We start from the raw sequence: 115343 nt of genomic DNA on the forward strand, positions 1-115343 counted from the left end.
GCCCAGAAAACCGTTAAACGTAGATATCAATCTGGTGTTCAGCGGAAAGGGAGTTAACGCCTTCCACTTTACCCTGCTGTTTATCCTGCTTCTGCTGAGCTTCTTCCGCCTGGCGACGCTGTAACTGCTGGAGCTGGGCCTGCAACATTTCGATTTGGTTCTGCAGCAGCTCCTGCTGCTTTTTTTTCTCTTCCGTCGAGCCGCTGCCGTTGGCAACATCTTTCAGCTGTTTGGTGAGTTTGGTGATTTGTGAGGTCAGGCGGCTGATCTGTGACGCAATGTCGCTGCCACCGGCGTTGCTGCTGCCGCTGCTTTGGGTTTGTACAGATGGGGTGGATGTTTGAATCGTTGTCATGACGATAGTCTCTTGCCTAAAAAAGAGATATCGGCAGAAAATTGAAGGGCTTGAGAAGCGCTACCTGAAGTAGTAGGAATCGCAGATAGCAAAAAGGCGCCTTTAGGGCGCCTTTTTACATTGGTGGGTCGTGCAGGATTCGAACCTGCGACCAATTGATTAAAAGTCAACTGCTCTACCAACTGAGCTAACGACCCGAAGTGGTGGGTGATGACGGGATCGAACCGCCGACCCCCTCCTTGTAAGGGAGGTGCTCTCCCAGCTGAGCTAATCACCCACTTCGGTACTTCATTTACTACGGCAAGAAATCCAGCTGGCGAGAAAGTGGTGGGTGATGACGGGATCGAACCGCCGACCCCCTCCTTGTAAGGGAGGTGCTCTCCCAGCTGAGCTAATCACCCACTTCTCAATTTCTTGCTACACGGCGGAGACTACATAAAGTAGTTGGTGGGTGATGACGGGTTCGAACCGCCGACCCCCTCCTTGTAAGGGAGGTGCTCTCCCAGCTGAGCTAATCACCCCCGCTGTGTGGAGTCGCATTATAGGGAGAGTTGAAAATGAGTCAACGCCTTTTCTAAAGATTTTGTTCGTTCGTCGTAAAATTAAACAAAACGATCGCAAAACCGCCTGTGATGCATGATTTCTAAACAAAAACGGCTACAGAGAGCGATCTGACAGTAACAAGATTGAGGAATCAGGCTGGAGTGATAGAATATTGCCCACTTTAGTTTCCAGGATATGCCGGTTGTCGGCATCTTTATCACTGTAAGGCCACTTCATGAAAATCAAAACTCGCTTCGCGCCAAGCCCGACAGGCTACCTGCACGTCGGCGGTGCGCGTACTGCTCTCTATTCCTGGCTGTTTGCTCGCAACCAGGGCGGTGAGTTTGTGCTGCGTATCGAAGACACCGATCTCGAACGCTCCACGCCGGAAGCAATCGAAGCCATTATGGATGGTATGAACTGGCTCAATCTGGAGTGGGACGAAGGCCCTTATTTCCAGACTAAACGTTTTGATCGCTACAACGCCGTCATTGATGACATGCTTGAAGCGGGCACTGCATATAAGTGCTACTGCTCGAAAGAGCGCCTGGAAGCGCTGCGTGAAGAGCAGATGGCCAATAACGAAAAGCCTCGTTACGACGGTCGCTGCCGCCACGATCATTCACATCATGCGGCGGATGAACCGTGCGTAGTGCGTTTCGCTAACCCGCAGGAAGGTTCAGTCATTTTTGACGATCAGATCCGCGGCCCGATCGAATTCAGCAACCAGGAGCTGGACGATCTGATTATCCGCCGTACCGACGGTTCACCAACCTATAACTTCTGCGTCGTGGTGGATGACTGGGATATGGCGATCACCCACGTGGTGCGTGGCGAAGACCATATCAACAACACCCCACGTCAGATCAACATCCTTAAAGCGCTGAATGCGCCGGTACCGGTTTACGCCCACGTTTCTATGATCAACGGTGACGACGGTAAAAAACTGTCTAAACGCCACGGCGCAGTCAGCGTCATGCAGTATCGTGACGACGGCTACCTGCCGGAAGCGCTGCTGAACTACTTGGTGCGTCTGGGCTGGTCCCATGGCGATCAGGAGATCTTTAGCCGCGAAGAGATGATCCAGCTCTTCACCCTGAGCGCGGTAGGTAAGTCTGCCAGTGCGTTCAATACCGATAAATTACTGTGGCTGAACCATCACTACATCAATACCCTGCCACCAGAGTATGTTGCGACCCAGCTGCAGTGGCATATTGAGCAGGCAAATATTGATACCCGCAACGGTCCACAGCTTGCCGACCTGATCAAACTGCTGGGTGAACGTTGTAAGACCCTGAAAGAGATCGCGGAAAACTGCCGTTACTTCTATGAGGAGTATGACGAGTTCGATGCCGACGCGGCGAAGAAACACCTGCGTCCGGTTGCACGTCAGCCGCTGGAAGTGGTTCGCGACAAGCTGGCCGCCATTACCGACTGGAGCGCTGAGAATGTGCATCATGCCATTCAGGCGACAGCGGATGAGCTGGAAGTCGGTATGGGTAAAGTGGGTATGCCGCTGCGCGTAGCCGTTACCGGTGCCGGTCAGTCTCCTGCTCTGGACGTTACGGTGCACGCGATTGGCAAAACCCGTAGCGTGGCGCGGATCAACAGAGCGCTGGACTTTATTGCTGAGCGCGAAAATCAGCAGTAATCAGAACGAAAAAAACGGCAGGTCTCCCTGCCGTTTTTTATTCCTCTGGCTGATGAATGTTCAGCCGCACGAGAAAACCCTGTATCCCTTCCCGGGTAAGCAACGTTTCCAGCCGCTTTTGTTCCGCTGAAGTCATATTCTCCAGCGCATTGATGATCCCAGGTAGCACGGCAGCGGGTTTAGCCTCACCGTAGCTTGCCCCGTTCTCTGCCAACTGGTAGAGCGCCTGTCGTTTACGAATGGCAGGGATGTTCATGATGTGCTCGTGCACCTGCGCATCAATATAGATCAGGCGTGCTCGACCGCCTTTTACCCCATTAATGCCTTCCGTTTTCCAGCCATTATTGCGCACCCAGCGGTTGATGGTTTGCCTGGCGACCCCCAGCGTCTCGGCAAGCTCCTCGGTGGTCATTTTACTACGTAATCTTTTCATATCAGTTCTGATCGCGGATCCCTAAACGTTGCAACAAACCGGCAATCCCTTCCCGGAGTAATAAAGAGGTGAGTTGTTTCTGCTCTGATGGTGTCATTTCGTTGGCCAGCGTAATTAACAAGGCCTGTAGCGAGTTATCGGGGTGCATGTCCGGCGATACGGCCATATCCGGGACTCTACGTGCGTTGCGAATAAACTCCCGAACTTTCTCATTCACATGGACCAGACGCGCTTTGCCGCCCTGAACGCCGGGTTTTGGCGATGTGGACCAACCCTCTTTCCGTACCCACTTATTGATGGTCTGTCGGCTATAGCCAGTGAGTCGGGCTAACTCTTCTGGCGTCATTCGTTCCTTGATCATGCAATTTCCTGAGTAAGAGTGTGGTTAATTAGTGGTTCATTTTATAACATCGTTTTACTGGAAAACGTGACAAGATTAACTCATGGCTGCGAGCGCTCTCGCAATGTGATTCATTTGCATGAATTTTCAGCGATTGAACCACAGTGTGAGAATTTGCCGTTGACACTCAGCAATGGAATTCATATGATGCCGCCCGTCAACACGACACGCTTTACGCGATGGGGCTATAGCTCAGCTGGGAGAGCGCTTGCATGGCATGCAAGAGGTCAGCGGTTCGATCCCGCTTAGCTCCACCAAACTCTGAACCCAACAGAGTCTGGTGCGTAAAGAATACTGTGGGGCTATAGCTCAGCTGGGAGAGCGCTTGCATGGCATGCAAGAGGTCAGCGGTTCGATCCCGCTTAGCTCCACCAAAATTTAAACCCTCGCCAGACGGCGGGGGTTTTTTTATGCCTGCAATACAGCGTTTTATCTCCCTTGTTGTTCTGTAAATAAATCTTATTTGAGATTATTCCTGAACAGGAAATGCTATTTCCTGAGCCCTAACTTGAATCACCTGCATAAAGAAATTATTATTATTGTGAATTTAATAACGCCAGGTAAATTGTTTAATAAAATTAATGAATATTAAATTTAATATTAACATAAAGAGCTTCTTGCTCGCGCTGGGTAATGACTCCAACTTACTGATAGTGTTTTATGTTCAGATAATGCCCGATGACCTTGTCATGCAGCTCCACCGATTTTGAGAACGACAGTGACTTCCGTCCCAGCCTTGCCAGATGTTGTCTCAGATTCAGGTTATGTCGCTCAATGCGCTGAGTGTAACGCTTGCTGATAACGTGCAGCTTTCCCTTCAGGCGTGATTCGTACAGCGGCCAGCCATCCGTCATCCATACCACGACCTCAAAAGCCGACAGCAGGCTCAGAAGACGCTCCAGTGTGGCCAGAGTGCGTTCACCGAAGACGTGCGCCACAACCGTCCTCCGTATCCTGTCATACGCGTAAAACAGCCAGCGCTGACGTGATTTAGCACCGACGTAGCCCCACTGTTCGTCCATTTCAGCGCAGACAATCACATCACTGCCCGGTTGTATGCGCGAGGTTACCGACTGCGGCCTGAGTTTTTTAAGTGACGTAAAACCGTGTTGAGGCCAATGCCCATAATGCGTGCACTGGCGCGACATCCGACGCCATTCATGGCCATATCAATGATTTTCTGGTGCGTACCGGGCTGAGAGGCGGTGTAAGTGAACTGTAGTTGCCATGTTTTACGGCAATGAGAGCAGAGATAGCGCTGATGTCCGGCAGTGCTTTTGCCGTTACGCACCACGCCTTCAGTAGCGGAGCAGGAAGGACATCTGATGGAAATGGAAGCCACGCAAGCACCTTAAAATCACCATCATACACTAAATCAGTAAGTTGGCAGCATTACCCTCGCGCTGGTGTTATGCCTGATTGTCATTCCTTTTTCTCGCCTTATTTCCCCGAAATCGGTCATCGATGGTTTTGAGGTTTATCTGGCATGGATGCCGCTGAGCGTCATGCTGGCGATGATATTTTTATTTGGTCGTCAGGCTATTCTTCCGATCGTTCTCAGCTTTGCCATCATTAACGCATGGAATTTAGATTTAACGCCAGGGCAGGATGCTATCTTATTATTTTGTCAGGTATTTAGTGCACTAGTGGTCTGCGGAATACTGCGATGGCAACTCGGATCGCGCTGGCGTTACCAGGTGCCCAGCCGCTTTATTGGCGCACGTATTTTCTGGCTGGGATTTATCCTTCCGCTATCAATAAAAATCTCGATGTATCTGGCTGGTTATTTATGTGATTTTCCGGTTACCCTTGCGAACTTCACTGACCGGGGTTCGGTAATCTATCATATAGTGGATATTCAGAGCCTGATTTGTGCCGTTCTGATTTTTACCATGCTGTTCTATTATCCTTTAAGAATGATTATTAATCCGAATTATGCCCATGCTTTTTGGCGACGGAATATTCCTGATTCGTTTTCATTTCGCAACCAAATATTCACATCCTCATTACTTCTCGGCCTTGTTGCTTTCCTTTTACTGCTCTGTGTTCCTTTTCCCTCCGATATTATTGCGGGTTACCTGGTGCCGGTTGTCTTCATTTTATTCACCTTAGGCGTCAGTCGCTTTCGCTATCACTTTATCGCCCTGGGCTGGGCGCTGAGCGCCTTGCTGCTGCTGACCTATAACAGCAATTTTTTGCAGGGTGTGCAGAACGGCTACTCTCTGGCGTTTGTGCTGTCGGTGCTCATCTCCTTCGCTATTTGTCTGGCTTATATGTCCCGCATTTATCAGCGCAGTGAGTGGCTCAAACGTGACTGGCGGGAGAGGGCACTGGTCGATCCGTTAACCGGGCTACGTAACCTGCGCGCGCTGGAATGCTTTCTGAAGGACAACAGGGATGTCACCCTGTGCTGTTTGCGCATGGACAACATGGAGTTTCTGAGCCGTCATTACGGCCTGATGATGCGTGTGCAGTGCAAACGGACCATTATTCGCCAGTTACAGCCATTGCTGATGGCCAATGAGCAGGTTTTCCAGATCCCGGGTAATGAGCTGGTGGTGGTGCTCAGCGGCCCGGAAACCGGAGCGCGCCTGCAACACATCATTGATCACCTGAACAGCCGCAAAATTTACTGGAACAATATCGGCCTGGATATTGAGTTTGGCGGCGCCTGGGGCGGCGTGGAGTCTAGCGGTGGCGAGAGCCTGTACCACACGCTGGGCCAGCTGAGCTGGCTGGCGGAAAAGGCCTGCTCGGCGAATCAGGTTCTGTCGTTGAACAGCAGCCTTGAGACAGTTTCGGGACAGACGACAGAGCGTGTGCTGATGCTGAGCCGCATTAAACGGGCGCTGGATGAGGGGGGACTGCGTCTGTATGCACAACCCATCCAGAGAGCCGATGGCATGGGGTATCACGAAATTCTCTCGCGCCTGGAGAGTGAGGGTGAAATCCTTACGCCCGACAGGTTTCTGCCGCTGGTAGCGCAATTTAACCTGAGCCGACGCTTCGATATCAGCGTGGTTGAAGCGCTGCTGGTATGGTTGCAGAATCACCCTTCACAGGAGTGTTGCGCGCGTTTCTCGGTGAATCTGATGCCGCTGACGCTGATGCAAAAAGAGGTTGCGTCAGAGATCATTGCACTGTTTGAGCGCTACAGCGTGAAGCCGCAAACGGTCATTATTGAGGTGACCGAAGAGCAGGCGTTCTCCAATTCGGAAGTGAGTATCGCTAACATTCAGCAGCTGCGTCAGTACGGGTTTAAAATTGCTATCGACGACTTTGGTACCGGGTACGCCAATTACGAGCGGCTCAAGCGGCTGCAGGCGGATGTCATCAAGATCGACGGCTGCTTTGTGAAGGATGTTTGCAGCGACAGCATGGATGCGATGATTGTGAAATCCATCTGCAATCTGGCGAAGACCCGATCGCTGTGTGTGGTGGCGGAGTTTGTCGAAACGGAAGAGCAGCGGGAAAAGTTGCTCGCCTCGGGAGTGGATTATCTGCAGGGGTATCTGGTCGGCAAACCGCAACCGCTCACTGAATGACAAATGACAGACGAAAAAAAACCGGGGCGTTATCCCCGGTTTTTTTATGCTGATTACAGTACCAGTGCAGCGATGGACGCAGACAGGACGCTGACCAGCGTAGAACCGTAGACCAGTTTCAGACCGAAGCGGGAAACCACGTTACCCTGCTCTTCGTTCAGACCTTTAATCGCACCGGCGATGATACCGATGGAAGAGAAGTTAGCGAAAGAAACCAGGAAGACGGAGAGAATGCCTTCGGCGCGCGGGGAGAGGCTACCGGCGATTTTCTGCAGATCCATCATCGCGACGAATTCGTTAGAAACCAGTTTGGTCGCCATAATACTGCCCACCTGCAGCGCTTCGCTGGCTGGCACACCCATCACCCAGGCTACCGGGTAGAAGATGTAACCCAGAATCCCCTGGAAGGAGATACCCAGTACGGCAGCAAACAGGGCGTTCAGCGCGGAGATCAGGGCGATAAAGCCGATCAGCATCGCAGCAACAATCACCGCTACTTTGAAGCCTGCCAGAATGTATTCACCCAGCATTTCGAAGAAGCTCTGACCTTCGTGCAGATTCGCCATCTGTAGGTTCTCTTCACTTTCATCCACGCGGTACGGGTTGATCAGTGACAGAACGATAAAGGTGCTGAACATGTTCAGAACCAGTGCAGCCACCACGTATTTAGGCTCAAGCATGGTCATATACGCGCCCACGATAGACATGGATACGGTAGACATTGCCGTTGCCGCCATGGTGTACATGCGGTTGCGGGACATTTTGCTGAGGATATCTTTATAGGCGATAAAGTTCTCAGACTGACCGAGGATCAGGGAACTTACGGCGTTGAAAGATTCCAGTTTGCCCATGCCGTTCACTTTAGACAGCACGGTACCAATAGCGCGGATGACAATCGGCAGAATGCGGATGTGCTGCAGGATACCGATCAGGGCAGAGATAAAGACGATTGGGCACAACACTTTCAGGAAGAAGAACGCCAGACCTTCGTCGTTCATTTTACCGAACACGAAGTTGGTCCCTTCATTGGCGAATCCGAGCAGTTTTTCAAACATCTCGGAGAAGCCTTTTACAAAGCCCAGCCCCACGTCTGAGTTCAGGAAGAACCAGGCGAGCAATACTTCAATAACAAGTAACTGAATGACATAGCGAATGCGGATCTTTTTGCGATCGCTGCTGACCAGCAACGCAAGCACGGCAACGACAACAAGTGCCAGGACAAAATGTAGGACGCGGTCCATATTTGCTCCAAATATGAGGCAGGTTTAATTTCGCTGCACATTCTATGAAACAAGCGTAAAGAAAACGAGATCAAAGCCACACTATCGTTGAGTCCTGTGACGAGTCTCAAAAATAGTGACATACGATACATTTTCGTTATGTTATGTAAATGAGTTAAAAGTTAAGTTTGTGTGCTACGCTTCACAAAGGCGCGTGCTTCTGCCCGCTATCGATAGACCATTCCAGCCTGCTAATTGTTCTTCGCTATCACTGCAATCACGATAATCCTTCTAAATGAACTTGATAATCATTCGCATTTTGATAGCATTTAACATAGCAAAGGCTATATTACTGAGGCAAAAATGAGCAACAGTCGCGTTGATGAGAGTAGCAGTGGTAGGGCTGCACGCAAAATGCGGTTTGCATTAATGGGACCTGCGTTTATTGCCGCCATTGGCTATATCGATCCCGGTAATTTTGCGACCAATATCCAGGCCGGAGCCAGCTTCGGCTATAAACTTTTGTGGGTGGTAGTCTGGGCCAACCTGATGGCGATGATGATCCAGGTGCTGTCAGCAAAACTGGGCATTGCCACCGGCAAAAACCTCGCGGAGCAGATCCGCGATCATTATCCGCGTCCGCTGGTCTGGTTCTACTGGGTGCAGGCGGAGATTATTGCCATGGCGACCGACCTGGCAGAATTCATCGGCGCGGCGATTGGCTTTAAGCTGATCCTCGGCGTGTCGCTGTTGCAGGGCGCGGTATTAACCGGTATCGCCACCTTCCTTATTCTGATGCTGCAACGACGCGGGCAGAAACCGCTGGAGAAAGTGATCGGTGGTCTGCTGCTGTTTGTGGCGGCAGCCTACATAGTTGAGCTCATCTTCTCTCAGCCCGATCTGGTGCAGTTGGGTAAAGGGATGGCGATCCCGAGCCTGCCGACCACCGAAGCGGTGTTCCTTGCGGCCGGGGTACTGGGCGCGACCATTATGCCGCACGTGATCTATCTGCACTCCTCGCTGACCCAGAATCTGCATGGCGGTTCACGGCAGGAGCGCTACTCCGCGACGAAATGGGACGTTGCCATCGCCATGACCATTGCCGGGTTTGTTAACCTGGCGATGATGGCGACCGCCGCAGCGGCATTCCATTTCAACGGCCATACCGGCGTTGCCGATCTGGATCAGGCGTACCTGACGCTGGAACCGCTGCTGAGTCACGCGGCGGCAACTATCTTTGGCCTGAGCCTGGTGGCGGCGGGTCTCTCTTCCACCGTTGTCGGCACGCTGGCAGGGCAGGTGGTCATGCAGGGATTCGTGCGCTTCCACATTCCTTTATGGGTGCGCCGTTCGATCACGATGCTGCCGTCGTTTGTGGTGATCCTGATGGGACTGGATCCGACCCGCATTCTGGTGATGAGCCAGGTCCTGCTCAGTTTTGGTATTGCACTGGCGCTGGTGCCGCTGCTGGTCTTTACCAGCGACAAGAAGCTGATGGGCGATCTGGTTAACAGTAAGACGGTGAAACGGACGGGGTGGGCGATCGTCGTGCTGGTGGTGGCGCTGAATCTGTGGTTACTAATCGGGACCGCATTGGGATTGTAAAAAAGGCGCCGGGAGGCGCCTTTTTCGTATCAGTGACGGTGACCGTGTCCGCCGTGACCATGCCCGTGACCGCGGCCTCGTGGGCCTCGATGATCGTCACGATCGCTCCAGCCTGCGCGATAGCCGCGCTCATAGGCTTTACGTTTATCCCAGCCACGGTGGTAGCCGTTATCATGTCTGTGCCAGCGGTTGCCGCGCCATTCATAATGACGGCGCCAGTAGTCGCGGTCACGCCAGCCGCCGCCGTCCCAGTAGTTACCGTAATTATCACGATCGCCAATTTGTAATTTTATGGATGGCAACAGGGTGATTTCGCCAGCATTAACGACCAGCGGGGCTGAAGCCAGTAATACTGCTGCCAGAATCAGAGACCTGAACATGGTTATTCTCCTTCACGATCGGAGCCGTAATCGGCTTGTTAAAGCAATATTAAGGGGCGGTAAAGTCCCGGATAATCGCTTTAACTCCTAATTCAGAAGGCGTAGCACTTTTTGCTAAAAGTGCTTTTAATTTACACTGTTCAGAATCGCGTCGATTTCGTTCAGCTCCTCAGGCGTGAAGTGACGGTTCGCCAGCATTCCCACGGCATCATCAATTTGCGCCGTTTTGCTGGCGCCAATCAGCACCGAGGTGACGGCCTCCTGGTGTAACACCCAGGCCAGCGCCATCTGCGACAGCTTCTGGTTGCGGCGTTCCGCCAGGGCGTTGAGCTGACGCACTTTCGCCAGTTTCTCTTCGGTAAGCTGATCCGGATTGAGGAACCGGCTTCCGCTGGCGGCGCGGGAATCTGCCGGAATACCGTTCAGATAGCGTTCGGTCAACTGCCCCCCGGCGAGCGGTGAGAAGGCAATGCAGCCCACCCCTTTATCCTTCAGTACGTCCAGCAAGCCCGCTTCTGGGGTGCGTTCAAACATCGAGTATTTCGGCTGATGGATAAGGCAGGGCGTGCCTAAATCATCGAGGATCTCAACGGCCTGGCGAGCCAGCTCTGCCGGATAATTGGATAGCCCAACGTACAGTGCCTTGCCCTGGCGCACGACATGGTCTAACGCTTTCATCGTCTCTTTCAACGGCGTTTCCGGGTCCGGACGGTGATGATAGAAAATATCGACATACTCCAGGCCCATCCGCTTCAGGCTCTGATCGAGGCTGGCAATCAGATACTTACGCGAGCCCCAGTCGCCATAGGGGCCCTCCCACATGGTATAGCCCGCCTTGGTTGAGATGCTGAGTTCATCGCGCCAGGCGCTGAAATCTTCCTGCAAAATCCGTCCAAAGTTACGCTCTGCGGAACCCGGCGGTGGACCGTAGTTATTGGCAAGGTCGAAGTGCGTAATCCCCACATCGAAGGCACGATGTAAAAGTTGACGGCTGTTTTCGATCAACGTGGCGTCGCCAAAGTTATGCCACAGCCCCAGGGAGATGGCAGGGAGCTTGAGACCACTTTGCCCGCATCGTTGATAATTCATTGACTGGTAACGGTTTTGATTCGCCTGATAAACCATGAGACTTGCCCCTCTGCGTCAGAATGTCATTCAGTGTATACGTTTACACTAAACGTCTGGCAGGCAGATTACCTTGCGAAAATACGTAAAGCATTATTTCCATGGGCAGTTTATCGCCATTCCTGGACAGCTATCACGCTTCTTCAATACTCAAATTGAAGTCAACATTATAAGGATAACTGTCATGCAAACCCCCTACACCGTCGCCGATTACCTGCTGGACCGTCTTACAGATTGTGGTGCCGATCATCTGTTTGGCGTGCCGGGCGACTACAATCTGCAGTTTCTCGATCACGTTATCGCCAGCCCGGATATTGGCTGGGTAGGTTGTGCCAACGAATTAAATGCGGCCTATGCCGCCGATGGATATGCGCGCTGCAAAGGGTTTGCTGCGCTGCTGACAACGTTCGGGGTGGGCGAGCTCAGCGCCATGAACGGTATCGCAGGCAGTTTCGCCGAGCATGTGCCGGTTCTGCATATCGTGGGTGCCCCGGGCAGCGCCTCGCAGAAAAAAGGGGAGCTGCTACACCATACGCTTGGTGACGGCGAGTTTCGTCACTTCTATAAGATGAGTGAGCCCGTTACCGTCGCCCAGGCGCTCCTGACTGAACAAAACGCCTGCTATGAAATCGACCGGGTCCTGACCCAGATGCTCCGGGAGCGCCGTCCAGGCTATATTATGCTGCCTGCCGATGTGGCAAAAAAACCAGCCACGCCGCCTGTCAGCGCGCTCATGGACCGTCTTTATGAGAGCGACAGTTTCCGTCTTGACGCCTTCCGCCAGGCGGCAGAAAAACGGCTGGCCGCGAGCGATCGCACCGCGCTGCTGGCCGACTTCCTGGTCCTGCGTTATGGCCTGAAAAATCAGCTGCAACGCTGGGTGGAGCAAACGCCCATCGCCCACGCCACCATGCTGATGGGGAAAGGGATTTTTGACGAGCGCAAACCCGGTTTTGCCGGCACCTACAGCGGCTCCGCCAGCGCAGCCGAGGTTAACAAGGCCATTGAGGGCGCCGATACCGTCATCTGCGTGGGTACGCGCTTTACCGATACGCTTACCGCGGGCTTCACCCACAAACTTACCCATCAGCAGACCATTGACGTTCAGCCCCACGCCTCGCGCATTGGCGATGTCTGGTACACCGGGATCCCCATGACCCAGGCCATTGAGGTGCTCGCCAGCCTCTGCCATCAGTATGCCCAAACCGGGAATACGCCCCGCCCGGCGCGGCAGTTACATGCGGTTCATCCCGGCTCGCTGACCCAGGACAGCTTCTGGAAAACGCTGCAAACCTATATTCGCCCGGGGGACATTATTCTCGCCGACCAGGGAACGTCGGCCTTTGGTGCTGGCGCGCTGCGTTTGCCGGATGAGGTCAATTTTATCGTGCAGCCGATCTGGGGATCGATTGGCTACACCCTGGCCGCCGCCTACGGTGCGCAGACTGCCTGCCCGGATCGCCGCGTGATTGCCATTACCGGCGACGGTGCGGCGCAGCTCACTATCCAGGAGCTGGGCTCCATGCTGCGGGACAAACAGCGTCCGGTGATCATGGTCCTGAACAACGAAGGCTATACGGTGGAGCGTGCCATACATGGTCCGAACCAGCGCTATAACGACATTGCGCTGTGGAACTGGACGCAGATCCCGCAGGCGCTCAGCCTGGATTGCCAGGCCGAGTGCTGGCGGGTGAGTGAGACGGTGCAGCTGGAAGAGGTGCTGGAGAGAGTCGCGCACCCACAACGGCTGTCGTTAATTGAGGTGATGTTGCCGAAAGCCGACGTTCCGCCGCTGCTGAGCGGCATTATCCAGGCGCTGGAAGCACGCAAAAGCGCCTGATTACTTCTCATCGTTCCAGGCAGCCATCATCGGTCTGCCCGCCAGCAACAGCCAGGCGGGCAGCATCACAATACAGAGCAGCGGCAGCAGGGTGGTGTCCGGCACCACCACTGCCGCCATAAACAGGCTTAGCCACGCATCCCGGGTGACAACCAGCACCAGCCCCATAATCGAACAGGAGATAGTGATCGCCAGGGGAACGGCCTCTACATGTTCATGCAGCATCAACCCCAGCGCCGCGCCGACGAACACCGCCGGGAAAATGCGCCCGCCGCGAAAACCGCACGCCGCAGCCACTACCAGCGCCGCCAGTTTTATCAGCGCAAAGAGCAGATAATCTGACACGCTGAAGATCTGGCTGAAGGCCATCTGCTGCATCTCATCCAGCCCCTTAAACAGGGTGATGTTGCCCCCGATTGCCCCAAGGATCCCCAGAATAAATCCGCCAGCGCCAAGAATAAGGACCGGGTGCTTCAGACGATGCATCAGACGGTGCAGGCGTGGCAAACACCAGACCGCCACCATCCCCAGCGCGATAGCGATGGCGGCGACAATCGCGCCGCTAAAAATGTCGACCATCTGCATCTGGCTGTAGTGAGCAACGGGCAGCGAGAAGTGAGGATGAAAAAAGAGGCTGGTGGTCAGGGCTCCGGCGGCGGCGGATAAGAGCGGGGCGAACAGACGATCCCAGAGCGGGATCTCCGGATTGCCGCTCAGGGTCTGGGAAAAAATCAGCGCCGCCGCAACAGGCGTGCCGAACAGCGCCCCGATGGTGCCCGCAGAGGCGAGAATGGTCCAGTCGAGGGCGTTCACCCGGGGGAACGCCCGCGCTCCTATGGCGACGGCCAGCGCGATGTTCACCGCCATCACCGGATGCTCAGGCCCAAGGCTGACGCCGCCCGCCAGGCCAATAATCAGGGCGATAATCAACCCGGGCAGGGCAGCGGCATCTACCGGCGCGCCAATCAACGGCTCTACGGCCGGATCTGGCCCGGCATGTCCCGGGCTGTAGCGTATCACCACTCCTACAGCGATACCGGTAAGCGTCAGGATTAAAATAACCCATACCGGCGAGCTTGCGTTAAGGCCGAGGGAAGCCGGTAATGAGGTCCACAAAATCGATTGCAGCACGGAGGCGACCTTCATGATCACAATCAGGATCAGGCTGGATGCAACGCCAATAATCAGCGCAGGAGGGGCCAGCAGCAGCATCGTTCTGGCTCGCGGATGGAGCATGATGATTTCCTTGTTAAAAATAGCTGTCTGTACTTTGCACGTTCAGCCTTATGGCAATAGTGCAAATGGTGCTGAAACGGTAAAGTTATTCTGTGATGAAGATCGATAATCCTGGGGTGCTTTTATTCAGGTCGTTGTTGTTCACGGGCCTTGAATTTAGAGTGTGCCAAACAGTTATTTTGACTTTAGCGGAGCAGTAGAAGAATGACAAAGTATGCTTTGGTAGGTGATGTAGGGGGGACTAACGCGCGTCTGGCGTTATGTGACGTCAACACCGGCGAAATCTCCCGCGCCAAAACCTATTCCGGGCTGGATTACCCCAGCCTGGAAGCGGTGGTTCGTGTCTATCTGACGGAGCATGATGTCAGCGTTGAGGATGGCTGTATCGCCATTGCCTGCCCGATTACCGGTGACTGGGTGGCGATGACCAACCACACCTGGGCATTCTCTGTCGCCGAAATGAAGGCCAACCTCGGCTTTGCCCATCTGGAAATTATTAACGACTTTACCGCGGTGTCGATGGCGATCCCGATGTTAAAGCCGGAGCATCTGATCCAGTTCGGCGGCACCGAGCCGGTTGAAGGTAAGCCCATTGCCGTCTACGGCGCTGGCACCGGCCTGGGGGTTTCCCATCTGGTACACGTCGACAAGCGCTGGATCAGCCTGCCGGGTGAAGGCGGACATGTCGATTTCGCGCCAAACAGCGAAGAAGAGGGCATCATCCTCGAAGAGCTGCGCGCGGAGATCGGCCACGTCTCGGCGGAGCGGGTGCTCTCAGGTCCGGGCCTGGTGAACCTTTACCGGGCGATTGTGAAATCCGATGGCCGTCTGCCGGAAAATCTGCAGCCGAAAGATGTGACCGAACGCGCGCTGGAAGATAGCTGCACCGACTGCCGTCGTGCGCTCTCGCTCTTCTGCGTCATCATGGGGCGTTTTGGCGGCAACCTGGCGCTGAACCTGAGCACCTTTGGTGGGGTCTATATCGCGGGCGGGATCGTACCGCGCTTCCTCGACTTCTTTAAATCGTCCGGTTTCCGCGGCGGGTTTGAAGACAAGGGGCGCTTCCGCGATTATGTCCGGGATATTCCGGTGTACCTGATTGTACATGACAATCCGGGTCTGCTGGGCTCTGGCGCGCATCTGCGTCAGACTCTGGGCCAGGTACTGTAATGGCTTCTCCCCGGTGACGTCTGTTCACCGGGGCATTCCCTTCACAGGTGCATCAGCTGGCGAAACTCTTTCACCTTGCTGCGACTCACCGGCACCTGAAAATCGAGATCCTTCAGCCGTAAAATGTAGGTGTTGTTGAACCAGGGTTCGATCTCGCGGATCTTGTTCAGATTGACGCAAAACGAGCGATGACAACGGAAGAAATGGCTCGCCGGCAGCTTGCTGCAAAATTCGGTGATGTTCATCGGCATGACGAACGACTCGCGGCGGGTGTAGACGAAGGTCATCTTCTCATGCGCTTCGGCATAATAGATATCGTTCATCGGCGTCACGATGATGCGTTCATCCTTGATCAAATTGATGGTGTCATTTTCACGCATGACCGGTGAGGCCGCGACCTGCTCCGCGCCGGACTGCTGGTGCCAGGCGTGTTCCAGCTTCTGCAGCATGCTGACAATCCGCGACTCCTGGTACGGCTTCAGAATATAGTCGAACGCTTCCAGCTCGAAAGCCTCCACCGCATGCTCTTTCCACGCGGTGACAAAGACAATAAACGGCTTACTGGCAAACTGGCTGATGTTTTGCGCCAGCAATACGCCGTCCAGAGAGGGAATATTGATATCCAGAAATATGGCGTCAACCCGGTTCTGCTGCAGAAATTTCAGCACGTCCAGACCATCTTCAAAGGTGCCGACGATCTCCATCTGGCTGTGTTCTTTAATCAGCCAGCTCAGCTCCTGTTGAGCGAGTATTTCATCTTCCACAATGATGACTTTCATGCGTCACTCCCTCTAAGGCAACAACAACGTCTGGGCATGAACGGCGGCGCGTTCGTTAGGAACATAAAACGCGATCTCGGTACCCGGCTCAAGGCGGCGAATATGTAGTCCTTCGCCATAAAGCAGCTTAACGCGGTAATGGACATTGAGCAGACCAATTTTATTGCCGGGCATCTCATTTGCCTCTACCCGTTCAATCACTTTCGGGTCGATCCCGTGGCCGGTGTCGCGCACCGCCACCCGCACGCGGTTACCGCATTCGGCCACGCTGATGGTAACCACGCCTTTACCCTTGCGCGGCTGAATGCCGTGGACAATGGCATTCTCCACCAGCGGCTGGATCAGCAGGCTTGGGATCACGCAGTTCACCTCTTCATCAATGTCATAGATGACGGTGAGCTTATCGCCAAACCGCGCCTGCTCGATGGCGATGTAATCCTTGATCTGATAAAGCTCTTTTTTGATGTCGATCTGCTCGTCATCTTTCAACTCAATGTTGTAGCGCAGATAGCGCGACAGATTGAAGATCAGCTGGCGGGCGGTGTCCGGATTCAGGCGGATCGATGAGGAGATGGCGTTCAGCGCATTGAACAGGAAATGGGGATTAATTTTACTCTGCAGGGCGCGCAGCTCTGCCTTGTTTGCCATCTCCCGCAGCTGCTCGGCACGGGAGACCTCCAGTTGAGTGGAGATAATCTGCGACAGCCCGACCGCCATCTCCTGTAAGGTCGATGTGATCTGGTGCGCGTGGCAGTAGTAAATTTTTAGCGTGCCGGTGACCACCCCTTTTTCCCACAGCGGGATGACAAGCATGGAGTGGATCTCCGGGGTGCGGTGGGCCTCATCGTTATTCTTAATGATGATCTTGCCGCCGCTGATTGCCTGGCGGGTGGTAGGGCTGATGGTATCATCATTATCCCGGTAGTTTGTTTCACCCACGCCCACGTAAGCCAGCACCCGGTCAATATTGGTAATGGCCACCGCATCAGCGTCGATGTCGCGGCGGATGATGTCGCACACCTGGCGCAGCGATTCAGCGTTAATATCGCGAAACAGCGGCAGCGTCTTATTGGCAATATCCAGCGCCAGCTTGGCCTGCCGGGCGGCGCTGGCCTCTTTTTCGCTTTCCACGCTCTGCACCAGCAGCACGATAAAGCCGATGCACACGGTGCCGAGGATCATCGGGATACCGATTTTAGACACAATATCCAGCCCCAGTTCGGTGGTCGGGGCCCAGGCCACCACCAGAATCATGGTCATCGTTTCACAGATCATCCCACCGATAATACCCGCCCGCCAGTGCTGCTTTTTGGGGAAGGTGCGGTTGATCCAGCCCGACATCACGCCCGCAATAACGCAGGTGATCAGACAGGGAACCGCCGTTACGCCGCCGATATCGATCAGGTAGCGGTGAAGCCCGGCGATAACACCGGTGATAATGCCCACCCACGGGCCAAACAGGATCCCCCCTGACATCACGGCAATAATACGCACGTTGACCAGCGAACCTTCCACCGGCACCCCGGACCAGGTGCTGAACAGGGCAAACATCGAGAAGATAACGGTGACCGCCAGCAGCTCGCGCGGCGAGTGGGCAGATTTATGCAGCAGCTCGCGGAACAGGCGGATGCGAATGAGGAAAAACAGGCAAATCAGCATTAACGCCGCGCGATCGAACACCGCCAGCAGCATATTGAATATTTCGTGCACGGGTAAACCTGGGAAAAGAGGAAAGAACCATGATAAAAAACCTGACGCTCAATGACCAGCCATCCCGCTCTTTTATAAAATGGGGATAAACCACGTTAATCAAAGGGGATTGTATCTCAGGTCGCATAAGCGAGCAGAAAAGCTAAAAAGCCACCCGGAAGTCGTAACTGTAATGATATTAAAATGTTAACAAAATAACATTCTTGATGCCTCTTTTCATTTTTACTTCCGGTTTTTGTTTAAGCAGTGTTCCCGTTTTAGCGCTACGCTTTTTTTTATTTCTTCCCCCTCGACAAGGCGAATTTTTTCAGGTTATTTTCTAAGCACGCCACATCCGTGGCGACGTCGCTCGGACGGTCCGGGCGCTAACGTAATCTGAGGAATTTATGGCTGACTCCAGTCCTGAACGCCGTTTTTCGCGTATCGATCGTCTTCCCCCGTATGTGTTTAACATTACTGCTGAATTGAAAATGGCTGCGCGTCGGCGCGGCGAAGACATTATCGATTTCAGTATGGGTAATCCGGACGGCGCTACGCCGCCCCATATCGTGGAAAAACTCTGCACCGTCGCCCAGCGCCCGGACACGCATGGCTACTCAACCTCTAAAGGGATTCCGCGTTTACGCCGCGCCATTTCGCGCTGGTATCAGGAACGCTATCAGGTGGAGATCGACCCCGAGAGCGAAGCCATTGTCACCATCGGTTCAAAAGAGGGGCTGGCGCATCTGATGCTGGCGACGCTGGACCATGGCGACACGGTGCTGGTGCCGAACCCCAGCTACCCGATCCATATTTACGGTGCGGTCATTGCCGGTGCGCAGGTGCGCTCTGTGCCGCTGGTTGAAGGCGTCGACTTTTTTAACGAGCTGGAACGCGCCATCCGGGAAAGCTATCCGAAGCCGAAGATGATGATCCTCGGTTTTCCTTCCAACCCGACCGCCCAGTGCGTGGAACTCGACTTCTTTGAGAAAGTGGTGGCCCTGGCTAAGCGCTACGACGTGCTGGTGGTGCATGACCTGGCCTACGCCGACATTGTGTATGACGGCTGGAAAGCGCCGTCGATCATGCAGGTACCCGGCGCGCGGGACGTTGCGGTGGAGTTTTTCACCCTGTCGAAAAGCTACAACATGGCGGGCTGGCGTATCGGCTTTATGGTCGGCAACAAGACGCTGGTAAACGCGCTGGCACGTATCAAAAGCTACCACGACTACGGCACCTTTACCCCGTTGCAGGTAGCGGCCATTGCTGCGCTGGAAGGCGATCAGCAGTGCGTGAAGGAGATTGCCGCCCAGTACAAACGCCGTCGCGATGTGCTGGTCAAAGGGCTGCATGAGGCGGGCTGGATGGTGGAGATGCCGAAAGCTTCGATGTACGTCTGGGCGAAGATCCCGGAGGCCTACGCCGCGATGGGGTCGCTGGAGTTTGCCAAAAAACTCCTGCAGGATGCGAAAGTGTGCGTCTCCCCGGGGATTGGCTTTGGCGACTACGGCGATACGCACGTGCGTTTCGCGCTGATTGAGAACAGCGATCGTATCCGTCAGGCGGTGAGGGGCATTAAAAGCATGTTCCGCGCCGACGGACTGTTGCCCCAGGTAACAAAGACCACGCCAGAGCAGGCGGGTCAGTAACCCCAAAAAAACAGGCGCCTTGGGCGCCTGTTTTTTTGACTACATTTTCTTTGCTCAGTTCATCATCAGGGCAAACGTACCGACCCATGCGAACAAAATCACTGAAAAACCCATAAAGAAATATTTCACGTTCATCGCTCCGCGTATTTCGTGATACGCAATAAAAAACAGAGTCCAACTGAGTATAGAGAGGTGAAGTCAGTCCAGAGCGGAAATGAGAATTATCCCGTTTCAGCGACGACTCCAGCTCAGAATTCTGTGCTTTCAGGTAGCCAGACGGCGCTAATGTACGCTTAAATTTCGGGAGTGACAAGAGGCATTTTTCTAAATAATTTCCACGACTTACGAGTGTCGTGGAACGGCGACAGTTTAATTTCGGCAGGTAATAAATTGTCCTTCAGAAAGATAGCCTGCTAACGATAAACCTAAGTGATTACAGGTGATTGAAAAGGTTAGTTTCTAAAAGAAACTAACCTTCGACGGGGTTAAAGATAGAGGGAAGCGTGCCCCACAGGACGCGTTTTAAAACGGCGATGCACCCATAAATACTGTTCCGGCGCACGCATGATCTCGCTCTCGATCACACTGTTGATGTAAGCCGCGGCGGCCGCCTCTTCCTGGGGATAGTTCTCCATCTCCGGCATGATAAACAGGCGATAACCGCTTTTATCGTCTTTTCTGACCATGGTAACCGTCAGCATCACCGACTTTGAAAGACGGTGAATCACAAATGTGCCGTTTGTGGTGGCCACCTCCTTTACTGCGAAGAAGGGGGCGAAGCTGCTGCCATTGCGGCCATAGTCCTGGTCCGGAGCAAACCAGACCGCTTCGCCTTTTTTCAGGGCGCTAACCAGCCCACGTAGATTATTGCGGCTGATCATCGCCTTATTTGAACGCATGCGCCCGCACGTCTGCACCCACTCCATCAGGGCGCTATTGTGCGGACGATAAGTAGCCATCATGGGCTGGCACAACCCCATCACCCGGCCACCCAGCTCCAGCGACGTAAAGTGAACGCCGATCACCATCACCCCGCAGTTTTTCGCCTGCGCGCGCTGCAAATTTTCCAGGCCTTCAACGTCAAACCATTTACGTACCCGCGAGTCCGGCCAGAACCAGGCCATTCCCGTTTCCAGTAACGCCATGCCGATAGATTTAAAATTTTCACTAATGAGATGATCGCGCTCTGCAGGGGAGAGCGCCGGAAAACAGAGTTCGAGGTTTCTGCGCGCGATAGATTCACGGCGCTTCAGAAAACGACGCGAGAGGCTTCCGAGACCGGCACCCAGCCAGCGCAGCGCCGGATAAGGTAATTGCACGAGCAGCCACAGGACGCCCAGACCAAACCACGTAAACCAGTAACGCGGATGCAGAAGCGTGCGCGTGAATTTGCATTGAGACAAGATAAAACGACCTTTGTGAAGAGTATGTTGGTAGCCCCAGACTGGCGCTACGCCGGAATGTTAATAAGACCCGCGGTAATCGTATTGGTTCATGGCTGAAACCGTACATGACCGGAGTCTGAAAAAACGGCAATTGGCGTTGGGCGGCGTAATGTAGCACTGATATATCTTAACTGCTAACACTACTTTTCGATCAAAAAATAATCACTAAAATCGCTAAAAAGGAGGCTATTTTTATCCGCATTAAGAGGCTATTCATGAGGTCTTTCATATCCAAAATCAAAGCCGAGCAGCACGTTCTGGCGTAAGGCGTGATTTAACGGATAGCTGTAACTCTGCCCGATGCTGACCGTATGGATCAGCCGCAACAGCGTGCCGCCGCTGAGGGATGCGGGGGTATCGGTGATCGCCACTTCCGCTCCCTGCAATGCGTGCCGCAGCGACTGATAGGCCGGAGAAGCTGTGATGCTGTTGTTCGTCACGCTGCACAGGCCGAGCAGCAGGCAGATTAATAACACCGGGAAGATCAGCGGATGGCGGTTGAGCAGGCGAACGGGGCGCCAGGGGGTGACAGAGAGCAGGGCGGCACTTAACGGGAGAAGCAGCAGATAGATCAGTTTTGCCAGGTGGGTGAGGGCGCCGAGCAGGGAGAACATCAGCGCAAGGGGAGGCACAATCACCGCCCGCGCCGCATCCTCGCCCCGTTTTTCATTTGCTCCGCCTGCACCGTAGCTGGTGAGCGCAGCCTGCAGGCGGGGGAGTTGCTGTTGCAGGACGTAGTCAAGATGGGGAGCCTGCAGAGCCAGGGCGAACTGTTTCAGTGCGTCCTCTTTCGGATATTCAGGCTGCACCCGGGTTTGCAGCGGCAGGGCCAGCTTTTCCCGCAGCCTTTTCTGTACCGGTTCCAGCATGAAAAACGTCTCCCAGTCGAGGCGGGCCGGGATTGCCACCCCATGATAGAGCCCATTTTTCCGGGTATCGCTGTTATAGCCGAGATAGTCCTGATAAATGTCCGCGCGCGCGGCCAGCCAGAGTTTGTAATAGCCGAGGAGCCCGCCCTCCTGAACGCTGATGCTGTCGCGCAGGTTTTGTGCCGCCTCTCGCTCAAGCAGTTCGTGATAGCGGCTGACCGAGCTCATAAGCAGCGGCAGCATCGCCAGAAACGCTTTTCCGGATGGACTGGTCCAGGTTTCGCGCTGACTGCCATCGTCATCAAGCGGGATCCCCGCCAGCGTCTGGTGCCCGTCAATTAAGGAGTGCTGATAGAGCTGCGCCAGCATCGACTTCTGGCGAAACTCGCCGGTGCTTTGGGCAACCTGGCGCTCAATAACCCACTCCACCGTTTGCCATGTCACCACGCCGATGAGCAGACAGAGCGAGAACACCATGCCTGCCACCCAGGGAGCGGGAAACGCAATGTCGCGTTTTTTCAGCCAGGCGTTGCACGCCAGCACCAGCTGGAATACCAGCAGCGCGGCGGCGATGGCGGTTAGGGCCCGACCATAGCGCTCCATATTGTGGATATCGTCGGGGGTGGAGAGACTTCCCACCAGATCGAGCAGGCGCGAGTTAAAGGCCAGCTCGCAGATGAGGTAGGTGAGGGTGAGGAGAATAACCACCGCGTTTTGCCACAGCGGCAGCGTAGGGCGCTTAATATCGGCCCGGTTTTCCAGTTCACCGAGAGCGCGTTCCGTCATGATTTCAGCTCCAGGCTGGTCTGACGGGTGATCGCAGGTTGCCAGATCTGCTCCGGCAACGAGTTATCCAGCACCGGCACGACCCGGGGCGCGGGCGGTTCTGCGGCTTTAACCTGAGGCCGTTTTTTTACTTTTACGGGCGGCGCTGGGGGCGCTTCTGGCGCGTTCAGGAACGATTCAGGTGCGCTATACGCGGGCTGCACAGGCGCAGGGCGAACATATTTCGGCGCTACGCGCGCCCGGCTGGGATTCTTATCATGGCTAGCACAACCGCTTACGCTCAGAAGCAGCGTTAACAACACCACCCCGCAGCGGGGCATTTTTTGCAGTGGCACGCTCATCAGTTTGTCCTGACTCTGTCGCACAGCGGAGTGACGTCTTTTAAATGTAATCGGGAATTTTAATTCAGGTAGTTGTATCGCTTAAAAATTCTGCTTACCTCCCCGCCAACTGAGCCAGCGGCATGATCAGCCTGCATTCACCCTCCTCAATGACGGCGCGCCAGCCCGCATCGGACGCCTCTTCCCGGGTAATAGGCATACCCTGCGCGGTCAGCTGCGCGATCAGATCCGCAAATTCCGCCCCGGTCACCGGGCGGGGCTGCCAGAAGGTCTGTTTATTGTCGGTCAGGATCGGCAGAAGCGCGATCTGCGGTTGCGGGGCGCCGAGCAGCAGGCGGACGACAAAGCCATACGGCGGCACGCCGCGCGACTGGTATTCACCGTTACTGTTAAACACCCCGTTGCCGATGCTGTAGACCACCAGACTTTCGCCCAGTTTTACCGCCTCGCCTGTCATGTGCGGCCCGGAGCCGATAATCAGGTCGGCTCCGGCCTCGCAGAGACGCTGCGCCAGCGCCCGCTGTCCCACCGTTGTCCACTGGTAATCTAGCCCCCAGTGAGCGAGCACAATAGTGGTGGCTGGCCGGGGGCGTGCTTTCTCCAGACGCAGCTGTTCAGCCAGGCCGCCGCTCAGGCAGGCGACCCCTGCCCGACGTGAGCGGGCATAAAAGGCGCAATCCTGCTCCATGTAGCGCCGGTACCAGTAGGCGCTGAAAATCTTGTACTGTCTGCCGCCCACCGTCAGCACCAGCGGAGCGTGGGCTTGCTGCGCATTGCGTCCGGCGCCGATGCAGGCAATGCCGCCGTCGCCAAACGCCGCCAGGGTGCTTTCCAGCCCCGGCAGTCCGGCATCCATGGCGTGATTATTGCCAAGGGCCACCGCGTCGATACCCTGTTTACGCAGGGCGGTAACCGAGGCGACCGGATCCCCGGTCAGGCAGAACGGCTTTCGGCCTTCCAGACTGGCGCGCAGATCGGTGGCGAGGGCCGCCTCAAAGTTGGCAAGAGTGAAGTCGCTACCGCGCAGCAGGGGGGCGATACCCAGAAAGCTGTGATCGTAGCCGTAACGTTGCAGGGCATCATCCAAACCCCGCGCCTGGCGCTTGCGGGTATACCACTCGCCAAAGTAGGTATCGCCCAACAAGGTGAGGGTCGCCACAGGTTTGTCGATGTGCCGTTCGACGGGCATCGGTGCGGGCTCTGCGCCATCCACTCCGGTCAGGAGCCCATCCAGCAGATAGTCGAGATGAAAGGCATCATCCGCCCCGGCAGCGCAGGCCAGCCAGAGTTCGCCTGCGATCCACTGCAGCGCAACGCCCCAGCGTCCGGCGCAGAATTGTCCCCATGCGCTGCCGTTGCTGTGCAGGTTGCCGCTTTTAAGGTACACCCGCTCGCCGATGGCCGCCTCGTGCTCACCCAGCCACGTAAGCCAGTGCGGGTAGCGCAGCTGGAAATGGTGCATCAGCCTTGCGATATCCGAAAGCGTGGTGCGCTGGGCGGGGCGGGGACGACCGGAGACGTTATTGATATGGGTGTGGCGCATCTCCAGCTGGTCAACAAGGCTGCGCAGCGCCTTCAACGCCTCCGCGCTGCTGCCTGTCAGCGTTTCCGCCAGATGAATGGCGGCGTCGCAGGCGTTGTGGATGAGCATCCCCTGCACCAGCGATTTCACGGTTGCCGTGCTCCCCCGTTGCAGGCCAAGAGCCGGATTGCCCTGCAGAACGTGGGCGGCGATGCCGTGCATCTCAACAGGCGTCTCAAGGGTTATTTTTTTCGCCAGCAGACGTTCTGCCAGGCAGACGGCCAGCAGCAGCTGGCTCAAGTACGTGGGAGCAAAGGTACTGTCGCCCTGCTCAGACAGCCGGGTTTCGCCGGTGGTAAGATTCATCAGCAGACGGGCGGTTTGCCCTTTTGCCAGGGCTGGCGACGCGGTGAGACGGCGTTTCAACAGGCCGACAACCCGCCTGAAGTCGGAATTACGCACGCTCCCTTTGACCAGCACGATATCACCGTCGCGCAACGTCGGCGCAGCGGCCTCCACCAGCGCCTCTGCGGTGCTGAAATGGCCGCCGCGAACCTCTTCCGGCAGGGCGTCGTGCAGGGTACGCATCTCGTCACCGTGCAGAAATGCCTGCTGGCAGCTGGCCGCCAGCAGGGGCTGCGCCAGCGAGCGGTGGATGGCGGCGGACTGATCCCCAAGGTTGATGATCCGCCCCAGCAGGGCGATCACACGGCCGCCCCCTTCCTGCGCTCGCTGAGCGGCCACCTCAAACGCGTTGAGCATCGACAGGTATTCGGCGTTATAGCTGTCATCAATCAGAGTGACAGCTCCGCCGCCCGGCAGCGGCAGCGCGGTAATGCCCATGTGCTGACCATCGCTGCGCCAGGCTTCAAGGCTGGTAACGATCTCCGTCAGGCTCACTCCAAGCAGGTCGGCGGCGATAAGCGAGGCCACCGAGTTAAGCGCGGCGCCTTTGCCCGGCACGGCCAGCCGGTAACTCAGGCTCTGCTGGTGGACGTTGAGTGTGATCAGGCTCCCGTTGGCATCCTGGGTAAACGCCGTGATTCGCACGTCGGCGTCGGCATCAAACCCGTAACTGATGATGCGGGCACCGTCGCGGGTAACGCTGGCAGCTACAGTGTTATATCCGGTCATATCACGGTTTAAAATGGCGTAGCCACCCGGAATAAGACCGTGACTGATGCGCGCTTTAAAGCGGGCCACATCATCGAGAGAGGTCACCCTCCTGCCCACCTGGGTGATGCCGATTTCGGTGATAATGACGATATGCGGCTTAATGCGCGGGCCGATCCCACCGTTGCGCATCCACAGAGCAGAGATCGCCACTTCCATTACCACCGCCTGCGGATTGCAGACTGCACGCGCCAGCGTGATGGAGGCACCTGTACGGGTGTTGTGGTTCCCGCGGCTCGCCACTACCGACATGTGGTTTGCCAGAATGCTGTTCAGCATCTCTTTGGTCGAGGTTTTGCCTACCGTACCGGTAATCGCCACCAGCTTGCCGTCCAGCCGCCGCCGGGCTTCTTCTGCAAGCCAAAGCAGGGCCTGATAGCTGTTGCCCACCACCAGCTGAGGAAAGTCCGGAGGCAGACCATCAACCTTGCGCTGGACGATGGCCCCGCAGTAGCGAGAGGCGTGGCGGGGAAGCGAAAGATGAGTGTCATCCCAGCCAGCGTAAATACCGGTGTTGCCGGAGCCCTTACGCCAGGTGTCGGGATCGATGGCGACAAAGAGGCAGGGATGGCCAGGCTGCGCCTTATCATGAAAAAGGACAATGTCAGTGGCGCACCAGCCTGCATCCGGGCGATTGTACCAGATGCTACCGGGTAGTTTTTCGAGTTCGGCAGCGGTCCATCCCGGTGCTTGCGTCTCAGCGCGTAGCTGGCGGGGCGGTTTCTGGCTCATATTTTTATTCCTGCTTTTTTGGGGCTTATCCGCGTAGCGGACAAAGGCGAATGGCGTTGATTGCCGCATTACCCGTCAAATCATGATATTCCGGTGGTTTGGCGGGGCGTTCGAGCAGTTCTACCCGGTGGCCATGTTCCCGCAGCGCATCCGCGAATCGCGCCTGCAGATCGAACGGTGTATTGCGATCCTGCGGGTTGCCGATCACCAGGATCAGTCGGAAGGGATCGGCGGCGATCCCGCTGATGTGGTCAAGGGGATCCCACGGATGCGGCAGCCCGGTGGTATCCAGTGCCGGTGCCAGAGCGTTACCGTTTTGCAGGCGCAGGCGCTGCGCCCGCTCGAGTATTCCCCAGGCGCCGGAAGTAAGCACCGCGCAGGCGATGTCCCGGCGGCCGGTAGTCAACAGCGCCGAGGCGGCGGTGGCGCCTCCGCTGTGCCCGCTGAGAATAAAGCGCTGAATACCATAGCGGGCCTTGATAGCATTGAGGGCGGCATCGATAGCCTGGAACTCTTCCGCCTGACGACGATGGTAATGGTTACCGCTGGAACCGTAGGTGCCGGGGCGGGCGAGAATGATGGTCGGCAACCCGGTCTGGCGTAGGATGGCCCGGGCCTGACGGCGTTGGTCGGCGGCGGTATTTCCCGGGATGGTGGCGGGTGGGCGTTTTATCTGCGAGACGCGGTCGCCTTTCAGTATCACCACCGCCAGCGGGGCGGCCTGCAGATTGCCTGCGCTGAAATAGCGCATACAGGCGTTGCCTTCAGGGTAGTGTACCCACACGGCATCGTCGCCGGTCGGGCAGTGCTGTCGGGAGGCTGGCTGGTTCCACAGCAGTGGCGTCTCAGCGTAAGCGAAAACGCTGATTAGCAGCAGGATCCATACCGCGAAACATCGACTCACACCACCACCCCGGAAGAAACAATAGACATACAGAATACACAACTTGTCACACATAATGGTATTATCTAGTTAGGATTATTCTGACAGGGTTTCCTCAGGCGTTATCAGGAGTAAAAATGCCGCTCAGCCAATTACTGGCGCAAATCCGCCCGGCGATGGAAGTGCTGGACGTCGCGCCCAAACCACCGATCTGCCCCACCTGGGCGATCTTTTTTAGTGCTTCCGATGGCCAAAGCCGTGCGCATGTTGTGCGGGGCTGTGGCGACACCTTCGATCTCGCCTGGCAGCAGGGTGTACAGGCGCTGCTGCAGTGGCAGCAAAAGAGTGGGACGGAAGTTTGCTGGCTGCGCGTTGACCTTGTGGATCAGGTGCAGGCTCTGCGCTGGGATAACCTGCAAGCCCGCTTAGCAAAAACCAAACGCAACTATTTTCGCTTTGGCATCAGCCTGGATCCGGCGTTTCGCTACGCGATGCTGGAGCAGGAGATCGCGGCCAACGCGCTGCTCTATCACGGCGATCACGGCGTTGCCACGCCCAATGCCACTAATCTGGCCCATTTTTCCCGCCGCCGCTTCGGCGCCGTGCTCAGATGGCCGGAGCAGCCTGACCAGACGCTCTGGCGCTTCACCACCCGGGCGCTCTTTTGCGACGGCGAGCAGCCGCTGCCCATCGAATCGACCGGACGTAACAGCGGCTACCGCCAGCTACCCGACTGGCAGGCGACGGCGCTTGAGCCGATGATCGCCTCCGCCACCGACTATCTTGCACGCCAGATTACCCCTTCCGGGCGCTATCAGTACGGCTGGTTCCCCTGTTTCGACCGCGCGATTCCCACCTATAACGCCTTGCGCCACGCCAGCTCCACCTATGCACTGCTCGAAGGCTGGGAAGTGACGCAGCAGCCTGAACAGTTCGCGGCAATCGAGCGGGCGCTCAACGACCTCTGCGCCAGCTTTATCCGTACTTACAGGCTGCTGGACGGCAGCGACGCCGATTTCCTGGTCGACACCGGGGATGAGATCAAGCTTGGCGGCAATGCGGTGTGTATTCTGGCGATGGCGAAATACAGCGAGCTGACCGGCGATGAGCGATATCTGGAACCGATGGCGCGGCTGGCGAACGGGATCGGCTTTATGCAGGATCCGCAGACGGGCGGCTTTGTCCATGTGCTGAATGCAGGGGATCTGTCCCTGAAGGCGGCGCACCGCATTATCTATTACGACGGGGAAGCCGCCTTTGCGCTGATGCGTCTTTACGGGCTAACCAAAGCACCGCGCTGGCTGGCAATGGTCGAACGGGCGATGGAGCATTTTATCGACCAGAAGCACTGGCAGGCGCACGATCACTGGCTCAGCTACTGCGTCAACGAGCTGACGATCTATCGGCCGCTGGAGCGCTATTACCAGTTTGGGCTGGATAACGTGCGCGATCATCTCGACTTCGTTCAGAACCGCGTCACCACTTATCCTACGCTGCTTGAGTTAATGATGGCGGCCTCACGGATGATCGCGCGGCTTGAGGCATCGCCCTATAAACATCTGCTGGCGGGCTTCGACATGACGGTGTTTAACCAGGCGCTGGAGAGCCGCGCCCGCTACCTGGCAAACGGCTTCTTCTGGCCGGAACTGGCGATGTTCTTTAAAAATCCGCCACGCATCGTCGGCAGCTTTTTTATTCGTCACCACAGCTATCGTGTGCGAATCGACGACGTTGAGCACTACCTTTCCGGCTATGTCGCGTACCGTAAGCGCTGGCTGGCCCGGTCAGGCGAGAAGTAAGTTAACGCCATGCGGCTTCCTCCTTCTCTTCTGGCGAGCTGCCGACGCTGGCTATCGCTCTGGCTGGTGCTGCTGCTGGTTATCTCCCCCGGGCTCGGCGCCGGGTGGGATTTCAGCGCCATCAGCACCCGTACCGAACGGCTGTATGGCCCGGCTACCCCCGCCGCCCGGCAGCGGATTGATGAATGGGCCGCGTTGCTTAAACAGCCGTCGCAGGGCACGATCCATGACACGTTAAACCGGGTTAACCAGTTTTTTAACGCCCGCATGGCGTTTCGCGATGATATCGTCGTCTGGAAGCAGCAGGATTACTGGGCAACGCCAATTGAGTTTTTACGTCAGGGGGCAGGGGACTGCGAGGACTTTGCGCTGGCGAAATATTTCACCCTGCGCGAAATGGGCGTGCCGGCGAACCAGTTACGTATTACCTATGTTAAAGCACTCGAACTGAATCAGGCGCACATGGTGGTGACATGGTATTCCACCCCCACGGCGATCCCACTGGTTCTGGATAACCTGAAAACCGCCATCCTGCCTGCTACACAGCGTACCGACCTGCTTCCGGTCTACGCGTTTAACGGCGAAGGGCTATGGCTGCCGCAGTCCGGCGGCAACAAACGCGTGGGCGACAGCAAACGGCTCTCCCGCTGGCAGGATCTTCTCACCCGTATGCGTGCAGAAGGATTTGTAATTAATGAATAGGATAGGGCCATGTCTCTTTATAAACAGCTACTGATTGGCATCTGTTTATTTACGCTCGTCATTTTCTGCGGCAACTTTTTCGTTACCCTGGAAAGCTCACGGGAGCAGTACCGCAATCAGCTTAGCGCCCACGCGCAGGACGCGGCGACGGCACTGGGCGTGTCGCTGACCACCCATATCGACGATCCGACCATGACCGAACTGATGGTGAACTCCATCTTCGACAGCGGCTATTTCTATCGCATTCGCGTGGTCGACATTAAAACCAATAAACCGATTATCGAGCGCAGCGACGTACCGCAGAGCACCCGTGTACCGCAGTGGTTTGTGCGGCTGGTGAACCTCAGCCCCGGCGAAGGGGATGCCATTGTGATGCGGGGCTGGACGCAGGTCGCCCGGGTCGAAGTGGTCAGCCATCCGATGTTCGCCCTGGCCCGCCTGTGGAACAGTATCGTCGCCAGCTTTTTGTGGCTGATCGGCTGTAGCCTGCTGTTTGTGCTGGCGGCTACCCTGATGTTGAGCCGCATTCTGCGTCCGCTTAACTATATTGCCGGGCAGGCGATGGCCATCTGCCGCCGCGAGTTTCTCAACATACAGGCGCTGCCGAAAACGCCTGAGCTGCGCCGGGTGGTGGACGCCACCAACTTGATGGTGACCCAGCTCAAGGTGTTATTCAGCGAGCAGGCCCGGCGTACCGAAGCGCTGCGTCAGGAGGCCTATCACGACAGCCTGACCGGTCTGAGCAACCGCCGGGCGTTTGATATGCAGCTCCAGTCACGCCTGAGTGATGAAGAGAACGCCGCTGGCCATATGATGCTGCTGCGGGTGCAGGATCTGATGGGGCTTAACCAGCGTCTGGGTGGGGCGAAATCCGATCAATTGCTGGTGGCCGTGGCGGATATCCTGAGCGGTCTGCAGCGCAACTATTTCCACAACGAGGGTTTTTTAGCCCGCGTACGCGGCGGGGAGTTTGCCATTATCGCCCCGCAGCTCCTGGGCCAGGAGCTTGATAATCTGCGCAACACCCTCAGCACCCAGCTGAAGGCGCTGTCTGAGATGGGCATGAGCGACGTAACGCCGGTGGCGCATTTTGCCATGGTGCCCTTTAACCCAGGCGATACGCCCCAGGCAGTACTGGCCCAGGCGGACCAGGCGCTGGCGAGAGCCGAAACCGAAATGCGCATCTTTGCAACGCCCGATACCGCATCGGCCACCGAGAGCGAAGACGATCATCACAGCTGGTACACCCGTCTGGACGCGGTGCTGACGAGCGGCGCCTTCGCGCTCTTCTCGCAGCCGGTCTACGCCTGCAACAACGCGCGTGAGGTGCTGCATCATAAGATCCTCGCGCGGATTAAAACCCCGGAGGGCGAGCTGGTGCCTGCGGGGCGCTTTATGCCGTGGATCCACCGGCTCAATCTCAGCCGCCGCATGGACATTGTGATGCTCCAGCAGACCCTAAGTGAGCTGGCAAAATCACCGCGTCCGCTGGCGCTAAGCATCAGCGGGGCCAGCGTCGCGGATGACCAGAGCCTGAATGCTCTGCTGCAGCCGCTGAAAAGCGCGCCGCAGCTGGCAACGTGGCTGACGTTTGAGCTGGATGAGAATGAGCTGCCCGATGTCGAGCGGGTGAACGTTCTGGTCAGCCGCCTGAAGGCGTTGGGGTGTCGTCTGGGGATCCAGCACTTTGGCGGACGCTTCCACCTTATCGGCAATTTGCCGCAATGGGGCCTGGCCTGGATTAAGGTTGATGGCAGTTATATTCGCGATATAGACAGCGAGGACGATAAAAAACTGTTTATTGAGGCTATTTACTGGGCCGCCCGTCAGATAAATCTTCCTTTAATTGCCGAGCGAGTGGAAACGGCAGGTGAACTGGCGATCCTCGAAAAAATGGGGCTGTATGGCGCAATGGGGCGCTATTTTGCTGATGCCAGTACGCTGGGTGGAAATTAACCTCACAGGTTATACAGAGGCTGAATATGTATTACGTAGAACGCGATACGGAAAGACGAATAATTCGGGTGGAATTGACACCTTTTTCCGCAATGACAGAACAGCACGATCTCTGTACGCCCGAGATTGACGAGTGGCTGCGCCAGCGTGAGATCCGCGAAGCCACGCTGTATCAGCTGCGGCAAAGCGACCTTGAGATGGTGCGTGTGCTTGAGGATCTGATCGAGGTTCTGATGAGTAAAGGGGTTATCACCATTACTGACCTGCCGCCTGCCGCACAGGCCAAACTCACCAGCCGTGCGCAGGCGCGTCGCTCGCTAAGTGGTCTGGAAGGGTTAATCGCGGATGAGGACGAGGGGCTTATTTAGCCTCTTTTGCGTACCGGGATTCATCAACAGTTAATAGGGGGATATTTCCCTGGCTCCCTATTTTGATAGTACAGATCTTTTTAGTTTCCTGTTTATTCATGGCATCTATTAATATAGCGCCCTGATCCGTATCTGCATCAATAAATCTGGTGCATAAAGGCGTATTGTAGTCATAGTTGCACAGCATATTACTAATACAGATTAAATACTCTTTTAGCATTCTAAGCCTGAGAAATGGATGAATTGGGCAAGAAAAAGATTGAGGGAGACAATATATGAGTGGCGTATCCGGGATTGTCAAAGCAGTAATCGGGCAGGTATTTGCCGTCAGCCCTGACGGCAGTAAGCGTTTGCTGACCGAAGGCGACCGCGTTCTCGAAGGAGAACAAGTCCAGACGGGAGCGGCTGGCGCAATTACCTTATCTTTGCCGGATGGCAAACAACTGGATCTGGGGCGTGACAGTCAGTGGGACAGCTCAGGGCACATAGTGGCAGAGGCCACAGCGACCCAGCAGCAGGACGTGGCAGCCATCCAGCAGGCTATTGCCGACGGGCAGGACCCGACGCAAACCCTGGAAGCGACAGCAGCTGGTCCGCAATCCGGTAATTCTGGCGGCGAGCCAGGCGGTAGCGGCGGCGGGTCACATACCCACGTCGTGCTCGATCTTACCGGCGAAATTGTTGATCCTACTGCGGGTTACCCAACGATCGGTCTGGATTTCCCCGATGAGGAGCCCCCGGAAGAATTAACGCTGCTCGATATTGATGATTCAGATGCGGATGCGGATGCAGATGCGGACGCCGATGCGGATTCTGATGCGGATGCCGATTCTGACGCTGACGCGGATTCTGATGCTGACGCGGATGCGGATGCAGATGCTGACGCTGATGCAGATGCGGACGCCGATGCGGATTCTGATGCGGATGCCGATTCTGACGCTGACGCGGATTCTGATGCTGACGCGGATGCGGATGCAGATGCTGACGCTGATGCTGATGCGGACGCCGATTCTGATGCGGATGCAGACGCAGACGCAGATTCTGATGCAGATGCGGATTCGGATGCAGACGCGGATGCCGATGCGGATTCTGATGCCGATGCTGATGCGGATTCTGATTCCGATGCCGATGCGGACGCCGATGCCGATGCCGATGCGGATGCCGATGCGGATGCGGATGCCGACGCAGATGCTGATGCTGATGCTGATGCTGATGCCGATGCCGATGCCGATGCCGATGCGGACGCTGATGCCGACGCGGATGCCGATGCTGATGCCGATGCGGATGCCGATGCTGATGCAGACGCCAATGCGGATTCTGACGCTGATGCGGATTCTGACGCTGATGCGGATGCCGATGCGGACGCTGATGCCGATGCCGATGCCGATGCCGATGCCGATGCGGATGCGGATGCGGATGCGGATGCCGACGCAGATGCTGATGCTGATGCTGATGCGGATGCCGATGCGGACGCTGATGCCGATGCGGACGCTGACGCCGATGCTGATGCGGATTCTGATTCCGATGCTGATGCGGATTCTGACTCCGACGCGGACGCCGATGCCGATGCGGACGCTGATGCGGACTCTGACGCCGACGCAGATGCGGATTCTGACGCAGATGCCGATTCTGATGCAGATGCGGACGCAGATGCGGATTCCGATTCTGATGCCGACGCTGATGCGGATGCGGATGCAGATTCCGACGCTGATGCGGATGCCGATGCCGACGCTGACGCAGATGCGGACGCAGATGCGGATTCCGATTCTGATGCCGACGCGGATGCGGATGCCGATTCTGATGCCGATGCAGATGCTGATGCGGACGCGGATGCAGATTCGGACGCTGACGCCGATGCTGATGCGGATTCTGACTCCGACGCGGACGCAGATGCGGATTCCGATTCTGATGCCGACGCGGATGCGGATGCAGATTCCGATGCCGATGCCGATGCCGACGCGGATGCCGATGCCGATGCCGACGCGGATGCCGATGCAGATGCAGACGCCGATGCGGATTCTGACGCCGATGCCGATGCGGACGCTGATGCGGATGCGGATTCTGACGCTGATGCGGATGCGGACGCCGATGCCGATGCTGATGCGGATGCTGATGCTGATGCCGACGCCGATGCGGACGCTGATTCTGATTCCGATGCAGACGCTGATGCCGATGCGGATTCTGACGCGGATGCGGATGCAGATTCCGATGCAGATGCCGATGCAGATTCTGATGCAGATGCAGATGCAGATGCAGATGCAGATGCAGATGCAGATGCGGATGCTGATGCAGATGCAGATGCGGATGCTGATCTTGACCCGCCATCTCCGGACAGCTTTTGTATCTTAAGTTAACGATGTCCGCTGCCGCCGATATTCCCTCGGGGAGTGATATCCCAGCGCGCTGTGCGGGTGGTTTTCATTGTAATGTGTGAACGCTGCTGCAAGGTTTCGCAGGGCTGTTCTCACATCTGGTTTTGGCATGAACGCGATATAGTCTTCCTTCATCGTCTTCACGAACCGTTCGGCCATGCCATTGCTCTGCGGGCTGCTCACCGCTGTTGTACACGGCTCCAGATTCAGCTCTCTGGCGAACCTCCGCGTTTCATGCGCGGTATATGCTGAACCGTTATCCGTCAGCCATTGAACCGGTGTGGTCGGCAGCCCGTCGCCGAAGCGCTTTTCCACCGACCTCAGCATCACATCCTGCACCGTCGAACTGTCGTAGCCTCCTGTGCTCGCTGCCCAGTCTATGGCTTCTCTGTCGCAGCAGTCCAGCGCGAACGTGACCCGCAGCTTCTCACCGTTGTCGCAGCCGAACTCGAAGCCATCTGAACACCAGCGCATATCGCTTTCTGCCACCGCGATTTTGCCCTTATGTTCACGCTTCGACCGCTCTGGTTTGTCATGCAGTAACAGCAGATTATGCTCGCTCATAAGCCGGTAAAGCCGTTTGGCGTTCACGGGGGCAGTCCCTCTGTACGACGTTGCGTACGCAGGATGCCCCACACACGGCGATAGCCGTAACTGGGCATATCGCTGATGATATCGAGGATCTCTGACAGTATTTCAGCGTCTGCTTCGTCATCACGCCGGTTACAGCGCCTGTCCTGCCAGTCGGCAGAACGGTTAATTCGCAGTGACAGCTGCGCACGCGACACGCCCATGGTGCGGCTGACCAGGGCTATTCCCCGTCCTTTGGCAACAAGGGCGCGTGCGCTATCCATTTTCGCGACTAAGCGTACTCCACGGCTTCTTTCAGGATCTCAACTTCCATCGTCTTCTTACCCAGCAGGCGCTGAAGCTCCCGGACCTGCTTCAGAGCAGCAGTAAGCTCAGAAGCTGGAACAACTTCTTCTCCGGCCGCAACGGCGGTGAGGCTGCCTTCCTGATATTGCTTCTTCCACTTAAACAGCAGGCTGGGCTGGATGCCATGCAGGCGGGCGACATGGGAGACATTCATGCCCGGCTCCATCGTCTGCTGGATAATGGCGATCTTCTCCTGAGGAGTTTTACGTTTACGGACTTCTTGCCCTAACAGGATCCCGGTCATCTCAAAATTGGCGTTAGTGTTAGACATATATTCAAGCCTATCTCTTATCTGGAGATACAGCTACTGTCTGGAGTTTCAGGGGGCTACATCACTTATTTACTTTTGTCGAAAATAGCATCAGTGTATAGTCAGACCAAGTTTTGACTTAGGCAAAAAATTTGTAGCAATAGTCACTACTTCTCTGGTTTCCAACTATTGCAGTTAGCAGCATATATTGAATTACATCCGTCCAGACACCTAGACGGATGCTATTGCTTTTCGAGACTGCCTTTCAACCTATCAGCTTGTAATAATTCCTTCCTTGCCTAAATTACTAGTAAAATCACCATACCACTGCATCATCTCCCGCCTCGCCTCCAGATATTGAGCATTGTCATACGTTCCACGAATTGAGTTCTTATCGACGTGATCCAGTTGTAGCTCGATGCAAACCGATTTAAATCCCTGCTCATGCAAAATGATACTCATCCTGTGACGGAATCCATCCCCCTAACACGCCTTACGTAGCATATGTGTTCACTATCACATTGAAAATGTTGAGTACTGTCATGAGATGAGCGGCGTCGAATCAAAACCTCATTCAATTCCAATGAAAACTGACACCCATGATACAAAAACACCATGAATTCATTGACATAAATTGCTACCCGCTGAGATCATATAGCAAACCGCTCCTGAATGAGGAATGAGCAATGGCAGTGAGTATCGCGGAATATTTAGGCCAAAGAACAGACGTGGAACAACAGATTGTTCCCGTTTCAAAGGGCACGCTGGCGCAATGCCCTTTTATGGACCGTACCTGTGACAAAGTAAGTAAAAATAATCATCCAGTCTGCTCCGTCCGCAAACCAGACAGCACTATTTGGATCGTCTGTGAACATAGACTTTGTTCTACCCGCCAAAAAAAGACGATCATCTCAGGTGAGCGTACACAACTTGTCGACAATGTCTTGGTTGAACATCAAAGAGACATTCTAAGGAAAGTAGCAAAACTGATCTATCAGGATCCTGAACTGCAAGACTCAGAGATTGGCGTAAAAAGAGAAGTCAATATTCCTTTACCAGATTCAGATAATAGCTACCACGCAGACTACGTAATGAGAAACTTTTCCGGTAGAGGAAGAGTTGATGAAGTCCTCCTCGAAATGCAAGGTGGCGGAGAAACGAGCAGCACAGGTGCCATTACTCGCCATATTGCCGCTTGGGCTGATCTCGAAATCCCAACAAATGAAATTCTAAGAAGGCCAGTGGCAGCAAATACTATCGAAACCAACGCATGGAGACGACAACAAGAACAATTTCTTGTGAAAGGGAATGTTGTTGATCAAACTGGTGGGAAAATCGTTTTTGCTGTAGGTAGCTTACTCTATGACTATTTACATAGACGTTTTAGGAATGCCAATCTCAGGGATCTAAAAGCCCATAACTGGACATTATGCATTTTAGCTTTCAAGGAAGATACATCGGATGAACCACGACCTGGCCCGATTCCGTTGATCATTGATGATTCAAAGACATTATTTACTAACTATTCAACATTTGTAAGATTTCTAACAGATCAGGGCGCACCGCGCCCTGAACTATTCGAAGGATCATTTTTACGTTTAGATAATAGTACTGTTACGATAATGCCTCGTTAAGCATCTGCTGATCTACAAGGACAATTCTTTTTCCTATCCATTCAACAATAGGGACCGCGACAGCGTTCCCTACTGCTCTGAATCGATTAGAGTCCAGTTCTCTGGAAATCCCTGCAGACGCTCGTACTCGGAAGGCAGCATCCGGCGCACATACAGCATCTGAACTTCCTCTTGAGTCAAGAGTGTAGGTTTCTCCGTCGTTCCGGTATCCTTTTGCTTGAGGTCCTGCGGTTGCTTTTCGTCCGATACTTGCATGCTGGATAGAATAGATATCTGCTTTTGATAGGCCTGTATCAGAGGCTCCGGAAGCATTTGCCCTCTCTCCTTGGCCCTGTTTATCAACGATTCTAGTTGCTCCGGGTTCAAAAAGGACTCGAGCGGAGCGCATGTCTCCAAGACTTGCGACAATGTACACTCTTCTTCTACGCTGGGGTGTTCCAAAGTATTTTGCATCCAATACTCTCCACGAAACGCCATACCCGAGTTCGACCAACGTATCGATGACAACTTTGAAGTCTTGTCCATTGTGGCTGTTGAGCAGTCCGGGAACATTTTCAATAACAAGCCATTCAGGTTTTCTTTCTTCGATGAGTTTTGCATATGTATAAAATAAGCCGCTTCGGGCTCCCTCTAAACCTTTCCGTTTTCCTTGGTTAGCTGACGACACATCCTGGCAAGGAAAACCACCACACCAAACACTGCTTTCAGGGATCTCATCAGCATTCAGTTGTGTAATATCAGTATGTAATGGTACATTTGGCCAATTCTTTCTAAGTACTTTCTGGCAAAACTTATTGATTTCGCATTGGAAAACAACTTCCATCCCCGCTTTCTCAAGACCAAGATCGAATCCACCAATCCCTGCGAAAAACGAGGATACCTTGTACTGCTTCAGTGGTTTCTTTTTCATATCGACTTTTTCATCACTTTTTGATCCGAAGATCCTAACGGAAACCAGTCGCGATGGCCACCTTTTTTTCTAACTAAGGCCACTTCCTTGGTATCCAAGCATTGATTAAGAAACAAAATAACTGTGATTATATACAGTGTATTTTAAATTCCAACAAGAGTGTGCTTCTTTGCGATAAGTCTTCCAATTTGGCTACGCTTTCGCATAGTCAAACGGGCTAATCCCTTTCTCGCGATTTGCATCCAGAAAATCCGCCCACCACTGCAGCATCAATCGTCTCTCATCCAAATGTTCAGCCTTATGAATGTATGCCGCTCGAACAGAGTTACGTTCCATATGACTCATCTGTCGCTCTACCGCATCCCTCGACCACAACCCCGATTCAATCAACGAGCTACATGCCATAGTCCTGAAACCATGACCACAAACATCGACCTTTGTGTCATAACCCATAACACGCAGCGCCTTGTTCACAGTGTTTTCACTCATCGGTTTACGCGGATTATGATCGCCAATGAAAACAAAATCGCGCTCGCCACTAAGCTTGTGAACCTGTTTAAGGATTGCCAATGCCTGACGAGACAGAGGCACTAAGTGAGGTGTTCGCATTTTAGAACCACGTTGCGAATGCTTAACACCTTCTATAGCTTCTCGTTCCGCCGGGATTGTCCACATTGCCCTTTCAAAATCGATCTCGGACCAACGGGCAAAGCGCAACTCACTGGAACGAATAAAGATTAATAACGTTAACTCAACAGCCAGACGGGTTAAAGGCCGTCCGGTGTAGTTATCAATTCGGTGGAGTAGTTCAGGTAAGCGTTTCAGTTCAAGTGCTGGTCGATGGACACGATTACTGGAAGCAACTGCCCCAGCCATCTCCTGAGCAGGATTGTAATCGATCAAACCGCTTTGCACTGCATAACGCATAATTGCATTGGTACGCTGCTGAAGACGCGAAGCCACTTCAAGACGCCCTGTAGCCTCAACTACTTTGATAGGCACAAGGAGATCGCGCGTACTAAAACTATCAATACTTCGCTTCCCAATCGCTGGGAACAAATTATCTTCCAGGCTCTTCAGCACCCGCCGACTATGTTCTTCTGTCCATTTTTTATTTGCTGCGTGCCACTCTCTAGCAACTGACTCAAAGGTAATAGCTTCTTTCGTCTGTTCTTCTTTCACAGCACGTTTGTGTTCGCGAGGATCGATTCCAGCAGCAACGAGCCTCCTAGCCTCTTCTCTTTTTTGACGGGCATCAGCCAGTGAAGTTTCAGGGTAAACACCAAAAGCCATCAGATGCTGCTTCCCACCAAAGCGAAAGCGGAACCGCCAGTACTTTGAGCCATTGGGATGAATAAGCAAAAACATGCCATCCCCATCGACAAGGGTGTACTCCTTTTCCTGCGGTTTTGCGGAACGCACTTTGATATCTGTCAGAGCCATAAAAGTTCTCCTTCCATGCGCCACTGTGAGTATACAACCATTATCGAACCAGCATATATACTCGGTTCTATACTCACAAGCGACTTGATGTGGGTTGACTCAGATTGACTTCTGTTGAAAGGGAAATCGCGGAAAGCCTTGCGGATACTGGATTTCAGGCACAAAAAAAGACGTCCGTTGACGTCTATTGATGTTCCGATGGTGCCGAAGGCCGAACTCGAATCGGCTCTTCATTAACTAACTCTGGCAACGTTTCCATCCAATCGCAATCCATCCAAATAGTCCCCATACCACTGCATCATCTCTTTCCTCCCTTCAAGATACTGCGCATGGTTATAGGTCCCGCGAATCGCGTTCTTGTCCACATGCGCGAGCTGGGTCTCAATCCAAGCAGTGTTGAATCCTTCCTCATGCAAGATTGTGCTCATGGTGTGACGAAAACCATGTCCGGTTGCTCTCTTATCGTAACCAATCCTTTTAATAACCATATTGATGCTGGCTTCGCTCATTGGTTTATTAACATCGTTTCGACCTGCAAAGATAAACTGGTAAGTACCGGTCAATTGCTTTAGTTGCCGAAGTGCTGCTAAGGATTGAGCAGAAAGGGGCACTATGTGGGGTCGCCTCATCTTCATTCTACTTTTCGGTATTTCCCAGATATGGTTTTCGAAGTCGATTTCACTCCATTCTGCCATACGTAATTCGACGGTTCGTAAGCCCGTAAGCATGAGTAGTCGGGTCGCCAGAAGCGTTACTAGACTGCCGGTGTATTGTGAAAGCTTTTGTAAAAACTCGGGTAGCTCAGCAGCAGTAAGAAAGGGATAATGTTGTTTCTCGTACCCCTGTAAAGCACTACCAAGATCAGCCGCAGGGTTGTACTCGGCTCGGCCAGTAACAATAGCGTAACGGAACACTTCGCTACAACGTTGGCGCACTTTACTGGCAAGCTCCGGCGCACCTCGCTTTTCCATACGCTGCAATACAGACAGAAGCTCCAGTGGCTTTATCTCATTAACCGGCTGCGATCCAACAAAGGGAAATACATTGTTTTTGAAGGCCCGGTTAACATAGTCAGCGTAGTTTTTTGACCAGCCAGAAACTTTTGCGTTGTACCACTCAACCGCTATCGCTTCAAAAGTATTCGTAACCGATAGTTTTTGGGCAAGTAGTTCGGCTTTTTTAACTTCACCGGGATCTTTATCATTTGCCAATGTTTTTCTCGCTTCATCGCGCTTAGTGCGGGCTTCCGCAAGTGAGATGTCAGGATAGGTTCCGAACGAGAGTTTTTTCTCTTTACCGGCAAATCGATACTTCATTCGCCAGTACTTTGAACCGTTAGTATTGACCATGAGATAGAGCCCTCCGCCATCAGCGAGTTTATAGGCTTTATCTCTGGGCTTTGCAGTCTCGACCTGACGAGCATTCAGTGGCATTTGGGGGCCTCATTTTCCGTTGAACAGGATAAGCCCCCACTTAGGCCCCCAAACGTTTATTGATTCACGTAGATATGGGTAGACTTCAGTTGACGTCGCATAGCCTGAGAAGAGGGGTTATGGCTGATTATAAAAGGTTTTTATTGAATTCGGTAGACATCAGGAGAGTTATATCTGGTGTCCCCTGCAGGAATCGAACCTGCAACTAGCCCTTAGGAGGGGCTCGTTATATCCATTTAACTAAGGGGACAAAGCGGCACGAGTATAACGTCATTTATACAATGCGTTAAGCGCGTGACCGCCTGACTGCTTAAAGTGTCGCCACTCACACCGCTTTTTTGCGTTCTTCCTCTTTTTCCTGCTGGGCTTGTTCTTTCGCTTTTAGTTCAGCTTTACGCTTATTCGACATATCGTTGCGGATTTGCGCATGGCTGAGCAGGGCAAAAATAAAGGTACCGCCGCAGATGTTACCGGCAAGGGTAGGGAGCGCGAAGGGCCAGAAAAACTCGGTCCAGTGAATGGTGCCGTTAAATACCAGGTACAGGATCTCCACCGTCCCCACCACAATGTGGGTGGTATCGGCCAGGGCGATAAGCCAGGTCATCAGGATAATGACCACGATTTTCGCTGAACCGGCAGCCGGGAACATCCAGACCATGGTGGCGACAATCCAGCCGGAGATGATCGCGTTGGCGAACATCTCTGAGGGGCTGTTTTCCATCACCCCCATCCCGATTTTCACAAAGGCGTCGCGGGTGGGCTCATCAAATATCGGCATAAACTCGAACGCCCAGGCGGCGACACCGGTGCCGATGATATTACCGAGCAGTACCACGCTCCACAGGCGCATCAGCAGGCCGAAATTACCCCAGGTTGGGCTTTGCATCACCGGCAGTACGGCGGTGACGGTGTTCTCGGTAAAAAGCTGCTGGCGCGCCATAATCACGATAATAAAGCCAAAGGTGTATCCGAGGTTTTCGATGATTATGCCGCCGGGTACCCCTTCAAGCTCGACATGAAAAATCCCTTTCGCCAGCAGGGAGGCGCCCATCGATAATCCGGCGGCAATGGCCGACCAGAACAGCGCCATGGCGTCGCGCTCCAGCTCCTTTTCACCATCCTGGCGAATATGTTCGTGGATTGCCATTGCACGTGAGGGCAGGCGATCCTCGTCAACCTCAATCTTCTTTCCCCGGCGATTCTCCTCGCTTTCAACTTCCAGTTCTTCGGTATGGTTATCAATTTTTTCTTCTTTTAGCTCGTCCATCGCAATGCTCCATAGGTTGCAGATACCTTTAAGCGTAGCGCTTTTTCTCCCGCCGCCCGTGGGGAAGCTCTTAAATTCCTGTAATGGCAATAAAGGCGATACATCGCCAGCAAAGGCCGTATAAAATTGCCAGCCAAACGAAAACCTAAAGCCAGGCTATTCTGAGATCATACCAGAGAGTGTTTATTGCCCCGATTTGTGGTCGTAGACATCAGTAAACGCGCTGATACAATCACTTACACGTTTACAGACAGAGCGCGAAAGCGCCATGACGGATGGCTTTTGCTGATAGCCATACTTAACAGGGAGAAAGATATGAAACTTCGGCTGTCGGTGGTTGCGTTGAGCACCACGTTGCTGATGGGCTGCGCCAGCTCTGGCGAGCAGCAGGGGCGCTCCGATCCTCTGGAAGGATTTAACCGCACCATGTACAACTTCAACTACAACGTGCTGGATCCGTATGTGGTGCGTCCGGTTGCGGTGGCATGGCGGGATTATGTTCCACAACCTGCCCGTAACGGGCTGAGCAACTTCACCAGCAACCTCGAAGAGCCAGCGGTGATGGCGAACTACTTCCTGCAGGGCGATCCCTATCAGGGGATGGTCCACTTTACCCGCTTCTTCCTGAACACCCTGTTAGGTATGGGTGGCTTTATTGACGTTGCCGGGATGGCGAATCCGAAGCTGCAGCGCGAACAGCCGCACCGTTTCGGTAGTACGCTGGGTCACTACAATGTGGGTTACGGCCCGTACGTGCATCTGCCGTTCTACGGTAGCTTCACGTTGCGTGATGACGGCGGTGATATGGTCGATACGCTCTATCCGGTGCTGTCGTGGCTGACCTGGCCGCTGTCGGTGGGTAAATGGACACTGGAAGGGGTGGAGACGCGCGCGCAACTGCTGGATTCAGACGGTCTGCTGCGTCAGTCTTCCGATCCGTATCTCATGGTGCGTGAAGCGTACTTCCAGAATCACGACTTCATTGCTAACGGCGGTAAGCTGAAACCGGAAGAGAACCCGAACGCGAAAGCGATCGAGAATGAACTCTCCGAGATTGATGCGGAATAAAAAAGAAAAGGTGAGCGCGAGGCTCACCTTTTTTATCCCTGCGTGATTAGAACGCGTAGTTGAAGTTCATGCCATAGAGCCAGGCTTTACCTTCAGAAGAGAACTCATACGGACCTTCCTGGAACGACACTTTCTGACCATGCATATAAGAGACACCCGCATCAATTGAGGCATCTTTGTTGAATGCATAGGTCGCACCGGCGCTCAGCCAGAAGCGATCCTGATCCGGAATGGAGATAGAGCGTTTGTCTGCCGGAACCGGGCTGTCATCGAAGGCGATACCGGTACGGAATGTCCAGTTATCGTCCATATAGTAGGTGGTACCCAGAGCGATACGGTAAGCGTCACGGAAACTTTCGTCTTTATAGAACAGCGTATCACCGCCACTGTTAGTCGCTTTCAGCTCCTGGAACTGGCTCCAGCTCGTGTAGGTCAGGCTATAGTGGATGGCCCATTGCGGCGCGACTCTGTTATAACCGGACAGTTCCCACATCTCAGGTAAATTCAGGGTCAGAGAACCGCCAGTGGTGCGGCCATCCGTCCCCATTGGCAGACCAAAGTTGCCGAGGATCTGGTTATAGGCTGAAGGCAGGCTGCTCTTATAGTCGCCATCGAAATCGATTTTCACTTCAGAACGGTAGGTCAAGCCATACCGGTTGTTCTTATCGATTTCATACAGAATACCGGCGTTCCAGCCAAAGCCCCACTCATCACCTTTCAGGTAGGCAATCTGGGTATCTCCCGGGATCCCCGCGACCTGTCGTGCCAGAGTCGGAGGTAATGCGCCGGAGCCTGCAACGATGCGACCCAGGTCACCCGCGTAGCGCTCAATTTTCGCTTTCGCATAGACCGCATCAAAGCCGACACCGAAACTCCAGTGATTATCCAGGCGATAAGCACCGCTCAGGTTCAGGTTGAGGGTCTCCAGGTCGGTGGTACCGCCGTATGCCCCTGCTGCGTAGTTGTTATTGAACTCGGTCGCCAGTCCGTAGTTAGAGGTGACGGATGCGCCCCAGCCGAATTGATCGTTGATTGGTGCGACAAAGTGCAGGTTTGGCACCCATGCTGTTGGCGCGATGTTATCCGCATTCAGGCTTGCGCCCGTTGGCGAGCGTCCGGAGATATCCACATCAGGGTCAACAAAGATGGCGCCTGCGGAGAAGGTAGGACGATCAAACATCATGATCAGGGCAGGGTTACGGCTCGCGTTCCCTGCGTCATCAGCGATAGCACCTTCCCCGGAATAGGCGCGGCCCAGGCCTGAGGAAGAGAACTCATTCAACTGAAAGCCCGCTGACCAGGCGGAGGTGGAGACGATTGCCACTGCGACTGCCAGCGCAGTTTTTTTGAACAGGGTTTTCTGGCTCATGACCATAACCTCATTGAGTTATTTTTATTCAATTTTTGTTACATACCGTAACAGGAGCGCGAAGTGTAGGGTCTGTGGTAACACTTAGAAATCAGACCAGTGGCGAGAGTATAGGTCTGACCAGATAGAATGTTGCAAGGGTGTTTATGAATATTTACCGATATGTTTTTCGAAACGGGATCTGGTTGGCAAAATTGTGACCAGTTCGCGTCCTCCTAATGGGTGATTTTTGTTTTAGATCATTTTTACTTGTGATATTGCTCACTTACCCGGTTTAAAGTCATTAACAACTGGAGCCGCTCCCGCCCGGCGCGTAAAATATCAGCATCGTGTTTATCTCGCGCCATGCGCGAATGAAGAGGAAATCTACTATGAGTAAATGCAGTGCTGATGAAACCCCTGTTTGCTGCTGTATGGATGTGGGCACCATTGTGGACAACACGGATTGCACCGCCTCTTACAGCCGTGAGTTTACCCGCCGTGCCGACGCCGAAGAGACGCTGGCCGCGCTGACCGAAAAAGCCCGCAGCGTGGAGTCCGAACCGTGCGCAATCAACGCCAACTTCACCGAAGTGGAAGGCGGCGTTCGTCTGGACATCGACTTCGTGTTCAGCTGCGAAGCAGAATCCCTGATTTTTCAACTCGGTCTGCGTTAATTCCTTCCCGCGCCTCCCTTCCGGGAGGCGTTTCGTCTCCTCTCTGTGTGTTCGCTCGCAATTTTTCCTCTCCCCGATTGGCTAATGTAAAAATTTAGTTAAGACTGTTATCAGGTCAGACCACTTTGCGCATTTGTTATTCACAGGGGAGCGTTATGAGTCAGGCATTACCGCTAATCACCCGTCAGGGGGATCGCATTGCCATTGTCAGTGGATTACGCACGCCATTTGCCCGTCAGGCGACGGCGTATCATGGCGTACCTGCCGTCGATCTGGGAAAAATGGTTGTAGGGGAGCTGCTGGCTCGCAGCGAAATCCCGCCCGAGGTGATTGAACAGCTGGTCTTTGGCCAGGTGGTGCAAATGCCGGAAGCGCCGAATATCGCCCGTGAAATCGTGCTGGGCACCGGAATGAATGTCCACACCGATGCCTACAGCGTCAGCCGCGCCTGCGCCACCAGCTTTCAGGCAGTGGCGAACGTGGCAGAAAGCCTGATTACCGGCACCATTCGCGCCGGGATAGCCGGGGGCGCAGACTCCTCGTCCGTGTTACCGATTGGCGTCAGCAAAAAGCTCGCGCGCGTGCTGGTAGACGTCAACAAGGCCCGCACCACCGGGCAGCGGCTGTCACTGTTCTCACGCCTGCGTCTGCGCGATCTCCTTCCTGTTCCGCCCGCCGTGGCGGAATACTCCACCGGGCTGCGAATGGGGGATACCGCCGAGCAGATGGCGAAAACCTATGGCATCACCCGTGAGCAGCAGGATGCCCTGGCGCACCGCTCGCATCAGCGCGCCGCAGAAGCCTGGGCCGAAGGCAAGCTGGCGGAGGAGGTGATGACCGCCTACACCCCACCATTCCGCGAACCGCTAAGCCAGGATAACAATATTCGCGGCACCTCTACGCTGGCGGATTATGCGAAGCTGCGTCCGGCATTCGACCGCAAACATGGCACCGTCACGGCGGCGAACAGCACACCGTTAACCGATGGCGCGGCAGCGGTGATCCTGATGACCGAATCCCGCGCCAGAGAGCTGGGCCTGAAGCCGCTCGGCTATCTGCGCAGCTATGCCTTTACCGCCATTGATGTCTGGCAGGACATGCTGCTGGGGCCAGCCTGGTCCACGCCGCTGGCGCTGGAGCGCGCCGGACTGACGATGGGCGATCTGACGCTCATCGACATGCATGAAGCCTTTGCCGCGCAAACTCTGGCCAACCTGCAACTGCTGGCAAGCGATCGTTTTGCCCGGGATGTGCTGGGCCGCGCCCACGCCACCGGCGAAGTGGACGAAAGCAAATTTAACGTGCTGGGGGGCTCCATTGCCTACGGTCACCCCTTTGCGGCGACCGGGGCGAGGATGATCACCCAGACGCTGCATGAGTTGCGCCGTCGCGGCGGTGGGTTTGGACTGGTCACCGCCTGTGCTGCGGGTGGCCTGGGTGCCGCAATGGTTCTGGAGGCAGAGTAATGGAGATGACAACGGCATTCACCCTGGACGTACGTCCGGACAACGTGGCGGTAGTCACCATTGACGCCCCAGGCGAAAAGATGAATACCCTGAAAGCGGAGTTTGGCGGTCAGGTTCGCGCTATCCTCAAACAGGTGCGAGAAAACAAAGCCTTGCGCGGGCTGGTATTTATCTCGGCCAAGCCGGATAACTTTATTGCCGGGGCGGACATCAACATGATTGCCCGCGCTGAAAGCGCCCAGGCAGCGGAAGATCTGGCCCGTCAGGGGCAGCAGATCATGGCCGAAATTCATGCCCTGACCATTCCGGTGATTGCGGCGATCAACGGCGCCTGTCTCGGCGGCGGCCTGGAGCTGGCGCTGGCCTGCCACGGACGAATTTGTACCGACGACGCCAAAACGGTGCTGGGCCTGCCGGAGGTACAGCTTGGCTTACTGCCGGGCTCAGGCGGCACCCAGCGCCTGCCGCGACTGGTGGGTGTCAGCACGGCGCTGGAGATGATCCTCGCCGGCAAACAGCTGCGCCCACGCCAGGCCCTGAAAGTCGGGCTGGTGGATGAGGTGGTTCCGCATTCCATTCTGCTGGAGGCCGCCGTGGCGCGCGCGCTGAAAGGCAAACCCGACAGCCGTCGCTTACCGGTGCGCGAGCGCGTGCTGGCAGGGCCGCTGGGCCGTGCGCTGCTGTTTAAAATGGTGGCGAACAAAACCGAGCAAAAAACCCAGGGCAACTACCCGGCGACAAAACGCATTCTTGAGGTTATTCATACCGGTCTGACCCAGGGCAGCAGCAGCGGCTATGCCGCAGAAGCGAAAGCCTTTGGCGAGCTGGCGATGACGCCGCAGTCTCAGGCGCTGCGCAGCATCTTTTTTGCCAGCACCGACGTGAAAAAAGATCCCGGCAGCGAAGCCGAGCCTGCGCCGCTGGCGTCAATTGGCGTGCTGGGCGGTGGCCTGATGGGGGGCGGGATCGCCTTCGTCAGCGCCAGCAAAGGCAAATTACCGGTGCGGATCAAAGACATCAACCCGAAAGGGATCAACCACGCCCTGCAGTACAGCTGGCAGCTGCTTGATAAAAAGGTCAAACGCCGCCATATCAAAGCCAGCGAGCGCGATCGCCAGCTGGCGCTGATCTCCGGCACCACTGACTACAGCGGATTCCGTCATCGCGATGTGGTGATTGAGGCAGTATTTGAAGATCTGGCGCTGAAACAGCAGATGGTGGCCGAGGTCGAAGCGAACTGTGCGCCGCACACTATCTTTGCCTCTAACACCTCGTCGCTGCCTATCGGCGATATTGCGGCCCAGGCCGCGCGCCCTGAGCAGGTGATCGGGCTGCATTTCTTTAGTCCGGTAGAAAAAATGCCTCTGGTGGAGGTTATCCCCCATGCCGGAACCAGCCCGCAGACCATCGCCACCGTCGTTAAGCTGGCAAAAATGCAGGGCAAAACGCCGGTGGTGGTGGCTGATAAAGCCGGGTTCTATGTCAACCGCATTCTGGCCCCCTATATCAACGAGGCCATGCGCCTGCTGACCGAAGGCGAAAAGGTCGAGCATATCGATAATGCGCTGGTGAAGTTTGGTTTCCCCGTTGGCCCAATCCAACTTTTGGATGAGGTGGGAATCGATACCGGCACTAAAATTATACCTGTGCTGGAAAGCGCTTATGGTGAACGGTTTAGCGCGCCCGCAAACATTGTTTCTGCAATTTTGAATGACGATCGCAAAGGCAGAAAAAATGGCCGCGGTTTCTATCTTTACGACCCAAAAGGGCGTAAAAGCAAGAAGCGGGTCGACCCGGCGGTTTATGGGCTTATTAAGTCTGGCGGCGAGGGCAAACTCTCTGCGACCCAGTGCGCGGAACGCTGCGTGATGATGATGCTCAACGAAGCGGCACGCTGCTTTGATGAGAAGGTCATTAAAAATGCCCGCGATGGCGACATTGGCGCCGTCTTTGGCATTGGTTTCCCACCTTTCCTGGGTGGCCCGTTCCGCTATATGGATAGCGTAGGTGCGGGTGAAGTTGTTGCGATTTTACAACGACTGGCTGTGCAATATGGGCCGCGGTTTACACCGTGTGACACATTATTGCAGATGGCGGATCAGGGGCTGCGATTTTGGCCAGCAAAGGAAACTGACCTTGTAAATTAAGGTCAAATAAGAGTAAATCCGCCGTTGAAGGGTCTGGTCCTGTCTAATTTGTAAACAGACATTGACTATACTTACGCCGTTGAGGTAAAAAACAGCGTTTCATTCAACGGATGGATCAGGCACAATGCCCGGCCATCGGGTTTTCTACCTCGTTATGTGTTCACACGGGGTAATAACACCGGTGATCCTGGTCAACAAAAGCGGTGCAATATGCAAGTTTTTATCATGCGTCACGGTGACGCGGCACTTGATGCTGCCAGTGACTCTGTACGTCCTCTGACGCCTTGCGGCTGTGACGAGTCCCGTCAAATGGCTACCTGGTTGAAAGGGCAAAAAGTGGATATTGAACGTGTCCTCGTCAGCCCGTTCTTACGCGCTGAACAGACGCTGGATGTGGTAGGGGAGTGTATGAACCTGCCAGCCAATGTCGATGTTCTGCCAGAGCTTACCCCGTGTGGCGACGTGGGTCTTGTCAGTGCCTATCTTCAGGCGCTGTGCAATGAAGGTGTCGCCTCTGCGTTGGTAATTTCCCATCTGCCGTTAGTCGGCTATCTGGTGGCTGAACTCTGCCCGGGCGAAACGCCGCCGATGTTCAGCACCTCTGCCATTGCCAACGTTACCCTCTCTGAAACGGGTGCTGGCGTCTTCAACTGGCAGATGAGCCCCTGCAATCTGAAGATGGCGAAAGCTATCTGATGTAAATCGGACCCAGGCGGGTAGCATGAGCCACCCGCCTGCCTCTCAGGGCAGCTCAGGCGGTTGCCACTCTTCCACTTCAATCAACACCAGCAAGGCGGCATCACCGCCATACTCTTTCGGTGCCTGATGAAATGCCATCACGTGTGGATGCTGAGCCAGCCACAGTGGGGTTTGCTGCTTGAGAATATGTTTGCCGTGGCCGTGCATCACGCAGGCGCAAAAAACATGTTCGCGACGGCAGGCGGCAATCAGCGCGCCCAGCTCCTGTTTCGCCTGCATCTGGGTCAGCCCGTGCAGATCGAGGAACAGCTCCGGCGAATAATCTCCCCGACGCAGTTTTTTCAGCTCGAAATGGCTGACGTCCGCGCGCACATATTTCACCGCACCTTCCGTGTTCAGCAGCGGCTGAAACTCGTCGGAAAAGTAGTGGCTGGCGTCGGCCTGCTCCTGAATCAGCCGTTTTACGGGAACTTCACTCACTTTTTTGCGCTGCGGGCGGTGGACAATGGTGTCCTGCTTGATTTGACGCGTGCCGGTCATTAGCTGACGAAACAGCGTTTGATCCTCCTCGCTGAGCGATATTTTCTTTTTCATGGGGTCGTCTCATCTCTTATTTCCGACAGTGTACCTGACTCACTGCGCGGCAAAACGCATTTTTTACCCGCAAGCCGTTAGCGACAGTGCTGATTTATCGCCGTCTTCATGGCACACTAGCCGCCGAAAATTTAGCGAGCATGCCCTGGAGAACATAGTGGATAAAATTTTTGTCGATGAAGCGGTAAATGAGCTGCAAACCATTCAGGACATGTTGCGTTGGGCGGTCAGCCGTTTCAGCGCGGCCAATATCTGGTACGGCCATGGTACCGACAACCCGTGGGACGAGGCGGTACAGCTGGTTCTGCCATCCCTCTATCTGCCGCTGGATATTCCTGAAGATATGCGCTCCGCGCGCCTTACCTCCAGCGAAAAACACCGCATCGTTGAGCGCGTGATCCGTCGCGTTAACGAGCGCATTCCGGTAGCGTACCTCACCAACAAAGCCTGGTTCTGCGGCCATGAGTTTTTTGTCGATGAACGCGTGCTGGTGCCGCGCTCGCCGATTGGTGAACTGATCAACAACCAGTTCGCCGGCCTGATTGACCATCAGCCTGAGCATATCCTGGATATGTGTACCGGCAGCGGCTGCATCGCCATTGCCTGCGCGTACGCCTTCCCGGAAGCGGAAGTGGATGCTGTCGATATCTCTCCTGATGCGCTGGCGGTAGCGGAACACAATATTGAAGAGCACGGTCTGATCCATCACGTCACGCCGATCCGTTCCGATCTGTTCCGTGACCTGCCAAAAGTGCAGTACGACCTGATTGTGACCAATCCGCCGTACGTTGACGCAGAAGATATGTCAGACCTGCCAAACGAATACCGTCACGAGCCAGAGCTGGGACTGGCTTCCGGCTCCGACGGCCTGAAGCTGACCCGCCGTATTCTGGCCTGTGCGCCAGATTATCTCACCGACAACGGCATTCTGATTTGTGAAGTCGGTAACAGCATGGTACATCTGATGGAGCAATATCCGGATGTGCCGTTCACCTGGCTCGAGTTCGACAACGGTGGGGACGGCGTCTTCATGCTGACCAAAGCGCAGCTTCTCGCCGCGCGCGAACATTTCAGCATCTACAAAGATTAATCCAACGGGCTTCGGCCCGTTTCACATTGCGCAAACACAGAAAGCTCAAATACAGAACAACGAAAACGGAGCCGTGATGGCAGGAAACAGTATTGGACAATTATTCCGTGTGACGACGTTTGGTGAGTCCCACGGGCTGGCGCTGGGCTGTATCGTTGATGGCGTACCGCCAGGCATCGAACTGACTGAAGCCGATTTACAGCACGATCTCGACCGACGCCGTCCAGGCACGTCACGCTACACCACCCAGCGCCGCGAGCCGGATCAAGTCAAAATTCTGTCAGGCGTCTTTGAAGGACGCACCACCGGTACCAGCATCGGCCTGTTGATTGAGAATACCGATCAGCGTTCCCAGGACTACGGCGCCATTAAGGATGTGTTCCGTCCGGGTCACGCCGATTACACCTACGAGCAGAAATATGGTTTTCGCGATTATCGCGGCGGCGGACGCTCCTCCGCCCGTGAAACCGCCATGCGCGTCGCGGCAGGGGCCATTGCCAAAAAATACCTCGCGCAAAAGTTTGGCATCACCATCCGCGGCTGCCTGACTCAGATGGGCGATATCCCGCTGGCGATCGCCGACTGGGAGCAGGTTGAACAGAACCCGTTCTTCTGCGCTGACGCCTCGAAGCTGGAAGCGCTCGATGAACTGATGCGCGCCCTGAAGAAAGAGGGCGACTCTATTGGCGCCAAAGTCACCGTGGTGGCTGACGGCGTACCGCCGGGCTGGGGCGAGCCGGTCTTTGACCGCCTCGATGCTGATATCGCCCATGCGATGATGAGCATCAACGCGGTTAAAGGGGTGGAGATTGGCGACGGCTTTGACGTGGTTCAGCTTCGTGGCAGCCAGAACCGGGACGAGATCACAACCCAGGGCTTCCAGAGCAATCACGCGGGCGGCATTTTAGGCGGCATCAGCAGCGGGCAGCAGATTATCGCCAACATCGCGCTGAAACCGACCTCCAGCATTACCGTGCCGGGCCACACCATTAACCGCTCTGGTGAAGAAGTTGAGATGATCACCAAAGGACGTCACGATCCCTGCGTCGGGATCCGCGCAGTGCCGATCGCCGAAGCAATGCTGGCGATCGTGCTGATGGATCACTTCCTGCGCCAGCGCGCGCAGAATGCGGATGTGACGACCACCATTCCACGCTGGTAACCATGAAAAAAACCGCAATTGCTCTGCTGGCGCTGCTTGCCAGTGGAGCCGCTCTGGCGGCAACGCCGTGGCAAAAAATCACCCATCCGGTGGCGGGCAGCGCCCAGTCAATTGGGGCCTTCTCTAATGGCTGTATCGTTGGTGCGCAGGAACTTCCTCTGCAGTCGGATACGTATCAGGTGATGCGTACCGACCAGCGCCGCTACTTCGGCCACCCGGACCTGGTGCTGTTTATTCAGCGGCTGGGTAACCAGGTGCATAACCTGGGACTCGGCACGGTGCTGGTGGGCGATATGGGGATGCCGGCAGGCGGACGCTTTAACGGCGGCCACGCCAGCCACCAGACCGGGCTGGATGTCGATATCTTCCTCCAGCTGCCGAAAACGCGCTGGTCATCTTCGCAACTGCTGAAGCCGCAGGCGCTCGATCTGGTCTCCAGCGATGGCAAGCGGGTGGTGCCGTCGCGCTGGTCACCGGAGGTCTCCAGCATGATCAAGCTGGCGGCGGAAGATAACGACGTCACGCGCATCTTCGTCAACCCGGCCATCAAGCAGCAGCTCTGCCAGGATGCTGGCACCGACCGCGACTGGCTGCGTAAAGTGCGGCCGTGGTTCCAGCACCGCGCGCACATGCACGTGCGCCTGCGATGCCCGGCGAACAGCCTCGAGTGTGAAGATCAACCGTTACCGCCGCCAGGCGATGGCTGCGGCGCGGAATTACAAAGCTGGTTTGAGCCAGCGAAACCTGGAACCACCAAGCCTGAGAAGAAGACACCGCCTCCGTTGCCGCCTTCCTGCCAGGCGCTACTGGATGAGCATGCCCTGTGATGGACCATTTTGCTGAGTTGTTTATGGTATCGCCGCTGATGCTGGTGGCGCTGTTTTTCATCGCCATGCTGGCCGGGTTTATTGATGCCCTGGCCGGTGGCGGCGGGTTACTGACGGTTCCGGCCCTGCTGGCGGCGGGCATGAACCCGGCCCAGGCGCTGGCGACCAACAAATTGCAGGCGTGTGGCGGATCGTTATCCGCCTCGCTCTATTTTATCCGCCGCAAAGTGGTGAGCCTGGCCGATCAGAAGCTCAACATCCTGATGACCTTTATTGGATCGACCAGCGGGGCGCTGCTGGTTCAGCATGTGCAGTCCGATATTTTGCGCCAGATTTTGCCGATTCTCGTCATCTGCATTGGCCTCTACTTTTTACTGATGCCGAAGCTAGGGGAAGAAGATCGCCAGCGCCGCCTGCACGGTCTGCCGTTTGCCCTGATTGCGGGCGGCTGCGTCGGCTTTTACGACGGCTTCTTCGGGCCCGGAGCCGGGTCGTTTTACGCCCTGGCGTTTGTCACGCTGGCTGGTTTCAACCTCGCCAAATCCACCGCCCATGCGAAAGTGCTGAACGCCACCTCTAATGTCGGTGGTCTGCTGCTCTTTATCATCGGCGGGAAGGTGATTTGGGCGACCGGCTTCGTAATGATGGCCGGACAATTTCTGGGCGCACGGGCAGGTTCGCGTCTGGTGTTAAGCAAAGGGCAACAGCTTATCCGTCCGATGATTGTCATTGTCTCGGCTGTGATGAGTGCCAAACTTCTTTATGACAGCCACGGACAGGAGATCCTCCACTGGTTGGGGATGAACTAATGAACAGTACGCATAAATACGAACAGCTGATTGAGATTTTCGACGGCTGCTTCGCACAAGATTTTAATACCCGTCTGATTAAAGGCGACGACGAACCGATCTATCTTCCTGCAGATGCAGAGCTACCGTACAACCGGATCGTCTTTGCCCACGGCTTTTATGCCAGTGCGCTGCACGAAATATCCCACTGGTGCATTGCCGGTAAAGCGCGCCGCGAGTTGATGGACTTTGGCTACTGGTACTGCCCGGACGGGCGTGACGCTGCGACCCAGGGGCAATTTGAAGATGTGGAAGTGAAACCCCAGGCGCTGGAATGGCTCTTCTGCGTGGCGGCAGGATTTCCGTTCAACGTCAGCTGCGACAATCTCGAGGGCGACTTCGAGCCAGACCGTATTGCCTTCCAGCGCCGCGTGCACGCGCAGGTGATGGAGTACCTTGAGAAAGGCATCCCGGAACGTCCGGCGCGCTTGATCAAGGCTTTACAGAATTATTACCACACGCCGGACATCACGGCGGAACACTTCCCGTGGCCGGAAGATCTTAACTGAGGAAAGAAGATGATCGCAGAATTTGAATCACGCATTCTGGCGTTAATTGATGACATGGTGGAGCACGCCAGTGACGATGAACTGTTTGCCAGCGGTTATCTGCGTGGTCACCTGACGCTGGCCGTCGCCGAACTGGAAGCCGGTGATGACCACTCTGCGGACGCGGTGCATGCTGAAGTCTCCCGCAGCCTGGAAAAAGCGATTCTGGCCGGCGAACTCTCTCCGCGCGACCAGTCATTAGTGCTGGGCATGTGGGAAACCTTGTTTCACAAAGCCAGCCTGACGTCATAAGTTAGCGCCTGGACATGTAGGCCGGGCAAGCGAATGCGCCGCCCGGCGTTAAAACGGCTCCTTTGCCAGACGCCCGGTGGCGCTACGCTTACCGGGCCTACGCTTTCACCCTCTTCCCCTTCAACAACTTCCTCACCCATAACCGGTTCGGATTGAGCGCGGCCAGCGTGTGGCTGTCCAGTGGGATCGGCTCGTTACTCATCTGGGCGGCAAGAACCTCCGCCGTCAGCGGCGCCGTACAGAGTCCGCGGGAGCCCAGCCCGCCCAGCATAAACAGATTACGGAACGCCGGGGCGCTGACCGCCTGGGATGTGTTGCTGGCGAGATCCTGATAAGCCTTCAGCGTGGCTTCATAGTCCGGTACCGCACCCGTCATCGGCAGATGATCGCGGGTGGCGCAGCGAATACCGTTGCGCGCCTCGCCTGCGCTGACATCCACCTCACGCGCCCATGCCGCCTGCGGCAAACAGTCGAGCAGACGCTGGCGGTTATGCTGCTGGTCCTCATCGCTGTACTGCGGTTCGGTCTGGCCGCGATGATAGCTTGCGCCGATGCAGTGCTGGCCGTTGGCCGGATTTTGCGGGGTCAGATACCCGTCGTAGCAGAGCACCTGGCGCAGCTGGCTCAGCTGCGGGGCCGCCGGGATATGGCTCACCTGGCCACCCACCGGGTAGACCGGCAGTGGTGCGGTCTGGCTGAACTGGCTGATGCCGTGTCCGTTCGCCAGCACCACGCTGCCATGCTGCGCCTGCTCACCGTCGGCAAACTGCAACATCCACCGGGCGTCGGTCTGCGCCAGCGACGTTACCTTGCGGCCATAGTGCACCTGCAGGCCCAGAGTTTGCGCCAGCGCGATCGCCGCCGCGGTAAGCTGCGCCGGGCACAGCCAGCCGCCGAGCGGATACTGGATCCCGCCGCAGCCGGTCGGTACCCCAATGCTCTCCGCCACCTGTTGGGCATTTACCGCCATCGCAATCTGCTCGGGCAGGCCCAGAGCGAGCATATGGTCAATTTTCTGCTGACTCTTCTCATCCCAGCCAAGCTGGGTGACGCCGCACCAGGCATGATCAAAGGCCACCGGCAGGGTGTCGTACAGGCGGCGGGCAAAGGTGAACGCCGCCGGGAAAAACTGGCTCAGCGCCGCATCGTGGGCGCTAAGCAGGGGATAGAGCGCCCCCTGACGATTGCCGGAGGCACCCGCTGCCGGGGCATCGTCGGCGCAGTAGAGCGTCACCTGCCAGCCACGGCGCAGCAGCGCCAGCGACAGCAGCGCGCTGGCAATCCCGCCGCCCACCACGGCGGTTTCGCGCCCGTCGCTGGCCGGACGGGCAAACCACGGGGTGCGGGCAGGGGAGGGGCGATCCTGTTCCATCACCCCGACGAGCATTTCGCGCTTGCGGCCAAAGCCCTTGGTTTTTTTCATGGTGAAGCCTGCTTCCTGCAGGCCGCGACGGACAAACCCGGCGCAGGTAAAGGTGGCGAGCGTGCCACCGGGCCGCGCCAGACGCGCCATGGCGGCAAACAACTCTGGGGTCCACATATCCGGGTTTTTGGCCGGGGCAAAACCGTCGAGGAACCAGGCGTCAACCTGCTGGTTCAGGGAGTCATCCAGCTTGTCGGTGAGTTCGTTAATATCCCCAAGCCAGATATCGAGCGTGACGCGCCCGCCGTCCAGCAGCAGGCGATGACAGCCTGCGATAGGCAGCGGCCACTGGGCCTGGAGCTGTTCCGCCCAGGGGGCTAATTCCGGCCAGTGCTGATGCGCCAGACGGAGATCGTCGGCGGCCAGCGGGTATTTCTCAAAACTGATGAAATGTAACCTTTGCAGCGTAGCGTCAGGGTGTGCCGCACGAAAGCGATCGAACGCTTGCCAGAGGGTGAGGAAATTCAACCCGGTGCCAAATCCGCTCTCCGCCACCACAAAGAGATCGCGGGGATGCAGCGGAAAACGGGAATTCAGCTGATTTCCTTCGAGGAAAACATAACGTGTCTCTTCCAGTCCGTTATCATTAGAGAAGTAGACATCGTCAAAATCTCGGGAAACAGGTGTACCCTCAGCGTTGAATTCGAGGTTGGCGGGTTGTATAGCGTTTTGTTTCACGTAAGTTACTCGTCTGACAGGCTGTGCCGCGATCTTAACGATGTGCGTCTGATGGTGCAAATTTCCGCAGAAAATGGCTGATCGGACTTGTTCGGCGTACAAGTGTACGCTATTGTGCGACTCGAAACTTAAATAGTGCGACTTACAGAGGTATTGAATGAAACGTGCAGTGATTACTGGCTTGGGCATCGTTTCCAGCATCGGTAATAACCAGCAGGAAGTCCTGGCATCTCTGCGTGAAGGACGCTCCGGGATCACCTTCTCTGAAGAGTTTAAAGATTCCGGCATGCGTAGCCACGTATGGGGTAATGTAAAACTGGACACCACGGGCATGATCGATCGCAAAGTGGTCCGTTTCATGAACGATGCCTCCATCTACGCCTATCTCTCTATGCAGGAAGCGATTGCTGACGCTGGCCTGAGCGAAGAGGTTTATCAAAACAACCCGCGAGTGGGTCTGATTGCTGGCTCCGGCGGCTCCTCTAAAGCGCAGGTGTTTGGTGCGGACGCGATGCGTAGCCCGCGCGGCCTGAAAGCGGTGGGTCCATACGTGGTGACCAAAGCGATGGGTTCAGCGGTTTCCGCTTGCCTGGCGACCCCGTTCAAAATCCACGGCGTAAACTACTCCATCAGCTCCGCTTGCGCGACCTCCGCACACTGTATCGGTAACGCGGTTGAGCAGATCCAGCTGGGTAAACAGGACATCGTATTTGCTGGCGGCGGCGAAGAGCTGGGCTGGGAAATGGCCTGTGAATTCGATGCGATGGGTGCTCTGTCCACCAAATACAACGAATGCCCGGAAAAAGCCTCCCGTACCTATGATGCAAGCCGTGACGGCTTTGTTATCGCAGGCGGCGGCGGTATGGTCGTGGTGGAAGAGCTGGAACACGCTCTGGCCCGCGGTGCGCACATCTATGCTGAGATTGTTGGCTACGGCGCAACCTCCGACGGTGCAGACATGGTGGCTCCATCAGGCGAAGGCGCAGTGCGCTGCATGAAGATGGCGATGCACGGCGTTGATACCCCAATCGACTACCTGAACTCCCACGGTACCTCTACTCCGGTAGGCGACGTGAAAGAGCTGGGTGCTATCCGTGAAGTGTTCGGCGACAACAGCCCGGCTATCTCCGCCACCAAAGCCATGACCGGTCACTCCCTGGGTGCGGCTGGCGTGCAGGAAGCGATCTACTCTCTGCTGATGCTGGAAAACGGCTTTATCGCGCCGAGCATCAACATTGAAGAGATGGACGAGCAGGCCGCAGGTCTGAACATCGTCACTGCGACAACCGAGCGTGAACTGACTACCGTCATGTCCAACAGCTTCGGTTTCGGCGGCACCAACGCCACGCTGGTGATGCGTAAGCTGAAAGCATAAGCGTTTGAATGTATAGTAGAAGGGAGCCTGATGGCTCCCTTTTTTTATGCCTGAACATGGAGTTATGCATGACGGCCGTTACCAAAGATAAAAACGCCGCTTCCGGCAACGTCTCGCTGTTCCGTATCGCCTTTGCGGTATTCCTCACCTATATGACCGTCGGCCTGCCATTGCCGGTGATCCCGCTGTTTGTGCATCAGGAGCTGGGCTATGGCAACACCATGGTCGGCATCGCCGTGGGTATTCAGTTTTTAGCCACGGTGTTAACCCGCGGCTATGCCGGACGGCTGGCGGATCAGCACGGCGCAAAACGCTCGGCATTGCAGGGCATGTTCGCCTGCGCACTGGCGGGTGGCGCATGGTTACTGGCCGCGTTGCTGCCAGTGGAGGCGGCCTATAAATTCGCGCTGCTGGTGGTAGGGCGCTTAATACTCGGTTTTGGTGAAAGTCAGCTCCTGACCGGCACACTCACCTGGGGGATGGGGCTGGTCGGGCCCGCGCGCTCCGGCAAAGTGATGTCGTGGAACGGGATGGCTATCTATGGTGCGCTGGCTGCGGGTGCACCGCTGGGTCTTTTGATCAACAGTCAGTTTGGCTTTGCGGCGCTGGCCGCCACCACCATGGCACTGCCGCTGCTGGCATGGGCGTTTAACGGCACGGTGCGTAAAGTTCCGGCTCATAAAGGCGAACGTCCCTCCCTGTGGAGCGTGGTGGGGCAGATCTGGCAGCCAGGCCTGGGCCTTGCGCTGCAGGGCGTTGGCTTTGCGGTGATTGGTACCTTCGTCTCGCTCTACTTTATGAGCCGCGGCTGGGCGATGGCCGGTTTTACGCTCACCGCTTTTGGCGGCGCGTTTGTTCTGATGCGGGTGCTGTTCGGCTGGATGCCGGATCGTTATGGTGGCGTGAAGGTAGCGGTGGCGTCGCTGGTGATTGAAACCGTGGGTCTGGTGTTGCTCTGGCAGGCGCCAACCGCGCCGGTAGCACTGCTGGGGGCAGCCCTGACCGGCTGCGGCTGTTCGCTGATCTTCCCGGCGCTGGGTGTTGAGGTGGTTAAACGCGTTGCCCCACAGGTGCGGGGCACGGCGCTGGGTGGCTATGCCGCCTTTCAGGATATCTCATACGGCGTGACCGGGCCGCTGGCGGGGCTATTAGCCACCTCGTTTGGCTATCCGTCGGTCTTCCTGGCGGGGGCGGTTTCAGCGGTGGTTGGGATTGTGGTGACGCTGGTGGCGTTTCGGAAATCTTAGCGGTTTGTTGCCGGGTGGCGGCTACGCCTTAACCGGCCTGCAGGTTGTGTTTTTGTAGGCCCGGTAAGCGTAGCGCCACCGGGCAAAACATCAGGCAACCAGCCAGAAAATCGCCAGCGCAATGATTAAAGCAACCAACATCAGGCCTGGACGGGCAGAAAGCGTTTTGAAGGTTTCCACTACCGGGGCAAAGAGCGGGCTGTAGATCGGCTGGATATTGCGCACTTCCGTCACGCCAGCTTCACGCTCGGTGCGGCGGACGAAGATCTCGTTGAGCAGATCCTGTACCTGGGCGGTGGTCAGCACCGTCTGCGGCGTCGCCTGCCAGTTCTGTCGGGCATAGTCCTGAATGCTGTCCCACTCCTGGGCCTCCAGCGGCTGCTTCAGCGCAGCCTGCAGGGTGTGCAGGGTTGGCGCGCTTTGCGTGCTCAGCGTCTGGCGTGCCTGTAGCCAGGTGGCAAGGTGGGTAAACTGCCTTGCCGGGATTAACTCTCCCGCTTTCACCCCCGACAGTTCCAGCATCGACTGCCAGATGAGCTTGGTCGGCTCGCCCGTGGCGGCGGCAAGTTTGGTCACCATCTGCTTCAGCGTATTGTGTTCGGCAGGCAGCAGCGGGCGCTCCGTGGCCGGGCGCTGCTGCGGCTGCGGAATATTGAGCTGATTATTTTGCAGCAGCGTCAGCACCGTTTTGAGCTGCTCGGGCGTCAGCTGGTTCAAAGCGGTCTGGCCATACTGCTGGCGAATAAAATCGCTGGCCGCCTGGCGGTTATTGCCCTGGGTCAGCAGCTCCGTCAACCGGGAGACCATCTGCCGGGTGGTATGGTTTTGCTGGGCGGTGTTCAAGCGCTGGTTGAGGTTTTGCTCCGCAGCAGGGAAGTGGCGCGACAGCATGGGCGCATCACTCTTTAATCCCAGATCGTGTTTCACTCCGGCCCACACCTCCGCATTCTGCTGCGACGTCAGGGCGATTAACCGGGTGATCAGACGTTCCAGTACAGTGCGTTGTTGTGTGGAGAGGGGCTGTTCGCCCGCGACGTGGGATGGACGCGGGCCATCACCCGGAGGTTGTGGCGGCGTACCTGAAATGGGCTGCATCGGCAAAAAATCCTTAAAGTCGTTACTCATCGTTAACCAGGTTTACGTATATGCCTGGCGGCCAGATTATGGCACACTTGACAGGTTTTCTTCCTCTCAAACAGGTACTCAGACGTGAAAATCCTCGTTGATGAAAATATGCCTTACGCCCGCGAGCTGTTCAGCCGCCTGGGTGAGGTTAAGGCCGTTCCTGGACGTCCCATTCCGCTCGCTGAGCTGGATGATGCCGACGCGCTGATGGTGCGCTCAGTGACCAAAGTGAATGAGGCGCTGCTGTCTGGCAAAGGGATCAAATTTGTCGGCACGGCAACCGCAGGAACCGATCATGTGGATGACGCGTGGCTGAAGCAGGCCGGGATTGGCTTTTCCGCCGCACCGGGCTGTAACGCTATTGCCGTCGTGGAGTATGTTTTTTCCTCTCTGCTGATGCTGGCCGAGCGTGACGGGTTTAGCCTGGCCGATCGCACCGTAGGCATTGTCGGGGTCGGTAACGTCGGCGGTCGCCTGCAAAAGCGCCTTGAGGCGTTAGGTATCCGCACGTTGCTGTGCGATCCGCCCCGCGCTGACCGTGGCGATGAAGGGGATTTCCGCAGCCTGGATGAGCTGGTGGCCGAGTGTGACGTGCTCACCTTCCATACGCCGCTGTTTAAAGACGGGCCGTATAAAACGCGCCATCTGGCAGACGACGCTCTGATTAGCCGCCTGAAGCCGGGCACCATCCTGATTAATGCCTGCCGTGGCCCGGTGGTGGACAACGCGGCCCTGCTGCAGCGCCTGGATGCTGGTCAGGATCTGAGCGTGGTGCTGGACGTGTGGGAGCCGGAGCCGGATCTCAACGTGGCCCTGCTGGACAAAGTGGATATCGGTACCGCGCATATCGCGGGTTACACCCTCGAAGGTAAAGCCCGCGGCACCACCCAAGTGTTTGAGGCGTACAGTGCCTTTATCGGTAAATCCCAGCAGGTGGCGCTGGATACCCTGCTGCCAACCCCGGATTTTGGCCGCATTACCCTGCACGGCCCGCTGGATCAGGGAACGCTGAAAAGGCTGGTGCATTTAGTGTATGATGTGCGCCGCGATGACGCGCTGCTGCGAAAAGTAGCGGGTATACCGGGTGAGTTTGACAAGCTGCGTAAGCATTACGTTGAGCGCCGCGAATGGTCCTCTCTGTATGTGATGTGTGATGATCCTGCTGCGGCGTCGCTGCTGCATAAGCTGGGTTTCAACGCCGTTCATCACCCGGTTCGTTAATGTCTTCTTAATGCTCCCTGGCGGATACCCCGCCAGGGACGCTTTTTTATTTCTGGAGTAAACCACCATGTCTGAAGGCTGGAACATTGCCATACTGGGCGCAACGGGCGCCGTGGGCGAAGCCCTGCTCGAAACCCTTGCTGAGCGTCAGTTCCCGGTGGGCGACATCTATGCCCTGGCGCGTAATGAGAGCGCGGGCGAGCACCTGCGTTTTGCGGGTAAATCCGTCATGGTTCAGGATGCGGCTGAGTTCGACTGGACCCAGGCGCAGCTGGCCTTTTTCGCGGCCGGGGTCGACGCCTCCGCAGCATATATTGAAGAGGCCACCAACGCGGGCTGTCTGGTCATTGATTTGAGCGGCCTGTTTGCCCTTGAGCCGGACGTACCGCTGGTGGTGCCGGAGGTGAACCCCTTCGTGCTGGCCGACTACCGCAACCGTAACATCATCGCCGTCCCGGACAGCCTGACCAGCCAGCTGCTTAGCGCCCTGAAACCGCTCATCGACGAAGGTGGCTTGTCCCGTATCGCCGTAACCAGCCTGATGTCAGTCTCTGCCCGCGGTAAAAAAGCGGTGGATGCTCTGGCGGGGCAGAGCGCGAAGCTCCTGAACGGTATTCCGGTGGACGAAGAGGATTTCTTTGGTCGTCAGCTGGCGTTCAACATGCTGCCTTTGCTGCCGGATCGTGAAGGCAGCGTGCGCGAAGAGCGCCGTATCATCGATGAAGTGCGTAAGATCCTGCAGGATGACGGGCTGATGATCTCCGCCAACTGCGTGCAGTCCCCGGTGTTCTACGGCCATGCCCAGATGGTGAGCTTTGAAGCCATGCGTCCGCTGGCAGCGGAAGAGGCGCGCGACGCCTTTGGCCGTGGTGAAGATATTGAGCTGTCTGAAGAGAGCGAATTCCCGACACAAGTGGGCGACGCAACGGGCAACGCGCACCTCTCCATTGGCTGTGTACGTAACGATTACGGTATGCCGGAGCAGATCCAGTTCTGGTCGGTCGCCGATAACGTGCGTTTCGGCGGCGCGCTGATGGCGGTGAAAATCGCTGAAAAACTGGTGCAGGAGTATCTGTACTAATGTCTGAAGTGGAGCAAAAGCCCGTTCATAAGATTGCCCTCGGTATTGAGTACGATGGCAGTAAATATTATGGCTGGCAGCGTCAGAATGAGGTGCGCAGCGTCCAGGAAAAGCTGGAAAAAGCGCTCTCTCAGGTGGCGAATGAGCCCATCAATGTCCTGTGCGCGGGGCGTACCGACGCCGGTGTCCATGGTACGGGGCAGGTGGTGCATTTTGAAACCACCGCAGTGCGAAAAGACGCGGCCTGGACGCTGGGGGTAAATGCGAATTTGCCTGGTGACATCGCGGTACGCTGGGTCAAAAATGTGCCGGATGATTTTCATGCGCGGTTCAGCGCCACCGCGCGCCGCTACCGCTACATCATCTATAACCAGCGTCTTCGTCCGGCAGTGTTGGGCCAGGGCGTCACCCATTTTTACGAGCCGCTGGATGCCGATCGCATGCATCGCGCGGCGCAGGCGCTGATTGGCGAAAACGACTTTACTTCGTTCCGTGCCGTACAGTGCCAGTCTCGCACACCGTGGCGCAACGTGATGCACATTAACGTCAGCCGGCATGGCGCGTATGTGGTGGTGGACATCAAAGCGAATGCCTTTGTTCATCATATGGTCAGGAATATTACAGGCAGCCTGATGGAAGTAGGCGCCGGACACCAGCCGGAGAGCTGGATTGCAGAGTTGCTGGCGGCGAAGGACAGAACGCTGGCGGCAGCAACGGCGAAAGCGGAAGGGCTCTATCTGGTCTCGGTCGATTACCCGGATCGTTTTGACCTTCCAAAACCGCCAATGGGCCCGCTGTTCTTAGCGGACTGATAGCCGTGGCAATAAAGGTTTAGACAATATGGATTTAATTCGCTTTCTGATCGATTTCATTCTGCATATCGATGTTCACCTGGCAGAGCTGGTCGCTGATTATGGCGTCTGGGTGTATGCCATTCTGTTCCTGATCCTGTTTTGCGAAACCGGGCTGGTGGTGACGCCCTTCTTACCGGGCGATTCGCTGCTGTTCGTGGCGGGCGCGCTGGCGTCGCTGGAGACCAACGACCTTAACGTTCACCTGATGGTGGTGTTAATGCTGATTGCCGCCATCCTTGGCGATGCGGTGAACTACACTATAGGGCGGCTGTTCGGCGAGCGGTTATTCAGTAACCCGGACTCGAAGATTTTCCGTCGCAGCTATCTCGATAAAACCCATGCGTTTTATGAGAAACATGGCGGTAAAACCATCATTCTCGCGCGCTTTGTGCCCATCGTCAGAACCTTCGCCCCATTTGTTGCGGGTATGGGTCATATGTCGTACCGTCAGTTCGCGCTCTATAACGTCACCGGTGCGCTGCTGTGGGTGCTGAGCTTTACCTACGCGGGTTATTTCTTCGGGACCATTCCTATGATCCAGGAAAACCTTAAGTTGCTGATCGTAGGGATTATTGTGGTTTCCATTCTGCCGGGCGTCATCGAAGTGATTCGTCACCGTCGCGCGGCGGCAAAACAAGCAAAATAAAGGCACGACTGCGGTTCGACCACTTTTTTATCCAAAGTTTCGGGCTGTTATGTTTTAATGTGCAACATTCATGGTCGGTCGGGGGCAAAAATGGCATTATGCGCCCCTTGCAGCAAACCTGGTTCAGGCAGAAAGGTTATCAATGAGCTGGATTGAACGAATTAAAAGCAATATCACCCCAACCCGCAAAGCGAGTATTCCTGAAGGGGTGTGGACTAAATGTGACAGCTGTGGCCAGGTCCTGTACCGCGCCGAACTGGAGCGTAATCTCGAAGTTTGTCCGAAGTGCGATCACCACATGCGTATGTCGGCGCGTAACCGCCTGCATAGCCTGCTGGATGAAGGTTCTCTGGTTGAACTGGGTAGCGAGCTTGAGCCAAAAGATGTGCTGAAGTTCCGTGACTCCAAGAAATACAAAGATCGTCTGGCCTCTGCGCAAAAAGAGACCGGCGAGAAAGATGCCCTGGTGGTGATGAAAGGCACCCTGCACGAGATGCCGGTTGTCGCGGCGGCGTTTGAGTTCTCCTTTATGGGCGGCTCAATGGGCTCCGTAGTGGGCGCGCGCTTCGTGCGTGCCGTTGAGCAGGCGCTGGAAGACAACTGTCCGCTGATCTGCTTCTCCGCCTCCGGTGGTGCCCGTATGCAGGAAGCGCTGATGTCGCTGATGCAGATGGCAAAAACCTCCGCAGCGCTGGCGAAAATGCAGGAGCGCGGTCTGCCGTACATCTCCGTGCTGACCGACCCAACCATGGGCGGCGTATCGGCAAGTTTTGCGATGCTGGGCGATCTGAATATCGCTGAACCGAAAGCGCTGATCGGCTTTGCCGGCCCGCGCGTTATCGAACAAACGGTACGTGAAAAGCTGCCGCCGGGCTTCCAGCGCAGTGAGTTCCTTATCGAGAAAGGCGCTATCGACATGATCGTTCGCCGTCCGGAGATGCGCCTGAAACTGGCCAGCATTCTGGCGAAGCTGATGAATCTGCCATCGCCGAGCCCGGATGAGCCGCGCGAAGGCGTGGTGGTACCGGATCAGGAACCCGAGGCCTGATAACTGAAAAGGGCAGGGCCAGTGGCGCTGCCCTTTTGCTTTCTAACCGTAACTGAAAAGCGCGCAACATGGAAAATACTACTCTTCCCCAAGCCACGTCGCCTCTGGCCGCGTGGCTTTCTTATCTGGAAAACCTGCACAGTAAAGCCATCGACATGGGACTTGAGCGCGTCAGCCAGGTCGCGGCGCGCCTTGATGTTCTGAAACCGGCTCCCTTTGTCTTCACCGTGGCGGGTACCAACGGCAAAGGCACCACCTGCCGCACCCTGGAAGCGATGCTGATGGCGGCGGGCTACAAAGTAGGGGTCTACAGCTCGCCCCATCTGGTGCGCTATACCGAGCGCGTGCGGGTGCAGAATACAGAATTAGCCGAATCCGCGCACACCGCCTCGTTTGCAGAGATCGAAGCCGCGCGCGGCGATATTTCGCTGACCTATTTTGAATATGGCACTTTGTCAGCGCTGTGGCTCTTTAAGCAGGCGCAGCTGGACGTGGTGATCCTTGAGGTCGGGTTAGGCGGGCGTCTGGATGCCACGAATATTGTCGACCCGGATGTGGCGGTAATCACCAGCATCGCGCTGGATCATACTGACTGGCTGGGGCCCGATCGCGAGAGCATTGGCCGTGAAAAAGCCGGTATTTTCCGCCCGGGCAAACCGGCTATCGTCGGCGAACCCGATATGCCGCACACCATTGCTGACGTGGCGCAGGAGAAAGGGGCGCTGTTGCAGCGCCGTGATGTCGACTGGCGCTACAGCGTGACGGAAAGCGGCTGGCGCTTTGAAGATGCAGCGGGCGCGCTGGATAACCTGCCGCTGCCCCAGGTACCGCAGCCAAATGCCGCCACGGCGCTGGCCGCACTGCGCGCCAGTGGTCTGGCGGTAGAGGAGCAGGCGATGCGCGACGGCATTCAGCATGCGATTCTGCCGGGGCGTTTCCAGATAGTCAGCGAATCACCGCGTCTGATTCTGGATGTGGCGCATAACCCCCATGCCGCGGCGTATCTCGCAGGACGTCTCAAATCGTTGCCAAAAACCGGGCGTGTGCTGGCGGTTATCGGTATGCTTCATGATAAAGATATTGGCGGCACGCTGGCCTGCATGGAGAGTGTGGTCGATAGCTGGTATTGTGCCCCTCTGGAAGGCCCACGCGGGGCGACTGCCGAACAGTTGATGGCGCATCTCGGCGCAGGGCAGCGCTTTGATAGCGTGGCGCAGGCCTGGCGGGCGGCGATGGCCGATGCCAGACCAGAAGATACCGTGCTGGTGTGTGGTTCGTTCCACACGGTGGCACATGTCATGGACGTAATGGATACGGGGAGAACCGGTGGCAAGTAAGTTTCAGAACCGTTTAGCAGGCACCATTGTGCTGGTGGCGCTGGGGGTGATTATTCTCCCTGGGCTGCTTGATGGACAGAAAAAACATTATCAGGATGAGTTTGCGGCGATCCCGCTGGTGCCGAAACCGGGCGATCGGGATGAGCCGGACATGCTTCCGGCGGCAACACAGGCTCTGCCTGCACAGCCACCAGAAGGGGCAGCTGAAGAGGTACGCGCAGGCGATGCCGCGGCGCCATCCTTAGATCCGGCGCGTCTGGCAGCCGGAAACAACAACGAGCTGGATCCCGTTCCGGCGCCGGTAGAGCAGTACGCGCCAAAACCGGTGCAAAAACCGAAACCGGTTGAGAAGCCGCAGCGCGATAACACCAGCCAGCAGCTGGCAGCGGCGACAGAAACCCCACCGGCCAAACCGGCGGCAGAAGAAAAACCGGCCCCGACCGGCAAAGCCTACGTTGTGCAGCTCGGTGCCCTGAAAAACGCCGATAAGGTCAACGAGGTGGTGGCTAAACTCCGTGGCGCGGGGTATCGCGTTTACACTTCACCTACCACACCGGTACAGGGTAAAATCACCCGTATTCTCGTAGGGCCGGATGCGTCGAGAGACAAGCTGAAGGGATCGCTTGGAGAGCTGAATAAACTCTCGGGTTTGAGCGGCGTGGTGATGAACTACAGCGTGAATTGAGGGTTTCCCTCACTTACGGGATAAGGCAAAAACAGGCGCAGCAGATTGCCTGAGAAGGTAACCCGCCTGGGGCGCTGAATATTTTTTCAGCGCTTTTTTTATTTAAGCGCGGGAAGGAAATCCCTACGCAAACGTTTTCTTTTTCTGTTAGAATTCGCCCCGAACTGGATGACAGGGCGTTTGATCGTGGGACACATATGGTCTGGATTGATTACGCCATCATTGCGGTGATAGGTTTTTCCTGTCTGGTTAGCCTGATCCGTGGCTTTGTTCGTGAAGCGTTATCGCTGGTAACCTGGGGCTGTGCCTTCTTTGTTGCCAGTCATTACTACACTTACCTGTCTGTCTGGTTCACGGGCTTTGAAGATGAACTGGTTCGAAATGGGATTGCCATCGCGGTGCTGTTTATCGCGACGCTGATTGTCGGCGCCATTGTTAACTACGTGATTGGTCAGCTGGTTGAGAAAACCGGGTTGTCAGGAACGGACAGGGTGCTGGGGATCTGTTTCGGGGCATTGCGAGGCGCGCTGATTGTTGCCGCGATACTGTTCTTCCTTGATACCTTTACCGGGTTCTCAAAAAGTGAAGACTGGCAGAAATCGCAGCTTATCCCGCAGTTCAGCTTCATCATCAGATGGTTCTTTGACTATCTGCAAAGCTCGTCGAGTTTTTTGCCCAGGGCATAAACCCTGAGATGTGGCTTAACGAGGAAATGACGAATGTGCGGTATTGTCGGTATCGCCGGTTTCATGCCGGTAAACCAGTCTATTTATGACGCATTATCGGTGCTTCAGCACCGTGGGCAGGATGCTGCGGGTATCATCACCATTGATGCACACAACTGCTTCCGTTTACGTAAGGCCAACGGCCTGGTAAACGATGTGTTCGAAGCCCGCCATATGCAGCGTCTTCAAGGCAACATGGGTATTGGTCACGTTCGTTACCCGACTGCTGGCAGTTCCAGCGCCTCTGAAGCTCAGCCGTTCTACGTTAACTCGCCGTATGGCATTACGCTTGCCCACAACGGCAACCTGACCAATGCTCACGAGCTGCGTAAGAAGCTGTTTGAAGAGAAGCGTCGTCACATTAACACCACTTCTGATTCTGAAATCCTGCTCAACGTCTTTGCCAGCGAGCTGGATAACTTCCGTCACTATCCGCTGGAAGCTGACAACATTTTTGCCGCGGTAGCCGCCACTAACCGTCTGATCCGTGGCGCTTATGCCTGCGTCGCGATGATTATCGGCCACGGTATGGTTGCCTTCCGCGATCCTAACGGCATCCGCCCGCTGGTGCTGGGCAAGCGCGATATTGGCGACGGCCGCACCGAGTATATGGTGGCCTCCGAAAGCGTGGCGCTGGATACCCTGGGCTTTGAGTTCCTGCGTGACGTCGCACCTGGCGAAGCGGTTTACATCACCGAGAAAGGCCAGCTGTTTACTCGTCAGTGTGCGGAAAACCCGGTCAGCAATCCGTGCCTGTTCGAATATGTCTACTTCGCCCGTCCGGACTCCTTCATCGACAAGATCTCCGTCTACAGCGCCCGTGTGAATATGGGAACCAAGCTCGGCGAAAAGATTGCCCGTGAGTGGGAAGACCTGGATATCGACGTGGTGATCCCTATCCCGGAAACCTCCTGCGATATCGCCCTGGAGATGGCGCGTATTCTGGGTAAACCTTACCGCCAGGGATTCGTGAAGAACCGCTACGTTGGCCGTACCTTTATCATGCCGGGCCAGCAGCTGCGCCGTAAATCGGTGCGCCGCAAGCTGAACGCCAACCGCGCTGAGTTCCGCGACAAGAACGTGCTGCTGGTGGATGACTCCATCGTGCGTGGCACCACCTCAGAGCAGATTATCGAGATGGCCCGTGAAGCGGGTGCGAAGAAGGTCTATCTGGCCTCTGCGGCACCGGAGATTCGCTTCCCGAACGTGTATGGCATCGATATGCCTACCGCCAACGAGCTGATTGCCCACGGTCGTGAAGTGGATGAGATCCGCCAGATCATCGGTGCCGACGGCCTGATTTTCCAGGATCTGAACGATCTGATCGACGCGGTGCGCGCCGAGAACCCGGATATTCAGCAGTTCGAGTGCTCGGTGTTTAACGGTATCTACGTAACCAAAGATGTGGATCAGGGCTACCTGGACTACCTCGATTCGCTGCGCAACGACGACGCGAAAGCCGTCCAGCTGGCGAACGATCTCGAAAGTTTAGAGATGCATAACGAAGGTTAAGCACTATCGCAGGCGAGGGCATCTGCCCTCGCTTGCAACTCCCGCCAAAATCCTGCACAGTCAGCCCTGTAACAGCAAGGGCGAACATCATGAAACGATTAATTGTAGGGATCTCAGGGGCCAGCGGCGCGATTTACGGTGTCCGTTTGTTGCAGGTATTGCGCGACGTCGCCGAGGTTGAAACCCATCTGGTAATGAGCCAGGCTGCGCGTCAGACCCTCTCTCTCGAAACCGATTACTCCCTGCGCGACGTTCAGGCATTGGCCGATGTGGTGCATGATGCCCGCGATATCGCCGCCAGCATCTCCTCCGGGTCGTTTAAAACGGCGGGCATGGTGATCCTGCCCTGTTCCATCAAAACCCTTTCCGGCATCGTCAACAGCTATACCGATACGCTGGTGACCCGCGCGGCCGATGTGATATTAAAAGAGCGTCGTCCGCTGGTATTGTGCGTGCGCGAAACCCCGCTGCATCTGGGCCATCTGCGCCTGATGACCCAGGCCGCTGAACTGGGGGCGGTGATCATGCCGCCGGTGCCGGCGTTTTATCACCGTCCGCAAAGCCTGGATGATGTGATTAATCAGACCGTGAACCGGGTGCTCGATCAGTTCGACATTGACCTGCCGGACGATCTCTTTACCCGCTGGCAGGGCGCCTGACGGTCAAGCTGTTCTGCCAGAGTGCAGCTCACCGCAACGTGCCCTGTTTCAGGGCAATTCTGCAACAGCGATCATATCCTCAACATTTAATTCCTTTTTTCCTTTCCAGGCACTGCGGTTCGTTTGGCAGACCTGCTATCTTTCACCATTAAGGCAATCCTGCAACCTTTCATTAACATATTTAACGCCGTAATTTTGCGTTATGTGCAATGTGGCATAAGACCTGCAAGAGATTGCCTGCAACAACACACAACACAATCTATTACATAAGAAAATCACGACACTTGAGGGTAATGTATGAAGAAGACGGTTCTGGCTCTGTCTTTGCTGGTGGGATTAAGCGCTGCGGCAAGCAGCTTTGCGGCGCTCCCACAGAACGTACGTATCGGTACAGACGCAACCTATGCCCCGTTCTCATCGAAAGATGCGAAGGGGGATTTCGTTGGGTTTGATATCGACCTGGGAAATGAGATGTGCAAACGCATGTCCGTGAAATGTACCTGGGTGGGCAGCGACTTTGACGCGCTGATCCCGTCTCTGAAAGCCAAGAAGATTGACGCGATCATCTCCTCGCTCTCGATTACCGAAAAACGTCAGCAGGAGATCGCCTTCTCTGAGAAGCTCTACGCGGCAGATTCACGTCTGATTGCGGCGAAAGGCTCCCCAGTCCAGCCAACCATTGACTCGCTGAAAGGCAAGCATGTTGGCGTGCTGCAGGGCTCAACGCAGGAAGGCTATGCGAACGCCAACTGGCGTGAGAAGGGCGTGGACGTGGTGGCGTACCAGAACCAGGATCTGATCTATTCCGATCTGGCGGCAGGGCGTCTGGATGCAGCTTTCCAGGATGAAGTCGCCGCGAGCGAAGGCTTCCTGAAACAACCGGCAGGTAAAGAGTTTGCCTTTGCTGGCCCGTCCGTTAAAGACAAAAAATATTTCGGCGACGGCACCGGGATCGGCCTGCGTAAAGACGATGCCGAGCTGAAAGCGGCCTTTGACAAAGCTTTTAATGAACTGCGTAAAGACGGTACCTACGACAAACTGGCGAAGAAATACTTCGACTTCAATGTTTACGGCGATTAACCGGAACTGACGGGTGCGCACCATAATGGCTCCCCGTTATGGTGCGACAATGGCCTTTGCGAACCAGGATGGTGCAAATCGTGCGCCGCGTTGGTTATAAAGTGAATAGTTAAGCACTCGCAATGCACTTTTTCGCGCCTGCCGGGCATAATCTTTTGCCTTGCCGCGGCGATTAGTGGCACATTAAAGGCACCCTGTCGACGTTAAAATCCCGTAAGAAGACAGTCTGTTGAGGATAGATATGAAAAAACTGGTTTTGTCACTTTCTCTGGCTCTGGCCTTTTCCAGCGCTACCGCGGCATTTGCAGCAATTCCGCAAAAAGTTCGTATTGGTACTGACCCGACTTATGCTCCCTTCGAATCGAAGAATGCGCAGGGTGAACTGGTAGGATTTGATATCGATTTGGCTAAAGAGCTGTGCAAACGTATCAAAACAGAGTGTACCTTCGTTGAAAACCCACTGGATGCGCTGATCCCTTCGCTGAAAGCGAAAAAAATCGACGCCATTATGTCTTCCCTCTCTATCACCGAAAAACGCCAGCAGGAGATTGCCTTCACCGACAAGCTTTATGCAGCGGACTCGCGTCTGGTGGTAGCGAAATCTTCCGATATTCAGCCAACTCTCGAATCACTGAAAGGTAAACGTGTGGGCGTGCTGCAGGGCACCACTCAGGAGACCTTCGGCAACGAGCACTGGGCACCAAAAGGGATTGAAATCGTCTCTTACCAGGGCCAGGAGAATATCTACGCTGACCTGACTGCGGGCCGTATTGACGCCGCCTTCCAGGATGAAGTGGCTGCCAGCGAAGGCTTCCTGAAACAGCCGGTTGGTAAAGATTACAAGTTCGGCGGGCCGTCCATCAAGGACGAGAAACTCTTCGGCGTAGGCACCGGTATGGGGCTGCGTAAAGAGGATAACGAACTGCGTGAAGCGCTGAACAAAGCCTTTGCCGAGATGCGCGCCGACGGCACTTACGAAAAACTGGCGAAGAAATACTTCGACTTTGATGTCTACGGTGGTTAATCCCTCCACTTAATAACGTGCGGCCCCTCCCGTCCCGGGAGGGGAAAAGACACGGCTACACCACTCACGACAGGGCAGGCGGTATGCTGTACGGATTTTCTGGCGTAATTTTACAAGGCGCATTGGTCACCCTTGAACTGGCCCTCAGTTCGGTGGTGCTGGCCGTGTTAATAGGCCTTGCAGGCGCGGGCGCGAAGCTCTCTGCAAATCGGGCGATGGCGCTGCTGTTTGAGGGCTATACCACCCTGATCCGCGGGGTGCCTGACCTGGTGCTGATGCTGCTGATCTTCTACGGTCTGCAAATCGCCCTTAACGGCATTACGGATGCCATCGGCATGGCGCAGATTGATATCGATCCGATGGTGGCCGGTATCATCACCCTGGGCTTTATCTACGGTGCCTATTTTACCGAAACCTTCCGCGGGGCCTATCTCGCGGTGCCGAAAGGGCATATCGAAGCCGCTACGGCCTTCGGGTTTACCTCCTCACAGACGTTTCGCCGCATTATGTTTCCGGCCATGATGCGCTTTGCGCTGCCGGGGATTGGCAACAACTGGCAGGTTATCCTCAAAGCGACAGCGCTGGTCTCCTTACTGGGGCTGGAAGATGTGGTAAAAGCCACGCAGCTGGCAGGCAAAAGCACCTGGGAGCCGTTCTACTTCGCGATTGTCTGCGGGGTGATTTATCTGGTGTTTACCACCGTCTCCAATGGCGTGCTGCTGCTGCTCGAACGTCGCTATTCCGTGGGTGTGAAGAGGGCTGACCTGTGATCGAAATTATTCAGGAATACTGGAAATCCCTGCTGTGGACCGACGGATACCGCTTTACCGGTGTGGCGATCACCCTCTGGCTGCTGATTTCTTCTGTGGTGATGGGCGGGATCCTGGCGATTTTCCTCGCCATTGGCCGCGTCTCCAGCAATAACTACATCCGCTTCCCTATCTGGCTGTTTACCTACGTGTTCCGCGGTACGCCGCTCTATGTGCAGCTGCTGGTCTTCTACTCCGGAATGTACACGCTGGAAATCGTCAAAGGCACCGAGATGCTGAACGCGTTCTTCCGTAGCGGGCTGAACTGTACTGTGCTGGCGTTAACGCTGAACACCTGCGCCTACACCACCGAGATCTTTGCCGGCGCGATCCGCTCTGTGCCGCACGGTGAAATTGAGGCGGCGCGGGCGTATGGCTTCTCCTCCGTGAAGCTCTATCGCTGCATTATTCTGCCGTCGGCGCTGCGTATTGCGCTGCCTGCCTACAGCAACGAAGTGATTTTAATGCTGCACTCCACCGCGCTGGCCTTTACCGCTACCGTGCCGGATCTGCTGAAGATTGCCCGTGATATTAACTCGGCGACCTATCAGCCGTTTACCGCCTTCGGGATCGCAGCAGTGCTCTATTTAATCATCTCTTATGTCCTGATTAGCCTGTTCCGCAAAGCGGAAAAACGCTGGTTGCAGCATGTCAAACCTTCGACGCACTGAGAATGAAGATGGCTGAGAACAAATTAAACGTTATCGATTTGCACAAACGCTACGGCGAACATGAAGTGCTGAAAGGGGTGTCGCTGCAGGCGAATGCGGGCGATGTGATCAGTATTATCGGCTCCTCAGGATCGGGTAAAAGTACCTTCCTGAGCTGCATTAACTTTCTTGAAAAGCCGAGTGCCGGCTCGATTGTGGTCAGCGGTGAGAACATCAACCTGGTGCAGGACAAAGACGGTCAGCTGAAGGTGGCGGATAAACATCAGCTGCGGATGTTGCGTACTCGTCTGACGATGGTGTTCCAGCACTTTAACCTCTGGAGCCACATGACGGTGCTGGAGAACGTCATGGAAGCGCCGGTGCAGGTGCTGGGCTTAAGCAAGCAGGAAGCCCGTACCCGCGCGGAGAAATACCTGGCGAAAGTGGGTATCGACGAACGTCAGCAGATGAAATACCCGGTGCATCTCTCCGGCGGTCAGCAGCAGCGTGTCTCTATCGCCCGTGCGCTGGCGATGGAGCCTGAAGTATTGCTGTTTGACGAACCCACCTCCGCGCTCGATCCCGAGCTGGTGGGCGAAGTGCTGCGCATCATGCAGCAGCTCGCCGAAGAGGGGAAAACCATGGTGGTGGTGACCCACGAGATGGGCTTTGCCCGTAACGTCTCCAACCACGTGATTTTCCTCCATCAGGGCGTAATCGAAGAGCAGGGGCATCCGGATGAGGTATTAGGTAACCCGAAGAGCCCGCGTCTGCAGCAGTTCCTGAAAGGGTCTTTAAAGTAGTTTTTTGCCCGGCCAACAGAGTGTGTAGGCCGGGCAAACACAGTGCCGCCCGGCATTCAGGCCGCACTCACCTCCAGTCGGTACACCCAGTCGTCATACCGCGCCCCATTAATCTCATACGCTTTTTCCAGTACCTGGGTGCGCACAAAACCCGCTTTCTCTAACACCCGCACCGACCCGCCATTATCCGCCAGTACCCAGGCATTAACCGCCCTGACGCCCACCCGGATAAATGCGTATTCACACACGGCGCGCAGCGCCTCGCTGGCAATTCCCCGGCCCTGGGCGGCGGCAATCACGGTGTAGCCAATATCGGCCTCTTCAGGGTAGCGGGCGCTGATCTGCAGACCAATATCCCCCAGCGGGGTGGCATCATCATGGGCGCGGATCACAAAGGTGTGCGGGGCGGTAAGACGGGCGGCAAACAGGCGTCGGGTCTCTTTTTCCGGAGCGATCGTGGCCATATAGCGCATAATCTCCGGGGATTCACGCAGGGTATGGAAAAAGGGCCAGTCAGCGGGCTCAAAAGGGGAGAGCGTCAGCCGGGAAGTAGTAATTGTTGCCATCGAAGCGCCTTGAACAGGGAGCGGACGTAACAAATTAACACGGCTGACAGCGTAAATTTAACCTACCACATCTCCCAGGGCCTCTTCTAAGTCGTACCACCTGAAAGCAAAGCCGGAGGCTTCCAGGCGCTTCGGCAGCGCACGCTGGCCGCCCAGCACCAGCACGGAGGATTCCCCCATCAGCAGGCGGATAGCGGTGGCGGGCGCGCGAACTACGGCAGGGCGATGCACCGCATGGCCCAGCGCATGGGCAAACTGCTCGTTACGCACCGGGTAGGGGGAGACCATATTGAACGGGCCGCGCAGATCGTTATCCAGCAGCCAGAGAATGCCGTTGACCATATCGTCGATATGGATCCACGCCAGGTACTGACGCCCATTACCGACCGGGCCGCCAAGACCCAGCTTAAATACCGGCAGCATCTTGCCGAGAATCCCCCCTTTGGGGGCCAGCACCACGCCGGTGCGCAACAGGCACACGCGGGTCTTTTCGCTCTGCGCGCCGCAGGCAATCTGCTCCCAGCGGGCGCACAGTTTATGGGTAAATTCATTGTGCGGCGGCTCCTCTTCGGTCACCACCACTTCGCCTAAATCGCCGTAATAACCTGAAGCCGAACCGGAGATAAACACCGAGGGCGGCGTGTCGCTGGCCTTAACCATATCGACCAGCCGCTGGGTGATATTCCAGCGACTGTTGCACAGACGCTGTTTATGCTCTTTTGTCCAGCGCTTGTCGGCGATGGGCTCGCCTGCAAGATTGATGATGGCATCAAAGCCGTTAAGATCCTGGTGCTCCGTCAGCCCTTTCCAGATATCGATGCCGGAGCCGAGTAGCTGGCGCGCCTTCTCAGGGCTACGCGTGACCACAGTCAGCTCATGGCCCAATACCTGCAAACGTGGGATCAAATGCCGGCCAATCAGGCCGGTGCCGCCGGTTACCAGGATCTTCATACAACCTCCAGGGTTGCGCTTAGCGTTGCCAGCTTAACGTCATAGAGACGGAGTCGGCGTAACGCAGCGCGTGAAGTTTATCGATCTCGACTTCAGCATAGGTGACCCAGTGATGTTCGCGTGCGATATCCAGCACATCCTGAGTTAATTTTTCCAGCAAAGAGAAGCGGTTATTCTCAACCAGATGAATAATGCTCTTGGTAATGGTGCGATAGTTCAGCGCATCATTAATGTCTTCACTGGCGCGGGCTTTGTCTGCCGGATAGTGGATCGTCACGTTAATAACGATATCCTGGCGATTAGCACGCTCCTCTTCTTTGATTCCAATAAAGGTGCGCAGGCGTAAATTTTTAATACGAATAATTGCGTCTTGCTGGGACATTGCAGGCTTCCTCCGTGTCATTATCGACACCATAATACATGAGGAAAGCGTTTATATCTGCTGCACTTTTTGCATTGCACGCTCGGTTGCCGGGCGGGTGCGGATACGCTCAAACCAGTTGTTCACCGCAGGCCATAACGCCAGATCGACGCGATGGTTTTCATGGGTGTTGACCCACGGCCAGCAGGCGATATCTGCGATGCTGTAGTGTTCGCCCCCCAGCCACGGCGATTTTTCCAGCCGCTTATTCAACACATTATAAAGACGCTGCGTTTCGACCTGAAAACGTTCGATGGCATAGGCAATAGGCTGCGGCGCAGCATGGTTAAAGTGATAGTTCTGACCAATCATCGGCCCCAGGCCGCCAACCTGCCAGAAGAGCCACTGCAGCGTGACGTGGCGTTCGCGTAATTCCCCACTCAGCAGCTTGCCGGTTTTTTCAGCCAGATAGAGCAATATTTCGCCGGACTCAAACAGGCTCAGCGGGGTACCGCCATCCTCCGGATCGTGATCGACAATCGCCGGAATTTTATTGTTGGGGGAAATGGCGAGAAACTCGGGGCGGAACTGTTCGCCTTTACTGATATTGACCGGCAGGATGCGGTAGTCCAGCTGGGCCTCTTCCAGAAAAAGAGTGATCTTATGCCCGTTGGGAGTAGGGGCGTAATAAAGGTCAATCATCGCAACTCCTTTCATAGCGCTTTTTTCTGCATAGAATTGAGTATAGGTGGTGATGATAAATCGTGAGTTTTCATCAAGTGACAGCCGGGACAGGAGGTTATATTTTGGATATCTCTCCATCACCTGAAACCTTATGAGGACGTTATGAGCCAACCTGCGATTACCCTGTGGTCAGATGCCGACTATTTCTCACCCTACGTGATGAGCGTGTACATCGCGTTGGCCGAAAAGGGATTGCCCTTCGCCCTGAAGACCATCGACCTCAGCCGGGGGGAGAACCGGCAGCCGCAGTGGCAGGGCTACGGGCTGACCCGTCGCGTACCGATGCTTGAGGTGGATGGGTTTGAACTCAGTGAATCCTCTGCGATTACCGAATATCTGGAAGAGTGTTTTGCGCCGCCGGAATGGGAGCGGATCTATCCGCTCGATCTGCAAAAACGCGCCCGCGCGCGCCAGATTCAGGCGTGGCTGCGCAGCGATCTGATGCCCATCCGTGAAGAACGTTCTACCGATGTAGTGTTTGCCGGGGTGAAAAAACCGGCCCTGAGCGAAACTGCCCAGCGCACGGCAAGCCAGCTGATTGATACCGCCACCTCGCTGCTGGCCCACGGCAACCAGAATTTATTCGGGGAGTGGTGCATTGCGGATAGCGATCTGGCGCTGATGCTTAACCGCCTGGTGCTCAATGGTGACGACGTGCCGCAGCAGCTGGTGGATTACGCCAGCTTCCAGTGGCAGCGCGCCTCAGTGCAGCGTTATGTGGCGCTTTCAGCGAAGCGGGCTGGCTGATAAGGCCTGCTGATTCAGGTATGATGGGGCGGCTTTTCACTACAAGGAGTCACTGATGAAGCTGATGTTTGCATCGGACATTCACGGCTCGCTACCGGCGACCGAAAAAGTGCTTTCGCTGTTTAACCAGAGCGGGGCGCAATGGCTGGTGATCCTCGGCGATGTGCTGAATCACGGCCCGCGCAACCCGCTTCCTGAAGGCTATGCGCCTGCTGAGGTTGCAGAGCGGCTTAACGCTTTTGCCTCGCGCATTATCGCCGTACGGGGCAACTGCGACAGCGAAGTCGACCAGATGTTACTGGACTTTCCCATCACCGCCCCGTGGCAGCAGATCTTGCTGGAGGACTGCCGTCTCTTTATCACCCACGGCCATCTGTTTGGTCCGGATAATCTGCCCGCGCTGAATGCTGGCGATGTACTGGTTTATGGTCATACTCATATTCCGGTAGCCGGGAAGAAGGGCGACATTATTCATTTCAACCCTGGCTCCGTCAGCCTGCCTAAAGGCGGGTTTCCACCCAGCTATGGGATGCTGGAAGAGGGCCATTTGTGCGTTATGACGCTGAATGACAGCCAGGTTATTGCAGAGTCCAGGATTAATCCGTAACTTACTCCTCAACAGTAAACGCGCCGTGAGAGCGCTTTAAAGAGAAGGTTTCCCGATGGTGGAGCAGAGTCATTTGGCAAGTACTGAGTGGGTAGATATAGTCAGCGAAGACAATGAAGTCATCGCCCAGGCGAGCCGCGAGCAGATGCGGGCGCAGCGCCTGCGCCATCGCGCAACCTATATCGTGGTGCATGATGGTATGGGCAACATTCTGGTGCAGCGCCGTACCGAAACGAAAGATTTCATGCCCGGCATGCTCGATGCAACGGCTGGCGGCGTGGTGCAGGCCGATGAGCTGTTACTTGACTCCGCCCGCCGTGAAGCGGAAGAGGAGCTGGGGATTGCCGGTGTGCCGTTTGCCGAACACGGTCAGTTCTATTTTGAAGACAGCCACTGCCGCGTCTGGGGAGGCCTCTTCAGCTGCGTCTCCCACGGTCCGTTTGCGCTGCAGGAAGAAGAGGTCAGCGAAGTGTTCTGGATGACCCCGGCGGAAATCACTGCCCGTTGCGATGACTTCACGCCTGATTCGTTAAAAGCCCTGGCGCTGTGGATGAGCCGTAACGCCAACAACGAACCGGCTAAGCAAGAAGAAGCGTAAATGCGATAATAAAAAAGGCGACCCTGGGGTCGCCTTTTTACGTTTGGCAGCAGCTTACTGCTGTGAAGCCTGGATCGCGGTCAGTGCGATGGTGTAGACGATATCGTCTACCAGCGCGCCACGAGACAGGTCGTTCACTGGCTTGCGCATACCCTGCAGCATCGGTCCGATGGAGATCAGGTCGGCAGAACGCTGTACCGCTTTGTAAGTGGTGTTACCGGTGTTCAGATCCGGGAAGATGAACACGGTAGCACGACCGGCAACCGGCGAGTTAGGCGCTTTGGATTTGGCAACGTCAGCCATTACTGCGGCGTCATACTGCAGCGGGCCATCGATAACCAGATCCGGGCGTTTTTCCTGCGCCAGACGGGTGGCTTCACGTACTTTCTCTACGTCGCTACCTGCACCAGAGTTTCCGGTGGAGTAGGAGAGCATCGCAACGCGCGGCTCGATACCGAAGGCAATCGCGGAGTCAGCGGACTGAATCGCGATCTCTGCCAGCTGTTCAGCGGTTGGATCCGGGTTGATCGCACAGTCACCGTAAACGTAAACCTGTTCCGGCAGCAGCATGAAGAACACGGAAGAGACCAGAGAGCTGCCTGGTGCAGTTTTGATCAGCTGCAGCGGCGGACGAATGGTGTTCGCAGTGGTGTGAACAGCCCCGGAAACCAGACCGTCAACTTCGTCCTGCTCCAGCATCAGGGTACCGAGAACCACGTTATCTTCCAGCTGTTCGCGGGCAACGGCTTCGGTCATGCCCTTGCTCTTACGCAGCTCAACCAGACGGGCAACATAGCTTTCGCGCACCACTTCTGGATCCACGATTTCGATACCCGCACCCAGCTCAACGCCCTGGGACGCCGCGACGCGGGTGATCTCATCCGGATTACCCAGCAGCACACAGGTCGCGATGCCACGCTCGGCACAGATAGCTGCGGCTTTAACGGTACGTGGTTCGTCGCCTTCAGGCAGAACAACGCGTTTGCCCGCTTTACGCGCCAGCTCGGTCAGCTGGTAACGGAAGGCTGGTGGAGAGAGACGACGGCTGCGCTCGGAGGTCGCGGTCAGGGATTCAATCCAGTCAGGATTGATGCAACCGGCAACGTATTCCTGCACTTTCTCGATACGCTGGTGGTCATCAGCCGGCACTTCCAGGTTGAAGCTCTGCAGGCTCAGGGAGGTCTGCCAGGTGTTGGTGTTCACCATGAAGACCGGCAGGCCGGTAGCAAATGCGCGTTCGCACAGTTTGCTGACGCGTGGGTCCATTTCATAGGCACCGGTCAGCAGGATCGCACCGATTTCCACGCCGTTCATCGCGGCCAGACAGGCTGCAACCAGCACGTCAGGACGGTCAGCGGAGGTCACCAGCAGGGAACCTGCACGGAAGTGCTCCAGCATGTGCGGGATGCTACGCGCACAGAAGGTGACGGACTTCACGCGACGGGTATTGATATCGCCTTCGTTCACGATGGTGGCGTTCAGGTGACGCGCCATGTCGATCGCACGAGTGGCAATCAGATCGAAGCTCCACTGCACCGCGCCCAGCACTGGCAGCGGGCTGAATTCCTGCAGCTTAGCCGGATCGATTTTCACGATTTTCGCTTTGGAGGAGTCGTCGAAAATTTCGGACAGGTCAGGGCGGGTACGGCCTTGCTCATCAACCGGGGCGTTCAGTTTGTTCACAATCACGCCGGTGATGTTGCTGTTTTTTGCGCCGCCGAAGCTGCTGCGGGTCAGCTCAATACGCTCTTTCAGCTGTTCCGGGGTATCGGTACCCTGGGACATCACAAACACGATTTCCGCGTTCAGCGTCTTGGCGATTTCGAAGTTCAGAGACTGGGCAAACTGATGCTTGCGCGTCGGAACCAGGCCTTCTACCAGCACCACTTCCGCATCCTGGGCGTTAGCGTGGTAGTTAGCGATGATCTCTTCCATCAGCACATCTTTCTGGTTGCTGGAGAGCAGAGACTCAACGTGGCTCATCTTCAGCGGTTCAGCGGCTGGCAGGTTAGAGTTTGCACGAACAATTGTGGTGGTCTGGTCTGGTGCGTCGCCACCAGCACGTGGTTGAGCGATTGGCTTAAACACGCTCAGACGAACGCCTTTGCGTTCCATCGCACGGATCACACCGAGGCTGACGCTGGTCAGGCCTACGCTGGTTCCGGTCGGGATCAGCATAATAGTACGGGACACGATTTATCCTCTTTCGTTACCGCCGAAAACGGGCGGGCTTCAAAACAGCACCGCCAGCATTGCTGGCGGTGTGGAATCAGGCAGTCAGACGGCTCGCGTCTTGCGCGATAACCAGCTCTTCGTTGGTTGGGATAACCATTGCAAGCGTGGTGCCTTCTTTGTTGATGAAGCCAGACTTACCGAAGCGCGCGGCCAGGTTACGTTCATGGTCAACATCAAAGCCCAGCACGCCCAGTTTGCCCAGGGAGAGCTCGCGCACCATTGCCGCGTTCTCACCGATACCACCAGTGAAGACTACGCCATCCAGACGACCGTCCATCAGTGCAGTGTAAGAACCGATGTACTTGGCCAGACGGTGGCAGTAAACGTCCATTGCACGTTTAGCGTCTTCTTTCTCTGCGTAGTTGTCTTCAACGTAACGGCAGTCGCTGGTCACTTCGGTCAGACCCAGCAGGCCAGACTCTTTGGTCAGCATCTTGTTGATATCTTCTACGCTCATACCCAGGGTATCGTGCAGGTGGAAGATGATCGCCGGGTCGATATCACCGGAGCGAGTACCCATGACCAGGCCTTCCAGCGGGGTCAGACCCATAGAGGTATCAACACATTTGCCGTTACGGATAGCAGAAACAGAACCGCCGTTGCCCAGGTGGCAAGTGATGATGTTCACTTCTTCTACCGGCTTGTTCAGCATTTTTGCTGCTTCTTGCGTGACGTAGAAGTGGCTGGTGCCGTGTGCGCCATAGCGACGAACGCCGTGCTCTTTGTACAGTTTGTACGGCAGGGCATAGAGGTAAGACTCTTCCGGCATGGTCTGATGGAACGCGGTATCAAATACGGCCACGTTCTTGTCTTTCAGCTGCGGGAAGGCTTTCAGTGCTTCAGCGATACCGATCAGGTGAGCCGGGTTATGCAGCGGTGCAAAAGAGGCTGAGTCTTTGATGCCCTGAATAACGCTGTCATCGATGACCACAGATTTGGTGTACTTCTCGCCACCATGAACAATACGGTGACCGATTGCGGTCAGCTGAGCGGACAGTTCCGGTTTTTGTGCCAGGATAGTGTTAACGATAAAGTTCAGCGCTTCGCTGTGAGCGGCGCCTGCACCTAAAGCCGCTTCCTGTTTGCTGCCGTCCATTTTCCACTTCAGACGTGCTTCAGGAAGATGGAAACATTCGGCCAAACCAGAAAGGTACTCTTCACCGTTAAGCGCATCGATGATGGCGAATTTGAGGGAAGAGCTACCGCAGTTCAGAACCAGTACTAACTTACTCGACATGGAAGTACCTATTATTGATACGTGGCTAAAAAAACGTCAGTGAGTCCAGGATCGTAGCGCAAGATATCGCTGACATTTATGATTAACATCATGCCGGAAGGACATTCTGGCATCATGAAAAGAATACATATGATTTTATGCCATTTTGCGCATTTTTCCGGCAATGGCATAATATGCGATAATTTGACGAGTGAACGTTCCTCGTCTAAGGCCTTTGCAGGCCGGCACAGGATACCTGATACTGGGTAGCGCTGACAAAAGTTTTTGAACGTTGTCATGACCAGTTGTGGTTTTGCACGATTTTTTTAATCTTTATATGTGAAGTTGAGGTAAGCCATGTCGACACCCGAGCATCCATCCGTGAGCTTTTTTAGCCTTTTTCGCCGGGGGCAGCACTATGCAAAGACGTGGCCTCTGGAAAAGCGTCTGGCGCCCGTCTTTATTGAAAACCGCGTGATCCGCGCCACTCGTCACGCTATTCGCCTGATGCCGCCTCTCGCGGTCTTTACCCTGTGCTGGCAGATTGCGCTGGGCGGGCAGCTTGGCCCTGCCGTTGCTACCGCGCTGTTTGCCCTGAGCCTGCCGATGCAGGGGCTGTGGTGGCTTGGTAAACGCTCGGTCACACCGCTGCCGCCATCCGTGTTGTCCTGGTTCTATGAAGTACGCGGCAAATTGCAGGATGCCGGTCAGGCGCTCGCGCCGGTAGAGGGAAAACCCGATTATCAGGCGCTGGCGGATACGCTGAAGCGGGCATTTAAGCAACTTGATAAAACATTCCTTGATGACTTGTGATTGATCATCGAAACGATGATCAAAAGAAGGCACAGTAACCCACCGTTACCGTGTCTTTTTTTAAAGCTGCCATGCGCAACAGGAGTCGAAAGATGGAAATGACCCACGCTCAACGTCTGATTTTGTCCAATCAGTACAAAATGATGACGATGCTTGATCCCGACAACGCAGAGCGCTATCGCCGCTTGCAGACTATCGTCGAACGTGGCTTTGGTTTACAAATGCGCGAGCTGGATCGCGACTTTGGCGAACTGAAAGAAGAGACCTGCCGCCAGGTCATCGACATCATGGAGATGTACCACGCCCTGCATGTCTCCTGGACCAACCTGAAAGATGCCCAGACCATCGATGAACGTCGTGTCACCTTCCTGGGTTTTGATGCGGCCACCGAATCCCGTTACCTGAGCTATGTCCGCTTTATGGTCAATGTCGAAGGTCGCTATACCCATTTCGATGCCGGTACCCATGGCTTTAATGCCCAGACCCCGATGTGGGAAAAATATCAGCGCATGCTCAGCGTGTGGCACGCTTGCCCGCGCCAGTACCACCTGAGCAGCAACGAGATCCAACAAATTATTAATGCCTGACGGAGGTAGATGTGCAGTGTAAAGGTTTTCTGTTTGATCTGGACGGTACGCTGGTCGATTCGCTACCGGTTGTAGAACGCTCCTGGTGCCGTTGGGCCGACAGGCATGGCATTGACCATCAGGACGTACTGAATTTTATCCATGGCAAACAGGCCATAACCTCTTTACGGCACTTTCTCCAGGGAAAAAGTGAAGCGGAAATTCAGGCGGAGTTCACCTGGCTTGAGCAGGTCGAGGCTACCGATACCGACGGTATCACCGCGCTGCCGGGGGCACAGGCGCTGCTCACCCATCTGAATGAAGCGGCAATCCCCTGGGCTATCGTCACCTCCGGTTCGGTTCCTGTGGCCCATGCCCGCCATAAAGCGGCAGGCCTGCCGCTGCCGGAAGTCTTTATCACCGCGGAGCGGGTCAAGCGCGGCAAGCCAGAGCCCGATGCCTTCTTACTGGGCGCGGAGCTGCTTGGGCTGGCGCCTGAAGAGTGTGTGGTGGTAGAAGATGCCGCAGCCGGCGTGCTGGCGGGCCTCAATGCCGGAAGCCACGTCATTGCCGTCAATGTCCCCGCTAACTCGCCGCGTCTGGATGAGGCGGATTTTGTGCTCACCACGCTGGAGGCACTCGCCGTCAGCCGTGAGCCCGACGGGAATGTAACAGTCACCCGGAAAATGTAATCACATGATTTAGCCCCACATTGTTGGGGCTTTTTTATGGCACTATCTGATGCACTCTTTTCTGACAAGGATCTGTTGTGAACGGTGAACTTATCTGGGTGTTAAGCCTGCTTCTTATCGCCATTATTCTTTTTGCAACCGGCAAAATCCGCATGGATGCCGTGGCGCTGCTGGTGATCGTCGCTTTTGTGCTGAGCGGCACCTTAACCCTCCCGGAAGCCTTTTCCGGCTTTAGCGATCCCAACGTGATTCTGATTGCCGCCCTGTTTATTATCGGCGACGGCCTGGTGCGGACCGGCGTGGCAACCAGTATGGGCTCGTGGCTGGTGAGCGTGGCGGGCAACAGCGAGACCAAAATGCTGGTCTTTTTGATGCTCACCGTGGCTGGACTCGGGGCCTTTATGAGCTCCACCGGGGTGGTGGCTATCTTCATACCGGTGGTGTTGAGCGTCTCCATGCGCATGCAGATTTCGCCGTCGCGCCTGATGATGCCGCTGAGTTTTGCCGGGCTTATCAGCGGCATGATGACGCTGGTGGCGACTCCGCCGAACCTGGTGGTGAATAGTGAACTGCTGCGTGAAGGCCTGGACGGTTTCGACTTCTTCAGCGTGACGCCGCTGGGGCTGGTTGTCCTGGTGATAGGCATTGTCTATATGCTGTTAACCCGCTTTGCCCTGAAAAGCGAAAAGCAGGATAAAACCCGCGACGGCTGGAAGCGCCGCACGTTTCGCGATCTGATCAAAGAGTATCGTCTTACCGGGCGGGCGCGCCGTCTGGCGATCCGCCCCGGTTCACCGCTGATTGGGCAACGTCTGGATGATTTGAAACTCCGCGAACGCTACGGGGCCAACGTCATCGGTGTGGAGCGCTGGCGCCGTTTTCGTCGGGTTATCGTTAACGTAAATGGTGTATCGGAGTTTCGCGCCCGGGATGTGTTACTCATTGATATGTCTTCGGCAGAGGTCGATCTGCGCGAATTTTGCAGCGAGCAGCTGCTGGAGCCGATGGTCCTGCGCGGGGAGTACTTCTCCGATCAGGCGCTGGATGTGGGGATGGCCGAGGTCTCGCTGATCCCTGAGTCGGAGCTGCTCGGCAAAACCATTCGTGAAATCGGCTTTCGTACCCGGTACGGTCTGAACGTGGTGGGGTTAAAGCGCGACGGCGAGGCGATAGATGGCTCGGTGGTGGATGAGCCTCTGGAGCTGGGGGACATCTTCCTGGTCGTGGGTAACTGGAAGCTGATTACCCAGCTGGGGCAGAGAGGGCGAGACTTTGTGGTGCTTAACCTGCCTGTTGAGGTCAGCGATGCTTCCCCGGCCCACAGCCAGGCACCGCACGCCATTTTTTGTCTGGTGTTGATGGTCGCTCTGATGCTGACCGACGAAATCCCTAATCCGGTGGCGGCGATCATCGCCTGTCTGCTGATGGGGAAATTCCGCTGTATCGACGCTGAAAGCGCTTACAAAGCGATTCACTGGCCGAGCATCATTTTGATCGTCGGCATGATGCCCTTTGCGCTGGCGCTGCAAAAAACCGGCGGGGTCGATTTAGTGGTTAAAGGTCTGATGGAGTTGGGTGGCGGCTATGGCCCTTACATGATGCTGATGTGCCTGTTTGTTATGTGCGCCACGATCGGGCTGTTTATCTCAAACACCGCAACTGCCGTGCTGATGGCGCCTATTGCGCTGGCGATGGCGAAATCGATGGGAGTCTCGCCTTATCCGTTTGCCATGATGGTGGCGATGGCCGCTTCCGCGGCGTTTATGACGCCGGTGTCGTCACCGGTTAACACCCTGGTGCTGGGGCCGGGAAGATACAGCTTCAGCGACTTCGTGAAGCTCGGCGTGCCCTTCACGATCCTGGTGATGGTGGTGTGCGTAGTGATGATCCCGGTGTTGTTCCCGTTCTGACAGTTTTGCCCGGCGGCGCTACGCTTGCTGCCTGGAAACCGTAGGCACGGTAAGCGAAGCGCCGCCGGGCATAACTCACAACGGTGAATCCTGACTGATCTCATCCAGCGAGAGCTGGAAGCTCGGGACAAACACCTCCATGAAGTAGTCCATCTCCTCGCTACGGCGCGCTTCGAGCGTCTTCTCCAGACGCGTTTTCGCCAGTAAAAACTCGTGATTACCGGCAGAGAGCTCTTCCAGACACTTCAGGTAGGCGCAGAGCGCATCGGCCTGCTTCACAATGAAATGCTCCTCTTCGCTGTAGCTCTGCTCGTCTATTAACGGGGCAAAGATATCGCGAAGCTCGTCCGGCACCATGTCGACCAGCTTCTGCTGGGCGATTTTTTCAATCGCCTTGTACTCCTGGGCGATTTGCGAGTTGAAGTATTTCACTGGCGTGGGCAGATCGCCCGTCAGCACTTCTGAAGCATCGTGGTACATCGCCAGCAGTGCGATACGTTCGGCGTTTAGCTGACCATTGAACTTACGGTTTTTGATGGCGGCCAGCGCGTGAGCGACCATCGCCACCTGCAGGCTGTGTTCGGAAACGTTCTCGGTGCGCACATTGCGCATCAGCGGCCAGCGGTTGATCAGTTTCAGTCGGGAAAGATGGGCGAAGAAATGACTCTGACTCATAAGTTACCTTAAATCTGCACAGCGACAGGTTTCATTGTGAGGGGAGGGGCGGTGAGATGCAAATCGGGCTGCCAGTGGCAGCCCGAGAGTTGTTTACTGATGGTATCCGCCGAGGAAGCGTCCAAACCGGGTGATGGCCATTTCCAGCTCATCTTCACGCGGCAGCGTTACGATACGCACATGGTCCGGCCACGGCCAGTTAAATGCCGTTCCCTGTACCAGCAACACTTTTTCCTGCAGCAGGAAGTCGAGCACCATCTTCTGATCGTCAAAGATGTTGAAGCGTTTGATATCGATTTTCGGGAACATATAGAGGGCGCCGTTTGGCTTCACGCAGGAGACGCCCGGAATATCGTTGATCAGCTCCCACGCGCGTTGACGCTGCTCATACAGACGCCCGCCCGGCACGATAAATTCGCTGATGCTCTGATAGCCACCCAGCGCGGTCTGGATCGCATGCTGCGCAGGGACGTTGGCACACAGACGCATGGAGGCCAGCATCTCCAGCCCTTCGATATAGCCTCTGGCGTGTTTCTTCGGCCCGTTCAGCACCATCCAGCCCTGGCGGAAGCCCGCAACACGATAGGTCTTTGACAGGCCGTTAAAGGTAACGGTCAGCAGATCCGGCGCCAGCGCGGCAATAGAGTGGTGCTGCGCTGCGTCATACAGAATTTTGTCGTAGATCTCATCCGCGAAAATGATCAGGTTATGCTGGCGGGCCAGCTCGACGATCTCCAGCAGCAGCTCTTTGGAATAGACGGCGCCGGTGGGGTTGTTCGGGTTGATGATGACGATGCCGCGGGTGCGCGGCGTAATTTTGGCACGAATATCATCCAGATCCGGGAACCAGTCAGCCGATTCGTCACACAGGTAGTGCACCGCTTTACCGCTGGAGAGAGAGACCGCTGCGGTCCAGAGCGGGTAGTCCGGAGCCGGAACCAGCATTTCGTCACCGCTGTTCAGCAGGGCCTGCATCGCCTGGACAATCAGCTCGGAAACACCGTTACCAATATAGATATCTTCTACAGTCACATCGCGCATACCCTGCGCCTGATAGTGCTGCATGATGGCTTTACGCGCAGAGTAGAGACCTTTGGAGTCGCTGTAGCCTTGCGCCGTCGGCAGGTTGCGAATCACATCAACCAGAATTTCATCCGGTGCATCAAAACCAAATGGCGCCGGGTTGCCGATATTGAGCTTAAATACTTTATTACCTTCTTCTTCGAGGCGCTTTGCCTCTTTAAGAACCGGGCCACGAATGTCATAACAAACGTTATCTAACTTGCTGGATTTTTCGATGGGTGACATGAATCTTTGACCTTTTCACTGTTATTGCGACGTCCTGCCGTGGAGTCAGCACGAAACAATGTACTCCTCGAACGCCCGATTTTGAAGCGTTGGCAGAAGAAGATTTTGTGCATTGCTGACGGTTTGCTCTGAATCTTTTAACTATTTTTAAAGGGGTTAATCACTTTATTGTGTGTATTTTGGGGGATTGCTAGTGTTTTGTCCTATTACAGGTGTTTTTATATGGATTTTACGCTGTAAAAAAGGCGTGAATTGAGCGGCTTACGCTGGCGGTGCTACAGTTTACTGTAGTGATTTTTCGTAAAAGCTGAATGAAACTCACTGCTATTCGCTTTCCTGCCTTGGTAATGCTGCCAACTTACTGATTTAGTGTATGATGGTGATTTTAAGGTGCTTGCGTGGCTTCCATTTCCATCAGATGTCCTTCCTGCTCCGCTACTGAAGGCGTGGTGCGTAACGGCAAAAGCACTGCCGGACATCAGCGCTATCTCTGCTCTCATTGCCGTAAAACATGGCAACTACAGTTCACTTACACCGCCTCTCAGCCCGGTACGCACCAGAAAATCATTGATATGGCCATGAATGGCGTCGGATGTCGCGCCAGTGCACGCATTATGGGCATTGGCCTCAACACGGTTTTACGTCACTTAAAAAACTCAGGCCGCAGTCGGTAACCTCGCGCATACAACCGGGCAGTGATGTGATTGTCTGCGCTGAAATGGACGAACAGTGGGGCTACGTCGGTGCTAAATCACGTCAGCGCTGGCTGTTTTACGCGTATGACAGGATACGGAGGACGGTTGTGGCGCACGTCTTCGGTGAACGCACTCTGGCCACACTGGAGCGTCTTCTGAGCCTGCTGTCGGCTTTTGAGGTCGTGGTATGGATGACGGATGGCTGGTCGCTGTACGAATCACGCCTGAAGGGAAAGCTGCACGTTATCAGCAAGCGTTACACTCAGCGCATTGAGCGACATAACCTGAATCTGAGACAACATCTGGCAAGGCTGGGACGGAAGTCACTGTCGTTCTCAAAATCGGTGGAGCTGCATGACAAGGTCATCGGGCATTATCTGAACATAAAACACTATCAGTAAGTTGGAGTCATTACCTCCTGCCTTTTTATATTAACGTTGCTCATGTGAAATTAATGTTAAGTATTATTAATCATTAAGTCCGGTTTCAATTATTGTTTATTTCTAAATAAAGACGAAATCGCAACTTTCGTTAATATAAATAAAATTAGTTTAGCTAGTTACCATTCAGGTTAAATCAAAGGACTTGCAATAAGGCTTATAAAGAAAAAGGTTTTAGGGTAAGATGTATGCCGGGTTTAGCGATGAAAGATAACAGGTCACAGCATGCCTTGATGCCTGGACCTTTAATAGTTTATTGTAATTGCTAGAATTATCTCTGCCTTGAGAAGTTAAGCGATACCATTGCCGCTCAACCTGTACTGCGATAAAGTTGACGTTGGATATGCATCTTCTTTAATCGAATTTACATCATCCGGCAAATACCTATATATCTCGAACGATTTTGAGAATAAAAATAACGTCAGATAAGTTGTTTCTGACCACTGATATAACCAGCAAAATTACATTATGCAGGCCCCTGCCAGACCGGGACGTCAGCGGATTTCGTTCAGAAGGAACTGTATTACTTTTACGCACACAGCTTAAACCCGGGGCAGCTCCGTACGAGCAACCTGTAAGTGAAAAGATATGATTAATGCAAATCGTCCGATACTGAATCTCGACCTCGATCTGCTGAGAACCTTTGTGGCGGTCGCCGATCTGAACACCTTTGCTGCTGCGGCGGCGGCAGTTTGCCGTACCCAGTCCGCAGTGAGCCAACAAATGCAACGACTGGAGCAACTGGTCGGTAAAGAGCTTTTTGCCCGTCATGGTCGCAATAAGCTGTTAACGGAGCATGGTATTCAGCTCCTGGGTTACGCCAGAAAAATTCTGCGCTTCAATGATGAAGCATGTTCATCATTAATGTTTAGCAACCTGCAGGGTGTCTTAACATTAGGCGCCTCTGATGAGTCGGCCGATACCATTCTGCCGTTCCTGCTCAACCGCATCAGTTCGGTTTACCCGAAACTTGCTCTTGATGTCAGAGTGAAACGCAACGCCTTTATGGTTGATATGTTGCAGGAGCAGGAGGTCGATCTGGTGGTCACCACCCATCGTACCAGCCAGTTCGAATGTCTGACGCTACGCACCTCGCCGACACACTGGTACTGCGCCGCCGAGTTCACGTTGCAGCGCGGCGAGCCGGTGCCGTTAGTCCTGCTGGACGATCCCAGCCCGTTCCGCGACGTTGTGCTGGCTACGCTCAACGCCGCCAATGTGCCATGGCGCCTGGCCTATGTTGCCTCCACGCTGCCTGCGATCCGCGCCGCGGTAAAAGCAGGGCTCGGCGTAACGGCTCGTCCGGTTGAGATGATGAGCCCCGATTTGCGTGTGTTAGGCAAAGCGGATGGATTGCCCGCGCTGCCGGATACGGAATATCTGTTGTGTCATAATCCGGCCAGTAACAACGAGCTTGCGCAGACCATCTTTAGCGCCATGGATGATTACCATAACCCCTGGCAGTACAATACTGTTACTCAACAAGGAGGGGATGACTCGGTAATCATTGAAAGCGATTTCGAGTAAACGAATCCCTAATAATCTGATAACAATTCGCTCAGACGATGACGAACCACTGCCGCTGCCTCTGCGCACAGTGGTTCTTTTTTTGCATGGGCACCAGAGGGGTTTGACTTAAGTCATTGCCAATTTTCTGTTTTATCAATCTGATAGATATCCTGCCTTTCTTCAAAATCCCGCTATACTTGTTCTTTCTAATGTCAATGGGCATGTTAAAAAAGCAGCAAAGATGTTGCCGTTTTTTTGATTGAATTAACAAAAGCGTGTCACAGATCAAGAAAATACTCCTCTTTGGGGGGAGGAATCGACGGCAATTCCTGTCAAAATAGGCGGGTAATCTTTGTATTAGTACATTACGGACACGATTCAACACCTCCACGCAGGTACGCGCCTCACATTTAATGAGGGTAAAGGGCATTAAATGTTAATGAAGTTCGATCAATGTAATTTAATGTGAAGAAACTTTTGTTAAAGTTGACAAAAGGTTATAGAAAGGAGTAAAAAACCACATCATTTTGCTGTCTATGTCTCATTTTCGACAGTTAGTGTACGGTTATTTGTTCCTCCCCATGAATCGATGTGATGCCCATCTGCCAGTAAGAGCAGTGTTCCAGGTATCACTTTTGATGAGTAAGCAATGAGTATGTCAACATCCACAGAAGTCATCGCTCATCACTGGGCATTCGCAATCTTTCTTATCGTTGCCATTGGCCTGTGCTGCCTGATGCTAGTCGGCGGCTGGTTCCTGGGCGGTCGCGCCCGCGCAAGGCACAAAAACACGCCATTCGAATCGGGTATCGATTCGGTAGGTACCGCGCGTTTACGCCTGTCTGCCAAGTTCTATCTGGTAGCCATGTTCTTCGTCATTTTCGACGTGGAAGCGCTTTACCTGTTCGCATGGTCGACCTCCATTCGTGAGAGTGGCTGGGTAGGCTTTGTCGAGGCCGCAATTTTCATTTTAGTGTTACTGGCCGGTCTGGTTTATCTGGTGCGTATTGGCGCGCTGGACTGGACACCTGCACGTTCACGCCGTGAACGTATCAACCCGGAAAACAGTATCCCTAATCGTCAGCAGTAACAGCGAGGCAATAAGATGGATTACACGCTCACCCGCATAGATCCTAACGGTGAGAATGACCGTTACCCCCTGCAAAAGCAGGAGATCGTAACCGACCCCCTGGAGCAAGAAGTCAACAAAAGCGTGTACATGGGCAAGCTCGAGCATGCCATGCACGATATGGTCAACTGGGGTCGTAAGAACTCCATCTGGCCATACAACTTTGGCCTTTCTTGCTGCTACGTTGAAATGGTGACGTCATTCACTGCGGTGCATGACGTTGCGCGTTTTGGTGCAGAAGTACTGCGTGCATCTCCGCGTCAGGCTGACCTGATGGTGGTAGCGGGCACCTGCTTTACCAAAATGGCGCCGGTCATTCAGCGTCTGTACGACCAGATGCTCGAGCCGAAATGGGTTATCTCCATGGGCGCTTGTGCCAACTCTGGCGGCATGTACGACATCTATTCCGTCGTACAAGGTGTAGATAAGTTTATCCCGGTTGACGTTTATATCCCGGGCTGCCCACCGCGTCCGGAAGCCTACATGCAGGCGCTGATGCTGTTGCAGGAGTCGATTGGCAAAGAACGCCGCCCGCTCTCCTGGGTTGTGGGTGACCAGGGCGTGTACCGCGCTAACATGCAGTCTGAGCGCGAGCGTAAACGCGGTGAACGTATCGCAGTGACCAATCTGCGGACACCAGACGAAATTTAATTTGCGCCTGTGGGCATGGAGATAACCTTCGCATATCACTATTCAAATAGCGCGAAGCCACGCCCGACAGTCACCACGGACCTTTTGCAATGGTGAACACTATGACCGACTTAACCGCGCAAGACGCCGCCTGGCAAACACGGGATCATCTGGATGACCCGGTCATCGGCGAACTGCGCAACCGTTTTGGGCCGGATGCCTTTACTGTTCAGGCCACCCGCACCGGGGTACCCGTTGTTTGGGTGAAGCGTGAGCAGTTACTGGAAGTGGTTGATTTCCTCAAGAAACTGCCTAAACCTTACGTCATGCTGTTTGACTTACACGGCATGGACGAACGTCTGCGTACTCACCGCCAGGGTTTACCCGCGGCGGATTTTTCCGTTTTCTACCACCTGATCTCAATAGACCGCAACACGGATATCATGCTCAAGGTGGCATTGTCCGAAAACGACATGCATCTGCCGACGATCACCAAACTCTTCCCGAACGCTAACTGGTATGAGCGTGAAACCTGGGAAATGTTTGGCATGACCTTCGATGGCCACCCGCATCTGACGCGCATTATGATGCCACAGACCTGGACCGGCCACCCGCTGCGTAAAGACTACCCGGCGCGCGCCACCGAATTCGATCCGTTTGAGCTGACCAAAGCCAAGCAGGATCTGGAGATGGAAGCGCTGACCTTCAAGCCGGAAGACTGGGGCATGAAGCGCAGCACCGACAACGAGGACTTCATGTTCCTCAACCTCGGTCCAAACCACCCGTCTGCGCACGGTGCTTTCCGTATCATTCTGCAGCTTGATGGTGAAGAGATCGTCGACTGCGTGCCAGATATCGGCTACCACCACCGTGGCGCCGAGAAGATGGGTGAGCGTCAATCCTGGCACAGCTACATTCCGTACACCGACCGTATCGAGTACCTCGGCGGCTGCGTGAACGAAATGCCATACGTGCTGGCCGTTGAGAAACTGGCAGGCATCACCGTGCCGGATCGCGTTAACGTGATTCGCGTTATGCTGTCTGAACTGTTCCGTATCAACAGCCACCTGCTCTACATCTCCACCTTCATTCAGGACGTCGGCGCGATGACCCCGGTCTTCTTCGCCTTTACCGACCGTCAGAAGATTTACGATCTGGTGGAAGCGATCACCGGTTTCCGTATGCACCCGGCCTGGTTCCGTATTGGCGGCGTCGCGCATGACCTGCCGCGCGGCTGGGATCGTCTGCTGCGTGAGTTCCTCGACTGGATGCCGAAGCGTCTGGCCTCTTACGAGAAAGCCGCGCTGCGCAACTCCATCCTGAAGGGCCGTTCCCAGGGCGTTGCTGCCTACGGTGCGAAAGAGGCGCTGGAGTGGGGCACCACCGGCGCTGGCCTGCGCGCCACCGGTATCGATTTCGACGTGCGTAAAGCGCGTCCTTACTCCGGCTATGAAAACTTCGACTTTGAAGTGCCGCTGGGCGGCGGTGTTTCCGACTGCTACACCCGCGTGATGCTGAAAGTGGAAGAGCTGCGCCAGAGCCTGCGTATCCTTGAGCAGTGCCTCAACAACATGCCGGAAGGCCCGTTCAAGGCGGATCACCCGCTGACCACGCCGCCACCGAAAGAGCGCACGCTGCAGCATATCGAAACCCTGATCACGCACTTCCTGCAGGTTTCCTGGGGTCCGGTTATGCCGGCGCAAGAATCCTTCCAGATGATCGAAGCGACCAAGGGTATCAACAGTTACTACCTGACCAGCGACGGCAGCACCATGAGCTACCGTACCCGTGTACGTACGCCAAGCTTCCCGCACCTGCAGCAGATCCCGTCTGCCATTCGCGGCAGTCTGGTCTCTGACCTGATTGTGTATCTGGGTAGTATCGATTTTGTTATGTCAGATGTGGACCGCTAATTATGCACGAGAATCAACAACCACAAACCGAGGCTTTTGAGCTGAGTGAAGCAGAGCGTGCCGCCATTGAGCACGAGATGCACCACTACGAAGACCCGCGTGCGGCGTCCATTGAAGCGCTGAAAATCGTACAGAAACAGCGTGGTTGGGTGCCGGATGGCGCGATCTATGAGATTGCAAAAGTGCTGGGTATTCCGGCGAGTGACGTCGAAGGCGTGGCTACGTTCTACAGCCAGATCTTCCGTCAGCCGGTAGGCCGTCACGTGATCCGCTACTGCGACAGCGTGGTATGCCATATCACTGGTTATCAGGGCATTCAGGCTGCGATTGAGAAGAAGCTCAATATCAAGCCGGGCCAGACCACCTTTGACGGTCGTTTTACCCTGCTGCCAACCTGCTGCCTGGGTAACTGCGACAAGGGGCCGACCATGATGATTGATGAGGACACTCACAGTTATCTGACGCCGGAAGCCATTCCTGACCTGCTGGAGCAGTACAAATGAAAACTGTAATTCGTACTGCTGAGACGCATCCGCTGACCTGGCGTCTGCGTGATGACAAACAGCCGGTATGGCTCGAAGAGTACCAGAGCAAAAACGGCTATGCCGGGGCGCGTAAAGCCCTCTCCGGCATGGCGCCGGATGAGATCGTTAACGCGGTTAAAGATGCTGGCCTGAAAGGGCGCGGCGGCGCAGGCTTTTCCACCGGTCTGAAGTGGAGCCTGATGCCAAAAGACGAATCCATGAACATTCGTTACCTGCTGTGTAACGCCGATGAGATGGAGCCGGGCACCTATAAAGACCGCCTGCTGATGGAGCAGCTGCCGCACCTGCTGGTGGAAGGTATGCTGATCTCCGCCTTCGCCCTGAAAGCCTATCGCGGCTACATCTTCCTGCGCGGGGAGTACATCGAAGCGGCAGAGAACCTGCGTCGCGCGATTGCCGAAGCCACTGAAGCGGGTCTGCTGGGCAAAAATATTCTTGGCACCGGTTTCGGCTTCGAACTGTTCGTGCACACCGGGGCAGGGCGTTATATCTGCGGGGAAGAGACCGCGCTGATTAACTCCCTGGAAGGCCGTCGCGCCAACCCGCGTTCTAAGCCGCCATTCCCGGCAAGCTCCGGCGTGTGGGGTAAACCGACCTGCGTAAACAACGTCGAAACCCTGTGTAACGTCCCGGCGATCCTCGCCAACGGCGTGGAGTGGTATCAGGGCATCTCTAAAAGTAAGGATGCTGGTACCAAGCTGATGGGCTTCTCCGGCCGCGTGAAAAATCCTGGCGTCTGGGAACTGCCGTTCGGCACCACCGCACGTGAGATTCTGGAAGATTACGCCGGCGGCATGCGCGATGGTCTGAAATTCAAAGCCTGGCAGCCGGGTGGGGCAGGGACTGACTTCCTGACCGAAGCCCACCTCGACCTGCCGATGGAGTTCGAAAGCATTGGTAAAGCAGGCAGCCGTCTGGGTACGGCGCTGGCGATGGCCGTCGACCACGAGATCGGCATGGTGTCGCTGGTACGTAACCTGGAAGAGTTCTTCGCCCGCGAGTCCTGCGGCTGGTGTACACCGTGCCGTGATGGCCTGCCGTGGAGCGTGAAGATCCTGCGTGCTATTGAGCGTGGCGAAGGCCAGCCTGGCGATATCGAGACACTTGAGCAACTGTGTCGATTCCTGGGTCCAGGTAAAACCTTCTGTGCGCATGCGCCAGGTGCGGTCGAGCCGCTGCAAAGCGCGATTAAATATTTCCGCGACGAATTCGAAGCAGGCATCAAGCAGCCGTTCAGCAATACCCATTCAATCAATGGTATTCAGCCGAACCTGCTGAAAGCGCGCTGGTAAAAACAGAATTTTGATTAACGCTCGGTTTATACCGAGACAACTGGAAGCATGCTAATGGCTACGATTCATGTAGACGGCAAAGAATATGAGGTCAACGGGGCGGACAACCTGCTGGAAGCTTGTCTGTCTCTCGGCCTTGATATTCCGTATTTTTGCTGGCATCCGGCGCTGGGCAGCGTCGGTGCTTGCCGCCAGTGTGCGGTGAAGCAATATCAAAACGCGGAAGACACGCGTGGTCGCCTGGTAATGTCCTGTATGACGCCAGCCGCCGAAGGCACATTTATTTCTATCGACGATCTGGAAGCGAAACAGTTCCGCGAAAGCGTGGTGGAGTGGTTGATGACCAACCACCCGCACGACTGTCCGGTCTGTGAAGAGGGCGGTAACTGCCACCTTCAGGATATGACCGTCATGACCGGTCACAGCTTCCGTCGCTATCGCTTTACCAAGCGTACCCATCGTAACCAGGATCTGGGGCCGTTCATCTCTCACGAAATGAACCGCTGCATCGCCTGCTACCGCTGCGTGCGTTACTACAAAGACTACGCGGATGGTCAGGATCTGGGCGTCTATGGCGCGCATGACAACGTCTACTTCGGTCGTCCGGAAGACGGTACGCTTGAGAGCGAATTTTCCGGTAACCTGGTAGAGATCTGCCCGACCGGCGTATTCACCGACAAAACCCACTCCGAGCGTTACAACCGTAAGTGGGACATGCAGTTTGCGCCAAGCATCTGCCAGCAGTGTTCGCTGGGCTGTAACACCAGCCCGGGTGAGCGTTACGGCGAACTGCGTCGTATCGAAAACCGTTACAACGGTACCGTGAACCACTACTTCCTCTGCGACCGCGGTCGTTTCGGCTATGGCTATGTGAACCTGAAAGACCGTCCGCGTCGTCCGGTTCAGCGCCGTGGCGACGACCTGATCACCCTGAACGCTGAACAGGCGATGCAGGGCGCGGCAGATATTCTGCGCCAGTCGAAGAAAGTGATCGGTATCGGCTCCCCGCGCGCCAGCATCGAAAGCAACTTCGCGCTACGCGAGCTGGTGGGTGCGGATAACTTCTACACCGGTATCGCCCAGGGCGAGCAGGAACGTCTGCAGCTGGTGCTGAAAGTGCTGCGCGAAGGTGGTATCCATACCCCGGCGCTGCGCGAAATCGAATCCTATGATGCGGTACTGGTATTGGGCGAAGATTTAACCCAGACCGGCGCGCGCGCAGCCCTGGCGGTTCGTCAGGCGGTGAAAGGGAAAGCGCGTGAAATGGCAGCGGCACAGAAAGTGGCTGACTGGCAGATCGCGGCTATTCTCAACATCGGTCAGCGCGCGAAGCATCCGCTGTTCGTGACCAACGTTGATGACACCCGTCTGGACGACATCGCCGCCTGGACCTACCGTGCGCCGGTGGAAGATCAGGCCCGTCTCGGCTTTGCTATTGCTAATGGCCTGGACAGCAGTGCCCCGGCCGTTGAACTGGATCGCGATCTGCAGAACAAAGTGGACGTGATCGTGCAGGCGCTGGCCGGTGCGAAGAAACCCCTGATTATCTCCGGTACCAACGCCGGCAGCAGCGAGATCATTCAGGCTGCAGCGAACGTGGCCAAAGCGCTGAAAGGCCGTGGCGCCGACGTTGGCGTAACCATGATTGCCCGTGCGGTAAACAGCATTGGTCTGGGGATGATCGGCGGCGGCTCTCTGGAAGAGGCGCTGAGCGAGCTGGAATCTGGCTCTGCGGATGCCGTTGTCGTACTTGAAAACGATCTCCACCGCCATGCTTCTGCCGCACGCGTAGATGCTGCGCTCTCTAAGGCGCCGCTGGTGATGGTTATTGACCATCAGCGCACCGCCATTATGGACAAAGCGCACCTGGTGCTCTCTGCGGCAAGCTTCGCGGAAAGCGACGGGACGGTGATTAACAACGAAGGCCGCGCCCAGCGCTTCTTCCAGGTTTATGACCCGGCCTACTACGACAACACCACCCTGATGCTGGAAAGCTGGCGCTGGCTGCACTCCCTGCACAGCACCGTGCTGAGCCGTGAGGTGGACTGGACGCAGCTCGACCACGTGATCGACGCCGTTATTGAAAAGCTGCCGCAACTGGCAGGCATCAAAGATGCGGCGCCGGAAGCGAGCTTCCGTATTCGCGGCCAGAAACTGGCGCGTGAACCGCATCGCTACAGTGGCCGTACTGCAATGCGCGCCAACATCAGCGTACACGAACCGCGTCAGCCGCAGGATAAAGACACCATGTTCGCCTTCTCGATGGAAGGGAACAACCAGCCGTCTGCGCCACGTTCGCAGATCCCATTCGCATGGGCGCCAGGCTGGAACTCCCCGCAGGCATGGAACAAGTTTCAGGCTGAAGTGGGTGGTTCTCTGCGCCACGGCGATCCGGGCGTACGCCTGATTGAAGCCTCCGAAACCGGTCTGGGGTTCTTCTCCACCGTTCCGGCACGCTTCCAGGCAGAAGAGGGCAACTGGCGTATTGCGCCGTACTACCATCTGTTTGGTAGCGACGAGCTGTCCCAGCGTTCCCCGGTCTTCCAGACCCGTATGCCGCAGCCGTACATCAAGCTCAACCCGGCGGATGCCGCGAAGCTTGGCGTCAACGCGGGCGCGAACATCAGCTTTAGCTATGAAGGCCAGACAATCAGCCTGCCGCTGATTATCTCTGAAGGTCTGACAGCAGGGCAGGTGGGTCTGCCGATGGGTATGCCTGGCATTGCCCCGGTGCTGGCCGGCGCGCGTCTTGATAACCTGCAGGAGGCAAAAGCATGAGTTGGTTAACGCCTGATCTTATCGACATCCTGCTGAACATCCTGAAAGCGGTTGTTATCCTGCTGGTGGTGGTCACCTGCGGTGCGTTCATGAGCTTCGGTGAACGTCGTCTGCTCGGTCTGTTCCAGAACCGTTACGGACCGAACCGCGTGGGCTGGGGTGGTTCACTCCAGCTGGTCGCGGACATGATCAAGATGTTCTTTAAAGAGGACTGGATCCCACGCTTCTCGGATGGCGTGATCTTTACTCTGGCACCGATGATCGCCTTTACCTCGCTGCTGCTGGCGTTTGCTATCGTTCCGGTCAGCCCGACCTGGGTGGTCGCTGACCTGAACATCGGCATTCTGTTCTTCCTGATGATGGCAGGCCTCGCGGTTTACGCGGTACTGTTCGCAGGCTGGTCCAGTAACAACAAATACTCCCTGTTGGGTGCGATGCGTGCTTCCGCGCAGACGCTCAGCTACGAAGTGTTCCTGGGTCTCTCCCTGATGGGCGTGGTGGCGCAGGCCGGTTCATTCAACATGACCGACATCGTCAACAACCAGGCCGACATCTGGAACGTTATCCCGCAGTTCTTTGGTTTTGTTACCTTTGCTATCGCGGGCGTGGCGGTGTGTCACCGTCACCCGTTTGACCAGCCAGAAGCCGAGCAGGAACTGGCCGACGGTTACCACATTGAATATTCCGGTATGAAGTTCGGTCTGTTCTTCGTGGGCGAGTACATCGGTATCGTCACCATTTCCGCGCTGATGGTCACGCTGTTCTTTGGTGGCTGGCATGGCCCGTTCTTACCGCCGTTCATCTGGTTCGCGCTGAAAACCGCGTTCTTCATGATGATGTTCATTTTGATTCGCGCTGCATTACCGCGTCCGCGTTATGACCAGGTAATGTCCTTCGGCTGGAAAGTGTGCCTGCCGCTGACGCTCGTCAACTTGTTGGTAACGGCGGCTGTCATTCTCTGGCAGCAGCCATAAGGGGCTTTGAGATCATGACCTTGAAAGAATTATTGGTAGGCTTCGGCACCCAGGTACGCAGTATCTGGATGATCGGCCTGCACGCGTTTTCTAAACGCGAAACCCGGATGTATCCGGAAGAACCGGTATATCTGCCGCCGCGCTACCGTGGCCGTATCGTGCTAACGCGCGATCCGGACGGTTCGGAGCGCTGCGTTGCCTGTAACCTGTGTGCGGTAGCCTGTCCGGTTGGCTGTATCTCTCTGCAGAAAGCAGAGACGGTGGACGGTCGCTGGTACCCGGAGTTCTTCCGCATCAACTTCTCACGCTGCATCTTCTGCGGCCTGTGTGAAGAAGCGTGCCCGACCACGGCGATTCAGTTGACCCCCGATTTCGAACTGGGTGAATTCAAACGTCAGGATCTGGTGTACGAGAAAGAGGATCTGCTGATTTCCGGTCCGGGCAAATACCCGGAATATAACTTCTACCGGATGGCGGGTATGGCAATCGACGGCAAAGATAAGGGCGAAGCAGAGAACGAAGCCAAGCCTATCGACGTCAAGAGCCTGTTACCGTAAGGAGAGGGGCAATGGAATTCGCTTTTTATATCTGTGGCCTGATCGCCATCCTGGCTACGCTGCGAGTGATTACGCACACCAATCCGGTGCATGCGCTGCTCTATTTAATCATTTCGCTGCTGGCTATTTCCGGGGTGTTCTTTGCGCTGGGCGCACACTTTGCCGGTGCGCTTGAAATCATCGTTTACGCCGGGGCCATCATGGTTCTGTTCGTCTTCGTGGTGATGATGCTGAACCTGGGCGGCTCTGAGATCGAGCAGGAACGTCAGTGGCTGCAACCGCAGGTGTGGATTGGCCCGGCAATTCTGTCGGCCATCATGCTGGCGGTGATCGTTTACGCCATTCTGGGTGTGAACGACCAGGGTATCGACGGCACGCCAATCAGCGCCAAAGCGGTGGGTGTCACCCTGTTTGGGCCATACGTACTGGCGGTGGAACTGGCCTCGATGCTGCTGCTGGCAGGCCTGGTCGTGGCTTTCCACGTAGGTCGCGAAGAGCGCATGGGTGAAGTGCTGAGCAACCGTAAGGACGACAGCGCGAAAAGAAAAACGGAGGATCACGCATGATCCCTTTACAACACGGACTGATCCTCGCCGCGATTTTATTCGTGCTGGGCTTAACCGGTCTGGTTATCCGCCGCAATCTGCTGTTTATGCTGATTGGCCTGGAGATCATGATCAACGCTTCCGCGCTGGCCTTTGTGGTTGCCGGTAGCTACTGGGGCCAGACCGATGGTCAGGTGATGTACATTCTCGCCATCAGCCTCGCGGCTGCGGAAGCGAGTATTGGCCTGGCGCTGTTGCTGCAGCTCCATCGTCGCCGCCAGAACCTGAACATCGATTCAGTAAGTGAGTTGCGTGGATGAACATGCTTGCCTTAACCATTATTTTTCCGCTGATTGGCTTCCTGCTGCTGTCGTCCTCACGCGGCCGCTGGTCTGAAAATCTCTCTGCGACCATCGGCATGGGCTCTGTGGGCCTGGCCGCACTGGTAACAGCGTATGCGGGAATCGACTTCTTTAACAACGGACGTCAGGCTTTCAGCGTTCCACTCTGGACCTGGATGTCGGTGGGTGATTTCAACATCGGTTTTAACCTGGTGCTGGATGGTCTCTCTCTGACCATGCTCTCCGTGGTTACCGGCGTGGGCTTCCTGATCCACATGTTCGCCTCCTGGTATATGCGCGGTGAAGAGGGTTACTCTCGCTTCTTCGCCTACACCAACCTGTTTATCGCCAGCATGGTGGTACTGGTGCTGGCGGATAACCTGCTGCTGATGTATCTCGGCTGGGAAGGGGTGGGTCTCTGCTCTTACCTGCTGATCGGGTTCTACTACACCGATCCGAAGAATGGCGCAGCGGCCATGAAAGCGTTTGTCGTAACCCGTGTGGGTGACGTCTTCCTCGCCTTCGCGCTGTTCATTCTCTACAACGAGCTGGGCACGCTGAACTTCCGCGAAATGGTGGAACTGGCACCGGCGCACTTCGAAGCCGGCAATAATATGCTGTGGTGGGCAACCCTGATGCTGCTGGGTGGTGCTGTGGGTAAATCTGCACAGCTGCCGTTGCAGACCTGGCTTGCCGACGCGATGGCGGGTCCAACTCCTGTCTCTGCGCTGATCCACGCTGCTACCATGGTGACCGCCGGTGTTTACCTGATTGCGCGTACCCACGGCCTGTTCCTGATGACCCCGGAAATTCTGCATCTGGTAGGTATCGTTGGTGCGGTGACGCTGGTGCTGGCAGGCTTTGCCGCGCTGGTCCAGACCGACATCAAACGCGTTCTCGCTTACTCCACCATGAGCCAGATCGGTTACATGTTCCTGGCGCTGGGCGTACAGGCGTGGGACGCGGCGATTTTCCACCTGATGACGCACGCGTTCTTCAAAGCGCTGCTGTTCCTCTCGTCTGGTTCGGTGATCCTCGCCTGCCATCACGAGCAGAACATCTTCAAAATGGGCGGACTGCGTAAGTCCATCCCGCTGGTTTACGTCTGCTTCCTGGTGGGCGGCGCGGCGCTGGCGGCACTGCCGCTTGTTACCGCGGGCTTCTTCAGTAAGGACGAAATCCTGGCGGGCGCCATGGCGAACGGGCATATCAATCTGATGGTTGCGGGTCTGGTCGGTGCGTTTATGACCTCCCTGTATACCTTCCGTATGATTTTCATCGTCTTCCACGGTAAAGAACAAATTCACGCTCACGCAGGGAAGGGGATCACCCACCACCTGCCGCTGATTGTGCTGCTGGTACTCTCCACCTTCGTTGGCGCGATGATTGTGCCACCGCTGCAGGGCGTACTGCCAGACACTACCGAGCTTGAGCACGGTCGCGTTCTGACGCTTGAAATCACCTCCGGTGTGGTCGCTATCGCGGGTATCCTGATTGCGGCATGGCTGTGGCTGGGTAAACGCACGCTGGTGACTGCCGTTGCCAACAGTGCGCCGGGCCGTCTGCTGGGCACCTGGTGGTATAACGCGTGGGGCTTCGACTGGCTGTACGACATGATCTTCGTGAAACCGTTCCTCGGCATTGCGTGGCTTATCAAACGCGATCCGCTGAACGCGGTAATGAACATCCCGGCACTCCTTTCTCGCCTGGCCGGTAAAGGCCTGCTGTTCAGCGAGAACGGGTATCTGCGCTGGTATGTAGCGTCCATGAGCATCGGCGCGGTTGTGGTGCTGGCGCTGCTGATGGTATTGCGTTGATCGTTAAGTGAATTTTATTCGAATTCGTTGAAAATCAGGCCCCTTCTGGGGGCCTTAAAAAGGAATGCAAATCGCCATGTTACTACCCTGGCTAATATTAATTCCCTTTATCGGTGGGTTCCTGTGCTGGCAGACCGAACGCTTTGGCGTGAAGATGCCGCGCTGGATTGCGCTGATCACCATGGGATTGACGCTCGCGCTTGGCCTGCAACTCTGGTTGCAGGGCGGCTATTCACTGACCCAGTCTGCGGGCATTCCGCAGTGGCAGTCTGAATTCATTCTGCCGTGGATCCCGCGTTTCGGTATTACCATTCACCTGGCGATTGACGGTCTGTCGCTGCTGATGGTGGTGCTGACCGGTCTGCTCGGCGTTCTGGCGGTACTGTGCTCCTGGCGAGAAATCGAAAAATACCAGGGCTTCTTCCACCTGAACCTGATGTGGATCCTGGGCGGCGTGATCGGCGTGTTCCTTGCCATCGACATGTTCCTCTTCTTCTTCTTCTGGGAGATGATGCTGGTGCCGATGTACTTCCTGATCGCGCTGTGGGGCCATAAGGCATCCGACGGTAAAACGCGTATCACGGCGGCTACCAAGTTCTTCATCTATACCCAGGCGAGTGGTCTGGTGATGTTGATTGCCATCCTGGCGCTGGTGTTCGTGCACTACAACGCGACCGGCGTCTGGACCTTCAACTATCAGGACCTGCTGAAGACCCCAATGTCTCACGGCGTAGAATACCTGCTGATGCTGGGCTTCTTCATTGCGTTTGCGGTGAAAATGCCGGTGGTGCCTCTGCACGGCTGGCTACCGGATGCGCACTCCCAGGCTCCAACGGCGGGTTCCGTTGACCTGGCGGGCATCCTGCTGAAAACCGCAGCCTACGGTCTGCTGCGTTTCGCGCTGCCGCTGTTCCCGAATGCCTCCGCAGAGTTTGCGCCGATTGCCATGTGGCTCGGTGTGATCGGTATCTTCTACGGTGCCTGGATGGCCTTCACGCAGTACGACATCAAGCGTCTGATTGCCTACACCTCCGTTTCCCACATGGGCTTCGTGCTGATTGCTATCTACACCGGCAGCCAGCTGGCCTACCAGGGCGCGGTGATCCAGATGATTGCCCACGGTCTCTCCGCAGCCGGTCTCTTCATCCTGTGTGGTCAGCTGTACGAACGTCTGCATACCCGTGACATGCGTCAGATGGGTGGTCTGTGGAGCAAAATCAAATGGCTGCCAGCGATGTCGATGTTCTTCGCGGTTGCCACGCTGGGGATGCCAGGGACCGGTAACTTCGTTGGCGAATTTATGATCCTGTTCGGCAGCTTTAAAGTGGTGCCGACGATCACCGTGATCTCCACCTTCGGTCTGGTGTTCGCCTCCGTTTACTCGCTGGCGATGCTGCACCGCGCTTACTTCGGTAAAGCGAAGAGTGACATCGCTGCCAAAGAACTGCCGGGGATGTCGCTGCGCGAGCTGTTCATCATCCTGCTGCTGGTCGTACTGCTGGTGCTGCTGGGCTTCTTCCCGCAGCCGATTCTGGATACCTCGCACTCCGCGATGGGTAACATCCAGCAGTGGTTTGTTAATTCTGCTTCTACTACAAGGCCGTAAATCGCCATGACAATAACTCCACAACAACTGATTGCGCTGCTACCGCTGCTGATCGTCGGATTGACGGTGGTGGTTGTGATGCTCTCCATTGCGTGGCGACGCAATCACTTCCTGAATGCCACGCTGGCGGTTCTGGGTCTGAACGCTGCGTTAGTCTCCCTCTGGTTTGTTGGCCAGGCGGGGGCGATGGACGTCACGCCGCTGATGCGCGTTGATGGCTTCGCCATGCTCTACACTGGGCTGGTGCTGTTAGCCAGTCTGGCGACCTGTACCTTTGCTTACCCGTGGCTGGAAGGCTACAACGACAACAGAGAAGAGTTTTACCTGCTGGTTCTGATTGCTGCCCTGGGCGGTATTCTGCTGGCGAATGCTAATCATCTGGCGGCGCTGTTCCTCGGTATTGAGCTCATCTCTCTGCCGCTGTTCGGCCTGATCGGTTATGCCTTCCGCCAGAAGCGCTCTCTGGAAGCGAGTATCAAGTATACGATCCTGTCTGCTGCTGCTTCTTCCTTCCTGCTGTTTGGTATTGCGCTGCTCTACGCTCAGTCCGGTAACCTCTCGTTTGAAGCGCTCGGCAAGAGCCTTGGCGACGGCATGCTGCACGAGCCGCTGCTGCTGGCGGGTCTGGGCATGATGATTGTTGGCCTCGGCTTTAAACTCTCTCTGGTGCCGTTCCACCTGTGGACGCCAGACGTCTACCAGGGTGCGCCAGCGCCGGTATCCACCTTCCTGGCGACGGCGAGCAAAATCGCTATCTTCGGCGTGGTGATGCGTCTGTTCCTCTACGCCCCGGTGGGTGACAGCGAAGCGGTTCGCGTGGTGCTCGGCGTGATCGCCTTTGTCTCTATCATCTTCGGTAACCTGATGGCGCTGAGCCAGACCAATATCAAGCGTCTGCTCGGTTACTCCTCCATCTCTCACCTCGGCTATCTGATGGTGGCGCTGATTGCCCTGCAGAGCGGTCAGATGTCCATGGAGACCGTGGGTGTCTACCTGGCCGGTTACCTGTTCAGCAGCCTCGGTGCCTTCGGCGTGGTGAGCCTGATGTCCAGCCCGTACCGTGGCCCGGATGCCGACTCGCTCTTCTCCTACCGTGGTCTGTTCTGGCATCGTCCGATCCTCTCTGCGGTGATGACCGTGATGATGCTGTCGCTGGCGGGTATCCCGATGACGCTCGGCTTTATCGGTAAGTTCTACGTGCTGGCAGTGGGTGTGCAGGCTGGTCTGTGGTGGCTGACGGCGGGTGTCGTTATCGGCTCCGCGATTGGTCTCTACTACTACCTGCGCGTTGCCGTGAGCCTCTATCTGAGTGCGCCTCAGCAGCTCAACCGCGATGCGCCAGGCAACTGGCAGTACAGCGCGGGCGGTATTGTGGTGCTCATCTCCGCGCTGCTGGTGCTGATCTTCGGTATCTATCCGCAGCCGCTGATCACCATCGTGCAGCATGCGATGCCGCTGATGTAAAAACGCCAGAAACAAAAAAACCCGCTTCGGCGGGTTTTTTTATTGCCCAGCGGCGCTGCGCTTGCAGGGCCTACAGGTTTTGTAGGCCGGGTAAGCGTAGCGCCACCCGGCAAAATGGTGCAAATTAAGCCAGCTGCTTACGGCTAATCAGCGGCCCGTCAATTTTTTTGTTTGCGCGCTCCAGCACCTCTTCAATCACCGATGAGAGCTCGTTCAGCTCGAACTTTGCCACGTAGCCATCGGCTTTCACCTTGCGGATATGATCTTCGTTGGCGTTGCCGGAAAGGGAAGAGTGGATCACCACCGGGATCTCCTTCAGGATGGCGTCGGTTTTGATTTTGCGCGTCAGGGTAAAGCCGTCCATCTCCGGCATCTCAAGGTCGGTCAGCACCAGCGAGATCTTATCGGTAATGGGCACCCCTTCCGCCTGGGCCTGCGCGGCCAGCACGCCGATCTTCTCCCAGGCCTCTTTGCCGGTGATATGCAGCTGCGCCGGGATCTGCATCGCCTGCAGTCCTTTTTCCAGCATTGAGCGCGCTACTTTGGAGTCTTCTGCCACAATCGCCACCGCACCCGGCTTGATATTGAATTTGGTGATCTGCAGATCGGTAGCATGCAGGTCGTGGTTAGCCGGAGTGATGTCATAGAGGATCTGCTCAACGTCCAGCACCATCGCCAGATCGTTGGTATCCGTCTTCTCATCCAGACAGGCGATACTGGTGATATAGCGTCCGCTGACGGCGGTTTCCGCCGCATGCACCTGCTTCCAGTCCAGGCGCATGATATTTTCGACCGACTCCACGGCAAAGGCCTGGACGCTACGGGCATACTCGGTGATCAGTAAAATGTTCAGCCCCGTCGTTGGCTTGCAGCCTGCTACCGCGGCCAGGTCGATAACCGGGATCACCTGATCGCGAATATTAACCATACCCATCAGGGGCGACTTCATCCCCGCCGGTTTGGTGAACGAGGGCATGGGCACAATCTCGCGAAGCTTAAAGACGTTGATGCCGAACAGCTCAGATTTGTTTTCATTCATTGAGCGGCCAAGACGAAACAGCAGCAGCTCAAATCGGTTCGACAGAGTAAGATTTGCCCTGTCATCAATGTCTTTCTGGAAGTTATCCATGTTTGCCCCTCAGTGAAAAATACCGGCCTGATAGGGTTATCGGCAGTTTCGGGGAAAACCAGAGCATTAAACGCGCACGGTAGCAAAATCTTCTGCCAGCTCGCTGGCAGCAAAGATGGCGCAACACTCCGCCAGCAGCATGGCGCAGCCTTCGGCGTCGTAACGGGAGCTGACGTGGGTGACGATCAGTTTTTTTACCTGCGCGTCGCGGGCAAGCCTGGCCGCCTGATGCGTGGAGCTGTGGCCGCGGCTATTGGCTTTCTCCTCCATCGCTACCTCCAGCGTGGCCTCATGCACCAGCAGATCGACGCCCTGAGCCAGCTCAAGGGCGTTCTCGCAGGGGGCGGTATCCCCGAAGATGGCCAGCTTCTTACCTGGACGGGGTGGCGAGAGATATTCCGCGCCGTTGATGGTCCGGCCATCTTCCAGGGTGACACTTTCGCCGCGTTTTAGCTGCTGAAACAGCGGGCCGAAGGGCACTCCTGCGGCGATCAGCGCGGCACCATCCAGCGCGCCGGGTTTATCCCGCTCTTCAATGCGAAAACCGTAACACTCCACGGGGTGATTGAGCGCCGCGGCGGTTACCGTGTACGCATCATCTTTGAACACCACGCCCGGTTTGATCTCAATAATCTCGAGGGGATAATCTGTCCACGAGCCACTGATCCGCAGGCTGGTTTCGACAAACTCCCGGATACCAGGCGGGCCGTAAATGGTCAGCGGCTGGATATTCCCCGCCATCGAGCGGCTGCACAGCAGCCCCGGCAGGCCAAAAAGATGGTCGCCGTGCAGGTGAGTGATGAAAATTTTATCCAGCTTGCCGGGATGCGCGGCGGTGCGCAGCAGCTGGTGCTGCGTGCCTTCGCCGCAGTCAAACATCCACAGTCCGCTGCGGGTGGGGTGCTGGAGATCCAGCAAAATTGAGGTGACGTTGCGCGTACGGGTCGGTACGCCAGCGGATGTTCCTAAAAAAAACAGCTCCATAATGCACTCAGCCTCTGCACCGGGGACGAAAAGTCATTAGTATAACGGCTCCCCTCACGATAAGGAGACCTCAATGATCCAGTGGCAAGATCTGCACCATAGCGAGCTGACCGTTCCTGTACTTTACGCCTTACTTCAACTGCGCTGTGAGGTGTTTGTCGTTGAACAAACCTGCCCCTATCAGGACATTGACGGCGAAGACCTGGTGGGGGAGAACCGCCATATCCTCGGCTGGAAAGATAACCGGCTGGTGGCGTATGCGAGGATTCTGAAAAGTGACGACGATTTCTCCCCCGTTGTGATTGGCCGCGTGATTATCAGCCGCGAGGTGCGAGGCGAGAAGCTGGGCTATGCCCTGATGGAGCACGCGCTGCGTTCCTGCGAAAATAACTGGCCCGACAAGGCGTTATACCTCGGGGCGCAGGCGCATCTGCACGCCTTTTATGCCCGTTTTGGCTTTGTGCAGGTGACGGATATCTACGACGAAGATGGCATTCCGCACGTGGGTATGGCGAAAGAGGTACAACAAGCGTAGCAGGCGGAATCGTCAAGCATTGTCTATAGTTACGGAACTGATGCAACCACATGGAGAACACTATGTCTTATCAATCATCGGATAACCATGTAGATGACGATCTGACCCTGCTGAGTGAAACCCTGGAGGAGGTCTTACGCTCTTCCGGCGATCCGGCCGATCAGAAATACATTGAGCTAAAAGCGCGTGCTGAGCAGGCTCTGCATGATGTGAAAACGCGCGTGGGTCATGCGTCCGATCAATACTATTACAAGGCCAAAAAAGCGGTCTATCGTGCGGATGATTATGTCCGTGAAAAGCCATGGCAGGGGATTGGCGTAGGCGCCGCCGCTGGTCTGGTGTTGGGTATTTTACTCGCCCGCCGTTAACAACACAGCACGAACGCTTCTCCCTGCCAACTCGGGGGTACTGCTTTTTCTGATTAGTACCCCTTATAATGTGAGGTTTTTGAGCTGGGAGAAGTTCGCGTGCACTCGATTTCCACCGCGCTGAAAGGCCTTTGCCAACAATTAGCCGACGATTTTCCCGATACCCCTGGCCTGCATTATCTCGATGTCTCCTTTGCCCTCAACGACGCGTTTGATCCGCTCGGCTGGCTGAATGCCCAGCACATCTACCCGCAGTTCTACTGGCAGCAGCGCAATGGCGACGAAGAGTATGCTGCTCTCGGAGCGATAACGCATTTCCCCTCGTTATCCGCCGCCCGTCAGTTTTTAAACCGTTATTCGCACGCACCCGACCTGAGAGTGGTAGGCGTTAATGCCTTCGATCCAAGGCAGGGCAATCTGTTCCTGCCGCGCCTTTTGTGGCAGCGCTTCGGCGGGACCGCATCGTTGCGCCTGGTGCTCTGGAGCGACACCTCTCTGAAAGCGGAGGTCCAGCGCGCGCGGGAGTTTATGCAGACCCTGGCGGAGAGCCAGCCTGTCGCCCCGGTCACGCAAGCGGTGGTGAGGGAAACGCATCTCCCTGACCGGGCCGGCTGGCTTCAGCTGATTACCCGGGCGACAGAGGCTATCAGCCGGGGGGAATTCGATAAAGTGGTGCTGGCCCGGGCGACAGATTTGCAGTTTAACGAGGCGGTAAACCCCGCCGCGCTGATGGCGGCCAGCCGCCAGGTCAACTTCCAGTGCTACCACTTCTTTATGCGCACTGATGCCAGCCGGGCGTTTCTCGGCTCATCGCCGGAACGGCTGTGGCGGCGGCGCGGTTTGCTGCTGCGCACCGAAGCGCTGGCCGGAACCGTTGCCAGCCACCCGGACGATGCCCATGCCGCGCGGCTGGGTAACTGGCTGATGAACGACGATAAAAACCAGCGGGAAAATATGCTGGTGGTTGAGGATATCTGCCAGCGCCTGCAGCGGGAAAATGGGGTACTTGATGTCCTCCCGCCGCAAATCGTGCGTTTGCGTAAGGTTCAGCATTTACGCCGCTGCATCTGGACCGCGCTGCAACAGCCGGATGATGAACAGTGCCTGCTGCGCCTGCAGCCCACCGCGGCAGTTGCCGGTCTGCCGCGTCAGGCGGCGTGGGATTTCATCGCCCACAATGAACCCTTCGACCGGGAGTGGTATGCCGGTTCTGCCGGGTATCTCTCGTTAGCACAAAGCGAGTTCTGCGTGGCGCTGCGTTCGGCAAGCGTTGAGGAGAGCTGTGTTCGCCTGTATGCCGGGGCGGGGATCGTCAGCGGTTCTGACCCCGATCAGGAGTGGCAGGAGATTGAAAATAAAGCTGCCGGGCTGCGCTCTCTGCTCCTAAAGGATTAATACTGAGTCATACATTCCCGATTCATATCAAAATTACATCTTTCTCTATTATTTATACTACGTCGCAATATTGATACCGGACAATTCCATGTCAGTGAGTTCCTTTAACCGGCGCTGGGCGGCGGTGATCCTTGAAGCCCTGACCCGCCATGGCGTCAGGCACGTTTGCATCGCGCCCGGCTCGCGCTCGACGCCGTTGACCCTGGCCGCCGCCGAAAACCGCGCCTTTATTCATCACACCCATTTTGATGAGCGCGGTCTCGGCCATCTGGCGCTGGGGCTGGCCAAAGCCAGCCATGAGCCGGTGGCGGTGATTGTGACCTCCGGCACGGCGGTGGCTAACCTCTATCCGGCGCTGATCGAAGCCGGTCTGACCGGTGAAAAACTGGTGCTGCTGACGGCGGATCGCCCTCCGGAGCTGATCGACTGCGGCGCCAATCAGGCCATTCGCCAGTCGGGGATTTTTGCCTCCCATCCGACAGAAACCCTGTCGCTGCCGCGTCCGACCCGCGATATTCCCGCCCGCTGGCTGGTTTCGACGGTGGATAACGCCCTGGGCGGGCTGCGTGCCGGGGCGCTGCACATCAACTGTCCGTTTGCCGAGCCGCTGTATGGCGAAATGGATGAGACCGATCTTGAGTGGCAGCAGGCGCTGGGCGACTGGTGGCAGAGCGATAAGCCCTGGCTGCGCGCGCCGGCGGCGCTTTCTAGCCCGCAACAGCGCGACTGGTTCTTCTGGCGGCAGAAACGCGGTGTGGTTATCGCGGGCAGGATGAGCGCCGAGGAAGGTAAGCAGGTAGCGCAGTGGGCGCAACGGCTTGGCTGGCCGCTGATTGGCGACGTGCTCTCCCAGACCGGCCAGCCGCTGCCGTGCGCGGATCTCTGGCTCGGCAACGCCAGAGCCGTGACCGAACTGGAGCAGGCGCAGATTGTGGTGCAGCTTGGCGGCAGCCTGACGGGTAAACGTCTTCTGCAGTGGCAGGCCACCTGCAGGCCGGAAGAGTACTGGCTGGTGGACCCGCGGGAAGGGCGGCTGGATCCCGCGCACCATCGTGGCCGTCGGCTGGTATCCAGCGTGGCCGAGTGGCTGGAGCTGCATCCGGCGGAAAAACGCGCCCCCTGGGCAACCGACATTCCTGAACTCTCTCGCCAGGCCTGGGACCTGACGGCGCAACACAGCGACGCATTCGGTGAAGCGCAGCTGGCCCACCGTATCCATCGCTATCTGCCTGAACAGGGGCAGTTGTTTGTGGGCAACAGCCTGGTGGTGCGTCTGATTGACGCCTTCTCCCGTCTGCCAGCGGGCTACCCGGTATACAGTAACCGTGGCGCCAGCGGTATCGATGGGCTGATTTCAACCGCAGCAGGGGTTCAGCGCGCGAATGCCCGTTCGACGCTGGCGATCGTCGGCGATCTCTCGGCGCTCTACGATCTGAACGCGCTGGCGCTGCTTCGTCAGGCTTCGGCGCCCTTTGTGCTGCTGGTGATCAACAACAACGGCGGCCAGATTTTCTCCCTGCTGCCGACGCCGCAGAGCGAACGGGAACGCTTTTATCTGATGCCGCAGAACGTGCAGTTTGAACATGCGGCGGCGATGTTCAGCCTCAAGTATCAGCGCCCGGAAAACTGGGCGGAGCTGGAGAGTGCGCTTAACACGGCGTGGAGCAAACCCGGCGCCACGCTAATCGAGGTGGTGGTAAACGACAGCGACGGGGCGCAGATGCTGCAAAACCTGCTGGCGCAGGTAAGCCATCTATGATCCTCGCGGGAACCCAGCGTAAAGGTCAGCCGGATAAACCCTGGCTGGTTTTCCTGCACGGTTTTTCCGGTGATTGCCGCGAATGGCAGGTGTCAGGGGAGCGCCTGAGCGATTATCCCCGGCTCTATCTCGATCTGCCGGGACACGGGGAATCGGCGCACATTGCGGTGAGCAATTTCAGTGAGATGAGCCATCTGCTGAATCGCACTGTACTTAGTTACAACATACTAAATTACTGGCTGGTGGGGTACTCCCTCGGCGGCCGCATTGCGATGTATCACGCCTGCCAGCGGCCCGGGGGGCTACAGGGGCTGATTGTGGAGGGGGCGCATCCGGGGTTGAGCGATGAAGACGCGCGGACGAGCCGTCGCGCCTCCGATGCGCAGTGGGCGGCACGCTTGCGCCATGAACCACTGGCGTCGGTGTTTGCCGACTGGTATCAGCAGCCGGTATTTGCCTCGCTAACCACCGCGCAGCGCGAACAGCTTGTCGCCCTGCGTAGCCAGAATAATGGTCCAGCTCTGGCCGCCATGCTCCAGGCGACGTCGCTTGCCGAACAAACCGATTTACGCCCTGAGCTCGCCTCGTGCGCACTTCCTTTTTTCTATCTCTATGGCGAGCAGGACCCTAAGTTTCGGGATATTGCCCGGCAGCTTACCGCCACCCGCCATGAAATTCCCCACGCCGGACATAACGCCCATCGGGAAAACCCCGCTGCGGTGGCTGAGCGTCTGGCCCAGATACTCCGTCTTTCAATTAAGGACACTCTATGATCTACCCTGATGAAAACATGCTCTATGCACCGGTGGAATGGCTGGACTGCTCCGAAGGCTATACCGACATTCGCTACCACAAGTCCACTGACGGCATCGCCAAAATCACCATTAACCGTCCTGAGGTGCGTAACGCGTTTCGCCCGTTAACCGTTAAAGAGATGATTCAGGCCCTGGCGGATGCCCGTTACGACGACAACATCGGCGTTATCGTCCTGACCGGCGAAGGCGAAAAAGCGTTCTGCGCCGGGGGCGACCAGAAAGTGCGCGGCGACTACGGCGGATATCAGGATGACTCCGGTGTTCACCACCTGAACGTGCTCGACTTCCAGCGTCAGATCCGCACCTGCCCGAAACCGGTTGTCGCAATGGTGGCGGGCTTCTCTATCGGCGGCGGTCACGTGCTGCATATGATGTGTGACCTGACCATTGCCGCGGAGAACGCCATCTTCGGCCAGACCGGACCAAAAGTCGGTTCCTTCGACGGCGGCTGGGGTGCCTCTTATATGGCGCGCATTGTCGGACAGAAAAAAGCCCGTGAGATTTGGTTCCTCTGCCGTCAGTACAACGCTCAGGAAGCGCTGGACATGGGCCTGGTGAACACCGTGGTGCCGATTGCCGACCTCGAAAAAGAGACCGTGCGCTGGTGCCGTGAAATGCTGCAAAACAGCCCGATGGCGCTGCGCTGCCTGAAAGCGGCGCTGAACGCCGACTGCGACGGCCAGGCGGGTCTGCAGGAACTGGCAGGCAATGCCACTATGCTCTTCTACATGACTGAAGAGGGCCAGGAAGGACGTAACGCCTTCAACGAGAAGCGCCAGCCGGACTTCAGCAAATATAAACGGAATCCGTAATGCGCAGCGTGCAGATCTACCGCTGGCAGATACCGATGGATGCGGGTGTGGTACTGCGCGAGCGGCGGTTAAAAACCCGCGACGGTCTGTTTATTCATCTGCAGCAGGATGGTCGGGAAGGGTGGGGAGAGATCGCCCCCTTACCGGGCTTCAGCCGTGAATCGCTGGAGGAA

104 protein-coding genes, 7 tRNA genes and 3 pseudogenes (2 of these 114 cut by a window edge) are annotated in these 115343 nt (G+C 55.9%); 73 read left to right on the forward strand and 41 right to left on the reverse strand.

The features are described from left to right. Positions 1-17, forward strand: partial view of a LysR family transcriptional regulator gene (locus DVA44_RS06495; RefSeq protein ID WP_114314322.1) — the final stretch only. 919 nt of this gene lie to the left of the window's left edge; only the last 17 of its 936 coding nucleotides appear in the window; its start codon lies off the left edge, out of view; it ends in the stop codon at positions 15-17. Here the strand turns inward: DVA44_RS06495 and DVA44_RS06500 are convergent. The 5 genes from DVA44_RS06500 to DVA44_RS06520 all read right to left on the reverse strand — a co-directional run bounded on the left by DVA44_RS06500 (position 14) and on the right by DVA44_RS06520 (position 876). Continuing rightward, positions 14-355 (reverse strand): FlxA-like family protein, encoded by a 342-nt coding sequence (locus tag DVA44_RS06500; RefSeq protein ID WP_114314323.1) that lies wholly within the window; start codon positions 353-355, stop codon positions 14-16. The two genes, DVA44_RS06495 and DVA44_RS06500, sit on opposite strands and share 4 nt — an antisense overlap. A 121-nt stretch (positions 356-476) precedes the next feature. After that, a tRNA-Lys gene (locus tag DVA44_RS06505) sits at positions 477-552 on the reverse strand. Between the two features lie 4 nt (positions 553-556). Continuing rightward, a tRNA-Val gene (locus DVA44_RS06510) sits at positions 557-632 on the reverse strand. Positions 633-680: 48 nt separating this feature from the next. Beyond that, positions 681-756: transfer RNA gene (locus tag DVA44_RS06515), tRNA-Val, on the reverse strand. A 44-nt stretch (positions 757-800) separates the two neighbouring features. Then, positions 801-876 (reverse strand) — tRNA-Val (locus DVA44_RS06520). Between the two features lie 257 nt (positions 877-1133). Here DVA44_RS06520 and gltX point away from each other — a divergent pair. Beyond that, a complete protein-coding gene (gene gltX / locus DVA44_RS06525; protein WP_103824685.1) occupies positions 1134-2549 on the forward strand; it encodes a glutamate--tRNA ligase in 1416 nt (471 codons plus the stop codon). A 37-nt stretch (positions 2550-2586) separates the two neighbouring features. Here the strand turns inward: gltX and DVA44_RS06530 are convergent, their stop codons facing one another. Together DVA44_RS06530 and DVA44_RS06535 are read right to left on the reverse strand one after the other, a co-directional pair. Next, positions 2587-2982, reverse strand: coding sequence for a YfeC-like transcriptional regulator (locus tag DVA44_RS06530; protein ID WP_114314325.1), 396 nt, complete (start codon positions 2980-2982; stop codon positions 2587-2589). Between the two features lies 1 nt (position 2983). Then, the gene (locus DVA44_RS06535) at positions 2984-3343 is read right to left on the reverse strand and encodes a YfeC-like transcriptional regulator (protein ID WP_114314326.1); all 360 of its coding nucleotides are present in this window, start codon (positions 3341-3343) and stop codon (positions 2984-2986) included. A gap of 220 nt (positions 3344-3563) precedes the next feature. Between DVA44_RS06535 and DVA44_RS06540 the strand changes: the two genes are divergently transcribed. Continuing rightward, positions 3564-3639, forward strand: a tRNA-Ala gene (locus tag DVA44_RS06540). A gap of 41 nt (positions 3640-3680) precedes the next feature. Then, positions 3681-3756: transfer RNA gene (locus DVA44_RS06545), tRNA-Ala, on the forward strand. A gap of 270 nt (positions 3757-4026) precedes the next feature. Here the strand turns inward: DVA44_RS06545 and DVA44_RS06550 are convergent. Then, positions 4027-4724, reverse strand: a protein-coding gene (locus DVA44_RS06550) for an IS1 family transposase (RefSeq protein ID WP_225321516.1) whose coding sequence is annotated in 2 segments (ribosomal slippage) — positions 4027-4475 and positions 4475-4724 — 699 coding nt in all. Because the reading frame shifts where the segments join, the coding sequence is not laid out codon by codon here. Positions 4725-4773: 49 nt separating this feature from the next. Here DVA44_RS06550 and DVA44_RS06555 point away from each other — a divergent pair. After that, the gene (locus tag DVA44_RS06555; RefSeq protein ID WP_114386012.1) at positions 4774-6927 is read left to right on the forward strand and encodes an EAL domain-containing protein; all 2154 of its coding nucleotides are present in this window, start codon (positions 4774-4776) and stop codon (positions 6925-6927) included. A 53-nt stretch (positions 6928-6980) separates the two neighbouring features. Here the strand turns inward: DVA44_RS06555 and DVA44_RS06560 are convergent, their stop codons facing one another. Further along, positions 6981-8168, reverse strand: coding sequence for a NupC/NupG family nucleoside CNT transporter (locus DVA44_RS06560; protein WP_103180623.1), 1188 nt, complete (start codon positions 8166-8168; stop codon positions 6981-6983). A 342-nt stretch (positions 8169-8510) separates the two neighbouring features. Between DVA44_RS06560 and DVA44_RS06565 the strand changes: the two genes are divergently transcribed. After that, entirely contained in the window at positions 8511-9752 is a 1242-nt protein-coding gene (locus DVA44_RS06565; RefSeq protein WP_114314327.1) for an Nramp family divalent metal transporter, read from the forward strand. Between the two features lie 29 nt (positions 9753-9781). Here DVA44_RS06565 and ypeC read toward each other — a convergent pair whose 3' ends face one another. Further along, positions 9782-10132 (reverse strand): DUF2502 domain-containing protein YpeC, encoded by a 351-nt coding sequence (gene ypeC, locus DVA44_RS06570; RefSeq protein ID WP_114386013.1) that lies wholly within the window; start codon positions 10130-10132, stop codon positions 9782-9784. Positions 10133-10258: 126 nt separating this feature from the next. Further along, a complete protein-coding gene (mgrA, locus tag DVA44_RS06575; RefSeq protein ID WP_114386014.1) occupies positions 10259-11257 on the reverse strand; it encodes an L-glyceraldehyde 3-phosphate reductase in 999 nt (332 codons plus the stop codon). A gap of 184 nt (positions 11258-11441) precedes the next feature. On the opposite strand from mgrA, the gene ipdC reads away from it, so the two are divergent. Continuing rightward, positions 11442-13097: an indolepyruvate decarboxylase gene (gene ipdC / locus DVA44_RS06580; RefSeq protein WP_114386015.1), complete on the forward strand. Its 1656-nt coding sequence runs from the start codon at positions 11442-11444 to the stop codon at positions 13095-13097. Here ipdC and DVA44_RS06585 read toward each other — a convergent pair whose 3' ends face one another. Beyond that, positions 13098-14333 (reverse strand): ion channel protein, encoded by a 1236-nt coding sequence (locus DVA44_RS06585; RefSeq protein WP_114386016.1) that lies wholly within the window; start codon positions 14331-14333, stop codon positions 13098-13100. Positions 14334-14537: 204 nt separating this feature from the next. Here DVA44_RS06585 and glk point away from each other — a divergent pair, with 204 nt between their 5' ends. Beyond that, positions 14538-15503: a glucokinase gene (glk, locus tag DVA44_RS06590; RefSeq protein WP_103180613.1), complete on the forward strand. Its 966-nt coding sequence runs from the start codon at positions 14538-14540 to the stop codon at positions 15501-15503. A gap of 41 nt (positions 15504-15544) precedes the next feature. Here the strand turns inward: glk and DVA44_RS06595 are convergent, their stop codons facing one another. Continuing rightward, positions 15545-16282, reverse strand: a complete 738-nt coding sequence (locus tag DVA44_RS06595) for a LytTR family DNA-binding domain-containing protein (RefSeq protein WP_114314331.1) — start codon at positions 16280-16282, stop codon at positions 15545-15547. A gap of 12 nt (positions 16283-16294) precedes the next feature. Continuing rightward, positions 16295-17992, reverse strand: a complete 1698-nt coding sequence (locus DVA44_RS06600) for a sensor histidine kinase (protein ID WP_114386017.1) — start codon at positions 17990-17992, stop codon at positions 16295-16297. Between the two features lie 386 nt (positions 17993-18378). Between DVA44_RS06600 and alaC the strand changes: the two genes are divergently transcribed. After that, a complete protein-coding gene (alaC, locus tag DVA44_RS06605; RefSeq protein ID WP_103824696.1) occupies positions 18379-19620 on the forward strand; it encodes an alanine transaminase in 1242 nt (413 codons plus the stop codon). 54 nt (positions 19621-19674) lie between these two features. Here alaC and ypdK read toward each other — a convergent pair whose 3' ends face one another. From ypdK to DVA44_RS06635, 6 genes are all read right to left on the reverse strand, one after another. Beyond that, the gene (ypdK, locus tag DVA44_RS26200) at positions 19675-19755 is read right to left on the reverse strand and encodes a membrane protein YpdK (protein ID WP_197080173.1); all 81 of its coding nucleotides are present in this window, start codon (positions 19753-19755) and stop codon (positions 19675-19677) included. A 350-nt stretch (positions 19756-20105) separates the two neighbouring features. After that, complete coding sequence (gene lpxP, locus DVA44_RS06615; protein ID WP_114314333.1) at positions 20106-21026, reverse strand: kdo(2)-lipid IV(A) palmitoleoyltransferase; 921 nt, start codon at positions 21024-21026, stop codon at positions 20106-20108. 248 nt (positions 21027-21274) lie between these two features. Further along, positions 21275-22720: a hypothetical protein gene (locus DVA44_RS06620; RefSeq protein ID WP_114386018.1), complete on the reverse strand. Its 1446-nt coding sequence runs from the start codon at positions 22718-22720 to the stop codon at positions 21275-21277. Next, complete coding sequence (locus DVA44_RS06625) at positions 22717-23061, reverse strand: hypothetical protein (protein WP_114314335.1); 345 nt, start codon at positions 23059-23061, stop codon at positions 22717-22719. The genes DVA44_RS06620 and DVA44_RS06625 overlap by 4 nt, the downstream gene beginning before the upstream one ends. 94 nt (positions 23062-23155) lie before the next feature. Further along, positions 23156-26488 carry a CapA family protein gene (locus DVA44_RS06630; RefSeq protein WP_168194458.1) on the reverse strand — a complete coding sequence of 1111 codons (3333 nt, stop codon included), beginning with the start codon at positions 26486-26488 and terminating at the stop codon, positions 23156-23158. 25 nt (positions 26489-26513) lie between these two features. Further along, positions 26514-27392 (reverse strand): S9 family peptidase, encoded by an 879-nt coding sequence (locus tag DVA44_RS06635; protein ID WP_114386020.1) that lies wholly within the window; start codon positions 27390-27392, stop codon positions 26514-26516. 116 nt (positions 27393-27508) lie between these two features. On the opposite strand from DVA44_RS06635, the gene DVA44_RS06640 reads away from it, so the two are divergent. The 6 genes and pseudogenes from DVA44_RS06640 (at position 27509) to DVA44_RS06665 (ending at position 34545) form a co-directional block, all read left to right on the forward strand. Next, positions 27509-29170, forward strand: a complete 1662-nt coding sequence (locus DVA44_RS06640) for a Mur ligase (RefSeq protein WP_114386021.1) — start codon at positions 27509-27511, stop codon at positions 29168-29170. A 9-nt stretch (positions 29171-29179) separates the two neighbouring features. After that, complete coding sequence (lapG, locus tag DVA44_RS06645; RefSeq protein WP_114386022.1) at positions 29180-29872, forward strand: cysteine protease LapG; 693 nt, start codon at positions 29180-29182, stop codon at positions 29870-29872. Between the two features lie 9 nt (positions 29873-29881). Further along, a complete protein-coding gene (gene lapD / locus DVA44_RS06650; RefSeq protein ID WP_114386023.1) occupies positions 29882-31828 on the forward strand; it encodes a cyclic di-GMP receptor LapD in 1947 nt (648 codons plus the stop codon). A 68-nt stretch (positions 31829-31896) separates the two neighbouring features. Beyond that, complete coding sequence (locus DVA44_RS06655; protein ID WP_313141854.1) at positions 31897-32196, forward strand: tryptophan synthase subunit beta; 300 nt, start codon at positions 31897-31899, stop codon at positions 32194-32196. Positions 32197-32471: 275 nt separating this feature from the next. Beyond that, positions 32472-32846 (forward strand): annotated as a pseudogene (locus DVA44_RS26205) (retention module-containing protein); the annotation flags it as partial. A 115-nt stretch (positions 32847-32961) separates the two neighbouring features. Beyond that, complete coding sequence (locus tag DVA44_RS06665) at positions 32962-34545, forward strand: hypothetical protein (RefSeq protein WP_246843602.1); 1584 nt, start codon at positions 32962-32964, stop codon at positions 34543-34545. On the opposite strand, the pseudogene DVA44_RS06670 reads toward DVA44_RS06665, so the two are convergent. Together DVA44_RS06670 and DVA44_RS25930 are read right to left on the reverse strand one after the other, a co-directional pair. After that, a pseudogene (locus tag DVA44_RS06670) lies at positions 34542-35748 on the reverse strand (IS3 family transposase). The gene DVA44_RS06665 and the pseudogene DVA44_RS06670 sit on opposite strands and share 4 nt — an antisense overlap. 279 nt (positions 35749-36027) lie before the next feature. Beyond that, positions 36028-36237, reverse strand: a pseudogene (locus tag DVA44_RS25930) (integrase); the annotation flags it as partial. A 203-nt stretch (positions 36238-36440) separates the two neighbouring features. Between DVA44_RS25930 and DVA44_RS06680 the strand changes: the two are divergent. After that, positions 36441-37388 (forward strand): hypothetical protein, encoded by a 948-nt coding sequence (locus tag DVA44_RS06680; RefSeq protein ID WP_032181584.1) that lies wholly within the window; start codon positions 36441-36443, stop codon positions 37386-37388. Here DVA44_RS06680 and DVA44_RS06685 read toward each other — a convergent pair. The 5 genes from DVA44_RS06685 to DVA44_RS06705 all read right to left on the reverse strand — a co-directional run bounded on the left by DVA44_RS06685 (position 37369) and on the right by DVA44_RS06705 (position 42441). Next, a complete protein-coding gene (locus DVA44_RS06685; protein WP_032170444.1) occupies positions 37369-38298 on the reverse strand; it encodes a DNA cytosine methyltransferase in 930 nt (309 codons plus the stop codon). The genes DVA44_RS06680 and DVA44_RS06685 overlap by 20 nt on opposite strands. A gap of 192 nt (positions 38299-38490) precedes the next feature. Continuing rightward, positions 38491-39741: an integrase arm-type DNA-binding domain-containing protein gene (locus tag DVA44_RS06690; protein WP_032294613.1), complete on the reverse strand. Its 1251-nt coding sequence runs from the start codon at positions 39739-39741 to the stop codon at positions 38491-38493. A gap of 233 nt (positions 39742-39974) precedes the next feature. After that, positions 39975-41174: a tyrosine-type recombinase/integrase gene (locus DVA44_RS06695; RefSeq protein WP_007851503.1), complete on the reverse strand. Its 1200-nt coding sequence runs from the start codon at positions 41172-41174 to the stop codon at positions 39975-39977. Between the two features lie 175 nt (positions 41175-41349). Next, positions 41350-41424: transfer RNA gene (locus tag DVA44_RS06700), tRNA-Arg, on the reverse strand. 75 nt (positions 41425-41499) lie between these two features. Next, positions 41500-42441 carry a formate/nitrite transporter family protein gene (locus DVA44_RS06705; RefSeq protein ID WP_114386025.1) on the reverse strand — a complete coding sequence of 314 codons (942 nt, stop codon included), beginning with the start codon at positions 42439-42441 and terminating at the stop codon, positions 41500-41502. Between the two features lie 315 nt (positions 42442-42756). On the opposite strand from DVA44_RS06705, the gene mlaA reads away from it, so the two are divergent. Further along, the gene (mlaA, locus tag DVA44_RS06710; protein ID WP_103825183.1) at positions 42757-43509 is read left to right on the forward strand and encodes a phospholipid-binding lipoprotein MlaA; all 753 of its coding nucleotides are present in this window, start codon (positions 42757-42759) and stop codon (positions 43507-43509) included. Positions 43510-43555: 46 nt separating this feature from the next. Here the strand turns inward: mlaA and fadL are convergent, their stop codons facing one another. Then, positions 43556-44878, reverse strand: a complete 1323-nt coding sequence (gene fadL / locus DVA44_RS06715; RefSeq protein ID WP_168194459.1) for a long-chain fatty acid transporter FadL — start codon at positions 44876-44878, stop codon at positions 43556-43558. Between the two features lie 371 nt (positions 44879-45249). Here fadL and DVA44_RS06720 point away from each other — a divergent pair, with 371 nt between their 5' ends. From DVA44_RS06720 to sixA, 4 genes are all read left to right on the forward strand, one after another. Beyond that, positions 45250-45534, forward strand: a complete 285-nt coding sequence (locus tag DVA44_RS06720) for a YfcZ/YiiS family protein (RefSeq protein ID WP_103825181.1) — start codon at positions 45250-45252, stop codon at positions 45532-45534. 155 nt (positions 45535-45689) lie between these two features. Further along, on the forward strand, positions 45690-47000 hold the full coding sequence (gene fadI / locus DVA44_RS06725; protein ID WP_114386027.1) for an acetyl-CoA C-acyltransferase FadI: 1311 nt from the start codon (positions 45690-45692) through the stop codon (positions 46998-47000). Beyond that, positions 47000-49147: a fatty acid oxidation complex subunit alpha FadJ gene (gene fadJ, locus DVA44_RS06730; protein WP_114386028.1), complete on the forward strand. Its 2148-nt coding sequence runs from the start codon at positions 47000-47002 to the stop codon at positions 49145-49147. Before fadI ends, fadJ begins: the two co-directional genes overlap by 1 nt. A gap of 210 nt (positions 49148-49357) precedes the next feature. Beyond that, entirely contained in the window at positions 49358-49843 is a 486-nt protein-coding gene (gene sixA, locus DVA44_RS06735; RefSeq protein ID WP_103180541.1) for a phosphohistidine phosphatase SixA, read from the forward strand. A gap of 45 nt (positions 49844-49888) precedes the next feature. Here sixA and smrB read toward each other — a convergent pair whose 3' ends face one another. Then, positions 49889-50440, reverse strand: coding sequence for an endonuclease SmrB (gene smrB / locus DVA44_RS06740; protein WP_103825178.1), 552 nt, complete (start codon positions 50438-50440; stop codon positions 49889-49891). Between the two features lie 157 nt (positions 50441-50597). Here smrB and prmB point away from each other — a divergent pair, with 157 nt between their 5' ends. The 6 genes from prmB to DVA44_RS06770 all read left to right on the forward strand — a co-directional run bounded on the left by prmB (position 50598) and on the right by DVA44_RS06770 (position 55167). Then, positions 50598-51530, forward strand: a complete 933-nt coding sequence (prmB, locus tag DVA44_RS06745; RefSeq protein WP_114386029.1) for a 50S ribosomal protein L3 N(5)-glutamine methyltransferase — start codon at positions 50598-50600, stop codon at positions 51528-51530. Between the two features lie 76 nt (positions 51531-51606). Continuing rightward, complete coding sequence (aroC, locus tag DVA44_RS06750) at positions 51607-52692, forward strand: chorismate synthase (RefSeq protein WP_103825176.1); 1086 nt, start codon at positions 51607-51609, stop codon at positions 52690-52692. Between the two features lie 2 nt (positions 52693-52694). After that, a complete protein-coding gene (mepA, locus tag DVA44_RS06755; RefSeq protein ID WP_114386030.1) occupies positions 52695-53519 on the forward strand; it encodes a penicillin-insensitive murein endopeptidase in 825 nt (274 codons plus the stop codon). Then, entirely contained in the window at positions 53519-54328 is an 810-nt protein-coding gene (locus DVA44_RS06760) for a sulfite exporter TauE/SafE family protein (RefSeq protein WP_114386031.1), read from the forward strand. Before mepA ends, DVA44_RS06760 begins: the two co-directional genes overlap by 1 nt. Further along, entirely contained in the window at positions 54328-54876 is a 549-nt protein-coding gene (locus tag DVA44_RS06765) for an elongation factor P hydroxylase (RefSeq protein WP_114386032.1), read from the forward strand. Before DVA44_RS06760 ends, DVA44_RS06765 begins: the two co-directional genes overlap by 1 nt. Positions 54877-54885: 9 nt before the next feature. Continuing rightward, entirely contained in the window at positions 54886-55167 is a 282-nt protein-coding gene (locus DVA44_RS06770) for a YfcL family protein (RefSeq protein ID WP_114386033.1), read from the forward strand. Between the two features lie 97 nt (positions 55168-55264). On the opposite strand, the gene mnmC is transcribed toward DVA44_RS06770, so the two are convergent. Beyond that, positions 55265-57268, reverse strand: a complete 2004-nt coding sequence (gene mnmC / locus DVA44_RS06775) for a bifunctional tRNA (5-methylaminomethyl-2-thiouridine)(34)-methyltransferase MnmD/FAD-dependent 5-carboxymethylaminomethyl-2-thiouridine(34) oxidoreductase MnmC (RefSeq protein WP_168194460.1) — start codon at positions 57266-57268, stop codon at positions 55265-55267. A gap of 157 nt (positions 57269-57425) precedes the next feature. On the opposite strand from mnmC, the gene fabB reads away from it, so the two are divergent. Both fabB and DVA44_RS06785 read left to right on the forward strand, forming a co-directional pair. Next, the gene (gene fabB, locus DVA44_RS06780) at positions 57426-58643 is read left to right on the forward strand and encodes a beta-ketoacyl-ACP synthase I (protein ID WP_114386035.1); all 1218 of its coding nucleotides are present in this window, start codon (positions 57426-57428) and stop codon (positions 58641-58643) included. Between the two features lie 68 nt (positions 58644-58711). Continuing rightward, positions 58712-59890: an MFS transporter gene (locus tag DVA44_RS06785; protein ID WP_114314357.1), complete on the forward strand. Its 1179-nt coding sequence runs from the start codon at positions 58712-58714 to the stop codon at positions 59888-59890. A 90-nt stretch (positions 59891-59980) separates the two neighbouring features. Here DVA44_RS06785 and flk read toward each other — a convergent pair whose 3' ends face one another. Then, positions 59981-60985 carry a flagella biosynthesis regulator Flk gene (gene flk / locus DVA44_RS06795; RefSeq protein ID WP_114386036.1) on the reverse strand — a complete coding sequence of 335 codons (1005 nt, stop codon included), beginning with the start codon at positions 60983-60985 and terminating at the stop codon, positions 59981-59983. Between the two features lie 114 nt (positions 60986-61099). Between flk and pdxB the strand changes: the two genes are divergently transcribed. The 15 genes from pdxB (at position 61100) to hisP (ending at position 75149) form a co-directional block, all read left to right on the forward strand. Next, the gene (pdxB, locus tag DVA44_RS06800; RefSeq protein WP_114386037.1) at positions 61100-62236 is read left to right on the forward strand and encodes a 4-phosphoerythronate dehydrogenase PdxB; all 1137 of its coding nucleotides are present in this window, start codon (positions 61100-61102) and stop codon (positions 62234-62236) included. A gap of 67 nt (positions 62237-62303) precedes the next feature. Further along, the gene (locus DVA44_RS06805) at positions 62304-63317 is read left to right on the forward strand and encodes an aspartate-semialdehyde dehydrogenase (protein WP_114386038.1); all 1014 of its coding nucleotides are present in this window, start codon (positions 62304-62306) and stop codon (positions 63315-63317) included. Beyond that, positions 63317-64129: a tRNA pseudouridine(38-40) synthase TruA gene (gene truA, locus DVA44_RS06810; protein WP_103180516.1), complete on the forward strand. Its 813-nt coding sequence runs from the start codon at positions 63317-63319 to the stop codon at positions 64127-64129. The genes DVA44_RS06805 and truA overlap by 1 nt, the downstream gene beginning before the upstream one ends. 28 nt (positions 64130-64157) lie before the next feature. Beyond that, complete coding sequence (locus DVA44_RS06815) at positions 64158-64817, forward strand: DedA family protein (protein ID WP_103825167.1); 660 nt, start codon at positions 64158-64160, stop codon at positions 64815-64817. A gap of 142 nt (positions 64818-64959) precedes the next feature. After that, complete coding sequence (accD, locus tag DVA44_RS06820) at positions 64960-65865, forward strand: acetyl-CoA carboxylase, carboxyltransferase subunit beta (RefSeq protein ID WP_103825166.1); 906 nt, start codon at positions 64960-64962, stop codon at positions 65863-65865. A 68-nt stretch (positions 65866-65933) separates the two neighbouring features. After that, positions 65934-67202 carry a bifunctional tetrahydrofolate synthase/dihydrofolate synthase gene (gene folC / locus DVA44_RS06825; protein ID WP_114386039.1) on the forward strand — a complete coding sequence of 423 codons (1269 nt, stop codon included), beginning with the start codon at positions 65934-65936 and terminating at the stop codon, positions 67200-67202. Next, positions 67192-67887, forward strand: coding sequence for a cell division protein DedD (dedD, locus tag DVA44_RS06830; protein WP_103825191.1), 696 nt, complete (start codon positions 67192-67194; stop codon positions 67885-67887). Before folC ends, dedD begins: the two co-directional genes overlap by 11 nt. A gap of 197 nt (positions 67888-68084) precedes the next feature. Then, positions 68085-68573 carry a colicin V production protein gene (gene cvpA, locus DVA44_RS06835; RefSeq protein ID WP_039030950.1) on the forward strand — a complete coding sequence of 163 codons (489 nt, stop codon included), beginning with the start codon at positions 68085-68087 and terminating at the stop codon, positions 68571-68573. Positions 68574-68606: 33 nt separating this feature from the next. Further along, positions 68607-70124: an amidophosphoribosyltransferase gene (gene purF, locus DVA44_RS06840; protein ID WP_103180507.1), complete on the forward strand. Its 1518-nt coding sequence runs from the start codon at positions 68607-68609 to the stop codon at positions 70122-70124. A gap of 89 nt (positions 70125-70213) precedes the next feature. After that, entirely contained in the window at positions 70214-70783 is a 570-nt protein-coding gene (locus DVA44_RS06845) for a UbiX family flavin prenyltransferase (RefSeq protein WP_103825163.1), read from the forward strand. A gap of 297 nt (positions 70784-71080) precedes the next feature. Beyond that, entirely contained in the window at positions 71081-71863 is a 783-nt protein-coding gene (gene argT / locus DVA44_RS06850) for a lysine/arginine/ornithine ABC transporter substrate-binding protein ArgT (protein WP_114386040.1), read from the forward strand. A gap of 241 nt (positions 71864-72104) precedes the next feature. Then, positions 72105-72887: a histidine ABC transporter substrate-binding protein HisJ gene (gene hisJ / locus DVA44_RS06855; protein WP_032612831.1), complete on the forward strand. Its 783-nt coding sequence runs from the start codon at positions 72105-72107 to the stop codon at positions 72885-72887. Positions 72888-72970: 83 nt separating this feature from the next. Beyond that, positions 72971-73657 carry a histidine ABC transporter permease HisQ gene (locus DVA44_RS06860; RefSeq protein ID WP_103180501.1) on the forward strand — a complete coding sequence of 229 codons (687 nt, stop codon included), beginning with the start codon at positions 72971-72973 and terminating at the stop codon, positions 73655-73657. Then, on the forward strand, positions 73654-74367 hold the full coding sequence (locus tag DVA44_RS06865) for an ABC transporter permease (protein ID WP_103825161.1): 714 nt from the start codon (positions 73654-73656) through the stop codon (positions 74365-74367). Before DVA44_RS06860 ends, DVA44_RS06865 begins: the two co-directional genes overlap by 4 nt. Before the next feature lie 8 nt (positions 74368-74375). After that, the gene (gene hisP, locus DVA44_RS06870) at positions 74376-75149 is read left to right on the forward strand and encodes a histidine ABC transporter ATP-binding protein HisP (protein WP_114388377.1); all 774 of its coding nucleotides are present in this window, start codon (positions 74376-74378) and stop codon (positions 75147-75149) included. A gap of 56 nt (positions 75150-75205) precedes the next feature. Here the strand turns inward: hisP and DVA44_RS06875 are convergent, their stop codons facing one another. Genes DVA44_RS06875 through yfcG form a run of 4 tightly spaced genes read right to left on the reverse strand, consistent with a single transcriptional unit; the run spans position 75206 to position 77729 of the window. After that, positions 75206-75715 carry a GNAT family N-acetyltransferase gene (locus tag DVA44_RS06875; RefSeq protein ID WP_114386041.1) on the reverse strand — a complete coding sequence of 170 codons (510 nt, stop codon included), beginning with the start codon at positions 75713-75715 and terminating at the stop codon, positions 75206-75208. A gap of 57 nt (positions 75716-75772) precedes the next feature. Next, the gene (locus DVA44_RS06880) at positions 75773-76666 is read right to left on the reverse strand and encodes a TIGR01777 family oxidoreductase (protein WP_114386042.1); all 894 of its coding nucleotides are present in this window, start codon (positions 76664-76666) and stop codon (positions 75773-75775) included. A 19-nt stretch (positions 76667-76685) separates the two neighbouring features. Further along, entirely contained in the window at positions 76686-77048 is a 363-nt protein-coding gene (gene folX, locus DVA44_RS06885; protein ID WP_103180493.1) for a dihydroneopterin triphosphate 2'-epimerase, read from the reverse strand. A gap of 51 nt (positions 77049-77099) precedes the next feature. After that, positions 77100-77729, reverse strand: a complete 630-nt coding sequence (gene yfcG / locus DVA44_RS06890; protein WP_114388378.1) for a GSH-dependent disulfide bond oxidoreductase — start codon at positions 77727-77729, stop codon at positions 77100-77102. A gap of 144 nt (positions 77730-77873) precedes the next feature. Between yfcG and yfcF the strand changes: the two genes are divergently transcribed. Genes yfcF through yfcD form a run of 3 tightly spaced genes read left to right on the forward strand, consistent with a single transcriptional unit; the run spans position 77874 to position 79723 of the window. After that, positions 77874-78518 carry a glutathione transferase gene (gene yfcF, locus DVA44_RS06895; protein WP_114386043.1) on the forward strand — a complete coding sequence of 215 codons (645 nt, stop codon included), beginning with the start codon at positions 77874-77876 and terminating at the stop codon, positions 78516-78518. Positions 78519-78573: 55 nt separating this feature from the next. Then, positions 78574-79125, forward strand: a complete 552-nt coding sequence (gene yfcE / locus DVA44_RS06900; protein ID WP_139157087.1) for a phosphodiesterase — start codon at positions 78574-78576, stop codon at positions 79123-79125. Positions 79126-79180: 55 nt separating this feature from the next. Continuing rightward, positions 79181-79723, forward strand: a complete 543-nt coding sequence (gene yfcD / locus DVA44_RS06905) for an NUDIX hydrolase YfcD (protein ID WP_103825155.1) — start codon at positions 79181-79183, stop codon at positions 79721-79723. 54 nt (positions 79724-79777) lie between these two features. On the opposite strand, the gene pta is transcribed toward yfcD, so the two are convergent. Together pta and ackA are read right to left on the reverse strand one after the other, a co-directional pair. After that, the gene (gene pta / locus DVA44_RS06910; protein ID WP_103180485.1) at positions 79778-81916 is read right to left on the reverse strand and encodes a phosphate acetyltransferase; all 2139 of its coding nucleotides are present in this window, start codon (positions 81914-81916) and stop codon (positions 79778-79780) included. Between the two features lie 76 nt (positions 81917-81992). After that, positions 81993-83195 carry an acetate kinase gene (ackA, locus tag DVA44_RS06915; protein ID WP_114386044.1) on the reverse strand — a complete coding sequence of 401 codons (1203 nt, stop codon included), beginning with the start codon at positions 83193-83195 and terminating at the stop codon, positions 81993-81995. A gap of 336 nt (positions 83196-83531) precedes the next feature. On the opposite strand from ackA, the gene yfbV reads away from it, so the two are divergent. The 4 genes from yfbV to DVA44_RS06935 all read left to right on the forward strand — a co-directional run bounded on the left by yfbV (position 83532) and on the right by DVA44_RS06935 (position 87155). Next, complete coding sequence (gene yfbV / locus DVA44_RS06920) at positions 83532-83987, forward strand: terminus macrodomain insulation protein YfbV (RefSeq protein WP_103825152.1); 456 nt, start codon at positions 83532-83534, stop codon at positions 83985-83987. A 92-nt stretch (positions 83988-84079) separates the two neighbouring features. Next, positions 84080-84574 (forward strand): YfbU family protein, encoded by a 495-nt coding sequence (locus DVA44_RS06925; protein WP_103825151.1) that lies wholly within the window; start codon positions 84080-84082, stop codon positions 84572-84574. Positions 84575-84585: 11 nt separating this feature from the next. Next, on the forward strand, positions 84586-85245 hold the full coding sequence (locus tag DVA44_RS06930; RefSeq protein ID WP_114386045.1) for a sugar phosphatase: 660 nt from the start codon (positions 84586-84588) through the stop codon (positions 85243-85245). A gap of 77 nt (positions 85246-85322) precedes the next feature. Further along, on the forward strand, positions 85323-87155 hold the full coding sequence (locus DVA44_RS06935) for an SLC13 family permease (RefSeq protein ID WP_114386046.1): 1833 nt from the start codon (positions 85323-85325) through the stop codon (positions 87153-87155). Positions 87156-87230: 75 nt separating this feature from the next. Here the strand turns inward: DVA44_RS06935 and yfbR are convergent, their stop codons facing one another. Beyond that, a complete protein-coding gene (yfbR, locus tag DVA44_RS06940) occupies positions 87231-87830 on the reverse strand; it encodes a 5'-deoxynucleotidase (RefSeq protein WP_103180476.1) in 600 nt (199 codons plus the stop codon). A gap of 93 nt (positions 87831-87923) precedes the next feature. Beyond that, positions 87924-89138: a pyridoxal phosphate-dependent aminotransferase gene (locus DVA44_RS06945; RefSeq protein WP_114386047.1), complete on the reverse strand. Its 1215-nt coding sequence runs from the start codon at positions 89136-89138 to the stop codon at positions 87924-87926. Positions 89139-89536: 398 nt separating this feature from the next. Here DVA44_RS06945 and DVA44_RS06950 point away from each other — a divergent pair. The 15 genes from DVA44_RS06950 to nuoN all read left to right on the forward strand — a co-directional run bounded on the left by DVA44_RS06950 (position 89537) and on the right by nuoN (position 107373). Next, positions 89537-90234 (forward strand): IS1 family transposase gene (locus DVA44_RS06950; protein WP_246843603.1). Its coding sequence is split into 2 segments (ribosomal slippage): positions 89537-89786 and positions 89786-90234, totalling 699 coding nucleotides; the frame shifts between segments, so codons are not numbered across the junction. A 627-nt stretch (positions 90235-90861) separates the two neighbouring features. Further along, complete coding sequence (gene lrhA, locus DVA44_RS06955; protein ID WP_103825147.1) at positions 90862-91800, forward strand: transcriptional regulator LrhA; 939 nt, start codon at positions 90862-90864, stop codon at positions 91798-91800. Positions 91801-92431: 631 nt separating this feature from the next. Further along, positions 92432-92872, forward strand: a complete 441-nt coding sequence (gene nuoA, locus DVA44_RS06965; RefSeq protein WP_103825145.1) for an NADH-quinone oxidoreductase subunit NuoA — start codon at positions 92432-92434, stop codon at positions 92870-92872. Between the two features lie 15 nt (positions 92873-92887). Continuing rightward, a complete protein-coding gene (nuoB, locus tag DVA44_RS06970; RefSeq protein ID WP_003861482.1) occupies positions 92888-93562 on the forward strand; it encodes an NADH-quinone oxidoreductase subunit NuoB in 675 nt (224 codons plus the stop codon). A gap of 89 nt (positions 93563-93651) precedes the next feature. Beyond that, positions 93652-95454 (forward strand): NADH-quinone oxidoreductase subunit C/D, encoded by a 1803-nt coding sequence (gene nuoC / locus DVA44_RS06975; RefSeq protein WP_103180472.1) that lies wholly within the window; start codon positions 93652-93654, stop codon positions 95452-95454. A gap of 2 nt (positions 95455-95456) precedes the next feature. Beyond that, positions 95457-95957: an NADH-quinone oxidoreductase subunit NuoE gene (gene nuoE / locus DVA44_RS06980; protein ID WP_014170998.1), complete on the forward strand. Its 501-nt coding sequence runs from the start codon at positions 95457-95459 to the stop codon at positions 95955-95957. Further along, entirely contained in the window at positions 95954-97291 is a 1338-nt protein-coding gene (gene nuoF, locus DVA44_RS06985; RefSeq protein WP_114386049.1) for an NADH-quinone oxidoreductase subunit NuoF, read from the forward strand. The genes nuoE and nuoF overlap by 4 nt, the downstream gene beginning before the upstream one ends. Before the next feature lie 54 nt (positions 97292-97345). After that, on the forward strand, positions 97346-100069 hold the full coding sequence (gene nuoG, locus DVA44_RS06990; RefSeq protein WP_114386050.1) for an NADH-quinone oxidoreductase subunit NuoG: 2724 nt from the start codon (positions 97346-97348) through the stop codon (positions 100067-100069). Beyond that, positions 100066-101043: an NADH-quinone oxidoreductase subunit NuoH gene (nuoH, locus tag DVA44_RS06995; RefSeq protein ID WP_114386051.1), complete on the forward strand. Its 978-nt coding sequence runs from the start codon at positions 100066-100068 to the stop codon at positions 101041-101043. Before nuoG ends, nuoH begins: the two co-directional genes overlap by 4 nt. Before the next feature lie 14 nt (positions 101044-101057). Then, complete coding sequence (nuoI, locus tag DVA44_RS07000) at positions 101058-101600, forward strand: NADH-quinone oxidoreductase subunit NuoI (protein WP_103180465.1); 543 nt, start codon at positions 101058-101060, stop codon at positions 101598-101600. An 11-nt stretch (positions 101601-101611) separates the two neighbouring features. Further along, entirely contained in the window at positions 101612-102166 is a 555-nt protein-coding gene (gene nuoJ / locus DVA44_RS07005; protein WP_103180463.1) for an NADH-quinone oxidoreductase subunit J, read from the forward strand. Continuing rightward, positions 102163-102465, forward strand: coding sequence for an NADH-quinone oxidoreductase subunit NuoK (nuoK, locus tag DVA44_RS07010; protein ID WP_049841347.1), 303 nt, complete (start codon positions 102163-102165; stop codon positions 102463-102465). The genes nuoJ and nuoK overlap by 4 nt, the downstream gene beginning before the upstream one ends. Next, positions 102462-104303 (forward strand): NADH-quinone oxidoreductase subunit L, encoded by a 1842-nt coding sequence (nuoL, locus tag DVA44_RS07015; protein WP_114386052.1) that lies wholly within the window; start codon positions 102462-102464, stop codon positions 104301-104303. The genes nuoK and nuoL overlap by 4 nt, the downstream gene beginning before the upstream one ends. 76 nt (positions 104304-104379) lie before the next feature. After that, positions 104380-105909, forward strand: coding sequence for an NADH-quinone oxidoreductase subunit M (gene nuoM, locus DVA44_RS07020; protein WP_103825138.1), 1530 nt, complete (start codon positions 104380-104382; stop codon positions 105907-105909). Positions 105910-105915: 6 nt separating this feature from the next. Then, entirely contained in the window at positions 105916-107373 is a 1458-nt protein-coding gene (gene nuoN / locus DVA44_RS07025) for an NADH-quinone oxidoreductase subunit NuoN (RefSeq protein ID WP_103180457.1), read from the forward strand. A gap of 124 nt (positions 107374-107497) precedes the next feature. Here nuoN and DVA44_RS07030 read toward each other — a convergent pair whose 3' ends face one another. Next, positions 107498-108502: a chemotaxis protein gene (locus tag DVA44_RS07030; RefSeq protein WP_103825137.1), complete on the reverse strand. Its 1005-nt coding sequence runs from the start codon at positions 108500-108502 to the stop codon at positions 107498-107500. Between the two features lie 66 nt (positions 108503-108568). Next, positions 108569-109486, reverse strand: a complete 918-nt coding sequence (gene rnz, locus DVA44_RS07035) for a ribonuclease Z (RefSeq protein ID WP_114386053.1) — start codon at positions 109484-109486, stop codon at positions 108569-108571. 73 nt (positions 109487-109559) lie between these two features. On the opposite strand from rnz, the gene DVA44_RS07040 reads away from it, so the two are divergent. The 7 genes from DVA44_RS07040 to menC all read left to right on the forward strand — a co-directional run. Beyond that, positions 109560-110021: a GNAT family N-acetyltransferase gene (locus DVA44_RS07040; protein ID WP_114314381.1), complete on the forward strand. Its 462-nt coding sequence runs from the start codon at positions 109560-109562 to the stop codon at positions 110019-110021. Positions 110022-110083: 62 nt separating this feature from the next. Further along, positions 110084-110389, forward strand: coding sequence for a stress response protein ElaB (elaB, locus tag DVA44_RS07045; protein WP_103180450.1), 306 nt, complete (start codon positions 110084-110086; stop codon positions 110387-110389). 99 nt (positions 110390-110488) lie between these two features. Beyond that, the gene (gene menF, locus DVA44_RS07050) at positions 110489-111784 is read left to right on the forward strand and encodes an isochorismate synthase MenF (RefSeq protein ID WP_114386054.1); all 1296 of its coding nucleotides are present in this window, start codon (positions 110489-110491) and stop codon (positions 111782-111784) included. An 88-nt stretch (positions 111785-111872) separates the two neighbouring features. Beyond that, positions 111873-113543 (forward strand): 2-succinyl-5-enolpyruvyl-6-hydroxy-3-cyclohexene-1-carboxylic-acid synthase, encoded by a 1671-nt coding sequence (gene menD / locus DVA44_RS07055; protein ID WP_114386055.1) that lies wholly within the window; start codon positions 111873-111875, stop codon positions 113541-113543. Continuing rightward, a complete protein-coding gene (gene menH, locus DVA44_RS07060; protein WP_114386056.1) occupies positions 113540-114316 on the forward strand; it encodes a 2-succinyl-6-hydroxy-2,4-cyclohexadiene-1-carboxylate synthase in 777 nt (258 codons plus the stop codon). The genes menD and menH overlap by 4 nt, the downstream gene beginning before the upstream one ends. Continuing rightward, positions 114313-115170: a 1,4-dihydroxy-2-naphthoyl-CoA synthase gene (gene menB / locus DVA44_RS07065; protein WP_103825131.1), complete on the forward strand. Its 858-nt coding sequence runs from the start codon at positions 114313-114315 to the stop codon at positions 115168-115170. The genes menH and menB overlap by 4 nt, the downstream gene beginning before the upstream one ends. Then, positions 115170-115343, forward strand: partial view of an o-succinylbenzoate synthase gene (gene menC / locus DVA44_RS07070; protein WP_114386057.1) — the 5' portion only. 792 nt of this gene lie beyond the right edge of the window; 174 of the gene's 966 nt are visible here — the first part of the coding sequence; the start codon lies at positions 115170-115172; its stop codon lies off the right edge, out of view. Before menB ends, menC begins: the two co-directional genes overlap by 1 nt.

Source organism: Leclercia sp. W17 (genome assembly GCF_003336325.1).
Taxonomy (GTDB): Bacteria; Pseudomonadota; Gammaproteobacteria; order Enterobacterales; family Enterobacteriaceae; genus Enterobacter.

Bases quoted from the DNA above. Each gene is read 5' to 3' on its own strand.
- DVA44_RS06620 (WP_114386018.1), bottom strand. From the start codon at position 22,720: ATGACGGAACGCGCTCTCGGTGAACTGGAAAACCGGGCCGATATTAAG.
- fabB (WP_114386035.1), top strand. From the start codon at position 57,426: ATGAAACGTGCAGTGATTACTGGCTTGGGCATCGTTTCCAGCATCGGT.
- DVA44_RS06880 (WP_114386042.1), bottom strand. From the start codon at position 76,666: ATGAAGATCCTGGTAACCGGCGGCACCGGCCTGATTGGCCGGCATTTG.
- flk (WP_114386036.1), bottom strand. From the start codon at position 60,985: ATGCAGCCCATTTCAGGTACGCCGCCACAACCTCCGGGTGATGGCCCG.
- nuoA (WP_103825145.1), top strand. From the start codon at position 92,432: ATGAGTATGTCAACATCCACAGAAGTCATCGCTCATCACTGGGCATTC.
- DVA44_RS06770 (WP_114386033.1), top strand. From the start codon at position 54,886: ATGATCGCAGAATTTGAATCACGCATTCTGGCGTTAATTGATGACATG.
- accD (WP_103825166.1), top strand. From the start codon at position 64,960: ATGAGCTGGATTGAACGAATTAAAAGCAATATCACCCCAACCCGCAAA.
- cvpA (WP_039030950.1), top strand. From the start codon at position 68,085: ATGGTCTGGATTGATTACGCCATCATTGCGGTGATAGGTTTTTCCTGT.
- DVA44_RS07040 (WP_114314381.1), top strand. From the start codon at position 109,560: ATGATCCAGTGGCAAGATCTGCACCATAGCGAGCTGACCGTTCCTGTA.
- ackA (WP_114386044.1), bottom strand. From the start codon at position 83,195: ATGTCGAGTAAGTTAGTACTGGTTCTGAACTGCGGTAGCTCTTCCCTC.
- DVA44_RS06560 (WP_103180623.1), bottom strand. From the start codon at position 8,168: ATGGACCGCGTCCTACATTTTGTCCTGGCACTTGTTGTCGTTGCCGTG.
- hisP (WP_114388377.1), top strand. From the start codon at position 74,376: ATGGCTGAGAACAAATTAAACGTTATCGATTTGCACAAACGCTACGGC.
- DVA44_RS06785 (WP_114314357.1), top strand. From the start codon at position 58,712: ATGACGGCCGTTACCAAAGATAAAAACGCCGCTTCCGGCAACGTCTCG.
- mlaA (WP_103825183.1), top strand. From the start codon at position 42,757: ATGAAACTTCGGCTGTCGGTGGTTGCGTTGAGCACCACGTTGCTGATG.
- elaB (WP_103180450.1), top strand. From the start codon at position 110,084: ATGTCTTATCAATCATCGGATAACCATGTAGATGACGATCTGACCCTG.
- DVA44_RS06565 (WP_114314327.1), top strand. From the start codon at position 8,511: ATGAGCAACAGTCGCGTTGATGAGAGTAGCAGTGGTAGGGCTGCACGC.
- DVA44_RS06760 (WP_114386031.1), top strand. From the start codon at position 53,519: ATGGACCATTTTGCTGAGTTGTTTATGGTATCGCCGCTGATGCTGGTG.
- DVA44_RS06945 (WP_114386047.1), bottom strand. From the start codon at position 89,138: ATGTCACCCATCGAAAAATCCAGCAAGTTAGATAACGTTTGTTATGAC.
- DVA44_RS06690 (WP_032294613.1), bottom strand. From the start codon at position 39,741: ATGGCTCTGACAGATATCAAAGTGCGTTCCGCAAAACCGCAGGAAAAG.
- lapG (WP_114386022.1), top strand. From the start codon at position 29,180: ATGCGGCTTCCTCCTTCTCTTCTGGCGAGCTGCCGACGCTGGCTATCG.
- DVA44_RS06630 (WP_168194458.1), bottom strand. From the start codon at position 26,488: ATGAGCCAGAAACCGCCCCGCCAGCTACGCGCTGAGACGCAAGCACCG.
- yfbV (WP_103825152.1), top strand. From the start codon at position 83,532: ATGTCGACACCCGAGCATCCATCCGTGAGCTTTTTTAGCCTTTTTCGC.
- DVA44_RS06925 (WP_103825151.1), top strand. From the start codon at position 84,080: ATGGAAATGACCCACGCTCAACGTCTGATTTTGTCCAATCAGTACAAA.
- menB (WP_103825131.1), top strand. From the start codon at position 114,313: ATGATCTACCCTGATGAAAACATGCTCTATGCACCGGTGGAATGGCTG.
- DVA44_RS06535 (WP_114314326.1), bottom strand. From the start codon at position 3,343: ATGATCAAGGAACGAATGACGCCAGAAGAGTTAGCCCGACTCACTGGC.
- DVA44_RS06765 (WP_114386032.1), top strand. From the start codon at position 54,328: ATGAACAGTACGCATAAATACGAACAGCTGATTGAGATTTTCGACGGC.
- folC (WP_114386039.1), top strand. From the start codon at position 65,934: ATGGAAAATACTACTCTTCCCCAAGCCACGTCGCCTCTGGCCGCGTGG.
- DVA44_RS06500 (WP_114314323.1), bottom strand. From the start codon at position 355: ATGACAACGATTCAAACATCCACCCCATCTGTACAAACCCAAAGCAGC.
- DVA44_RS06680 (WP_032181584.1), top strand. From the start codon at position 36,441: ATGGCAGTGAGTATCGCGGAATATTTAGGCCAAAGAACAGACGTGGAA.
- menH (WP_114386056.1), top strand. From the start codon at position 113,540: ATGATCCTCGCGGGAACCCAGCGTAAAGGTCAGCCGGATAAACCCTGG.
- DVA44_RS06815 (WP_103825167.1), top strand. From the start codon at position 64,158: ATGGATTTAATTCGCTTTCTGATCGATTTCATTCTGCATATCGATGTT.
- DVA44_RS06695 (WP_007851503.1), bottom strand. From the start codon at position 41,174: ATGCCACTGAATGCTCGTCAGGTCGAGACTGCAAAGCCCAGAGATAAA.
- DVA44_RS06595 (WP_114314331.1), bottom strand. From the start codon at position 16,282: ATGAAAGTCATCATTGTGGAAGATGAAATACTCGCTCAACAGGAGCTG.
- DVA44_RS06705 (WP_114386025.1), bottom strand. From the start codon at position 42,441: ATGGACGAGCTAAAAGAAGAAAAAATTGATAACCATACCGAAGAACTG.
- lrhA (WP_103825147.1), top strand. From the start codon at position 90,862: ATGATTAATGCAAATCGTCCGATACTGAATCTCGACCTCGATCTGCTG.
- folX (WP_103180493.1), bottom strand. From the start codon at position 77,048: ATGTCCCAGCAAGACGCAATTATTCGTATTAAAAATTTACGCCTGCGC.
- aroC (WP_103825176.1), top strand. From the start codon at position 51,607: ATGGCAGGAAACAGTATTGGACAATTATTCCGTGTGACGACGTTTGGT.
- sixA (WP_103180541.1), top strand. From the start codon at position 49,358: ATGCAAGTTTTTATCATGCGTCACGGTGACGCGGCACTTGATGCTGCC.
- DVA44_RS06845 (WP_103825163.1), top strand. From the start codon at position 70,214: ATGAAACGATTAATTGTAGGGATCTCAGGGGCCAGCGGCGCGATTTAC.
- nuoN (WP_103180457.1), top strand. From the start codon at position 105,916: ATGACAATAACTCCACAACAACTGATTGCGCTGCTACCGCTGCTGATC.
- DVA44_RS06640 (WP_114386021.1), top strand. From the start codon at position 27,509: ATGCCGCTCAGCCAATTACTGGCGCAAATCCGCCCGGCGATGGAAGTG.
- fadI (WP_114386027.1), top strand. From the start codon at position 45,690: ATGAGTCAGGCATTACCGCTAATCACCCGTCAGGGGGATCGCATTGCC.
- fadJ (WP_114386028.1), top strand. From the start codon at position 47,000: ATGGAGATGACAACGGCATTCACCCTGGACGTACGTCCGGACAACGTG.
- yfcF (WP_114386043.1), top strand. From the start codon at position 77,874: ATGAGCCAACCTGCGATTACCCTGTGGTCAGATGCCGACTATTTCTCA.
- nuoG (WP_114386050.1), top strand. From the start codon at position 97,346: ATGGCTACGATTCATGTAGACGGCAAAGAATATGAGGTCAACGGGGCG.
- fadL (WP_168194459.1), bottom strand. From the start codon at position 44,878: ATGAGCCAGAAAACCCTGTTCAAAAAAACTGCGCTGGCAGTCGCAGTG.
- truA (WP_103180516.1), top strand. From the start codon at position 63,317: ATGTCTGAAGTGGAGCAAAAGCCCGTTCATAAGATTGCCCTCGGTATT.
- DVA44_RS06585 (WP_114386016.1), bottom strand. From the start codon at position 14,333: ATGCTCCATCCGCGAGCCAGAACGATGCTGCTGCTGGCCCCTCCTGCG.
- nuoL (WP_114386052.1), top strand. From the start codon at position 102,462: ATGAACATGCTTGCCTTAACCATTATTTTTCCGCTGATTGGCTTCCTG.
- DVA44_RS06805 (WP_114386038.1), top strand. From the start codon at position 62,304: ATGTCTGAAGGCTGGAACATTGCCATACTGGGCGCAACGGGCGCCGTG.
- mepA (WP_114386030.1), top strand. From the start codon at position 52,695: ATGAAAAAAACCGCAATTGCTCTGCTGGCGCTGCTTGCCAGTGGAGCC.
- nuoB (WP_003861482.1), top strand. From the start codon at position 92,888: ATGGATTACACGCTCACCCGCATAGATCCTAACGGTGAGAATGACCGT.
- nuoH (WP_114386051.1), top strand. From the start codon at position 100,066: ATGAGTTGGTTAACGCCTGATCTTATCGACATCCTGCTGAACATCCTG.
- nuoI (WP_103180465.1), top strand. From the start codon at position 101,058: ATGACCTTGAAAGAATTATTGGTAGGCTTCGGCACCCAGGTACGCAGT.
- menD (WP_114386055.1), top strand. From the start codon at position 111,873: ATGTCAGTGAGTTCCTTTAACCGGCGCTGGGCGGCGGTGATCCTTGAA.
- DVA44_RS06665 (WP_246843602.1), top strand. From the start codon at position 32,962: ATGATTCAGATGCGGATGCGGATGCAGATGCGGACGCCGATGCGGATT.
- DVA44_RS06875 (WP_114386041.1), bottom strand. From the start codon at position 75,715: ATGGCAACAATTACTACTTCCCGGCTGACGCTCTCCCCTTTTGAGCCC.
- DVA44_RS06720 (WP_103825181.1), top strand. From the start codon at position 45,250: ATGAGTAAATGCAGTGCTGATGAAACCCCTGTTTGCTGCTGTATGGAT.
- gltX (WP_103824685.1), top strand. From the start codon at position 1,134: ATGAAAATCAAAACTCGCTTCGCGCCAAGCCCGACAGGCTACCTGCAC.
- alaC (WP_103824696.1), top strand. From the start codon at position 18,379: ATGGCTGACTCCAGTCCTGAACGCCGTTTTTCGCGTATCGATCGTCTT.
- nuoJ (WP_103180463.1), top strand. From the start codon at position 101,612: ATGGAATTCGCTTTTTATATCTGTGGCCTGATCGCCATCCTGGCTACG.
- nuoF (WP_114386049.1), top strand. From the start codon at position 95,954: ATGAAAACTGTAATTCGTACTGCTGAGACGCATCCGCTGACCTGGCGT.
- rnz (WP_114386053.1), bottom strand. From the start codon at position 109,486: ATGGAGCTGTTTTTTTTAGGAACATCCGCTGGCGTACCGACCCGTACG.
- yfcE (WP_139157087.1), top strand. From the start codon at position 78,574: ATGAAGCTGATGTTTGCATCGGACATTCACGGCTCGCTACCGGCGACC.
- DVA44_RS06685 (WP_032170444.1), bottom strand. From the start codon at position 38,298: ATGAAAAAGAAACCACTGAAGCAGTACAAGGTATCCTCGTTTTTCGCA.
- ipdC (WP_114386015.1), top strand. From the start codon at position 11,442: ATGCAAACCCCCTACACCGTCGCCGATTACCTGCTGGACCGTCTTACA.
- lapD (WP_114386023.1), top strand. From the start codon at position 29,882: ATGTCTCTTTATAAACAGCTACTGATTGGCATCTGTTTATTTACGCTC.
- yfcD (WP_103825155.1), top strand. From the start codon at position 79,181: ATGGTGGAGCAGAGTCATTTGGCAAGTACTGAGTGGGTAGATATAGTC.
- smrB (WP_103825178.1), bottom strand. From the start codon at position 50,440: ATGAAAAAGAAAATATCGCTCAGCGAGGAGGATCAAACGCTGTTTCGT.
- nuoM (WP_103825138.1), top strand. From the start codon at position 104,380: ATGTTACTACCCTGGCTAATATTAATTCCCTTTATCGGTGGGTTCCTG.
- DVA44_RS07030 (WP_103825137.1), bottom strand. From the start codon at position 108,502: ATGGATAACTTCCAGAAAGACATTGATGACAGGGCAAATCTTACTCTG.
- argT (WP_114386040.1), top strand. From the start codon at position 71,081: ATGAAGAAGACGGTTCTGGCTCTGTCTTTGCTGGTGGGATTAAGCGCT.
- nuoE (WP_014170998.1), top strand. From the start codon at position 95,457: ATGCACGAGAATCAACAACCACAAACCGAGGCTTTTGAGCTGAGTGAA.
- purF (WP_103180507.1), top strand. From the start codon at position 68,607: ATGTGCGGTATTGTCGGTATCGCCGGTTTCATGCCGGTAAACCAGTCT.
- ypeC (WP_114386013.1), bottom strand. From the start codon at position 10,132: ATGTTCAGGTCTCTGATTCTGGCAGCAGTATTACTGGCTTCAGCCCCG.
- nuoK (WP_049841347.1), top strand. From the start codon at position 102,163: ATGATCCCTTTACAACACGGACTGATCCTCGCCGCGATTTTATTCGTG.
- ypdK (WP_197080173.1), bottom strand. From the start codon at position 19,755: ATGAACGTGAAATATTTCTTTATGGGTTTTTCAGTGATTTTGTTCGCA.
- glk (WP_103180613.1), top strand. From the start codon at position 14,538: ATGACAAAGTATGCTTTGGTAGGTGATGTAGGGGGGACTAACGCGCGT.
- nuoC (WP_103180472.1), top strand. From the start codon at position 93,652: ATGGTGAACACTATGACCGACTTAACCGCGCAAGACGCCGCCTGGCAA.
- hisJ (WP_032612831.1), top strand. From the start codon at position 72,105: ATGAAAAAACTGGTTTTGTCACTTTCTCTGGCTCTGGCCTTTTCCAGC.
- yfcG (WP_114388378.1), bottom strand. From the start codon at position 77,729: ATGATTGACCTTTATTACGCCCCTACTCCCAACGGGCATAAGATCACT.
- DVA44_RS06530 (WP_114314325.1), bottom strand. From the start codon at position 2,982: ATGAAAAGATTACGTAGTAAAATGACCACCGAGGAGCTTGCCGAGACG.
- mgrA (WP_114386014.1), bottom strand. From the start codon at position 11,257: ATGGTTTATCAGGCGAATCAAAACCGTTACCAGTCAATGAATTATCAA.
- yfbR (WP_103180476.1), bottom strand. From the start codon at position 87,830: ATGAGTCAGAGTCATTTCTTCGCCCATCTTTCCCGACTGAAACTGATC.
- DVA44_RS06625 (WP_114314335.1), bottom strand. From the start codon at position 23,061: ATGAGCGTGCCACTGCAAAAAATGCCCCGCTGCGGGGTGGTGTTGTTA.
- DVA44_RS06860 (WP_103180501.1), top strand. From the start codon at position 72,971: ATGCTGTACGGATTTTCTGGCGTAATTTTACAAGGCGCATTGGTCACC.